Origin of the sequence: Kribbella jejuensis (genome assembly GCF_006715085.1) — a bacterium.
In the GTDB taxonomy this organism is placed as follows: Bacteria; Actinomycetota; Actinomycetes; order Propionibacteriales; family Kribbellaceae; genus Kribbella; species Kribbella jejuensis.
Window position 1 is genome coordinate 3049949 of record NZ_VFMM01000001.1, and the last position, 115343, is coordinate 3165291.

107 protein-coding genes and 1 pseudogene (2 of these 108 running past the window's edge) are annotated in these 115343 nt (G+C 68.3%); 50 read left to right on the forward strand and 58 right to left on the reverse strand.

Translation table 11 applies throughout. From position 1 onward, the window contains the following. Positions 1 to 578 carry the 5' portion of an MFS transporter gene (locus FB475_RS15070; protein ID WP_141856474.1) on the reverse strand. It extends 541 nt beyond the left edge of the window, so the window shows 578 of its 1119 coding nt (coding positions 1-578); its start codon is at positions 576 to 578; the stop codon falls past the left edge of the window. Positions 579 to 672: 94 nt separating this feature from the next. On the opposite strand from FB475_RS15070, the gene FB475_RS15075 reads away from it, so the two are divergent. Both FB475_RS15075 and FB475_RS15080 read left to right on the forward strand, forming a co-directional pair. Further along, complete coding sequence (locus tag FB475_RS15075; RefSeq protein WP_141856476.1) at positions 673 to 1170, forward strand: Lrp/AsnC family transcriptional regulator; 498 nt, start codon at positions 673 to 675, stop codon at positions 1168 to 1170. Positions 1171 to 1201: 31 nt separating this feature from the next. Beyond that, the gene (locus FB475_RS15080; RefSeq protein WP_141856478.1) at positions 1202 to 2008 is read left to right on the forward strand and encodes a deoxyribonuclease IV; all 807 of its coding nucleotides are present in this window, start codon (positions 1202 to 1204) and stop codon (positions 2006 to 2008) included. On the opposite strand, the gene FB475_RS15085 is transcribed toward FB475_RS15080, so the two are convergent. Further along, positions 1998 to 2579, reverse strand: a complete 582-nt coding sequence (locus tag FB475_RS15085; protein ID WP_141856481.1) for a hypothetical protein — start codon at positions 2577 to 2579, stop codon at positions 1998 to 2000. The genes FB475_RS15080 and FB475_RS15085 overlap by 11 nt on opposite strands. 28 nt (positions 2580 to 2607) lie before the next feature. Here FB475_RS15085 and FB475_RS15090 point away from each other — a divergent pair, with 28 nt between their 5' ends. Then, the gene (locus tag FB475_RS15090) at positions 2608 to 3141 is read left to right on the forward strand and encodes an NUDIX domain-containing protein (protein ID WP_141856483.1); all 534 of its coding nucleotides are present in this window, start codon (positions 2608 to 2610) and stop codon (positions 3139 to 3141) included. Here FB475_RS15090 and FB475_RS15095 read toward each other — a convergent pair. From FB475_RS15095 to FB475_RS15105, 3 genes are read right to left on the reverse strand one after another with little or no spacing between them, the layout of a single operon-like run. Next, positions 3110 to 4318, reverse strand: coding sequence for an MFS transporter (locus FB475_RS15095; protein WP_141856485.1), 1209 nt, complete (start codon positions 4316 to 4318; stop codon positions 3110 to 3112). The genes FB475_RS15090 and FB475_RS15095 overlap by 32 nt on opposite strands. A 31-nt stretch (positions 4319 to 4349) precedes the next feature. Next, positions 4350 to 5063 carry an SDR family NAD(P)-dependent oxidoreductase gene (locus FB475_RS15100; RefSeq protein WP_141856486.1) on the reverse strand — a complete coding sequence of 238 codons (714 nt, stop codon included), beginning with the start codon at positions 5061 to 5063 and terminating at the stop codon, positions 4350 to 4352. Continuing rightward, on the reverse strand, positions 5060 to 5617 hold the full coding sequence (locus FB475_RS15105; RefSeq protein WP_141856488.1) for a TetR/AcrR family transcriptional regulator: 558 nt from the start codon (positions 5615 to 5617) through the stop codon (positions 5060 to 5062). The genes FB475_RS15100 and FB475_RS15105 overlap by 4 nt, the downstream gene beginning before the upstream one ends. Positions 5618 to 5706: 89 nt before the next feature. Here FB475_RS15105 and FB475_RS15110 point away from each other — a divergent pair, with 89 nt between their 5' ends. Genes FB475_RS15110 through FB475_RS15120 form a run of 3 tightly spaced genes read left to right on the forward strand, consistent with a single transcriptional unit; the run spans position 5707 to position 8599 of the window. Next, a complete protein-coding gene (locus FB475_RS15110; protein ID WP_141856490.1) occupies positions 5707 to 6837 on the forward strand; it encodes a lipid II:glycine glycyltransferase FemX in 1131 nt (376 codons plus the stop codon). A 4-nt stretch (positions 6838 to 6841) separates the two neighbouring features. Further along, a complete protein-coding gene (locus FB475_RS15115) occupies positions 6842 to 7843 on the forward strand; it encodes an alanine racemase (protein WP_141856492.1) in 1002 nt (333 codons plus the stop codon). A gap of 33 nt (positions 7844 to 7876) precedes the next feature. Further along, entirely contained in the window at positions 7877 to 8599 is a 723-nt protein-coding gene (locus FB475_RS15120) for a methyltransferase domain-containing protein (protein ID WP_141856495.1), read from the forward strand. Positions 8600 to 8620: 21 nt separating this feature from the next. Here FB475_RS15120 and FB475_RS15125 read toward each other — a convergent pair whose 3' ends face one another. Further along, positions 8621 to 9775, reverse strand: coding sequence for an NAD-dependent epimerase/dehydratase family protein (locus FB475_RS15125; protein ID WP_141856497.1), 1155 nt, complete (start codon positions 9773 to 9775; stop codon positions 8621 to 8623). A gap of 156 nt (positions 9776 to 9931) precedes the next feature. Between FB475_RS15125 and FB475_RS15130 the strand changes: the two genes are divergently transcribed. Continuing rightward, entirely contained in the window at positions 9932 to 10393 is a 462-nt protein-coding gene (locus FB475_RS15130) for a GtrA family protein (protein ID WP_141856499.1), read from the forward strand. Here FB475_RS15130 and FB475_RS15135 read toward each other — a convergent pair. The 8 genes from FB475_RS15135 to FB475_RS15170 all read right to left on the reverse strand — a co-directional run bounded on the left by FB475_RS15135 (position 10305) and on the right by FB475_RS15170 (position 21143). Continuing rightward, positions 10305 to 12488, reverse strand: a complete 2184-nt coding sequence (locus FB475_RS15135) for a glycosyltransferase (protein WP_238332158.1) — start codon at positions 12486 to 12488, stop codon at positions 10305 to 10307. The two genes, FB475_RS15130 and FB475_RS15135, sit on opposite strands and share 89 nt — an antisense overlap. Further along, a complete protein-coding gene (locus FB475_RS15140) occupies positions 12485 to 13384 on the reverse strand; it encodes an NAD-dependent epimerase/dehydratase family protein (protein ID WP_185759259.1) in 900 nt (299 codons plus the stop codon). The genes FB475_RS15135 and FB475_RS15140 overlap by 4 nt, the downstream gene beginning before the upstream one ends. 53 nt (positions 13385 to 13437) lie before the next feature. After that, positions 13438 to 14454, reverse strand: a complete 1017-nt coding sequence (locus tag FB475_RS15145; RefSeq protein ID WP_141856504.1) for an HD domain-containing protein — start codon at positions 14452 to 14454, stop codon at positions 13438 to 13440. Beyond that, positions 14447 to 14704 (reverse strand): hypothetical protein, encoded by a 258-nt coding sequence (locus FB475_RS15150; protein ID WP_141856506.1) that lies wholly within the window; start codon positions 14702 to 14704, stop codon positions 14447 to 14449. The genes FB475_RS15145 and FB475_RS15150 overlap by 8 nt, the downstream gene beginning before the upstream one ends. After that, positions 14697 to 15650 (reverse strand): nucleotidyltransferase family protein, encoded by a 954-nt coding sequence (locus FB475_RS15155; RefSeq protein WP_141856508.1) that lies wholly within the window; start codon positions 15648 to 15650, stop codon positions 14697 to 14699. Before FB475_RS15155 ends, FB475_RS15150 begins: the two co-directional genes overlap by 8 nt. Positions 15651 to 16011: 361 nt before the next feature. After that, the gene (locus FB475_RS15160) at positions 16012 to 18693 is read right to left on the reverse strand and encodes an ATP-binding protein (RefSeq protein WP_141856510.1); all 2682 of its coding nucleotides are present in this window, start codon (positions 18691 to 18693) and stop codon (positions 16012 to 16014) included. Positions 18694 to 18727: 34 nt separating this feature from the next. Beyond that, positions 18728 to 20542: a hypothetical protein gene (locus FB475_RS15165; protein WP_141856512.1), complete on the reverse strand. Its 1815-nt coding sequence runs from the start codon at positions 20540 to 20542 to the stop codon at positions 18728 to 18730. Beyond that, positions 20535 to 21143: a hypothetical protein gene (locus FB475_RS15170; protein ID WP_141856514.1), complete on the reverse strand. Its 609-nt coding sequence runs from the start codon at positions 21141 to 21143 to the stop codon at positions 20535 to 20537. Before FB475_RS15170 ends, FB475_RS15165 begins: the two co-directional genes overlap by 8 nt. A gap of 328 nt (positions 21144 to 21471) precedes the next feature. Here FB475_RS15170 and FB475_RS15175 point away from each other — a divergent pair, with 328 nt between their 5' ends. Beyond that, complete coding sequence (locus FB475_RS15175; RefSeq protein ID WP_238332159.1) at positions 21472 to 25407, forward strand: GH92 family glycosyl hydrolase; 3936 nt, start codon at positions 21472 to 21474, stop codon at positions 25405 to 25407. A gap of 23 nt (positions 25408 to 25430) precedes the next feature. Here FB475_RS15175 and FB475_RS15180 read toward each other — a convergent pair whose 3' ends face one another. From FB475_RS15180 to FB475_RS15200, 5 genes are all read right to left on the reverse strand, one after another. After that, a complete protein-coding gene (locus FB475_RS15180) occupies positions 25431 to 26162 on the reverse strand; it encodes a hypothetical protein (RefSeq protein ID WP_141856517.1) in 732 nt (243 codons plus the stop codon). Next, positions 26159 to 26671, reverse strand: a complete 513-nt coding sequence (locus FB475_RS15185) for a SigE family RNA polymerase sigma factor (RefSeq protein WP_238332160.1) — start codon at positions 26669 to 26671, stop codon at positions 26159 to 26161. The genes FB475_RS15180 and FB475_RS15185 overlap by 4 nt, the downstream gene beginning before the upstream one ends. A gap of 273 nt (positions 26672 to 26944) precedes the next feature. Continuing rightward, complete coding sequence (locus tag FB475_RS15190) at positions 26945 to 28054, reverse strand: mannosyltransferase family protein (RefSeq protein WP_141856521.1); 1110 nt, start codon at positions 28052 to 28054, stop codon at positions 26945 to 26947. A gap of 150 nt (positions 28055 to 28204) precedes the next feature. Beyond that, positions 28205 to 30448 (reverse strand): transglycosylase domain-containing protein, encoded by a 2244-nt coding sequence (locus tag FB475_RS15195; protein WP_141856523.1) that lies wholly within the window; start codon positions 30446 to 30448, stop codon positions 28205 to 28207. 126 nt (positions 30449 to 30574) lie between these two features. Next, entirely contained in the window at positions 30575 to 32056 is a 1482-nt protein-coding gene (locus tag FB475_RS15200) for a short-chain fatty acid transporter (RefSeq protein ID WP_141856525.1), read from the reverse strand. A gap of 204 nt (positions 32057 to 32260) precedes the next feature. Here FB475_RS15200 and FB475_RS15205 point away from each other — a divergent pair, with 204 nt between their 5' ends. The 10 genes from FB475_RS15205 (at position 32261) to FB475_RS15250 (ending at position 40443) form a co-directional block, all read left to right on the forward strand. Further along, a complete protein-coding gene (locus tag FB475_RS15205) occupies positions 32261 to 32845 on the forward strand; it encodes a PadR family transcriptional regulator (protein ID WP_141856527.1) in 585 nt (194 codons plus the stop codon). After that, entirely contained in the window at positions 32842 to 33921 is a 1080-nt protein-coding gene (locus FB475_RS15210; protein WP_141856529.1) for an inositol-3-phosphate synthase, read from the forward strand. Before FB475_RS15205 ends, FB475_RS15210 begins: the two co-directional genes overlap by 4 nt. 17 nt (positions 33922 to 33938) lie before the next feature. Beyond that, the gene (locus FB475_RS15215) at positions 33939 to 34769 is read left to right on the forward strand and encodes a DUF72 domain-containing protein (RefSeq protein WP_141856530.1); all 831 of its coding nucleotides are present in this window, start codon (positions 33939 to 33941) and stop codon (positions 34767 to 34769) included. 92 nt (positions 34770 to 34861) lie between these two features. Continuing rightward, on the forward strand, positions 34862 to 35044 hold the full coding sequence (locus FB475_RS15220) for a hypothetical protein (protein WP_141856532.1): 183 nt from the start codon (positions 34862 to 34864) through the stop codon (positions 35042 to 35044). Beyond that, entirely contained in the window at positions 35041 to 36015 is a 975-nt protein-coding gene (locus FB475_RS15225) for a hypothetical protein (protein WP_141856534.1), read from the forward strand. Before FB475_RS15220 ends, FB475_RS15225 begins: the two co-directional genes overlap by 4 nt. A gap of 50 nt (positions 36016 to 36065) precedes the next feature. Next, the gene (locus FB475_RS15230) at positions 36066 to 36518 is read left to right on the forward strand and encodes a hypothetical protein (RefSeq protein ID WP_141856536.1); all 453 of its coding nucleotides are present in this window, start codon (positions 36066 to 36068) and stop codon (positions 36516 to 36518) included. A gap of 98 nt (positions 36519 to 36616) precedes the next feature. After that, positions 36617 to 37036, forward strand: coding sequence for a hypothetical protein (locus tag FB475_RS15235; protein WP_141856538.1), 420 nt, complete (start codon positions 36617 to 36619; stop codon positions 37034 to 37036). A 37-nt stretch (positions 37037 to 37073) separates the two neighbouring features. Continuing rightward, positions 37074 to 38093: a hypothetical protein gene (locus tag FB475_RS15240; protein ID WP_141856540.1), complete on the forward strand. Its 1020-nt coding sequence runs from the start codon at positions 37074 to 37076 to the stop codon at positions 38091 to 38093. Between the two features lie 689 nt (positions 38094 to 38782). Beyond that, the gene (locus tag FB475_RS15245; RefSeq protein ID WP_272952083.1) at positions 38783 to 39931 is read left to right on the forward strand and encodes a M20 metallopeptidase family protein; all 1149 of its coding nucleotides are present in this window, start codon (positions 38783 to 38785) and stop codon (positions 39929 to 39931) included. Positions 39932 to 40020: 89 nt separating this feature from the next. Then, a complete protein-coding gene (locus FB475_RS15250) occupies positions 40021 to 40443 on the forward strand; it encodes a nuclear transport factor 2 family protein (protein ID WP_202878336.1) in 423 nt (140 codons plus the stop codon). 324 nt (positions 40444 to 40767) lie between these two features. Here FB475_RS15250 and FB475_RS15260 read toward each other — a convergent pair whose 3' ends face one another. Beyond that, on the reverse strand, positions 40768 to 42210 hold the full coding sequence (locus FB475_RS15260) for a PPC domain-containing protein (RefSeq protein ID WP_141856547.1): 1443 nt from the start codon (positions 42208 to 42210) through the stop codon (positions 40768 to 40770). A 148-nt stretch (positions 42211 to 42358) separates the two neighbouring features. On the opposite strand from FB475_RS15260, the gene FB475_RS15265 reads away from it, so the two are divergent. Further along, a complete protein-coding gene (locus tag FB475_RS15265) occupies positions 42359 to 42820 on the forward strand; it encodes a YciI family protein (RefSeq protein ID WP_141856549.1) in 462 nt (153 codons plus the stop codon). Here FB475_RS15265 and FB475_RS15270 read toward each other — a convergent pair. Beyond that, entirely contained in the window at positions 42802 to 43908 is a 1107-nt protein-coding gene (locus FB475_RS15270) for a zinc-dependent alcohol dehydrogenase family protein (RefSeq protein ID WP_141856551.1), read from the reverse strand. The genes FB475_RS15265 and FB475_RS15270 overlap by 19 nt on opposite strands. After that, positions 43905 to 44336 carry an acyl-CoA thioesterase gene (locus FB475_RS15275; protein ID WP_238332161.1) on the reverse strand — a complete coding sequence of 144 codons (432 nt, stop codon included), beginning with the start codon at positions 44334 to 44336 and terminating at the stop codon, positions 43905 to 43907. The genes FB475_RS15270 and FB475_RS15275 overlap by 4 nt, the downstream gene beginning before the upstream one ends. 66 nt (positions 44337 to 44402) lie before the next feature. On the opposite strand from FB475_RS15275, the gene FB475_RS15280 reads away from it, so the two are divergent. Then, positions 44403 to 45740, forward strand: coding sequence for an MFS transporter (locus FB475_RS15280; RefSeq protein ID WP_141856553.1), 1338 nt, complete (start codon positions 44403 to 44405; stop codon positions 45738 to 45740). On the opposite strand, the gene FB475_RS15285 is transcribed toward FB475_RS15280, so the two are convergent. From FB475_RS15285 to FB475_RS15300, 4 genes are read right to left on the reverse strand one after another with little or no spacing between them, the layout of a single operon-like run. Then, entirely contained in the window at positions 45642 to 46910 is a 1269-nt protein-coding gene (locus FB475_RS15285; protein WP_420359213.1) for an ABC transporter permease, read from the reverse strand. The genes FB475_RS15280 and FB475_RS15285 overlap by 99 nt on opposite strands. Then, positions 46904 to 47593: an ABC transporter ATP-binding protein gene (locus tag FB475_RS15290; RefSeq protein ID WP_141856555.1), complete on the reverse strand. Its 690-nt coding sequence runs from the start codon at positions 47591 to 47593 to the stop codon at positions 46904 to 46906. Before FB475_RS15290 ends, FB475_RS15285 begins: the two co-directional genes overlap by 7 nt. Then, entirely contained in the window at positions 47590 to 48882 is a 1293-nt protein-coding gene (locus FB475_RS15295) for a peptidoglycan-binding protein (protein WP_141856557.1), read from the reverse strand. The genes FB475_RS15290 and FB475_RS15295 overlap by 4 nt, the downstream gene beginning before the upstream one ends. Next, entirely contained in the window at positions 48879 to 49925 is a 1047-nt protein-coding gene (locus FB475_RS15300) for a hypothetical protein (protein ID WP_141856559.1), read from the reverse strand. Before FB475_RS15300 ends, FB475_RS15295 begins: the two co-directional genes overlap by 4 nt. A 113-nt stretch (positions 49926 to 50038) precedes the next feature. Here FB475_RS15300 and FB475_RS15305 point away from each other — a divergent pair, with 113 nt between their 5' ends. Genes FB475_RS15305 through FB475_RS15320 form a run of 4 tightly spaced genes read left to right on the forward strand, consistent with a single transcriptional unit; the run spans position 50039 to position 53775 of the window. Then, positions 50039 to 50731, forward strand: coding sequence for a response regulator transcription factor (locus tag FB475_RS15305; RefSeq protein ID WP_141856562.1), 693 nt, complete (start codon positions 50039 to 50041; stop codon positions 50729 to 50731). Beyond that, entirely contained in the window at positions 50721 to 52574 is a 1854-nt protein-coding gene (locus FB475_RS15310) for a sensor histidine kinase (RefSeq protein ID WP_141856564.1), read from the forward strand. The genes FB475_RS15305 and FB475_RS15310 overlap by 11 nt, the downstream gene beginning before the upstream one ends. Then, complete coding sequence (locus FB475_RS15315) at positions 52571 to 53350, forward strand: hypothetical protein (protein WP_141856566.1); 780 nt, start codon at positions 52571 to 52573, stop codon at positions 53348 to 53350. Before FB475_RS15310 ends, FB475_RS15315 begins: the two co-directional genes overlap by 4 nt. 2 nt (positions 53351 to 53352) lie before the next feature. Then, on the forward strand, positions 53353 to 53775 hold the full coding sequence (locus FB475_RS15320) for an MmcQ/YjbR family DNA-binding protein (RefSeq protein ID WP_141856568.1): 423 nt from the start codon (positions 53353 to 53355) through the stop codon (positions 53773 to 53775). 8 nt (positions 53776 to 53783) lie between these two features. Here the strand turns inward: FB475_RS15320 and FB475_RS15325 are convergent, their stop codons facing one another. From FB475_RS15325 to FB475_RS15350, 6 genes are read right to left on the reverse strand one after another with little or no spacing between them, the layout of a single operon-like run. Next, positions 53784 to 54731 (reverse strand): LLM class F420-dependent oxidoreductase, encoded by a 948-nt coding sequence (locus FB475_RS15325; RefSeq protein WP_141856570.1) that lies wholly within the window; start codon positions 54729 to 54731, stop codon positions 53784 to 53786. After that, positions 54732 to 55475, reverse strand: a complete 744-nt coding sequence (locus FB475_RS15330) for an SDR family oxidoreductase (RefSeq protein WP_141856572.1) — start codon at positions 55473 to 55475, stop codon at positions 54732 to 54734. Between the two features lie 9 nt (positions 55476 to 55484). Continuing rightward, entirely contained in the window at positions 55485 to 56138 is a 654-nt protein-coding gene (locus FB475_RS15335) for a histidine phosphatase family protein (protein ID WP_141856574.1), read from the reverse strand. Next, the gene (locus FB475_RS15340; protein ID WP_141856576.1) at positions 56139 to 57188 is read right to left on the reverse strand and encodes a phosphotransferase family protein; all 1050 of its coding nucleotides are present in this window, start codon (positions 57186 to 57188) and stop codon (positions 56139 to 56141) included. A gap of 4 nt (positions 57189 to 57192) precedes the next feature. After that, positions 57193 to 58008 (reverse strand): SDR family NAD(P)-dependent oxidoreductase, encoded by an 816-nt coding sequence (locus FB475_RS15345; RefSeq protein ID WP_141856578.1) that lies wholly within the window; start codon positions 58006 to 58008, stop codon positions 57193 to 57195. Then, positions 58005 to 59252 (reverse strand): acyl-CoA dehydrogenase family protein, encoded by a 1248-nt coding sequence (locus tag FB475_RS15350; protein WP_141856580.1) that lies wholly within the window; start codon positions 59250 to 59252, stop codon positions 58005 to 58007. The genes FB475_RS15345 and FB475_RS15350 overlap by 4 nt, the downstream gene beginning before the upstream one ends. A gap of 56 nt (positions 59253 to 59308) precedes the next feature. On the opposite strand from FB475_RS15350, the gene FB475_RS15355 reads away from it, so the two are divergent. After that, positions 59309 to 59896 carry a TetR/AcrR family transcriptional regulator gene (locus FB475_RS15355; protein WP_141856581.1) on the forward strand — a complete coding sequence of 196 codons (588 nt, stop codon included), beginning with the start codon at positions 59309 to 59311 and terminating at the stop codon, positions 59894 to 59896. 9 nt (positions 59897 to 59905) lie between these two features. Here FB475_RS15355 and FB475_RS15360 read toward each other — a convergent pair whose 3' ends face one another. The 4 genes from FB475_RS15360 to FB475_RS15375 are packed head-to-tail and all read right to left on the reverse strand — an operon-like array spanning position 59906 to position 63707. After that, positions 59906 to 60298, reverse strand: a complete 393-nt coding sequence (locus FB475_RS15360) for a tautomerase (protein WP_141856583.1) — start codon at positions 60296 to 60298, stop codon at positions 59906 to 59908. Between the two features lie 19 nt (positions 60299 to 60317). Next, entirely contained in the window at positions 60318 to 61628 is a 1311-nt protein-coding gene (locus tag FB475_RS15365; protein ID WP_141856585.1) for an amidase, read from the reverse strand. Next, a complete protein-coding gene (locus FB475_RS15370) occupies positions 61625 to 62806 on the reverse strand; it encodes a hypothetical protein (RefSeq protein ID WP_141856587.1) in 1182 nt (393 codons plus the stop codon). Before FB475_RS15370 ends, FB475_RS15365 begins: the two co-directional genes overlap by 4 nt. Positions 62807 to 62810: 4 nt before the next feature. After that, positions 62811 to 63707 (reverse strand): nitrilase family protein, encoded by an 897-nt coding sequence (locus FB475_RS15375; protein ID WP_141856589.1) that lies wholly within the window; start codon positions 63705 to 63707, stop codon positions 62811 to 62813. Positions 63708 to 63828: 121 nt separating this feature from the next. On the opposite strand from FB475_RS15375, the gene FB475_RS15380 reads away from it, so the two are divergent. Continuing rightward, positions 63829 to 64278: a winged helix-turn-helix transcriptional regulator gene (locus tag FB475_RS15380; protein ID WP_141856591.1), complete on the forward strand. Its 450-nt coding sequence runs from the start codon at positions 63829 to 63831 to the stop codon at positions 64276 to 64278. A gap of 44 nt (positions 64279 to 64322) precedes the next feature. Here the strand turns inward: FB475_RS15380 and FB475_RS15385 are convergent, their stop codons facing one another. Both FB475_RS15385 and FB475_RS15390 read right to left on the reverse strand, forming a co-directional pair. Next, entirely contained in the window at positions 64323 to 65780 is a 1458-nt protein-coding gene (locus FB475_RS15385) for a M81 family metallopeptidase (RefSeq protein ID WP_202878337.1), read from the reverse strand. A gap of 44 nt (positions 65781 to 65824) precedes the next feature. Then, positions 65825 to 66847 (reverse strand): LacI family DNA-binding transcriptional regulator, encoded by a 1023-nt coding sequence (locus FB475_RS15390; RefSeq protein ID WP_141856593.1) that lies wholly within the window; start codon positions 66845 to 66847, stop codon positions 65825 to 65827. A 113-nt stretch (positions 66848 to 66960) separates the two neighbouring features. On the opposite strand from FB475_RS15390, the gene FB475_RS15395 reads away from it, so the two are divergent. Further along, positions 66961 to 68856, forward strand: coding sequence for a discoidin domain-containing protein (locus tag FB475_RS15395; RefSeq protein ID WP_141856594.1), 1896 nt, complete (start codon positions 66961 to 66963; stop codon positions 68854 to 68856). On the opposite strand, the gene FB475_RS15400 is transcribed toward FB475_RS15395, so the two are convergent. Then, the gene (locus tag FB475_RS15400; RefSeq protein ID WP_141856595.1) at positions 68847 to 70094 is read right to left on the reverse strand and encodes an amidase; all 1248 of its coding nucleotides are present in this window, start codon (positions 70092 to 70094) and stop codon (positions 68847 to 68849) included. The genes FB475_RS15395 and FB475_RS15400 overlap by 10 nt on opposite strands. 68 nt (positions 70095 to 70162) lie before the next feature. Here FB475_RS15400 and FB475_RS15405 point away from each other — a divergent pair, with 68 nt between their 5' ends. After that, on the forward strand, positions 70163 to 70612 hold the full coding sequence (locus tag FB475_RS15405) for a GNAT family N-acetyltransferase (RefSeq protein WP_141856596.1): 450 nt from the start codon (positions 70163 to 70165) through the stop codon (positions 70610 to 70612). Here the strand turns inward: FB475_RS15405 and FB475_RS15410 are convergent. Continuing rightward, entirely contained in the window at positions 70609 to 71220 is a 612-nt protein-coding gene (locus tag FB475_RS15410; RefSeq protein ID WP_141856597.1) for a YgjV family protein, read from the reverse strand. The genes FB475_RS15405 and FB475_RS15410 overlap by 4 nt on opposite strands. 18 nt (positions 71221 to 71238) lie before the next feature. Here FB475_RS15410 and FB475_RS15415 point away from each other — a divergent pair, with 18 nt between their 5' ends. Next, positions 71239 to 72000, forward strand: a complete 762-nt coding sequence (locus FB475_RS15415; RefSeq protein WP_185759260.1) for an aminotransferase class IV — start codon at positions 71239 to 71241, stop codon at positions 71998 to 72000. On the opposite strand, the gene FB475_RS15420 is transcribed toward FB475_RS15415, so the two are convergent. Continuing rightward, positions 71997 to 73418 carry a CCA tRNA nucleotidyltransferase gene (locus FB475_RS15420; RefSeq protein WP_141857994.1) on the reverse strand — a complete coding sequence of 474 codons (1422 nt, stop codon included), beginning with the start codon at positions 73416 to 73418 and terminating at the stop codon, positions 71997 to 71999. The two genes, FB475_RS15415 and FB475_RS15420, sit on opposite strands and share 4 nt — an antisense overlap. 63 nt (positions 73419 to 73481) lie before the next feature. On the opposite strand from FB475_RS15420, the gene FB475_RS15425 reads away from it, so the two are divergent. The 8 genes from FB475_RS15425 (at position 73482) to FB475_RS15460 (ending at position 83359) form a co-directional block, all read left to right on the forward strand. Beyond that, a complete protein-coding gene (locus FB475_RS15425; RefSeq protein ID WP_141856599.1) occupies positions 73482 to 75767 on the forward strand; it encodes a DUF6049 family protein in 2286 nt (761 codons plus the stop codon). Further along, positions 75760 to 77406 carry a murein biosynthesis integral membrane protein MurJ gene (gene murJ, locus FB475_RS15430; protein WP_141856600.1) on the forward strand — a complete coding sequence of 549 codons (1647 nt, stop codon included), beginning with the start codon at positions 75760 to 75762 and terminating at the stop codon, positions 77404 to 77406. The genes FB475_RS15425 and murJ overlap by 8 nt, the downstream gene beginning before the upstream one ends. Before the next feature lie 103 nt (positions 77407 to 77509). Next, entirely contained in the window at positions 77510 to 79162 is a 1653-nt protein-coding gene (locus FB475_RS15435) for a protein kinase family protein (RefSeq protein WP_141856601.1), read from the forward strand. Further along, positions 79159 to 79863, forward strand: coding sequence for an RNA polymerase sigma factor SigM (gene sigM / locus FB475_RS15440; protein ID WP_238332163.1), 705 nt, complete (start codon positions 79159 to 79161; stop codon positions 79861 to 79863). The genes FB475_RS15435 and sigM overlap by 4 nt, the downstream gene beginning before the upstream one ends. Before the next feature lie 114 nt (positions 79864 to 79977). After that, a complete protein-coding gene (locus FB475_RS15445; RefSeq protein WP_141856602.1) occupies positions 79978 to 80739 on the forward strand; it encodes an anti-sigma factor family protein in 762 nt (253 codons plus the stop codon). A gap of 108 nt (positions 80740 to 80847) precedes the next feature. Then, on the forward strand, positions 80848 to 81837 hold the full coding sequence (gene trxB, locus FB475_RS15450; protein WP_141856604.1) for a thioredoxin-disulfide reductase: 990 nt from the start codon (positions 80848 to 80850) through the stop codon (positions 81835 to 81837). A gap of 43 nt (positions 81838 to 81880) precedes the next feature. Next, positions 81881 to 82198, forward strand: coding sequence for a thioredoxin (gene trxA / locus FB475_RS15455; RefSeq protein WP_185759348.1), 318 nt, complete (start codon positions 81881 to 81883; stop codon positions 82196 to 82198). Between the two features lie 36 nt (positions 82199 to 82234). Beyond that, positions 82235 to 83359 carry an N-acetylmuramoyl-L-alanine amidase gene (locus FB475_RS15460; protein ID WP_141856608.1) on the forward strand — a complete coding sequence of 375 codons (1125 nt, stop codon included), beginning with the start codon at positions 82235 to 82237 and terminating at the stop codon, positions 83357 to 83359. On the opposite strand, the gene FB475_RS15465 is transcribed toward FB475_RS15460, so the two are convergent. After that, positions 83360 to 85450, reverse strand: a complete 2091-nt coding sequence (locus tag FB475_RS15465) for an MMPL family transporter (protein WP_141856610.1) — start codon at positions 85448 to 85450, stop codon at positions 83360 to 83362. A gap of 73 nt (positions 85451 to 85523) precedes the next feature. On the opposite strand from FB475_RS15465, the gene FB475_RS15470 reads away from it, so the two are divergent. After that, the gene (locus FB475_RS15470) at positions 85524 to 85850 is read left to right on the forward strand and encodes a PadR family transcriptional regulator (RefSeq protein ID WP_141856612.1); all 327 of its coding nucleotides are present in this window, start codon (positions 85524 to 85526) and stop codon (positions 85848 to 85850) included. Here FB475_RS15470 and FB475_RS15475 read toward each other — a convergent pair. From FB475_RS15475 to FB475_RS15490, 4 genes are read right to left on the reverse strand one after another with little or no spacing between them, the layout of a single operon-like run. Then, complete coding sequence (locus tag FB475_RS15475) at positions 85830 to 86483, reverse strand: permease prefix domain 1-containing protein (RefSeq protein ID WP_141856614.1); 654 nt, start codon at positions 86481 to 86483, stop codon at positions 85830 to 85832. The two genes, FB475_RS15470 and FB475_RS15475, sit on opposite strands and share 21 nt — an antisense overlap. Positions 86484 to 86512: 29 nt before the next feature. Next, positions 86513 to 86902 carry a DUF2784 domain-containing protein gene (locus FB475_RS15480; RefSeq protein WP_141856616.1) on the reverse strand — a complete coding sequence of 130 codons (390 nt, stop codon included), beginning with the start codon at positions 86900 to 86902 and terminating at the stop codon, positions 86513 to 86515. Next, a complete protein-coding gene (locus FB475_RS15485; RefSeq protein WP_141856618.1) occupies positions 86899 to 87552 on the reverse strand; it encodes a GNAT family N-acetyltransferase in 654 nt (217 codons plus the stop codon). The genes FB475_RS15480 and FB475_RS15485 overlap by 4 nt, the downstream gene beginning before the upstream one ends. A gap of 41 nt (positions 87553 to 87593) precedes the next feature. Beyond that, positions 87594 to 87794 carry a hypothetical protein gene (locus tag FB475_RS15490; RefSeq protein WP_141856620.1) on the reverse strand — a complete coding sequence of 67 codons (201 nt, stop codon included), beginning with the start codon at positions 87792 to 87794 and terminating at the stop codon, positions 87594 to 87596. 191 nt (positions 87795 to 87985) lie between these two features. Here FB475_RS15490 and FB475_RS15495 point away from each other — a divergent pair, with 191 nt between their 5' ends. From FB475_RS15495 to FB475_RS15510, 4 genes are all read left to right on the forward strand, one after another. Then, a complete protein-coding gene (locus FB475_RS15495) occupies positions 87986 to 89296 on the forward strand; it encodes an aminotransferase-like domain-containing protein (protein ID WP_141856622.1) in 1311 nt (436 codons plus the stop codon). A 135-nt stretch (positions 89297 to 89431) separates the two neighbouring features. Next, positions 89432 to 90379, forward strand: a complete 948-nt coding sequence (locus tag FB475_RS15500; protein ID WP_141856624.1) for a D-alanine--D-alanine ligase family protein — start codon at positions 89432 to 89434, stop codon at positions 90377 to 90379. Beyond that, a complete protein-coding gene (locus FB475_RS15505) occupies positions 90379 to 91443 on the forward strand; it encodes an SURF1 family protein (RefSeq protein WP_202878338.1) in 1065 nt (354 codons plus the stop codon). Before FB475_RS15500 ends, FB475_RS15505 begins: the two co-directional genes overlap by 1 nt. Further along, positions 91440 to 91793, forward strand: coding sequence for a DUF3817 domain-containing protein (locus tag FB475_RS15510; protein ID WP_141856626.1), 354 nt, complete (start codon positions 91440 to 91442; stop codon positions 91791 to 91793). The genes FB475_RS15505 and FB475_RS15510 overlap by 4 nt, the downstream gene beginning before the upstream one ends. A gap of 1286 nt (positions 91794 to 93079) precedes the next feature. Here FB475_RS15510 and FB475_RS36775 read toward each other — a convergent pair. The 9 genes and pseudogenes from FB475_RS36775 to rpmH form a co-directional block, all read right to left on the reverse strand. Further along, positions 93080 to 93523, reverse strand: a complete 444-nt coding sequence (locus tag FB475_RS36775; protein ID WP_185759261.1) for a hypothetical protein — start codon at positions 93521 to 93523, stop codon at positions 93080 to 93082. A 396-nt stretch (positions 93524 to 93919) separates the two neighbouring features. Continuing rightward, complete coding sequence (locus FB475_RS15520) at positions 93920 to 94891, reverse strand: ParB/RepB/Spo0J family partition protein (RefSeq protein ID WP_141856630.1); 972 nt, start codon at positions 94889 to 94891, stop codon at positions 93920 to 93922. Positions 94892 to 95041: 150 nt separating this feature from the next. Next, positions 95042 to 95977, reverse strand: coding sequence for a ParA family protein (locus tag FB475_RS15525; protein ID WP_272952067.1), 936 nt, complete (start codon positions 95975 to 95977; stop codon positions 95042 to 95044). A gap of 485 nt (positions 95978 to 96462) precedes the next feature. Continuing rightward, positions 96463 to 97134, reverse strand: coding sequence for a 16S rRNA (guanine(527)-N(7))-methyltransferase RsmG (gene rsmG, locus FB475_RS15530; RefSeq protein WP_141856633.1), 672 nt, complete (start codon positions 97132 to 97134; stop codon positions 96463 to 96465). Positions 97135 to 97141: 7 nt separating this feature from the next. Continuing rightward, on the reverse strand, positions 97142 to 97666 hold the full coding sequence (locus FB475_RS15535; protein WP_272952068.1) for a Jag family protein: 525 nt from the start codon (positions 97664 to 97666) through the stop codon (positions 97142 to 97144). A gap of 306 nt (positions 97667 to 97972) precedes the next feature. After that, positions 97973 to 98953: pseudogene (gene yidC, locus FB475_RS15540) on the reverse strand (membrane protein insertase YidC); the annotation flags it as partial. 9 nt (positions 98954 to 98962) lie between these two features. Further along, a complete protein-coding gene (gene yidD / locus FB475_RS15545; protein ID WP_238332164.1) occupies positions 98963 to 99277 on the reverse strand; it encodes a membrane protein insertion efficiency factor YidD in 315 nt (104 codons plus the stop codon). A gap of 155 nt (positions 99278 to 99432) precedes the next feature. Beyond that, on the reverse strand, positions 99433 to 99780 hold the full coding sequence (rnpA, locus tag FB475_RS15550; protein WP_141856637.1) for a ribonuclease P protein component: 348 nt from the start codon (positions 99778 to 99780) through the stop codon (positions 99433 to 99435). A 26-nt stretch (positions 99781 to 99806) separates the two neighbouring features. Further along, on the reverse strand, positions 99807 to 99944 hold the full coding sequence (gene rpmH, locus FB475_RS15555; protein WP_130386492.1) for a 50S ribosomal protein L34: 138 nt from the start codon (positions 99942 to 99944) through the stop codon (positions 99807 to 99809). Positions 99945 to 101346: 1402 nt separating this feature from the next. Here rpmH and dnaA point away from each other — a divergent pair. From dnaA to FB475_RS15585, 6 genes are all read left to right on the forward strand, one after another. After that, positions 101347 to 103038 (forward strand): chromosomal replication initiator protein DnaA, encoded by a 1692-nt coding sequence (dnaA, locus tag FB475_RS15560; RefSeq protein ID WP_185759349.1) that lies wholly within the window; start codon positions 101347 to 101349, stop codon positions 103036 to 103038. 480 nt (positions 103039 to 103518) lie between these two features. Next, complete coding sequence (gene dnaN, locus FB475_RS15565; RefSeq protein WP_141856639.1) at positions 103519 to 104664, forward strand: DNA polymerase III subunit beta; 1146 nt, start codon at positions 103519 to 103521, stop codon at positions 104662 to 104664. Positions 104665 to 104689: 25 nt separating this feature from the next. Next, a complete protein-coding gene (gene gnd, locus FB475_RS15570) occupies positions 104690 to 105610 on the forward strand; it encodes a phosphogluconate dehydrogenase (NAD(+)-dependent, decarboxylating) (RefSeq protein ID WP_141856641.1) in 921 nt (306 codons plus the stop codon). Between the two features lies 1 nt (position 105611). After that, positions 105612 to 106751: a DNA replication/repair protein RecF gene (gene recF, locus FB475_RS15575; RefSeq protein WP_141856644.1), complete on the forward strand. Its 1140-nt coding sequence runs from the start codon at positions 105612 to 105614 to the stop codon at positions 106749 to 106751. Then, positions 106744 to 107295, forward strand: a complete 552-nt coding sequence (locus tag FB475_RS15580) for a DciA family protein (protein WP_238332165.1) — start codon at positions 106744 to 106746, stop codon at positions 107293 to 107295. Before recF ends, FB475_RS15580 begins: the two co-directional genes overlap by 8 nt. A gap of 48 nt (positions 107296 to 107343) precedes the next feature. Then, positions 107344 to 108690, forward strand: coding sequence for a hypothetical protein (locus tag FB475_RS15585; RefSeq protein ID WP_141856648.1), 1347 nt, complete (start codon positions 107344 to 107346; stop codon positions 108688 to 108690). Between the two features lie 12 nt (positions 108691 to 108702). Here FB475_RS15585 and FB475_RS15590 read toward each other — a convergent pair whose 3' ends face one another. Genes FB475_RS15590 through FB475_RS15600 form a run of 3 tightly spaced genes read right to left on the reverse strand, consistent with a single transcriptional unit; the run spans position 108703 to position 110500 of the window. Continuing rightward, complete coding sequence (locus FB475_RS15590; protein ID WP_141856650.1) at positions 108703 to 109260, reverse strand: hypothetical protein; 558 nt, start codon at positions 109258 to 109260, stop codon at positions 108703 to 108705. Beyond that, positions 109257 to 109865, reverse strand: coding sequence for a hypothetical protein (locus FB475_RS15595; RefSeq protein WP_141856652.1), 609 nt, complete (start codon positions 109863 to 109865; stop codon positions 109257 to 109259). Before FB475_RS15595 ends, FB475_RS15590 begins: the two co-directional genes overlap by 4 nt. Beyond that, positions 109862 to 110500: a hypothetical protein gene (locus FB475_RS15600; protein WP_141856654.1), complete on the reverse strand. Its 639-nt coding sequence runs from the start codon at positions 110498 to 110500 to the stop codon at positions 109862 to 109864. Before FB475_RS15600 ends, FB475_RS15595 begins: the two co-directional genes overlap by 4 nt. A gap of 438 nt (positions 110501 to 110938) precedes the next feature. Between FB475_RS15600 and gyrB the strand changes: the two genes are divergently transcribed. Continuing rightward, positions 110939 to 112915 (forward strand): DNA topoisomerase (ATP-hydrolyzing) subunit B, encoded by a 1977-nt coding sequence (gene gyrB, locus FB475_RS15605; protein ID WP_202878431.1) that lies wholly within the window; start codon positions 110939 to 110941, stop codon positions 112913 to 112915. Positions 112916 to 113020: 105 nt separating this feature from the next. Then, a protein-coding gene (gyrA, locus tag FB475_RS15610; protein WP_420359224.1) for a DNA gyrase subunit A crosses the window boundary here: on the forward strand, positions 113021 to 115343 show its 5' portion. 272 nt of this gene lie beyond the right edge of the window; only the first 2323 of its 2595 coding nucleotides appear in the window; it begins with the start codon at positions 113021 to 113023; its stop codon lies beyond the right edge, outside the window.

A 115343-nucleotide genomic window follows, 5' to 3' on the forward strand; every position in this document is an offset into this window, starting at 1 on the left:
GGCCCCTGGGGTGCGTCGGTGGCTTTGGTACGGCGGATGTACGTCGAGGCGATCAGTGCGGAGAACACTGCGGCCAAGGCCAGCAGGAACGGACCTGCAATCGCCGGGAGGCCAACGCTGGATGCGGCCGACTGGGAGGGCGCCATGAGGAACGGTCCGCCGGCGGCGCCGAGTGTGCTGGCCCAAACGACTGTGCTCATTGCCTGCGACCGTTTAGCTGCAGGTGCGACGTCAGCGGCGGCGTAGCGGGAGAGGAGGCTGGCTGCGTTGCCCGCGCCTAGTAGGAACATGCCTGCGAAAAGCAAAGCGACCGGTGCGCCGACAGCGGCGAGGACGGTGAGCGCCCCGCCGGCTACGCCAACGCCGTACCCCATCTTGAGCGCCTGGGCTCTGCTGGCGCGGGACGTCCAGCGTCCGACCAGTACTGCGCCTGCGGCGGTGCCTAGTACGCCCGCGGTGTTGGGTAAGCCGGCCAGCGCCGGGCCGAGGTCGTCGGCGATCAGGATCGCGCTGACTGCGCTGGCGGCGACAATCGCGGCGTTCATCAAGGCGGCTGCGAGAACGACGGGGATCAGCATGCCAACAACGCTAGAAAGCCGCCACGATCCAATGAAGGCAGAACCAAAGGTCTGAGGGCTTGCCGAGGAGCGATCTGAAAGGTGTTCTGGCGATATGACCTTTCATGAGCGTGAACTCGACTCCACCGACTGGCAGATCCTGGCCGCGCTGCAGTCCGACGGCCGCCTCTCCTTCAACCAGCTCGGCAAGCGCGTCAACCTGTCCCCACCGGCCGTCGCCGACCGGGTACGCCGACTCGAAGAGGCAGGCGTCATCACGGGCTACCGCGCCGAGGTGGACCCCGCCCGCGCCGGCCAGCCGCTGTCCGCCTTCGTCCAGATGCGCTGCACGACCGGCCGCTGCCTGCTCAAGACAACCCGCGCCGAAGACTTCCCCGAGGTCCTGGAGATCCACAAGCTCAGCGGCAACTCCTGCTCGATGCTCCGCGTCCGAGTCACCGACATGCACCACCTGGAAGCCCTCTTCGAACGCCTCGGCGAACACGGCGAAATGAACACCCACATCGTTCTCTCCACCGAGTTCGAAGGCCGCCCCGTCCAGCCGGCCACCAACGAACGCCAGGTGACCCGCTCCGCCGGCTGGGGTTCGTGAACTGTCCGTGGGCGGATCTAGGGTGGATGTCATGACTGTGAAGCTTGGTGCGCATGTGGACCAGGAAGACCCGTTGGCAGAGGCTGCTGATCGGGGCGCTGATCTGGTGCAGTTCTTCCTGGGGAATCCGCAGGACTACAAGGCGCCCAAGCTTGCGTATGCCGATGGCGAGGACGCGCTCAAGGAGCGGGCGGCCGAGGCGGGCGTGGATCTGTACGTGCACGCGCCGTACCGGTTGAACGTGGCGAACACGAACAACCGGATCCGGATCCCGAGCCGCAAGCTGCTGCAGCAGACGCTGGACAAGGCGGCCGAGATCGACGTCAAGGGCGTGATCGTGCACGGCGGGCACGTCGGCGACGACGACGATCCCGAGGCCGGGTTCGACAACTGGCGCAAATGCATCGAGCGGGCGGAGCTCCCGGTGCCGTTGCTGATCGAGAACACCGCCGGCGGGGAGAACGCGATGGCCCGCCAGCTCGACCGGATCGCGCGGCTCTGGGAGGCGGTGCAGGCGTCCGGCAATGACCGTCTGGAGAACGTCGGCTTCTGCCTGGACACCTGCCACTTCCACGCGGCCGGCGAGGAGCTGCCGACGATCGTCGAACGGGTGCTGGCGATCACCGGGCGGATCGACCTGGTGCACGCGAACGGGTCCCGCGACGAGTTCGGTTCCGGCGCGGACCGGCACAGCAACTTCGAGGAGGGTCACATCGACCCGGCCGACATCGTCGCGGTGATCGAGGCCGCCGGCGCCCCGGTCGTGGTCGAGACGCCGAACGCGGACAACGGGCAGAAGGCCGACCTCGACTACCTCCGCGCGCACCTCAAGTCGTAGGCGTCGACTCCGCCGGCGGCTTCATACCGTAGATCCAGTACGTCAACGCCCACGGCAGCGCCAGCGAGAGGGCCGAGTGGTTGTCGGTCGGTACGGCGAGGCCGCAGATCACCGCGATGACGACGAGCACGGTGCTGGCCTGGAACAGGTCGACCGGGCCGACCCGCGTGCGCAGCGTGACCTTGTCCTTCGCGCAGCCGACGTACAGCGCGATGAGGGCGAGTACGCAGAGGATGACGGCGATCGCGCCGAGCCAGGCGAGGCCGGTGAACTTCTTGTCGTTCTGGACCATCCCGGAGACCACGAACGCACCGGCCAGCAGCGTCAGCCAGGCGCAGGACCACTCGAAGGTGCGGACCGTCCGGCGGGCCCGCTCGGCCGGATCCTCCGGCTCCGGCTCCGACCCGGCCTTCGAAGCCGCCGGGCCCGCAGCGGTCGTCGGGCCCACAGCGGTCGCCGGGTCGCCGGCGGTCGGCGGGTCGGCGGCGGTCGTCGGGTCGGCGGCGGTCGTCGAGACCGTCGGCTCGTCGGGTTCGGCGGCCGGGGCGGGCTCGGGGTCTGACTGCGCCATGCCAGTGACGGTAGCGCAGAATGAGGCTATGCAGCCCTGGGCCGATCAGTTCCCCGAGCTGTTCGCGCCCGGCTACTGGGAGTGGGGCGACCTGGACGTGCGCTTCACCGTCGAGGAACCGCCGGACGAGCTGATCAGCAACGCGCACGTGGTCTGCCGGACCGCCGACGGAGTCGTTGTCTGCGCCAACGATCTCGGCTGGCGTTTCCTCCCCGGCGGGACCCGCGAGCCCGGCGAGACAATCGAGCAACTGGTCCGGCGCGAGCTCCTTGAGGAAGCGGGCGCGTGCCTGGCCGGTCCGCTGACGTGGCTCGGCGCGCACCGCGCCGACCACCGCCGCCCGGAGCCGTACCGTCCGCATCTTCCGCACCCGGTGTCGTACTGGGCGAACTACGTCGCGGACGTCGTCATCGAGCAGCCGCCGAGCAACCCTGCGGACGGCGAACAGATCACCGAGGTGCTCACACTTCCACCAGCTGCAGCCGCCGACTACCTCGACGGCCAGCCCGGTGGAGTCATGGGCCCGGTCGTCAGGCTGGCTCAGGCAATGCGGCTGGTCTAGCCGCCTTCCACGGAAGCAGTACGGCGCTCAACGTGCAGCAAATCCCCGCGACCCACAGTGCGCCGCGCATCCCGACCACCGTGGCCAGTACGCCGCCTAGTGCCATGAAGGCCGGCTGTACGCAGCGGGAGCTGATCGACCACGACCCCACGACGCGCGCCATGAAGCCGTCCTCGGTGACCTCCATCCGGTACGTCGCAAACGACGGGTTGAACGCGCCCGCGCCGACGAGCAGCGCCGTCTCCGCAGCGGTGATCAGCACGAAACCGCCCCAACCGTGCGGCGCCAGCGGAAACAGCAACAACCACGGAGCCCGCAGTACGCCGAACACGCGCAGCATCCACGGCAGCCCGTGCCGCTCGGTCAGCCGCGGCGCCATCCGGGCCCCGGCGACGCCGCCGATGCAGGAGACGCCGAGCATCACGCCGTAGCTCCAGGGCGCGAGCCCGAGGTCGCGCAGCATGAACACGGTCAGCAGCGGCGAGGTCATCATCACCGGACCGCCGAAGAGCTGCGAGTTCCAGAACAGGATCCGCAGGCCGCGATGCCGCAGGATGTACCGCCAGCCGGCGGTGATGTCGCGTTTGCCCTCGCGCTTCACCGGCTCCGGCTCGGGCTGCTGGATCCGCCGGATGCCGAGCGCGGACCCGAGGAACGAGACGGCGTCGACCGCGAGCGTGACGGTCGCTCCGACGAGACTGACGAGCGCACCGCCGACCGCCGGGCCGATGCTCAGCGAGACCCAGTTCGTCTGCTCGAACCGGCTGTTCGCCTCGGCCCGCCCCGCCGCCGGGACGAGCGCCTTCAGATGCGCACCGCTCGCGGCCTGGAACGCGATCGTCCCCGCCGCCTGCAGCACGCCGGCGACGCACAGGTGCACGTAGGTCAGCCCACCGAACGCGGCCGCGACCGGCACCGACGCGAGCGCGACGAACCGGATCAGGTCCGACGCGATCATCACCGGCCGCTTGTGCCGCTGCTCGATGAAGTCGCCCATCGGCAACGCGAGCGCCGCGCCCGCCAGCGCGGACAACGCCGCCAGCAACGAGACCTGGAAGGTCGTCGAGTCCAGTGCGAGCACCGCGACCAACGGCAACGCGCCGAGTCCGACCGCCGATCCGAACGCACTGACTGTGAACGCCAACCACAACCGACGGAAGTCCCGACCCAAAGACATCCCGCGATCGTAGAAGCAGGCATCGACAGAATCAGCGCAGGTTGAGGCCGCCGTCCAACAGGATGACTTCACCGGTCAGGTAGGAGTTGTGGACAACTGCGGAGATCAGGTCTGCGACATCCACAGGTTGGGCGGCGCGGCGCATCGGGCTCGAGGTTTTCCACAGCTTCTGCGCGTCCGTCCACGATTCGGTCAGCGGCGTGTCGACGAGCCCGGGCGCGACCGCGTTGACGCGGACGTCCGGCCCGAGGGCAGCGGCGAGCAGCTTGGTGACGTGGTTCAGCGCGGCCTTCGAGGCGGCGTACGCGATCGAGCTGCCCTTCGGCCGGACGCCCGCGTGGCTGGTTACGTTCACGATGCATCCGCCGGCCTCGCGGAGCGCCGGTAGGGCCGCCGTACACAGGAGCCACGGCGCGACCAGGTTCACGTCGAGCAGCTGCCGCCAGTCGGACGCGGTCAGCGCATCCAGGTCGGCGTGCGGCACTGGCCAGCTGATACCGGCGTTGTTCACGAGTACGTCGAGCCGCCCGTGCTCGGCCAGGACCTCCGGTACCAACGCGGCCGCGGCCGTGTCGTCGGAGAGGTCGGCCTGGTGGTACGACCCGCCGAGCTCCGCGGCCAGCTTGTCGCCGGCCGAGCGGGTCGAGCGCGAGTGCACCGCGACGGTCATCCCGTCCGCGGCGAGTCGACGTACCGTCGCCTCCCCGATCCCAGAGGTCGACCCGGTCACCAACGCGACCTTCATGCGCCGTACCGGAGTCCGTCGAGCAGGAGGTTGAGCAGGCGGTCGGCCTGTTCGCGCTTGGAGCCGGTCGCGAGCGCGACTCCGCAGAGACCGGCGAGCAGGTCGTCGGCGGAGGTGTCGGGGCGGATCTCCCCGGCCTCGACGGCCGCCGCCAACAGCGGCCGGATCGCGCCGGTCAGCAGTTCGAAGCTCTGCGCGTACGGGTTCGCGCCGGACGCGATCACGGCGCGCAGCGCATCGGCCATGCCGAGCTTGCGGGTCATGTAGTCGACGTACCGGTCCATCCACGCCCGGAGCGCCTCGAGCGGAGGCAGCTTGGCGAGCAGCTCCGGCGCAGCGTCGCAGACGGCGGCGAGCTCACTGCGGTACGCTGCCTCGATCAGCAGCTCGCGCGTCGGGAAGTGCCGGTAGAGCGTCCCGATGCCGACACCGGCGTCCTTGGCGATGCCCTCCAGCGTCGCCTCCAGCCCGCACCGCGAGAACGCCAGCGCCGCGGCCGCCAGAACCTGCTCGCGATTGCGCTGGGCGTCGGCGCGCAGCGGACGTCCGGTCATCTCCCCTCCCACCCGAAGAACCTACCGCGTTTGATCACAGCACCCGCTCGGCTACGGATCCGTGAGCCGGGCCGGTAGCCTGACCCACCGTGAGTGACTTGAGCATTCGGACCATCTCCACCGACGAGCACGCCGCGTACATCGCGGCGCAACCGGCGGCGAGCTTCCTGCAGACGCCTGGTTGGGCCGCGGTGAAGAGCGAGTGGAAGGCGGAGTCACTCGGCTGGTACGAACCGGGCACGCCGGGCGAGCTGGTCGGCGTCGGCCTGGTGCTCTACCGGCAGATGCCGAAGGTGAAGCGCTACCTCGCGTACCTGCCGGAAGGTCCGGTGATCGACTGGGACGCGATCGACCCCGGCAGCTACCTGCGCCCGCTGGCCGAACACCTGGCCGAGCGCGGCGCGTTCGGCATCCGGATGGGTCCGCCCGTGGCGACCCGTCGGTGGAGCGCTCAGACGATCAAGGACGCCATCGCCGGCGGCCAGCAGCCGCGGCTCGGTGACGTCCGTCCGGACGTGATCGAGCCGTCCGGTGCCAGGCTCGGCGACCAGCTCCGCAAGCTCGGCTGGAAGCCGCCGCGGATCGCCGAGGGCTTCGCGGCCGGGCAGCCGCAGTACGTCTTCCAGGTGCCGCTGGCCGGCCGCACCGAGGACGACCTGCTGAAGGGCATGAACCAGCTGTGGCGGCGCAACATCAAGAAGGCCGCCAAGGCCGGCGTCGAGGTGACGCAGGGCGGGCCCGAGGACATCAAGGCGTTCCACGGGCTGTACGTCGAGACCGCCGAGCGCGACCACTTCACCCCACGCCCGCTGCCGTACTTCGAGAAGATGTACGACGCGATGGCGAACCAGCCGGCCGATTGCTGTGACTTCCGGATCTACAACGCCCACCACGAGGGCGACCTGGTCGCGTCGACGATCTGGGTCCGGGTCGGCGGTCACTCCTGGTACTCCTACGGTGCCAGCTCGACCGCCAAGCGGGACGTGCGCGGATCGAACGCGATCCAGTGGCGCATGATGACGGACGCACTCGCGGCGGGTGCGTCCGTGTACGACCTACGGGGCATCACCGACACCTTGGACCCGAACGACCCGCATGTCGGGTTGATCCAGTTCAAGACCGGTACCGGTGGCGAGGCCGTCGAGTACGTCGGTGAGTGGGATCTGCCGTTGAACAAGGCGCTCTACACCGCATTCGACCTCTACATGAGACGGCGTTGACACCATGCCCCTAGTCCTGCACGTCGATTCCGATCGATGGCGCGAACACCTGCGTTCCACGTGGAACCCCGACATCGTCCCGGTCGCCAAGGGCAACGGGTACGGGTTCGGCAACCACCGGCTGTTCGCGGAGGCCCGCGCGCTCGGCGCCCGGACGATCGCGGTCGGCACGTACTTCGAGGTCCCCGCGGAGCCGCGCGAGGACGTCGTGGTGCTGTCGCCGTGGCGGCCGTTCCTGGAGATGCCGCAGAGCCAGAACGTGATCCACACGGTCAGCCGGCTGGCCGACCTGGTCTCGATCCCGGCCGGCAGCCGGGTGCTGATCGAGGTGATGACCTCGATGCGCCGGCACGGCATCGGCGCCCGCGAACTGCGGCACACGATGCTGCTCAACGCGCTCGACCGGATCCGGTTCGAGGGCTGGTCGCTGCACTTCCCGATGGGTGCCGGCGGTACGTCGGCGAACCTCCGCGAGGCGCAGCAGCTGGCCAAGGCGGCCCTCGACGTACGGAAGAAGACGTTGTGGGTGTCGCACGTACCGGCGCAGAAGCTGGCCGACATCGGTGACGACGTGAAGCTCCGAATGGGTACCGGCCTGTGGCTCGGCGACCGCGGAGCGCTCTCGGTGAAGGCGACCGTGCTCGACGTGCATTCGGTACGGCGTGGTGAGCGCGTCGGCTACCGCCAGCGCCGGGTGAGCGGCGACGGGCACATCCTGGTCGTCTCCGGCGGTACGGCACACGGCGTCGGCCTGGAGGCCCCGACCGGCGCGGCGACCGTACGGCAGCGCGCGATCGCGATGGCCAAGGGCGGCCTGGACGCCGCCGGGATGGCGTTGTCGCCGTTCAGCATCGAGGGCAAGCAGCGCTGGTTCGCGGAACCGCCGCACATGCAGGCCAGCATGCTGTTCCTGCCGTCCGCGGTGGCCCCGCCGGCGGTCGGCGACGAGGTCGATCTCGACGTCCGCTACACCACCACCACGTTCGACAAGGTGTCGATGGATTGACTTAAGGTCCACCTGAAGTTGCAGCGTGGACCTATGAGCTTTCTGGAGCGGAGCGAGGAGCGGCCCGGGGCGGCCGAGCTGCGCGCTGCGTCGTACCGGATGCTGGCGCTGAAACGCGGTGCGACCTGCGTGGATGTCGCCTGCGGGGCGGGCCACGCGGTCGCCGAACTGGCCCGCAAGGGCCTGAAGGTGACCGGCATCGACATCGATCCGGACGCGGTCGAGGCGGCCCGGCAGCGCGCGCCCGGGGCAATGTTTCACGTGGCACATTCCGACGACCTGCCGCTCGCGGACGGGTCGATGGACGGGTACCGCGCGATGCGCCTGTTCCACCTGCTCGAGGATCCGCGCCCGACGATCGCCGAGGCGCACCGGGTACTGCGACCCGGCGGGCGGATCGTGGTCGGCGGGCAGGACTACGGCTTCGTGATGATCACCAGCTCCGACCAGGACCTGACCGACGTGATCCGCCTCGGCCTCGAATCGCACACCGTGTCGCCGCGCGCGACGCGAACCCTCCGCGAGGTCCTCCTCGACGCGAAGTTCTCCGACGTCGAGGTCGTCGTACACACCGAGGTCGTCACCGACCACAAGCAGCTGGCGCCGCAGCTGAAAGCAGCGGCCGCGGCGGCCGTCGACCAGGCGCTGATCACCAAGGAAGACGCCGACACCTGGCTGGCCGAACAAGCCGCCAGGGCGCGCCGGGACCACTTCCTGGCCGCGATCCCGACGATCCTCGTCGGCGCCCACCGCTGACGGGTGGGCTCCGCGCGAGGTCTACTGCTTGAGTGGACCCTTCCAGCGAACCGTGGGCAGCAGGGCGGCCGGGTCGACGCGGTCCTTGTTGGCGGAGACGATGTCGAACATCGACTCGATCAGGGTCTCCGACAGTAGGTGCGGCTGGAGGCCCAAGCCGACCAGGCCCGTGTGCTTCACGTTGTAGTAGTGCTCCGCCTGCTCGACGCGCGGGTTCTCCAGGTGCTCGACCTGGACCGGGCCGGGGAAGCACTCCGCGACCAGCTCGGCGAGCTGCGCCACCGAGTAGCTCTCGGTCATCTGGTTGAAGACCCGGAACTCGCCGGCGTCGGCAGGGTTCTCCACAGCGAGCCGGATGCACTCGACGGTGTCCCGGATGTCCAGGAAGCCGCGGGTCTGACCGCCGGCGCCGTACACCGTCAGCGGCTCACCGAGGACGGCCTGGATGCAGAACCGGTTGAGCACGGTGCCGAACACGGCGTCGTAGTCGAACCGGGTCGCCAGCCGCGCGTCCTGCACGGTCTGGTCGGTTTGCTGCCCGTACACGACGCCCTGGTTGAGGTCGGTAACGCGCATGCCCCAGATCCGGCAGCCGAACTCCAGGTTGTGCGAGTCGTGCACCTTGCTCAGGTGGTAGAAGGAGCCCGGCTTCTTCGGGTAGAGCATCCGGTCCTTGCGGCCGTTGTGCTCGACCTCCAGCCAACCTTCCTCGATGTCGATGTTCGGCGTCCCGTACTCACCCATCGTGCCGAGCTTCACCAGATGGATGTCGGGGTTGATCTCGGCGATCGCGTACATCAGGTTCAGCGTGCCGACCACGTTGTTGTGCTGCGTGTACACAGCGTGTTCGCGATCGATCATCGAGTACGGCGCGGCGCGCTGCTCGGCGAAGTGCACGATCGCGTCCGGTGCGAACTCCTGCAGCACCCGGTACACGAAGTCCGCGTCGAGCAGGTCGCCGACGTACGCCGGGACGGTCTTGCCGGAGACCTCCTTCCAGGCCTGCACCCGGGACTCGAGATCCTCGATCGGGACCAGACTCTGGACGCCCAGCTCGCGGTCGTACCCACGGCGGGCCATGTTGTCGAGCACGGCCGTGTCATGGCCGCGGTCGGAGAGGTGCAGCGCCGTCGGCCACCCCAGGTAGCCGTCACCGCCCAGGACCAGTACGCGCACGGTTCGGCCGCCTTCCGTCAGGATTCTTCGTCAGGATCCTTCATATCCCGAGTACCCGCTCCACTAACGTGACCAGCAAGACATATTGGCTGGCAATAGCCTGAGAATTCTCCGCCGCCTGCCGCGAACTGGTGCGGAGGTGCAGAATAGGCCCCGATGCGCGCTCTCACCAAGCTCCGGGCCGACCGCGGCAGATTGTTGCTGTGGGCGAAGTACTCGGCATCCTCCGTGTTCGCCACCGTGGTCAGCCAGGTGGCGTTCGCGCTGTGTTACTGGTTCGGTACGCCGGCCCTGGTCGCGAACCTGGTCGCCTGGCTGACGGGCGCGATCCCGAACTACCTGCTGAACCGGCACTACACCTGGGGCCGCAGCGGCCAGAAGTTGCCGTACACAATCATCGTGGTCGGGTCCGCGGTCATCGCCGCGCTGGTCACCTCGCTGACCGATCACGCGGTGCAGCCGATCGATTCCCATGCGTGGAAGACGGTGCTGGTGACCGGTTCGTACCTCGGTACCTACGGGGTGCTGTTCATCGCGAAGTTCGCGCTGTTCGATCGGCTGGTGTTCGCCAAGCCTGCCGCCGCCGACGCCGACGCACATACTCCCGTAGCCAGGTAGTCGTCATCACCCGGCCGTAGTTCGCGCCGTACACGAGCCCCGGCCCCTTCTTGCTGCTCCCGTCGCCGCGGCGGCGCATCGTCATCGGCAGCTCGACCACCCGGGCGCCAAGCGCGAGCGCACCCAGCAGCAGCTCGGACGACTGGTACTGCGGTTCGCGCAACGTCACCGCGGTCGCGAGCTCGGCCCGCATCGCGCGGAACCCGAACGACGTGTCGGTCAGCTGCTTCCGGGTCAGGATCGACGCGAGTACGGCGAACACCCGGACGCCGACCCAGCGCAGCCGGCTGTCCGCGTCCTCGGCACCGAGACGGCGGGACCCGGTGACGAAATCGGCCTTGTCTTCGAGGATCGGAGTCAGCAGAGTCGTCAACTCGTCGTTGTCGTACTGGCCGTCGGCGTCGGTAGTGACGACGTACCGCGCTCCGCCTTCGAAGGCCAGGTGGTATCCGAGGCGCAGTGCCGCGCCCTGGCCGCGGTTGACCGGGGCAACGCAGACGTGTGCTCCATGAGCACGGGCGATCTCGGCGGTGTCGTCGGTGGCGCCGTCGACGACGACCAGGACGTCGACCGGCATGCCTGCGCACGTCTTGGGCATGTTCTGGAGCACCGGAGCGATGCCGCCAGCCTCGTTGTAGGCCGCGATGACTACTACGACGGGGGCATTCGTGTAGTTGAAGCCCTTCGCAGCTGCCGAGTCGACGGCGTCCGGGTAGTCGGCCATCGCTGGGCGTGCCTGGTCCTTGCCGAGGATCGCCCTCAGGCCTATGACACCGGCCAGCGGGAAGAAGATCAGCCCGGGCAGTTGGTAGCGCCAGGAGAACTCGAAGGCTGCTGAGCCGAGTAGCAGGATCAGCCCGGCTGCCGCGGGCAGTAGCGCCGCGGCGCGCAGCCCTGACGTCTTGGCACGCCCCAGACCAGCTGCGGCGGCAAGAGCGATCAGCGCGCACAGCCCGAGGAGGGTGCCGGACGTGTAGCCACCGTGGAGCTGGTACGCGCGAAGAACGACCGCAGGCACATGTGAGACGTGTGGCTCGGACCCTCCCCATTTCACCGCGGCCTTGGCAGTGTTGGGGTCCTTGAGGTTCGGGTAGGTCAGCTGGAACTGCCAGCGGTCCAGCGGTACGTCGTTGGGCGAGCTGGTCCTCGTCGGCGCGAAGCCCTTCGCGAAGTCCTTCAGCGCGGCCCAGGTCACGTCCAGCGGCTGGTGCGTGATGACCAGATGCGCGAACTCGGTCGCCAGCTGGCGTTTCGTCGTGCCGGGAGGCAGCGGGCCCGGCCAGTTCGGGTCGCCGTAGTGGTTGTGCGCGTACTTGTCCACGCCCAGGCGCTGGCCGAGCGGCTCCTTCGGACAGAACAGGCGCGTGCCCTCGTCGAGCGGGAGCTTGTCGCAGTTCGCGACCGTGGCGGTCCGCCCGTACAGAATCTGGTTCTCGGCGCCGGTGAAGCCCCAGCGGCCGGTGTCGATCCGGTAGTACCCGCCGTACGCCGCGAAGACGATCGCGAACCCGGCGACGGCGGCACCGGTACGGCGTACCAGGTCCCTGCCGTGTCTACGCGAGGCGATGATCAGGTAGAGCACCACGGCGATCAGCAGCACCATGCCGATCGCACGGACCGCGAAGGCGGCGCCGATCAGTACACCGACGACGGCCGCGCGCCGCCAGCCCGGTACACCCTTCGCCAGCAGGAGCCAGAGGATCGCTACCAGGATCACGTCGAACGTGGTCTCGGCCATGATGTTCTGCTCGATCTGCACCTGGTAGGCGTCGAGCAGGATCGGCGCGGCGGCCACCGCGGACAGCCAGCGGTAGACGGTCAGCCGGCGGGCCAGGGCGTAGATCGCGACGCCCAGGCCGAGACCCACCAGGTGCTGGACGATGACGACGAGCTTGAGACCGCCCAGCCAGACCAGTGGGCCGAGGACGAAGTCGTAGCCGATCGGGTTCAGCTGGTCGGGGCTCAGCTTGCCCATGTTGGTGAGGTACTGCACGGAGTCCGTGTAGACGATCGCCGGCGTGTAGGCGACGGTCGCGAGCACCCGCAGGACAAGGCCGAGTATGAGGAAGACGAGGAGCAGCCAGTGCTTCCTCACTGCTGCTTGAAGTACTGCCACGTCCGAGCCAAACCCTCTTCCAGGGAAACTGTCGGCTGATACCCGAGATCGTTGGTGATATCAACGACGACCGCAGGCATCTCACCCGCGGGCGCCTCGATGTGTTCGGCCGGCACCGGGCAACCGGTCACCGCGCGCACGGTCTCGATCATCTCCAGCACCGACACCGAACGGCCGGACCCGATGATCGCGCGCCCGTCGTACGAACTGTCGAGCGCGAGCAGCACGCCGCTCACCACGTCGTCGATGAACACCAGGTCGCGCCGCTGCTTGCCGTCGCCGTACACCCGTACGCCGGTCCCGCCCAGCGCGGCTCGCATCATCCGCGGCACGAAGCTGTCCTTGTGCGACATCCCCGGCCCGTACACGTTCGTGAACCGCAGGGCAGCCGTCGCCATCCCGTAGCTCCCGGAGTACGCCGACAGCAGCATCTCGCACGCGGCCTTGGTCGCGCCGTACGGCGTCAGCGGCCGGAGCGGCAGGTCCGCGGTGATCGTCGACGTACCGACATTGCCCACCACGGCGTTGGTGGAGGCGAGCACGAACCGATCCACCCCGCTCCCGCGCGCCAACTCCAGCAGCACCTGAGTGATCGTCACGTTCTGCGCGAAGGTCTGCATCGGCGCATCCACCGACCGCAACACCGAGGTCAACGCCGCCAGATGCACCACGCTCGTGGGCCGCGTCTCGAACGCCGCCACACAGGTCTCCTGCTCCGCAAGATCCCCCGTCACCACGTGCACCCCGTCGTCCCACGACGAGTCCGGCGGCTCCCGATCGACCGCGGTCACCAGCACGCCCCGCTCCCGCAGAGCCGCCACCACGGCCCGCCCGATGAACCCGGAAGCCCCGGTGACCAGCACACGTTCGTCCATGACCCTCAACCTACCCGCGCCGGTCCACCCCCGACCACGCCCATCACGCCTCGTCACCGATCAAGCACTTCGAGCGCATGGGCGTACTTCTTCCGCAGCCGCTCCTGCGTCTCCGCGTCGAGCCGGCTCCGCCGTGCAGGGCTGCTGTTGTGCTCGATGTCGGCACGCTTCACCGGCACGGCGCCTGGAGTGCGGACGAGGCGGGCCAGGTAGTCGTCGTGGTGTTCGCCGGGTCGCCGGGTGAGCGCGTCGACCATCTCGACCACCGGTGGCGGGACGCCCAGATCCGTCAGCTGAGTCAGAGTGCAACTGGTGTCCTCGACCGAGTCGTGCAGCAGCGCCGCCATCTGCTGATACTCGTCCGCACCATCTCGGCGCGCGATCTCAGCGGCGCCACGAACGTGCAGTACATACGGCTCGCCGCTCTTGTCGACCTGCTCGCGATGCACCGCAGCCGCCAACTGATCCGCAGCTTCCAGCGTGTCCACCGGACCGTCGAGGTAGGAGTATGCCGCGGCCCAGGCGGCGTACAACTCCTTCAACCGGTTGTCCACGACCGCCATCGGAACGAACCGCTCGACGGTCTCTGCGTAGTACGACCGCTGCTTTGCAACCCGCGGGTGCGTGTGCAATCGCTGCACGTTGCTGTACCGATCCGACAACTTCAGCAGCAATACGTCCCTCGACGCGCCCGCCAGCCTGCCGAGGTACGCCGTACGCCCTTCGGGTCCGATCGTGACAGCGCCCACCAACTCTGCCGTCCGTTCCCCGAACCGCGCCGCCACCTCCTCCAACGTGCCGTCGGTGTCCTCCACCACGTCATGCAACAACCCGGCCCGCAACAGATCCACATCCGTCACGCCAAGCCCGCTCACCAACACATCCACCACCTGCAACAAGTGCTCCCAGTAAGCCTCTCCGGCAGGCCGCACTTGCCCCCCATGCCACTCAAGCGCCCCCTCGAACGCCACTTCCAACTCCGCAAGCACCGCCCGCGGAAGACGCCCGTTCAAGTCCTCTTCTGCGGCGGGCCATCCATCCCACCCGGCAAACACGCGCATATCAGCCATGCAGCACGTGCTTCCGGTACTCGTCCCAGTTGGGCAGCTCGTACGGCACCGGCTCGTCGGCGTCGAGGTCGTGGAACTCGAACTGACCAGCCAGTTCGCGCTCCCGCAGCAGTGCCCCGGCCTCACTGATCACCACCCGCGCAGCCGCGTCGTCGGCGTACCTACGAGCATCCACAACGAACGCTGCCTTGAGATCGCCGTCGACCTGCACAAACCCGATGCCGACCCACAGGTTGTCCGCGTCAGTCATGCCATCTGCTCCTTGTCTCTTCCTGGTCCAGGGCCGCCGCCTCGGCCTGCATTCGCCGTACCTTGTCCTGCTCAGCCTCGGTCGGGCGGATGTACGGCTTGTAGACAGTGTTGTGCTCGAGATCCGACGCGATCGAGGCGCGCCAGGTACACAGTTGCAGCTCGAACGTGTACGGCGTCTTGTTCACCTCGACCGCGACGATCAGCGGGATGACGCGGTACGCCGGGTTGTGTGGCTTCGGGCCCGCGTACATGTTCTCCAGTTCGAGGATCCGGCCGCCGTCCCCTGAACCGAAACGCTCGTCGATGGTCGACAGCAGGCGCTCGAGGTGTTCGGTGTCCGCCACCGTGATCCGTGCTCCGACGGCATCGATCACGTCACCGATCTGGTAGTCGGGTCGGCCGGGCCGTCCCTCGGATCCTCTCGACATCCGCTCGACCTTGTCATGCAGACCGTCGGCATCCTTGGCTCGGATGCTTCGGCGACCGTCCACCTCACGGGCGAGCTCACCGACCTCGCGCCCCACTTGCGGTACGACATCGTCGACGAGCCGGCGACCGTAGTCCTGAACCAGCAGGCGCTCCTCGGCCGAAGGCCTCGCTCCGACCGAACGTGCCGCGTCCACATCCTTGCAATGGGCAACATATTCCGCCTTCCGGGACCGGCCGTCGGCTTGATGGTTGACCTCCTGCCGGACTGGCTCGAACAGCGGCCCACGTCCCGGGTTGTCGACGTTGAAGTCGTCGAGGTCACGATTCGCCAGCAGCCGCTCGTCGGCGAGCTCGCTGATCGTGAACAGGGCCTTCGGCCGCCGTTTGGCGCTGTTCAGGCTGCCGACCACATCCAGCGGATGCTCCTTGTCGGCAACCAGTCGCTCGACAACTCGCGACACGTCCGGATGCCGCTCGTCGAGCGCATCCCGAACCGCGCGAACGGTCTCGACCACCGGCCGATCATCCAGCCTGCGCCCTTCGGTCACAGCCTGTGGCTTCGGCTCAACCCGAGCCTCGGGGGCGGTTTCCGCCCGTTCTACACCTTCAACTCGCTCATGCTCTGTCACCGCTGGACGCGCCGGCTCAGTTCGCTCCTCGCGGAGCACCTGCTTCGCAGCCGGGCGGTCATCCTGCCTGCGATCTTCAGCCGTGATCGCCGGCTTCGGGTCAGCTCGGTTCTCGGTGTCCGACGTGTACCGCAGTCGCGTGATCGTGTCGTCGGCGACCGTGGCAGGAGGGCGGTCGGGCGTCGACTCCGTCCCCGGAGGCTGGTCTTCGGGGCGATCGTCCAGGCTTCGGCCCTCGCGATGCAGTTCAGCCACGGCGTTGCTCGTCCGTCGTGGCTGCTAGGCGGAACACATGCTGATGCCAACTGTTCGGCACGCGAAGGAAGCGAGCGGATTCGACAAGCTGACCGGTGGTGTCTGCGGCGCCGGAGAGTTCGGCGATCACGGTGGCCAGCCGACCGTCGCCCCAGAGCAGCGCGCTCGCTGGTAGGCGGCTGCCCGGACGAGACATGTAGCTCCGCAACTGTTCATCGATCGTGGTCCCGGTGAGCGTCAGCCCCCGGTTCCGCCACGCCGCGGTCATCGGGTGCTGCTGGTCCGACGGCCCGCGCCACCCGTTCAAGGCTTCGGCGACATCGGCAAAGCGGTATCGGCCGGCCTGCCAGCGGACCTCGGACGTCATCGGACATGCCGCCGCGCCGCCGACCAGTGCCCGGTTGACGGTCTTCGCCAAGTGTTCGGTCAAGCGCCATGGCTCGTAGTCGCCGCTGATCAGCGGTGCACGCGCGGCAACCGATCGGGTGACGGCTTCCGCGACCGCACACTCGCGAATCCGTTCAGGCAACCCGCTGGGCAGCACCTCCGAGCACAGCACCGGCCGCCCCAAGCCTGCAACGTGCGCAATCGTCAGGAACTCCACAAACAGTGTGAGCCGGGGATTGTCAGCCAGTACGGCGTTCGCGTCACCTATGTTTCGAAGCGTGCAAGGCACTGCCCAGCATGTCTCCACACAGGCAGCGGTCCGCCGTCCCGTCAGACCTACGGTCGGGGGTGCGGCGGCACGTCGTTCTCGGTTTTCGCCGTTGGGGATCTTCAGGAGGACGGGGCGGTCCATGCCGTCGGTGAAGGTGGTGGCCTGGCCGGGTGGGAGGGAGACTACCGCTCGGGATTGAGGAGTGGTGAGGTTCATGGAGGCGCCGACGGTTTCGCGGTCGTCGGCGGCGGGGAGGCGGTGGAGGAGTTTGAGGGCGGAGTTCTTTACGACGTCGGGGATGACCTTGCTGGGGATCTGTTCGGCTACGACGATTCCTTCGCCGTAGGCTCGGATCTCGGCGAGGAGGCCGGCGAACAGTTCGACGGCGTGGTTGGGTTCGGTGGTTGCCTTGAGCAAGCGGTGGGCTTCTTCCACAACCGTTACGTGCCGGAGGCCGGGTGCCGCGGTGCGGTGGACCCGGAGGTGCTCGATCAGGCGGATCAGGACGACGCCCATGCAGAACGCCTTGTCCTGGTCGTCGCCGACGTCTTCCAGTTCGAGTACCACGTTGCGGCTGAGAAGGTCGCCGACGTCGAGCGGATGACCGGCGCCGAGGAAGCGACCGGGCGTGCCCAGGAGGAGTGAGGTGAGGCGGACGTCGACGAAGCCGCGTACATCGGCGGCCAGTTCGGCGCCGTACCCGATGTCGTCAACTACTTGACGCGCTGTTCGATGCAGGTCGGCCAGGGTTGGATACTGCGTGGCACCCGAACTCATCACCAGGTCCCAGCCGTACGACGTGTAGCACCGGGTGAGCGCCTGGCTCAGGACCTGCGGAAACGGTTCGTGGGCCTCGAACGCGGCCAGGAACAACGCACGCACGAGATCCAGGTGGGTCTGAAGCGGGAAGCCGGCCTCGGGTTCGAGCGGGTTGAGGCTGAGCGGTACGGCGTCCGGGTCGCCGAGGCGGATGACCGCGACCGACGCGTCGGAGCCGAGGCGCCCGGCCATTCCGGCGTACTCCGCCTTCGCCGGTTCGATCACCAGCCACGGTACGGCGGCCGCGCTGAAGCCCTCCAGCAGGTGCCGGATCGTCTGCGACTTGCCCGAACCGGTTGCTCCGGCAACGAACGCGTGCCGGTTGAGCGTTTCCCGCGACACCGTCATCGGGCCCACGACCCGCCCTGCCGTGTCGATGACGTCGCCCAGCGGGATGCCGTCCACCGGCGTCTCCGGCATCAGATCGAACCGCACCTGCTCGACCGCACGTACGCCGGCAATCTCCCGCACAGGCGGCCGCGCCACCGCCGCCAGGAACTCCCCTGTCGCCACAAAGCTGAGCGCCGCGGAGCCGGCCGTAGGAGAGCCATCCGCCGACGCAGGCTGGACGGTCAGTGCGTAGGGCGTGGCGTGCAAGTCGGCCGTACCTGACAAGGTCTGCGCGACCACCCGAGCCGTCGCCTCGTCGGCGGCCCCGGCGCGGACTCGTACCGTCCACAGGCCGCCCTGTGCCGCGGAGAAGTCCCGGTACCGCGCCCGGTTGCGTTCCAGTTCGAGCGCGTCACGCCCCGAGATCTTCTCCCGGTCCAGCCCGATCGTCATCTGCAGGTGCAGGTCGTCCAGCAACTCGCCACGCTCGAGCACCGGAACCGCCTCGACGAGCCAGGCGAACGGCGGCAGAGTGTCCACCAGATCCTCGAGCACGCCGACCGGCTCGACCTCGGCTTCGGGCAAGGCCGTGAGTACGTCGTGCACACCGCCGATGCTCACCCAGCAAGGGAAGTCCACAGGATCGGCCGGCACTACCTGGGTACCCGGCGGGTACACGTCGCCGCGTACCTCGATCGGGCCGCCGGCGGTTGTACGTGTCCAGCAGAACCCGAACGGCCGGCCCGCGGCAGCGCGCAGGGTCAGTGCGGGCAGCAGTCCCCGCCGCAAAGCGGTCAATCGGTCGGCCGCGTCCGCATCCGGGCCGCCGGCGAGCGGCACCTCGGTGATCCGCCACTCCGGGATCACGTCGCACCCCGCCGCCGGTTGCAGTCCACGGCGATCACGGCGGTCCCAGCCGCGGATCGCAGTCGCCCAGCCGCGGACTCGCCGGATCGAGCGGGTCGACCATCACGAACGCGGTCGGCGACAACCCCTGCAGTACGGTCGGTTCCATCGAGTACTCGTATGTGCGCTGGTACCCGATCGACGTACTCTCCGTCGTCCCGCTCGATGCGGACGTCGACGTCGACTCGGACCACGACGTACCGCCGGTGGTCGAGGAGGAGTACTGCTCACCGGAGCTCTTCGACCCCGATCGGTGCCGCCGGCTGAACAGCAACCCGAACGTGGCCTGCCGGCTGTCCGACGTCTGTACGCCGACCGAGTCGCTCGTCGACGCGCTGTTGCCGCGGGTGGTGCTGTCGGAGGTGGAGGTCGATGTGTTCGTCCCATGTGAGTACGTGAACTGACTCGCCACCAACCGGTGCTGCCGCCCGATGAACGTCGCCGCCTGCTCGGCCTCCTTCGCGTTTCCGAGGCGCATGAACAGTACGGCATCCCCGCCGCCGAGGACCTCGACCGCGCTGTCCCGCAGGTGCGCGAACAACAGGACCAGACGCAGACCGTTCCGCCGGCAGATGCTGTCGAAGCGCTCCAGGTCCGGCCGCGCGAGGGCGTCCGCTCCCGCGATCACCACGATCCGCTCGCCGCGTCCGGACAACTGGCCGCGCTGGATCCGGACCATGGCGATCTGGAACAGCAGATGCCTCAACAACCCGGCGGTCAGCTCGGACTCCCGGTGCGACAGTTCGAAGACACGCAAGGAGACGTCCTCGCCGTCCCAGCCGTCCATCGGCTCGTCACCGGTCACCGCAGCCAGTCGCTGTACACCGGCCGCCAGCCGGAACAGCCGCGCCTCCGCCGACCGTCGGGCCGACTCGCTGAGGAGGTCGGTCAGCGTCGCGTACTCGGACCGCGTCAGCGCACCACGCTGGTCCGGTGTCAGCTGCCGCAGCAACACCTGAAACGCAAGGCTGAGCCTCGTGAAGGTGACAGGTGCGTCAGTCAGGCACTGGGCAACCTGTTGAACCAGAGTCGCGTCAACACCGCGCGACTCGCTCTGCTCGGGCTCGGCTGCCCGTAGGCCTTCAGCCACCACCACACCGATGTCGTCCGCACTCAGACCCGCCAGCGGGTTCACCGAGTGCTCCGGTACTACGGACGCTCGGATCGGTGCGCCGTGCTCCTCGGCCAGGCGCTGCAGCGGCTCGACCACGGAGCCCTGCGTGAGGTCGAGAACCACCAGCCGTCCACCGGCGCTCATGAGCGAGGTGCCCATCGCCAGCAGCACAGCACGCCAGCCGGCCGCAGTACCGCCGTACAGGTCGACCCGCTCCTTCGTCACCGGGCCGACCGGAACCCATGGCCGTACTGCGTCGATCTCGAGCGACCTGATCCGCTCTCGCTCGCGCAGATCCTCCTGCCAGGCCTGCACGTCCCGCTCGAAAGTGAACATCGTGCTGACGCAGCTCGCCAGCCAGAGCTGGTGTTCCTTGACGGTCGACCGCCTCAGCATGTCCGGCCAACCCCAGCACAACCAGGCGAGGCCGAGCGCCACAGCGGCGGGCACCAGCGCCAGCAGCCACTGCACGACGGCAGCGACCACAACAGTCGCCACAACAGCTCCGACCAGTACCCAGGTCAGCACCGGACGGAGACGCTCAGCCGTGGTGCGCTTGGCCTCGAGACCCGCGAGCACCGACGGCGGCGGTACGGCGGGGACGACGGGGGCCGGTTGCTCGACGACCACGACCTCTCGACCGCGATACTCCCAGCCCCACTGCTCGGCCTCACGCGTCGCAACGACCTCAGCCACCGCTCCCACCGCCCAACCGCTCCAGCACCACGCCGCGCGCCAGCTCGGCCAGCGTCGTCTCCGCCTCGTCGATGGTGGCGGTCGCGCGGTCGACCGTCGCCTCCCGCTCGGCATCGTCCGCCGCGGTGAACCGACGCCGGCAGCCGGCGCAGTGTGTCGCGGGCGGGTCCGACCATGCCCCGCAGTACGAGCATCGACGGGCCTGGAGCATGCGCTCGGCTGTGGACAACCGCTGACGCTCCAGCAACGCCCGCTGCCAACGGAGCTGCGCCTGCGGTAAGTACTCCACCAACTGCTTGTCGCTGAAGCTCCTGCCGCCTCCTGCCAGCACCGCGGCGGTCAGCCGCGCTGCAGCGTCCCTGTGCACAGGGGATGGCTTCCCGATCGGTCCGACGGTCACCAGCAACGGGAACCAGCCGAGGGTCTGCAGCCGCAGCGCCGCGTGACCGCGGGTCCAGCGCAGCGCCATCGTCGAGTTCTCGGCTGGGTCCGTGACCCAGCCGGCCGGGCGGAGCGCCACCTGGAACAGCGCCCGCTGCGGATCGTCCAGCGCGGCATGCGGGAGTAGGAGGTGCGTGTACGGCCGGCGCACGAGCTCCACAGCCATTCCTCCCGAGAACAGGCGGTCTCCTCCGGACCGCGCAAAGTAACTGTAGTTACCGACTGTGCCTGTCGCAGCCCGATCGAGTTGCAGCTTGTGGAAAACTCCCGACCGAAGGCGGCTGTGTGCGACGAGATCTTGACCCGGAGTGATCGGCGGGAGACGATTCCGGCCGGGCGCGGGCTGACAACCTTGTCATCGGGGCCGCGCACCCACACCGGCGGACGGGGGTCGCGTCGGTCCGGCCGTGCAAGGAGCGTAGATGGATCTCCGCCGCCCACTGGGGCTCGTCACGTCTCTCACGTTGGTTGTGACAATGTCTGTTGCCATGACGCCAGCGCATGCTGCTCCAGCCTCAGCACAGGAGGTTGTCAGCGGTACGTCGTACTTCACCTCGTTCGAGTCCGGTCAGCCGCAACCGGGGTACACCGACACGGTCGAGACCGGCCCGGACGGGAAGCCGCGCACCGAGGGTGTCCGCGGACCGACGCCGACCGGCATCGGCGGCAGCCAGATGGACAAGGTCACCAAGGTGACCGCGAACGGCGAGAACACCGGCGGCGGCGAGATCGCCACCAACGCCGCCGACGGGGACAAGTTCACCAAGTGGCTGGTGTTCGAGCCGACCGGGTGGCTGATCTACCAGACCTCGGCGCCGGTCGTGATCAGGAAGTACGCGCTGACCTCGGCGAACGACGCCGACGGCCGCGACCCGCAGAACTGGACCGTCTCCGGTTCGAACGACGGGACTACCTGGACCACGCTGGACACCCAGACCGGTCAGAGCTTCGAGAAGCGCTTCCAGACCAAGGAGTACAGCTTCGCCAACGACACGGCGTACACGTACTTCAAGCTCGACATCACGCTGAACCACGGCGAGAACATCGTCCAGCTCGCCGACTGGTACCTGTCGAACGGCGACCCGCTGCCGCCGCCCGGGCCGGTCGCCGAGTCGCGGCTCGACTCCGGCCCGACCAGCGCGTACAACGCCCGCGCCCGGGTCGGCTTCACCGGCGTGAAGTCCTTCCGGTACGCCGGCCACCAGGACGCCGAGGGCCGCGGGTACACCTGGAACAAGATCTCCGACGTCGACCTCAAGGTCGGCAAGGACACCCGGCTGTCGTACAAGATCTTCCCCGAGCACGTGGAGGGCGACCTCAGCTACCCCAGTACGTACGCCGCGGTGGACCTGGCCTTCGACGACGGGACGTACCTGAGCGACCTGAAGGCGAAGGACCACCACGGGTTCGAGCTGAGCCCGCGCGGCCAGGGCGACTCGAAGGCGCTGTACACGAACCAGTGGAACAACGTCGAGGCGGATCTCGGGAAGGTTGCCGCCGGCAAGACGATCAAGCGGATCCTGGTCGGCTACGACAAGCCGTCCGGACCGGCCGACTTCCGCGGCTGGCTGGACGACATCCGGATCGCGGCCGCGATCAACCCGGACCGCGCGGCCCAGAAGACCGCGGCCAAGCACCCGTCCGACCTGGCGCTCACCACCCGCGGCACGAACGCGACCGGCGGCTTCTCACGCGGCAACAACTTCCCCGCGACCGCCGTACCGCACGGCTTCAATTTCTGGACCCCGGTGACGAACGCCGGCTCGACCTCCTGGCTGTACGACTATGCCAAGGGCAACAACGAGGCGAACCGGCCGACCATGCAGGCGCTCTCGATCAGCCACGAGCCGAGCCCGTGGATGGGTGACCGGCAGACGTTCCAGGTGATGCCTTCCACGGCCGACACCCCGACCGCGGATCGCAAGGCGCGCGCGTGGTCGTTCAGCCACGACAACGAGATCGCCCGGCCGTACTACTACGGCGTCACGTTCGACAACGGCAACGCGGCCGAGATCGCGCCGACGGACCACGCCGCGATGCTGCGCTTCAGCTTCCCGGCCGGCAAGGCGTCGCTCGTCTTCGACAATGTGAACAACAGCGGCGGCCTGACCCTGGACCCGGCGACCGGCGTCGTCACCGGGTACTCCGACATCAAGAGCGGGTTGTCAACCGGCGCCGGACGGCTGTTCGTGTACGGCGTGGTGGACCAGAAGGTACTTGCCTCGGGCAAGCTGTCGAACGGTGGTGGCGCCAACGTAGGCGGCTACTTCATGTTCGGCGCCGAGACCACCCAGGTGCAACTGCGGATCGCGACCTCGCTGATCGGCACCGAGCAGGCGCGCAAGAACCTCGAGCTCGAACTCCCGGCAGGTTCGAAGTTCGGGCACGTGCGGGATGCCGCGCAGGCGCTGTGGGACAAGAAGCTCAGCACGATCGAGGTCGAGGGAGCGACCGCCGACCAGCTGACCACGCTGTACTCGAACCTCTACCGCCTGTTCCTCTACCCGAACAACGGCTCCGAGAACACCGGCACCGCGTCGAAGCCGGTGATCAGCTACGCGTCCCCGACCTCGCCGAAGGTCGGTACCGACACCCCGACCACGACCGGCTCCAAGATCGTTGCCGGGCAGACGTACGTGAACAACGGCTTCTGGGACACGTACCGCACGGTTTGGCCGGCGTACTCAATGTTGGCGCCAGAAGCTGCCGACCTGGTCAACGGCTTCGTCCAGCAGTACAAGGACGGCGGCTGGATCTCGCGCTGGTCATCGCCCGGCTACGCGAACCTGATGGTCGGTACGTCGTCCGACGTCGCCTTCGCGGACGCGTACCTGAAGGGCATCAAGGGCATCGACGTGCAGGCGATGTACGACGCCGCGGTGAAGAACGCGTCCGTCGTACCGCCGTCGCAGAACGTCGGCCGCAAGGGCATGGACCTGTCCACGTTCAACGGCTACACGGCCAACACCACCGGTGAAGGCTTCAGCTGGTCGATGGACGGCTACATCAACGACTTCGGCATCGCGAACATGTCGAAGAAGCTGTACGACACCGCGAAGAAGAACGACCCGCGCAAGCAGGAGTACCTCGACAACTACAAGTACTTCCTGAACCGGGCCCGGAACTACGTGACGCTGTTCGACCCGGCGATCGGGTTCTTCCAGGGCAAGGACCCGAGCGGCGTCTGGGGCAACTCGCCCAGCACGTTCGACCCGCAGGACTGGGGCCACGACTACACCGAGACGAACGCGTGGAACATGGCGTTCTCGACGCCGCAGGACGGCGCCGGGCTGGCCGCGATCTACGGCGGCCGGGACGGGCTGGCGAAGAAGCTCGACGAGTTCTTCAGCATCCCCGAGGACGCGCTGCACACCGGCGGGTACGGCGGCACCATCCACGAGATGCTCGAGGCCCGGGACGTGCGGATGGGACAGTACGGGCACAGCAACCAGCCGTCGCACCACATCACGTACATGTACGACTTCGCGGGTCAGCCGTGGAAGACGCAGGCGCTCGTACGTGAGGTGCTGTCGCGGCTGTACACCGGTTCCGAGATCGGCCAGGGGTACCCGGGCGACGAGGACAACGGCGAGATGTCGTCGTGGTACATCTTCAGCGCGCTCGGCTTCTACCCGCTGCAGGTCGGTTCGCCGTCGTACGCGATCGGCTCGCCGCTGTTCACCAAGGCGACGATCCGGCTGGCCGGCGGCAAGAAGCTGGTCGTCAGTGCACCTGGTAACAGCTCCACGAACATCTATGTGAAGAGTGTTCGGGTCAATGGGAAGCGATGGACGTCGACGTCGCTCCCGCATTCGTTGATCGCAGAAGGCGGCAAGATCGAGTTCGAGATGACCGACCAGCCGACGTCCTGGGGCACCGGCCGCAACGACGCCCCGCCGTCGATCACCACCCCGGGCGAGGACCCGATGACGTGGCGGGACTCGACCTCCGACACCGGTGCGGTGATCGGTGCGGGTGGTACGGACGTCTCGTCGCTGATCGACAACGACGCCAAGACGCAGGTGACGCTGACCGGTGCACAGCCGACCGTCACGGTCGCGCTGCCGCAGGGCCGGCCGGTCGGCATGTACACACTGACGAGCGGTGCCACCGGTACGGCGCCGTTCGCGTGGACGCTGGAGGGTTCGAACGACGGTACGACGTGGAGCACCGTGGACCGGCGTACCGGTCAGTCCTGGGCGTGGGCGTCGTACACGAGGTCATTCAGCGTGGCGTCGCCCAAGGCGTACACGCAGTACCGCCTGGTGTTCGCTCCGGGAGCTGATGGCGTCACGCTCTCTGAGATCGAACTGCTCGGCACGCTGAAGGGCGTCGAGGCCGGCACGCACCCGAGCGACCAGCGCGTCGCCGAGACGAAGCCGAGCCCGACCCCGTCCCAGTCGATCGACCGCAACTGGGGCTGATCCCCCGTCGCCGGCTCCTGCCGCTACTTGTAGTGGCAGGAACCGGCGAACTTCAGCAGCGTGTTCATGTCCCAGGCCAGGTTGTAGGCATGGTTGCTCACGCCAACGATCTTCGTGCTCTTGCCTGGCTTGATGTACACCTCCTGACGGCCGTTCGGGCTGCCCGGTACGCCAGAGGTGACCGCCAGGTACTTGCCGGCGCGCACCTTCGGCAGCTTCGTCCACGGTGTCGAGTACTTGTCGACGGTGGGGCCCTCGCCCTCATCGATCAGCTCGGTCTGCCGGATGGTCAGGGTGTACGTCGCGCCGTGGAACTTCTTCGCGTCCAGGTTCGGGTCGTACAGGTCCTGCTGCTGTGCGATCGGCGACGCGTACGCGATGCGGACCGCCCAGCCCTTCGGGATCAGGTCGCAGGTGATCACGCCGGGGAACGGTTTGGGATTCGCCACCAGCGGCACCGCGGCCGCCGGGATGACCGGCGGTTTGCGCTTGTCCTGGTCGAACGGCTTGGGTCCAGGGGCCGTGGGCTTCTTGGTGACACTCGCCGCCGGTGCGCCGGACGTCGTACCGGACGGGAGCACCGACCAGCCGACGCCGATGACCAGCGCGGTGGCGACGGCGCCGGCGGCGATACCGGTGATCCGGCGGCGCTTCAGCGCGCGCTGCCCGCGAAGCAGGTCGGCGGTCAGGTCGGCATCGGTGACTCCGGGCTCGGCTCCTGCGGCCTCTTCGAGAAGGTTCTTCAGGTCGGTCATCGCAGGCTCTCCAGGGTCTCGAGGGGCTCGTGCAGGAGATCACGCAACGTCGACAGAGCGCGGGAGGTCTGGGATTTCACTGTCCCCTCCGAACAACCCATCAGCTCGGCGGTGGTGTGGATGTCGAAGTCGCGGAAGTAGCGCAGGACGACGACGGCGTGCTGACGGCGCGGAAGCTTCGCGAGGGCCTCCAGGAGGGTCAACCGCTCGGCCGGGTCCTGGGCCGGCGGCGGCGCCGCGTCGTGGATCCGCTCGGTGCTCGCCTCCCGGTGGCGCCACATCCGCCGGCGCTCGTCGAGGAAGCTGTTCACCAGGATCCGGTCGGCGTACCGCGCCGCGCCGTCCTCGCGCCGCACTTTCGACCAGTGCACGTAGAGCTTGGTCAGCGCGACCTGGACCAGATCCTCGGCCCAGTGCACGTCCCCGGACGCCAGCAGCCGGGCGGTCCGCAGCATCCGGCCGCGGTGCACGGTGACGTACTCGAGGAACTCCGCATCGCGGTCGCTCACGGTCGGCCCTCCCCTTGTCGGTGATCTCCACCCTGCAACTACTGGGTGAAGCCGCGCGGAGGTTGCATCACGACACGAGGGCGACGGCTGAACTGCCATCGCCCTCGGTACCGGATCACCCGGCGGAGCCTGCCCCTGAGAGGTTCCGCCGGAATTCAAGGAGGGGTGGCGGTCCCCGCCCGGACTGCCACCCCTTCACCCCTATCGACGCTCGAACCCGTCCGAGGGTTGCCTCAGCGAAAAACTGTCCACATGCCGGACAGCGGGGTACGTTCAGCCGGACCAGCGGCCGGTGAAGAAGGCGCAGGCCCAGGCGGCGGCCAGTGGTATCGCCAGCCCTAGATAGAGCCGGCCGAGCCACGGTTTTCGCCTGATCAGGACCGCCAGGCCGATCCACAGCGGCCACAGGAGCAGGGTGGCCCGGGTGAGCGAGAAGACCCAGTACGACGTACAGAATGCTCCCAGCGTGGCAGCAACCCACGCGGCCTCACCCCAGGACCGTCGCCAGAGCAGCCAGACCAGGAGCAACAAGCAGACGAACAGAGCGACCAGCTCCGCACGGAACATCCACGTCCAGTCCGTGCGGTCCGCAGGGAAGAAACCTTTCGTCGCAGCCTGCACGGTGTGCTGCAGGGACGTCCACGGCCAGGTGAACTTCCGGGGCCAGCCCTTCTCCTGCGCCTGATGCCAGGCGAACCAGGACCCGTGGATGTGCTTCAGGTACGCCATGAAGCCCAGCACCGGTACGACGGGCAGCGCCAACCAGGGCAGCGAGACCCAGTCGCGCTTCTTGGACGTCAGGAACTCGACGAGCAGGGCGAAGATCAAGAACAGCCCGGACACCCGCACGGTCGACGCCAGCGCCACGAACACGGCTGCCCGCGCCCAGCGCCCCTGCCGCGCCGCCAGCCAGGCGGGGAACGCGAACGCACAGAACAGCGACTCGGTGTACCCGGCAGCGAGGAAGACACCGACCGGAGCGCCGTACCAGACCATGGCCGCGTTCGGCCCGATCCCCTTCAGCTCCGGAAACTCGTACTGCGCCAGGCGCGCGAGGTACACCCCTGCGACCGCACTGGCGACCGCAGACACCACGATGCCCGAGGCAACGTAGCCGATCCCGGTGTAGCTGACGAGGCGGACCAGCAACGGGAAGCCCGGGAAGAACGCAGCGAGTGGCGCACCGGACGGCTCACCGTGGTTGTACCCGTACTGGGCCACCGCGTTCAGATGCGCGACGTCCCACTGCAGCCACGCCTTCCAGACGTGCGGGTAGTCGGGAAAACGGTTGAACAGCAACGGCGCCGAGACCGACAGCAGGAACAACCCCGCCCGGGTGACGAGCCACCACCCGAGCACCTCCCGCCCTTGGGCCGATGGCATCCACCGATGCCACCAGACCGCGGTGACCCGGGCCCGCCGAGCCCGCCGCTCAGGCCGGGGCGCGTCGGAAGCCGCGCGCTCAAACACGCCGCCCACCACCATCCGCCCGAGTCACACGCCTATGGTCTCCCATCCGGCGACCGGCGGAGGCTACTGTCCGGTCCCGGGTGTTCGAGGCGTGTTGGTCGGTTTCGACGGACCGCCGGTCGGCAGCGTGATCACCGGGGTGGTCGTGGTCTGCGTCGGCTTGGTCTTCGTCGGTTTGCCGGTCGGCGTGTTCGGCGGCGGCGTACTGGGCGGCGGAGTACTCGGCGGAGGCGTACTCGGGGGCGGCGTGCTGCTCGGCGTATTCGTCGGCGTGTTGGTCGGCGACGGCGTGTACGTCGGGGTGGTCGTGTCCTTGATCTGGTCCCCACTCGGGTCCGGGAAGCTCACTTCGGGGACGCCCTCGAGGGCGGGCTTCATGAACGCGAGCCAGGTCTGCAGCGGCCAGTTGCCACCGAAGAACGCCTTGTCCGACGAGTACGGGTCGAGGTTGCTCTCACCAGTCTTACCGGCGCGGTACACGACCGCGGTCGAGAGCTGCGGCGTGTAGCCGGTCCACCAGGAGGTCAGGGTCGCGGAACCGGCCATGCAGCCACCGCAGGCCTTGTCCTTGGCACGGTCCTCGACGGCGACGCCACCCGCCGTACCGGTCTTGCCGGCCACTGGACGGCCGAGGTCCTTGGCGCCCGTACCCGTACCATCGGTCACGACGTCCTGCAGGGCGAAGTTGACGGTCCGCGCGATGTCCTGGGGGAAGGCCTGCTTCTTCTGCTTGTCGAGGCTCTTCTCGCTCCAGAGCACCTTGCCGTCCGGACCCTTGACCTCCTTGATCACGTGCAGCGGTGCGTACACACCGTCGGCCGCGAACGTCGCGTAGGCCTCGGCCATGTCGACGGCCGACGCGTAGGGGTCCGGGCCGAGCACGGTCGACGGGTTGTTCCGCCCGTCCTCAAGGTACTTCGTCTTCGGGATACCGGCCGCCTCCGCGGCGGTCACGACCTTGTCGGGCCCGTTGTCCATCTGGTTGTCGACCAGGTCGTAGAACGCAGTGTTGATCGACTGCTCGGTGGCCTTCAGCAACGTGACGTCGCCGTAGTCCCGGTTGAACTCGTTGCCGAGCTTCTGGCCCTGGATCTTGATCGGGCTGTCACCTTGGAAGATGTCGTAGAGGCTCTTGTTGTCCTCCAGCGCCGCAGCCAGCGCGAACGGCTTGAACCCCGATCCAGGTCTGGCCTTCGCCGTCGCCCAGTTCAACTGACTCTTCAGATAGTCGGGCCCGCCGTACATGGCGACCAGTTCACCCGTGCCCGGCTGAACCGACGCCATCCCGATGTGCAGGTTGTCATGCTTGTCCGGCAGTTTGTTCTGCGCTGCTTTGACCATCTTCTGCTGCTGGTCGTAGTCGAAGGTCGTGGTGACCCGCAGACCGCCGCCGCTGATCTGGTCCTCGGTGAAGCCACGTTGCAGCAGTTCCTTGCGCGCCATGTCGAGCAGAAAACCGGCCCAGCCCTTGTAGCGGTTGTTCTTCGGTTTCGGGTTGAGTTTAGGCAGCTTGCTGGCGTACTGCGCCTCCTTGGTCGGCGTGATCGTGCCCATCTGCTGCATGCCGTCCAGGACGTACCGATACCGCTCGATGATCCGCTTGGCGGTCCGCGGATCGTTGAGGTCGTCGACGTCGAACAGCGTGGGGTTGTTGAGCACTGTCGCCAGCAGCGCCGCCTGCGGAACCGACAGGTTCTTCGGATCCGGCACCTGGAAGTACGCGTCGCCGGCGGCGGCGATGCCGTAGGCACCCTTCCCGAAGTAGATCGTGTTGAGGTAGCCCTCGAGCGTCTGGCTCTTGTCCTGTTGCCGGCCGAGCTTGGTCGCGATGAAGAGCTCCTGGAGCTTGCGCGAGACGGTCCGCTCCTGGGTCAGGTACATGACCTTCACGTACTGCTGGGTGATCGTCGAGCCCCCCTGCAATTGCTGGCCGCGCGCGATGTTGTACGCGGCCCGCACCATGCCCTGCGGTGAGATGCCCGGGTTCGTCCAGAACGTCCGGTCCTCCGCTGCGATGACCGCGTCCTGGACGGGCTTGGGAATCTGTGCGAGCGGCACGGAGTGCCGGTTCTGCTCGTAGAAGGCACCGAGCGTCCGGCTGCCGTTGTCCCACGTGACCGTGGTGGTGTTGGTGGCGAACTCCTTGTTCGGGTCCGGGATCTTCGTGGTCTGGTACATGATGAAGAACGCGGCGACCGCGCCGATGATGCCGAGGAAGAAGAGTGCCGCGAGCCAGCCGAGAACCCGGAGCGCCCAGTGCTTCTTCTGCCGGCGCGGCGGGGCGGCCTTTCTACGAGCTTCACTCACAGTGCAATCCTCGACGATCTCGCGGAAGTCATTGCCCCACAGACTACGGTGGGTGTGGTAACGGGCCCGAATCCGCTCCGGATGCTAGCAACCGCACCGACTGACCGGTTCCCGGGGTGCAAACGGTTACCTGGTCACGTGCGGTGCGAGCAATGTCACGGCGATCAGCGCCGCCGGGAAGCACGCCAGGAACATCGTGAACGTGTAGCCCATGATGTCCCGCGCCTTGAGCCCGAGGATCGCGAGCGTCGGCAGCATCCAGAACGGTTGCAGCAGGTTGGCGCTCGCCTCGCCGAGGTCGTACACCACGACCATCCAACCCGCGTCGACACGCAGCGTGTTCGCGGCCTGCAGTACGTACGGCGCCTCGATCACCCACTTGCTGCCACCGCTCGGTACGAAGATCCCGAGGATGCACGAGTAGATCGCGACCAGCGGCGGGAACAGGAACTGACTGCTCGCGTGTACCAGCCAGCCGGCCAGCCGCGCGGAGATCCCGGTGTAGGCGATCATCCCGAAGATCCCGCCGTACAAGGGGAACTGCAGCAGTACGCCGGCCGCCGCCGGTGCGCCGTCGCGGACCGCGCGCGCCATCCGCCACGGCCGCCAGTGCAGGAGCAGCGCGAGCAGGAACAGCACAAGGTTGACGGTGTTGAGGTCCAGCGCGTTGAAGAAACTCTTCCCGGTGAAGTAGCGCACCAGATAGACCGCGCCGAGCAGCACGATCAGCACACTGAACAGCGGTGAGTGCTCAAGCCAGTCACCAGGCCTGCGTACCTCCTGCCGGCGGCCGTTGTACGGCGATCCGCGGCCGATCAGCGGTTTGAGTTCGATACCGATGTCCTCCGCGGTCCGCGCACTGCCTTCGCGCGGTGCGACGAACCACGCCATGCCGACGCCCACCACGTACACGATCAACGTCGCGACGAGGGCCTGCCAGGTGAAGATCGTGTCGCTGAGCGGGATCAGACCGCTGGCGTGGCCGGCCGCCTTGATCACCTCCTGCACCGGGGGTGGGCTGCTGCTCGCACTGGCCACCTGCAGCGCCGCGGACCCTGACAATCCCTGGGCCCACACGGTTCCGAGGCCGAGGAACGCCATCGCACCCAGCGCGCGGTAGTCCGCCTTCGGTACGTTGCGCGCCACCTCACGCGCGAGGATCGCCGCGAAGATCAGGCTGAAGGCCCAGTTCAGGTACGACGCGAGCATCGCGACCGCGGCGACGAAGGCGACGGCGCTGCGCGGGTGCTTCGGGATCCGCGCCAGCCGGGTGATCAATCGGGCGATCGGTCCGCTGGTCGCGACGGCGTACCCGCCGATGATGATCATCGCCATCTGCAGGGTGAACGTGATCAGCGACCAGAACCCGACACCCCAGGCGTCGACCAACCCGAAGCCTTTCGTTGCCGCCGGGTCGTCGGGGCGTTTCAGCAGCGGTTCACCGGTGACCAGGCCGAACAGCAGCACCACGAACGTACCGACCAGGACGAACCCGAACGCGTCCGGCAGCCACTTCTCGGTGAACGCGGTGAACCTCAGGGCCAGCCGGGCGAGCAAGCCCTCGGCCTCGACGTCCGATCTGGCGTGCTTCCCATGACTGTCGGTCATTACCCTCCGCTCCCGAGCCGCGACGCTGGGTGTCACTCGATTAACGCAGTTCGGCGCCTGACGTAACAGGTTTCAGAGCCTGATGCTGACAAAGGCCTGGTTTGTCAAGAGTTGTCCACAGGCGTCGGGTCTGCCTACAGTGGCGCCACGATGTATCGAACCGATACATCAGGTCATGACAAACTGGACCGAGGGAGGTGGCTCATGGGAAACCGCAGTGGGGTCCTGGAGCTCGCCGTACTCGGTCTGCTGCACGAAGCGCCGATGCACGGTTACGAGCTCCGCAAGCGCGTCAACGCCCAGTTCGGGTGGGGACGCGTGCTGTCGTTCGGTTCGCTCTACCCGTGTCTGAAGGCGATGCTCCGCAACGGGCTGATCACGGCCGACCCCGGGACGCCGGAGTCGGGTCGCCGGCCCAAGATCGTCTACACGATCACCGCCGACGGCAAGGACTACTTCGCGCACGCGATGCACGAAGCCGGTCCGTCGGCGTGGGAGGACGACACCTTCGGCGTCCGCTTCTCGTTCTTCGGCCGGACCGATCCGGCCACCCGGTTGCGCATCCTCGAGGGCCGCAAGGCCCGAATGGAGGAGCGGCTGGCCAACTTCCGGGCGGCGATGAGCCGGACGGCGGAGCGGGTCGACGCCTACACCCTCGAGCTGCAACGGCACGGCCTGGAGTCGGCCGAGCGCGAGGTCCGCTGGCTGAACGAGTTGATCGACGGCGAGCGGCGGCAGCAACGGCCCCCTGACCAGCACCATCCGCCTATCCAAGGAGATTCCAGATGACCTCGATCCGCGTGGCGATCGTCGGCGTCGGCAACTGCGCAAGCTCGCTCGTCCAGGGCGTGCACTACTACCGCGACGCGAAGCCGGAAGAGCGCGTCCCCGGTCTGATGCACGTCCAGTTCGGTGACTACCACGTCCGTGACGTGGAGTTCGTGGCCGCGTTCGACGTGGACGGCAAGAAGGTCGGCCTGGACCTCGCCGACGCCATCGGCGCCAGCGAGAACAACACGATCAAGATCTGCGACGTACCGCCGACCGGCATCACGGTGCAGCGCGGTCACACCCTCGACGGCCTCGGCAAGTACTACCGCGAGACCATCACCGAGTCCGACGCGGCGCCGGTCGACGTCGTCGCGGCGCTGCGTGAGGCTGCTGTCGACGTCCTGGTCTGCTACCTGCCGGTGGGTTCGGAGCAGGCCGCGAAGTTCTACGCGCAGTGCGCGATCGACGCGGGTGTCGCGTTCGTGAACGCGCTGCCGGTGTTCATCGCAGGCACCAAGGAGTGGGCGGACAAGTTCACTGCGGCCGGCCTGCCGATCGTCGGCGACGACATCAAGTCGCAGATCGGTGCGACCATCACGCACCGCGTGCTGACCAAGCTGTTCGAGGACCGCGGTGTCACCGTGGACCGCACGTACCAGCTGAACGTCGGCGGCAACATGGACTTCAAGAACATGCTCGAGCGCGAGCGCCTGGAGTCGAAGAAGATCAGCAAGACCCAGTCCGTCACCTCGCAACTGCAGGACGAGATCGACCCCCGCAACGTGCACATCGGCCCGTCGGACTACGTGGCCTGGCTGGACGACCGCAAGTGGGCCTTCATCCGCCTCGAGGGCCGCAACTTCGGCGACGTCCCGCTGTCCCTGGAGTACAAGCTCGAGGTCTGGGACTCCCCGAACTCGGCCGGCATCATCATCGACGCCATCCGCGCCGCCAAGATCGCCAAGGACCGCGGCATCGGTGGCCCGATCCTCTCCGCGTCGTCGTACTTCATGAAGTCCCCGCCCGAACAGTACGCCGACGACGTCGCCCGCGAGCAGGTAGAAAAGTTCATCCGCGGCGAAATCGACCGCTGACCTCGTAAGTTGTAGGCATGTGGCTCCACGTGGGATGTGCGCAATGGACACATCCCGCGTGGCCGCAGCCTTCGCGGGAGAAGTTGCGGGCGTATGCGTCGTGGTGCAATGCGGTGGAGAGCAATACGACGTTCTATGCGACGCCTTCCCGGGCGGTGGTGGCGAATTGGGCGGCGCAGACGCCGCCTGATTTTCGGTTCGTGGTGAAGTTGCCGCAGGTCATCACGCACGAACGTCGGCTCACCAACGTCGACACTGAGCTTCGCGGGTTCCTGAGTGCGATCGAGCCGCTCGGGCCGCGCAACCATGCGGTCTGGATTCAGTTGCCGGCCGCCTTCTCCCCCACCGACCTCGGTGCGCTCGCCGCCTTTCTCCACAACGCGCCGCGCGACCATCGGTACGCCGTGGAAGTCCGGCACCGCGCATTCTTCGAAGATGCGACGGCATCGGCGAACCTCGAGCGCGTACTCGCCCGGGCTCAGGCGGAGTGGATCCCGTTCGACACCGGCACGCTGTTCGCGCGCCGCCCGACCAGCTTCGCCGAGCGGGACGCGTGGATGAAGAAGCCGCGGGTCGCCCGGCGGACCCGCGTACTGACCGGTCATCCGATCGTCCGCTACATCGGCCGCGACTCCGTGGAAGAAACCGTCGACGGCTGGTCCTACCTCGTCGACCTCGTCGTCCACTGGATCTCCGAAGGCCGCTCGCCGACGATCTTCCTGCACACGCCGGACAACGTCGAGGCCCTCAACCTCGCCCGCCGTTTCCACGCGACCGTCGCCGCCGCCGTCCCGGCCGTCGCTCCCCTCCCCGAGCCCGTCGAGGCCGAGCCGCCGACGCTCTTCTAGGCCTGGTTATCCACAGTTTCAAAAGTCCCCCGTAGAAACGGCGCCGATCTCCGTATGTTCTCCGCCGACTTCACAACTCGGGAGGACAACTCATGGAGCACTCGACCGGTACGACGACCCGCACCGACCGCCACGCCGAGCGGCAAGCCCGCAACGACTGGCTGATCACCGAACTCAGCCGCCTCGCCGCCGAGACCCACGACCCAGCCGAAAAGGCACGCTACCGACGCACCGCCGACTCGCTCGTCCGGCTCGCGATCGCGATGCGCTCGTGACCGCGACCCTTCAGGCCCCGACCTCGATCAGCGAGCTACTGACCCTCAGCGGCGACACGGCCCGCGACCTCGCCGGCGCCGACCAGTCCGCGTGGAACGGGCGCGTCGTCGGTACGTCGAGCTCGATCCTCGGCCTGGCGCACTGGGACGGCACGCTCTACCTCGACAACGACGCGATCCTCGCCCCGATCCACCACCTGTACGAACACGCCGGCGAGAACCACCCGTCGCAGACCCTGTTCGCGTACCGCGAATCCCTCGCCACCTTGCTCCACGAGCACGCCCACTTCCTCGGCCCGTCCGGTGCCACTCAAGAGGCAGCCCGCGAGGGCTTCGTCGAACCCGGCAGCCGCCAACTGGAGGAAGGCGTCACCGAGGCCTGGGCCCAGGACAACATCGACGAATACATAAACCGCCTAGGCATCGACAAAGTTGCCCCAGGCATCAACACGGTCCGCTCCGGCGGTTACTACCCCTCCTTCGTCCCCGCCGTCCGCCAACTTGCCGCCGAGCTGGAGACCCGCATCGGCCTGCCCAGCGGCCAGGTCCTGCAGGACCTCAACCGCCAAACCGCCGCCGGCCAGCTCCCGCTCTTGGTCGACCTCGTCTACAACTCCACCCGACTCCCCGACCTCGAGCCACCCGGCGCCGACACCCGCTCCCGCCTCGAGTCGATCCTCCGCTCGGGCCTCTCCCACCTCGACACCTACGAACTCGCCGCACCCGACCTGGCCGCAACCAAGTCCCGCCTCACCGCCGAAAACCTCCTCGCGCACCTCGGCCAAGAAATCCGCACCGCCGAATCCGCCTACACCTTCAACCCGATCCACCTCACACCCCCGGCCCAGCAAACAGCCCTGTTCGGTATCGCGCCCCCGACAGCGCCCTCCCAGCCGAAGACGTCCCACCCATCCCCTGCCCGTACCAACCATCCAGCCGCTGCCCGAGGAGGCCTGATTCGAACCGCCTGACAAATCCGCCGTCGCCTCGTTGGCCGGTCGAGACGGGAATACTGAGGCCCATGGACTGCGCAGCGTATGACGAGCAGGAGCAGCGGCTGGTCGATGCGGTCATGGCCAAGACGATCGCCAAGGAAGACCTGTGGAGCGAGATCGACCGCTTGAAGGCCCTGATTCAGGGGGTGGAGCCGGCAGCCGATCGCGAACGTGCCGAGGCCAGCATGAAGTCGCTCGAGCGCGCGCTGAGCTACAAGGCTCCGCCGATGTCCGACGAAATGGCCGCCGCGGTCCGAGTCCAGTCGCAGGCCCTCACCAGCAACGGCACTCCTGACGAACGCATCCAGGTGCTCGAGACCGCGATGGCCGAAATCGGCCGGATCGCCGCTTCCGTGGACGGCGCCGAGGCCGGCCGCATCCGCCACCTCAGCGAGCGCCTCGCAATGCACCTCGAAACTATCCACAACCATCCCGACGATCAGGACACCGACGGCGGATCTTTTCTCGTACGACGCTGAACAAGTAGGGCGCCGCTCGGCCCTAACGCTCGATCAGCGGCCGGCCCGACAGAGCGCGGAAGGGAAGGCTTTCAACTAGACGAATGAGATAGTGCACCATGGACTTCCCCAGCTTCGACGCCGAGTACGGTGCCTTGCTCGACCGCGGGCTGTCGATGCAACCGATCGCCTTCGCGGTCGAGGTCGATCGGCTGCGGAGACTGGCCGGTCAGGTCGAGCCCACTGCGAGCCAGGAGCGAGCTCACCACCTCGTCGCCAAGCTCGACAAGGTTCTGGATAACCACCAGAAGTCCGTCTCCGAAACAGTGCGAGCAGCACTCCATGTCCATCGGCGCGCGCGCAACGCCAAGGGCACGCTGCCGGAGCGAATCGCCACCATCAGAGCCGGAATTGCGGAGATCGGCCAGATCGCCGACAGCGCTGCCGTCGAGGAGCGAACCGGGATCCTGCAGCTGAACGAGTCCCTCGCAATGCTGGCCGAGTCGTTGGAGATCAGCGCTTCGAACACCGACCGCTAGCCGATTCGCACGATTCGCAGCACAGGAGTTGCCGGTCGTGGTCACGACGTATGACGAGCTGAGAGAGCAGCAGGCCAGGGCTGCTGTTCGAGTCATGGGTGCGCACCACTCGTCATGGAACGGCAGCGTCGCGCTGCTCCCGGAAGATAGTTCGCGGAAAGGCAACGTCAGCTGGGATCACACGATCAACTACCACCCGTCGGTGGTCAGCGATCTGCGGGAGATGTTCGCCACCGCGGGCCAGCAGCACGACCAGGCCACTCTGCAGCGCTATCGCGAGGCTTTGCGGGTCGTCTTTCACGAAAACATCCACCTCCTGGCGGCGCGAGGTACTTCGCATGCGATGGGCGCCGATGCCTACCAGCAGCCACACAACCAGGTGGTCGAGGAGGCAACCACCGAGCTGGCCACGCAGCAGGCGCTGAACGAGTACATTCGCGAGCTCGGCCTGGAACAGATTGCGCCCGGCATCAGCGACGTGCGGACGGCTCCGGCCTACGGCGAGTACGTACCGGCGGTTCGTTCCTTCAGCGAGGAGATCGGCGAAGCGGTCGGACAGTCAGCTGAGGAGGTCGTCCGCAGGCTCGCGATCGTGAACGCCGAGGACAAGCTAGCCGTCGCCGCTGTGCTGCTGTACGACGAGAAGGTCGGCCAACTGGCACCGGCCCAAGCCAGGGTGGGCGGGATCCAGGCGCTGGTGGAGACGATGCAGCCCGCCTTCGCAGCGATCCACGAGTTCGATCCCGGCGATCCTCAGGATGTGCAGATGTCTGAGCTCGCGGGCCTGAACGCGGCGCGCAAGGCGACGATCAAGGCCGAGGAGCTGCAGGAGTTCTGGACGCAGAACCAGGACCTTCGCCGCAGTCTGGACGCCGGCCTCGGCGCCGGCGCATCGGGTGTCGATCAGTCGAACCGACCACCGTCCCAGAACGAGCACGACGGTCGTCTCCCCGAGGCCGGCACCGGCCGCCGCGATCCAGGTCCTCGACCCGGTGCTGCACACCCCAACAGAAACGGCAGACGACCAGCGGGACCCCACCGGAGCCTGGGCGACTGACCGATCCGTCCGGCCGGCCTGGGCGACTCACCGATCCTGTCGGGACTGAGCGACTCACCGACACGTCCCGTCGGGGCCTGGGCCACTCACCGATCCGTCCCGTCCCGGACTGAGCGACTCACCGATCCGTCTGGCCGGGGAGTGGGCGACACACCGACCCATCCGGCCGGGCATGGGCGACTCACCGATCCGTCGCGTCGAGGACCGGGCAGCTCACCGACCCGCCCCGTCCAGGAGCGGGCAGCGCGGCTGGCGGACACGCCGGCGCCCGAGTTCGCTGCGGGGCGCTGCCGCATTGGCCCTCGACGAGCTGACCAGCGAGCTCACCGACCCGTCCCGTCGAGGATCGGGCAGCTCACCGATCCGCCCCGTCGAGGATCGGGCAGCTCACCGATCCGTCCGGTCCGGGACTGGGGGACTCACCGATCGGTGTGGTCGGCGATTGTCGCGTGCATTCGGGTGGCGCCGGAGCAGGTCGCAAACAGGTGTGGCCTGGAACCGGGGCGATCACCTCGGGGTCTGGATGGGGGCTCGGCTGGGTCCACGCCACGTTCGGAGAGGCCGCGTTCTCGTCGCGCAGGCTGCTTGTGGGCGGTCGGTGGGTACGGTGGCGGGCAGGTTGGTGTGAGTGGGAATGGAGGTTGGTTGTGGGGTTTGTTGGTGAGGGTGCGGGGATTTTGGCGGGGTTGGTGGAGTTGCGGCGGGTGTTGCATCGGGAGCCTGAGGTGGGGCTGGTGTTGCCGCGGACTCAGGAGGTGGTGATGGATGCGTTGGCGGGGCTGCCGTTGGAGGTGAGTACCGGGCGTGAGGTGACGTCGGTGGTAGCGGTGTTGCGGGGTGGGGCGCCGGGGCCGACGGTGTTGTTGCGGGGTGACATGGATGCGTTGCCGGTGGTCGAGGAGACCGGGTTGGCGTACGCCGCCGAGAACGGGAACATGCATGCCTGCGGTCACGACCTGCATACCGCGGGGCTGGTCGGCGCCGCGCGACTGCTGAGCGCTCACCGTGACGAGTTGCACGGGAACGTGATCTTCATGTTTCAGCCCGGCGAGGAAGGGCTCGGCGGTGCGGGGTACATGCTGCGCGAGGGCCTGCTCGCGGCGACGGGTGACAAGCCGATCGCGGCGTACGCGTTGCATGTCTGGGCGCAGGCCGCGAAGGGGATCTTCCAACTGCGGCCCGGCACGATGATGGCGAGTTCGAACCAGTTGCACATCACCGTGCACGGCAAGGGCGGCCACGGATCGATGCCGTCGACAACGATCGACCCGGTGCCGGTGGTCGCGGAGATCGTGCTCGCGTTGCAGGCGTACGTGACGCGGCGGGTCGATGTGTTCGATCCGGTAGTGGTCACCGTGACGCAACTCGAGGCGGGCGTCGCGATCAACGTCATCCCCAACACGGCCCGGCTCGGCGCGACCGTGCGGACCTTGTCCGACGCGAGACTCGAACAGCTGACGCGGGACCTTCCCGCGCTGGCGGAGCGGATCGCGGCGGCGTACGGGTGCACGGTGGACGCGCAGCTGAGCCCGCAGTACCCGGTGACGGTGAACGATGCCGGGCGTACTGCGGAGACGACCGAGGTGCTCACGGGTCTGTTCGGGGCGGAACGCGTGCAGCCGCTCGACAATCCGTTGATGGGCGCGGAGGACTTCTCGATGGTGCTGCGGGAGGTGCCTGGCGCATTCACGATGGTGGGTGCCCGGCCTGACGACGTCAGCGCTGAGGAGGCTCCGTCCAACCACTCCAGCATCGTTCGCTTCGACGACGCCGTACTCGCCGACAACGCCGCCGCCCTAGCGGAGTTGGCGGCGCACCATCTCGTTCCGCGGGGGTAGCTGGCGGGGTGTTGCGTTAGTGTGACTAACGATCTACATTAGTTGGCGTCGCCAACATTAGTCTCACTAACTATTATCAGGAGTCCATGATGACCGATCTTCGCGAACTCGCCGACCGTAGTGAGCTTGCCGAGCTCGTCGCGCGCCACAGCCTGTGGCTGGACGAGCTCCGGTACGACGAGTCCGACCAACTGTTCACCGACGACGTCGTGGTCAAGTCGCTCCGCGGGGAGGCGACTGGCATCGAGGCGCTCATCCAGATCGCCCGCAAGGGACACGACACGTACGCGCGTACCCTGCACAACAAGTCGAACCTGGTGATCCAGGTTGACGGCGACACCGCGGTGGTACGCGCCAACGACGTCGCCGTACTGGTCCGCCACGACATGACCGAAGAGATCGCCGCGGCCGTCCACCACTACACCGCCCGCCGCACTCCCGCAGGCTGGCGCTTCGATGGGCTTGAGGTCGCCCCGCTGGCACTCACGGCCCCACTCGCCCGCGCTATCTAGGGCCGGTAGCCCCGGTAGCCCCGGTCGGTCCGGTAGGCCGGTTCGGCGCGGTAGGCCGGTAGGTCCGGTCGGTCCGGCAGGCCGGTTCGGCGCTGTAGGTCCGGTCGGTCCGGTAGGTCCGGTCGGTCCCGTAGGCCGGTTCGGCGCGGTAGGCCGGTTCGGCGCGGTAGCCCGGTAGGTCCGGTGGATCCGGCAGGCCGGTCGGTCCGGTAGCCCAGTCAGCCCGGTCGGTCCGGTAGGACGGTCGGTCCGGTCGGTTCGGTAGGCCGGTTGGTTCGGTGGGTCGGTGGGCCGGTTGGTTCGGTGGGTCGAGCGGGTGGTGAGTCAGGAGAGGGTGAGGGTGTAGGTGCCTCGGCTGCCGTATGTGGAGTAGCCGGTGTTGAGGGGGTTGGCGTAGCCGACGTTGTCGATTCGTAGGTAGTAGGTGCCGGGTTGTAGAGCGGTGGTGATGGTGGCGCCCAGACCGGTGGGGGTGGCGGCGTCGGATTGGCCGGAGGCGGGGTCGTTCGAGGTGACAACGGTGCCGGAGCCGTTCAGGAGGTCGAGTTTGATGTCGAGGTTTCCGCCGACGGTCGCCGGGTTGGCCCGGGCGGTGTAGGTGCCGGCGGTGGTGATGTTCACGCGGTAGACGTCGGTGTCCGACTGCGCGGTGATGATGCCGGTGGCCGGAGTGCCGACGGTGAGTGCGGCTGCGGTGGCGGTGGTGTCGCCCGCCTCATCGGGGCGGAGGGCCAGCCCGTGCGTGCTGATGACGGAGTAGTCGTCTTCTTTGTTGTTGGCGTCGGCGTACTCGCCCTTGCTCCACTGGCTGATCGCCTTGGAGTACCCGACGCCCATGATCGGAGCCCAGGCGCCGTGACCCGCGTAGTACCCGACCGTCGACGTCCCGTCATGCGACAGGCCGACGTTGTGGCCGGCCTCGTGCGCGGCGGCCTCGGCGATGTTCTTCGCGCCGGTACCGACACCCTTGGTGAAGACGAGCGCAGGTTGGTAGTACGCGTGCCGGCTGGCGTTGTCGTACACCCCGACGTACGCGACGCCACCGCAGCGGCAGTCGGACTGGTACCAGGTGGTCGGGTCGATCACGACGCGCGTGCCGTACTGCTGGTCCGACGCCGAGGACCGGTCGATCGCCGCAGCGGTCGGCTCCTGCGTCGTCACGTCCACATCGAACGACGCGTAGTCCTCGGCGACACGAGCCCAGACATCGTGGACGACGTCCTGCTCGGCGGTACCGAAACTCGAAGGGTCGCCGTCGGTGTCGTACGGCGTGATGTTCACCGTCGCCGGCTTCGGACTCTGGTTCCACGCTGTCCCGGTGATCGTGTGGCCGGTGAAGTCGAGGTAGATGACCCGGTTCGAGCCGGGCTTGCTGTGCAGCTCGAACGCTGGGCCAGTCGCCGCGGTGACGGCCGACCTGGCCCAGCGCGGGGATGTCCCGGCGCTCGCCTTGCGCTCGGAGGTCGTGGCGACCGGCTCGCGGTAGAACAGCCGGCCGCCACGGTCGAGCCAGGCGGTCTTGTCGGTGCTCAGGATCTGCCGCAGGTGTTCGGTGCTCAACTTGTTCTGAACGGCAACCTCGGTCAGGCGGGACTGGACCCGGCCGAGTGCGGCCTGGCCCTGCTGCGCCTGGCCGAGCAGCTGGTCGATGGGAAGCGGAGCGGGCTGCTGGGCGTCGGCCTGGCTGCCGAGCACGACAGCAAGCGCTCCGAAGGCGACAACACCGGCAACGGCGAAAGCGCCGGTACGGCGGGGGCGGATTGGCATGGGGCGGAAACTCCTCAGGTACTTCGGCGTGCCTCACTTGACATCTTCACGAAACGTGTACGCAAACGTACTTTGCGTAGCCTGCCCGAAGGTCCCCTGTGCTGTATAGATTCGTCTCGGGATTTAACGGTGACTTGGGAGGGTTCCGATGCGGTTCATGATGGTGTTCAAGGCCAACGAGGCGTCCGAGGCAGGACAGCCGCCGACCGAGGAGGGCCTGACCGCGATGGGCCTGGTGATGGCCGAGATGGCGGAGAAGGGCGTCCTGCTCGCCGGCGACGGGTTACTGCCGAGCTCGCACGGGTTCCGGCTGCAGCTGGACGAGGGCAAGCGGCGGGTGATCGACGGGCCGTTCGCGGAGACCAAGGAGCTGATCGCCGGGTTCTGCCTGATCGAGGTCGCGTCCCGCGAGGAAGCGATGGAATGGGGCTGGCGCTGCATCGCAGCCGACGCGAAGGGCGGCGGCAACCCGGAGAGCTCCGGGCAGCTGGAGATCCGGCCGGTGGCGACGGCGGAGTACTTCGGCGACAACTACACCGACGAGGCGCGCGACCGGAACGACGTCACGTTCGCGAAGGCCGCGGAGAACCTTCAGAACAGCAGCACCTGACGGATCGACGTACCGGCGGCGAGGTCGTCGAAGGCGCGGTTGAGATCGTCCAAGCCGATCGTTGCCGTCAGCAGGCGGTCGACCGGTAGCCGGCCGGCTTGGTAGAGGGCGACGTACCTCGGGATGTCTCGGGACGGGACCGACGAGCCGAGGTACGAGCCTTTGACCGTGCGTTCTTCGGCGACCAGGCTGACGGCGGGGACGCTGAAGGACTGGGACGGGTGCGGCAGACCGACCGTGATCGTGGTGCCGCCTCGTCTGGTCGCGGCATACGCCTGTGCGAGCACATTGGCGTTGCCGACGGTTTCGAAGGTGTACTCCGCTCCGCCGGCCGTCGCTGCTCGTACCTGCTCGACGGCGTCTTCGTCGCGGGCGTTGACGGTGGCAGTGGCGCCCAGCTCGCGGGCCAGGTCCAGCTTGGCCGGTACGACGTCTACGGCGACGATGGGGTAGGCGCCGGCCAGTACTGCGCCGAGGAGGGCGGAGAGACCTACGCCACCCAGGCCGAAGATGGCGGTACTGCGGCCTGCTCGCAGTTGGGCTGTGTTCACTACCGCACCTACGCCCGTCATGACGGCGCAGCCGAACAACGCCGCGATTTCCGGCGGGAGAGACGCATTGATCTTCACCGCCGAATGCGCCGAGATCACCGCATGATCCGCGAACCCGGACACACCTAGATGATGGTGTACGCCTTCGAGGCGATGGGCGCCGGACAACAGCGTCCCGGCTGTGTTGGCGGCGGCTCCTGGTTCGCAAAGGGCGGCCCGGCCCTCCGCGCAGGGGGTGCAGGTGCCGCAGGCGGGGACGAAGGCGCAGGCCACGACGTCGCCGGGCGCGAAGCCTGGGGCTTCGGAGTGGATGACTTCGCCGGTCGCCTCGTGGCCCAGGAGCATCGGCATCACGCGCGGGCGGGACCCGTCGATGACCGACAGGTCGGAGTGGCAGAGGCCGGTGGCGCGGATCCGGATCAGGAGTTCGCCGGGCCCGGGCGGGGCGAGTTCGAGCTCTTCCACCTGCAGCGGCCGCGAGTCGGCGTACGGTGCCGGTAGGCCCATTTCCCGCAGTACAGCACCGCGCACGATCATCGCATGATCCCTTCGAGCGCTTCCCGGATCCCGTCGGGTACCGGTACCGGCCGTCGGTCCACCCGGTCGACGAACACATGGACGAACCGCCCGACCGCCGCCGGCTGCTCCGAATCCTCCCGGAACAAGCCGATCTCGTACCGCACGCTCGAATTCCCGAGCTGACCGCACCGCAAACCGGCGTCCACCACCCCGGGAAACTCGAGCGGCTGCTTGAACGTGCACTGCGAGTCCACGCACAACCCGATCACGTCACCGCGGTGGATGTCGAGCCCACCGGCGCGGATCAGGAAGTCGTTGATGACCGTGTCGAAGAAGCTGTAGTACTCGACGTTGTTGACGTGCCCGTAGACGTCGTTGTCCTTCCACCGCAGCGTGATCGCCAGGTGGTGCGGATACGCGTCACGCTCCATTGAGTGTCCCGTCACGGTTGTAGCTTGAACGATAGCGGTGCCAAGGTAGCGGCAGCACAAGGCGCGACTACAGTGCGAGGCGTGCGGTTCATCCGGGATCTGTGGACGCTCCTGCAGCGACGGGACTTCCGGCGGTTGTTCGCGGTTCGGCTGACGTCGCAGTGCGGGGACGGAGTGTTCCAGGTCGCGCTGGCGTCGTACGTGCTGTTCTCGCCGGAACGAGCGCCGGATGCCGCCGCGATCGCGGGGCTGTTCGCCGTCTCGCTGCTGCCGTACTCGGTCCTGGGCCCGTTCACCGGCGTACTCCTGGACCGCTGGTCGCGCCGGCAGATCCTGTTCGGCGCGAACCTGACCCGCGCCGCGCTCGTCATCGGCGTCGGCGCGATCGTCGCGGCCGACAGTGCCGGCGTGCTGTTCTACCTCGCTGTCCTCCTGACGCTCGGCGTGAACCGCTTCCTGCTCTCCGGTCTGTCCGCCGGTCTCCCGCACGTCGTGGAGCGCGACGAGCTGGTGATGGCGAACGCGGTCACGCCCACGTCCGGTACGGCGTCCTTCCTGATCGGCGGCGGGATCGGCGCCGGTGTGAAGCTGCTGGTCGACTCCGACCTCGCCGTACTCGGGCTGACCGTGGTCATCTACACCGCCGCCGCCCTGCTCGCCCTCCGGCTCCGCCGCGACCAGCTCGGCCCGGACCTGAAGGGCGACGAACCGGGCATCCTCGAGGCGCTCGGGACGATCGCGGCCGGTCTGATCGACGGCGGCCGGCATCTTCGCGCACGCCGGCAACCCGCGTTCGGCCTGCTCGCGATCGGTTCGCTGCGGTTCTTCTTCGGGCTGATGACGGTCGCGATGATCCTGCTGTACCGCAACTACTTCTACGGTCCCGGGCAGCTCGACCAGGCGTTCGCCGCGCTCGCGATCGCGACGGGGGCGGTCGGCGCCGGGTTGTTCGTCGCCGCGCTGATCACGCCGTGGGGTACGCGGGTGATGTCACTGCGCCGATGGATCACCTGGTTGTTCGTCGGCGCCGCGGTTGCCAGCGCCGTACCGATCGGGTTCTACACCAAGCCCGCGCTGGTGATCGGTGGGTTCCTCGTCGGATTCTGCGCGCAGGGCATCAAGATCAGCGTCGACACCCTCGTCCAGACGGGTGTCGACGACGAGTACCGCGGCCGGGTCTTCGCGCTCTACGACATGATCTACAACGTCGGGCAGGTCTCGGCGGCCGCACTCGGCGCGGCGATCCTGCCCGACAGCGGGAAGTCGTACCCGGTACTCGCGTTGATCGTGCTAGGTTTCGCGGTCACCGCGCTGGTCTACTCACGTGCCTCGCAGCGCGGTGATCGGCTGGATGGCGGAGGCCTTCCAGGCGGGGTACGTACCGGCGACCAGTCCGATGAACGCACCCAGCAGGGGTGAGCCGAACGCGAGCCGGTTGTCCAGGATCGGGGTCCAGTCGCGGACCCAGGACACGCTGACGGTCAGGATCACACCGACCGCCGTACCGAGCAGGCCGCCGAGGAAGCCGACGATCACGCTCTCCACCAGGAACTGAACGGCGATGTGTCTTCGCGCGGCTCCGAGGGCTCTGCGGAGGCCGATCTCCGAGATGCGTTCCAGGACGGACAGCAGCGTCACGTTCGCGATCCCCAGACCGCCGACGAGAAGTGCGACCGCGCCGAGGAGCAGGAACAGCGCGTTCAGGTCGGACTCGACACCCTTGCGTACGGCGCCTTGCTTGGGCGGGGCGTCGACGCTCAGCGTGCTCGGGTCGTTCGGCTGGATCGCGATCGGGGCCTGCTGGGCGATCAGTTGCGCGGCGCCCACCGCCGTACGGATCTCGACCGCATCGGGCGATTCGAGGTGGTACGCCTGGCGCGCGGTGCCGTTCGGCATGATCACGGCGTCGTTCAGTTCCGCGCGGCCGCTGACCGAGTCGAGGATGCCGATCACCGTGTACGGTTCGTCGCCGATGAACACCGCTGGTTGCGAGTCGACCCGGTTGATGCCGAGTCGCTCCGCGGCGTGCTTGCCCAGGACAACCACTTTGTCGGCGCGGCGGTCGTGGCCGTCGTCGAAGAACCTGCCGGTCTGGAGGACCGCGCGGACGGCGTCCCAGAGGCCGGCCGAACCCGCCATCACCGGGAGCGCCTTGCCGGAACCGTCGTCGAGGCCGGTGACGTTCTGCACCAGGTCGGAGCCGATCTCCAGGTTGCTGACCGTGCCGACGGCTTCGACGCCGTTCAACCGCTGGATCCGGGCGGGAGCATCCCACGGAAGTTGCGTCGCCGCTTCCCCTTCCTGACCACCTTTGTCGTCCGGCTCCACTACGACCCGCGTGGCAGCAGCCAGGTCGAACCGCTGCGTGATCTGCCCGGCCGCGGTCTGCCCGAGCCCGACGGTCCCCACCAGCGCCGCAACCCCCAGCACAGTGCCGAGGGTGGTGAGGATCAGTCGGGTCGGCCGGGCGGCGACACCGGCGAGTGCCTCGTCCAGCAGATCCCTTACCGCTGGACGAGACCTCAGCCGGCGTCGGCGCGACGTGGACGGCCCGCCGGTCGGGTCCGGGGGGCCTGCTTGGGTTACCACTGCAGGGTTCCGTCGACGATCCGGACCTGGCGTTGAGCACGGCGGCTGACGTGGTCGTCGTGGGTGATGACGGCCAGCGTCATGCCCTCGGCGTGCAGTTCGTCGAACACCTGCAGGATCGCCTCCGCGTTCATACTGTCCAGGTTTCCGGTCGGTTCGTCCGCGAGCAGCAGGCTCGGTTCCGCGACCAGCGCCCGCGCGATCGCCACCCGCTGCCGTTCCCCACCCGACAACGTCGTCGGCGCGAACTCCATCCGATGCGCGAGCCCCACCCGCTCCAGAGCGACGCGGGCCCGCGCGAGACGCTCCCGCCGCGGCACCCCGACGTACACCATTGAGAGCGCGACGTTCTCCAGAACGGTCCGATGGTCGAGCAGGTGGAAGGACTGGAAGACGAACCCGATCCGCTGCCCGCGCAGTACGGCGCGCCGACGCTCGCGCAGGCTCATCGTGTCCACCCCGTCCAACCGGTAGACGCCATCCGTTGGGTTGTCCAACAACCCGAGCAGATGCAGCAATGTCGACTTCCCGGACCCGGACGGGCCGACGATCGACAGGTACTCGCCCTGCCCGATGGTCAGATCGATCCCCTTGATCGCGCGTACTTCGGGCGGTCCGGGAAAGAAACGCCGTACCCCGATCATCTCGACAACAGGCGCCGGCAACGCGACCGCGGTACTCATTTGCCGACCACCACCTGATCGCCCTCGGACAGTTTCGCGTCGCCCTTCGGCGTCACCTGCGCGAAGCCGTCCGCCGACAGCCCGACCGTCACTGGTACCAGCTCCACCTGCCCGTTCCGCAGTACCTCGACCCGCGACGCGCCGTCCGACCCGGACGACAAAGCGGCCAGCGGTACGGCGAGAACCTTGCCGCTCGTACTCTTCACCGGGATCGTCACGCGGACGTTCGCGTCCCGCAGTACGGCCAGCTGGCTCGCGGTCAACGCGTTCGGTGCGACCACGACGTCGTACTGCGTACCGTTCTTGGAGACCCGTCGTACCTTCGCGGCCACCGGCGTACCGTCGACGTCGAGCGAGGCCGCCATCCCGGCCTTCAACCGTTGCGCCGTCTCCGCGTCGACCTTGACCGTGACGACCAGCGACGCACCGCTCGCCGACATCACGACGCCGTTGACGGTCCCGCCGCGCTCGACCTTCACGTCGTCGACCCGGCGCGGGAGCGTCTTCACGTAGACGACCTCCGAGACCGGCAACGGCGTACCGGCCTTGAACTCGGCATCGTTCAAGGTGGTTTTGGCATCGGACAGGTTCTGTTCCGCGTCGTCGACCGCACCCTGCTGTACCGACGTGTCCTTGGCGTGCGCCGCCTTGGCTGCCTTCAGCTGCGACTGCGCCTGGCGGAGCTGCTTCTTCGCCGCGTCGACCTGCTTCTTCGCCTGGTCGACCGCCTGCGTGAACCGCTCGTCGGGCTCGGGCGGGTCGTACCCGGCCGCGTCGTACAGCTTCTCCACCGCGGCCGAGGTGTCCAGCGTGTACTCGTCGTCGACCGTCCCCGGGTCGTACCCGAGGCGATCGAGCGTCTGCTCCAACTGCAGCACGTCCGGTCCCTTGCTCCCCGGTGACAACGTCCGGTACATCGGCAGTACGCCGGCCAGCCCGATCACCGGCCGCCCGGTGATTTCCAGCAGCGCCTTGCCCTCGGTGATCGTCGATCCGACCGCCGGGACCTTGCCCGTGACGATCGCCGGTGTGGTCAGCCCGCTCGTCTCGACCCGAATGTTGACCGCACCGTCGAACGACGCGTCGCCCCGCCCGACCACCTTGCTGGACAGCACCTTCTTCGCCACCGGCACGGTGATCTGCGAGGCCGAGGGCGGCGCGGTCTTGGCGGCCGCATCCTCCGGCGACGTGATCCGGCTGCCCGCCGCGACTCCGATCCCGAGCGACACGACAGCCACGCCGGCCACGCCGACCAGCACCCGGCGGCGGGACTTGGGCGAAGTGCTCACCGGTTCGCCATTTCGTCGCGATATGCCTCGAGCTCGGCCTTGTGCTGGTCGACGAACTCCTTCTCCTGCTCGTACTGGACCTTCTTGTACGCGTCGTCGTACCCCTTGGCCTTGCACTTCTGATCCGCCACCGCGAGCTCGATCTCGAGTTTGCGCAGGTCGGACAGCTTGGCCGCGTCGACCTTGTCGAACGACGGCGGGCCGGTGATCGTCTTCGCCGGACCACCCTTGGGCGGCGGCTGGTTCCCGGTCAGCGCGTCGAGCTTCTGCTGGATCTCGTTCCGCGGGTCCTCGGTCTTCTGGTACCCGGCGTGTCCGGCGTCGGCCATGCAGTCGGCCCAGGCGCTGGTCGCGTCCACGACGCGCTGGTCGGACTCGATCCGCTTCTGCAGCGCCTGGATGTCCTTGAACAGGCTGTCGAACTTCTTGAAGTCGACCATGCCCTTGTTGTCGCCGTACACCTGCTTGACGGCCTTGCCGCGGCAGCCGAGGTCCTGCTCACCACTCGAGTTCGGCCCGCCGTCACCGCCCTGGATCAGCACCGCGCCGTTCCCGTTCGCGTTCGGTCCGTTCAGGGCCTTGTCGTACGCCTTCTGCGCGGTCGGCGAGAGCGCCTTGCGGATCTTGGTGTTCGGGTTGGTGTCGTCGTCAGCGGCCTTCGACCAGTCGATCGTGCTGATCCCGTACCCGTACTGCTCGGCGAACTTGTCCGGCGGCAGGTTGAACGCGTCGTTGAACTTCCCCTTCGCGTTCTGTTCCGGCGGTACGGCGACGTACTCGAAACCGGCCGCCTTCATACACGCGGCGGTCGCGTCCTCGACCTTGCGCTGCTTGGCCAGGTCCTCCTCGGACGGCTGCTGCGCGCCACCGGCCCGGGTCGCGATCCGGAACGAGCCGCCACCGGACGAACTCACGAACCCGTCGCCCATGTACTCCGCGAGCGGGCTCTTGTCGCTCTTCTGATCGGACCCGACCGGAGCCTTGTCGTTCCCGCAACCGGCCAGCGCCAGGACCGCGATCACGGCCACTGCTGTTCTCTTCATGGCAGTGGAGCGTGCCGCCGGGGCCGTGAAGAACCTGTGAAGGACCGGTTTGCACCCGATGCTCTCAGCCGATCTTCATCGGATTCTCATCATGTTCGGCGACATTGAGGACTATGCCAGCGCGGATCCTGGTCGCCGAAGACGACCTGAAGCAGGCGGAGCTGATCCGGCGGTACCTCGAACGGGAAGGGCACCTGACCGTCGTCGTGCACGACGGCCGGGAGGCGATCGACGAGGCCCGCCGGCGCAGTCCGGACCTGCTGGTGCTCGACGTGATGATGCCGAAGGTCGACGGCCTCGACGTCTGCCGGGTGCTGCGCGCCGACGGGGACGTGCCGATCATCATGCTGACGGCGCGTTCGACCGAGGACGATCTGCTGCTGGGTCTCGACCTCGGTGCGGACGACTACCTGACCAAGCCGTACAACCCGCGCGAGCTCGTCGCCCGGGTCCGGACCGTACTGCGACGCACGCGGATCCGGTCCGAGGGTGAGGTGTACCGGGTCGGCGACCTCGAGATCGACCCGTCGCGCCACGAGGTCCGGTTGACCGGGAAGCTGGTCGAGCTGACGCCGGCCGAGTTCAAGATCCTCGTGTGTCTGGCCGCCTCGCCGGGGCGGGCGTTCTCACGGCAGCAGTTGCTGGAGCACGCGTTCGGGTTCGACCATTACGTGTTCGACCGGACCGTCGACGTGCACGTGATGAACCTGCGGAAGAAGATCGAGCCGTCGCCCGGCGTACCGACGTACCTGAGGACCGTCTACGGCGTGGGGTACAAGCTGGTGGAGGCGGCGCATGCGACGTAGCGTGCTGGTCCGTTTTCTCGGGTTGTCGCTCGCGGTCGCGCTCGGGGCGGTGATCGCGACCGCGCTGATCGCGACGTACAGCACGTCGGAGAAGCTGCAGGGCGAGATCGACGCGAACACGGGCCAGTTGCAGGTCGACGGCGAGATCTACGGCCAGCTGTCGAAGTATGCGTCCGACCATCCGACCTGGTCGGGTGTGGACAAGGTGGTGCACGACCTGGCCGATCGACTCGGCCGGCGGATAGCGGTCACCACCGAGGACGGGACGGTGATCGCGGACTCGGCCCGGATGCTCGGTGCCGCGCCCGAGCTCCCCTCGGTGCCGGCGGCAACGATCGACGCGCGCGGCGGCGGGATGCAGGGGACGATGGCGCTGTACCAGGCCCGCAAGACGGTGATGGCCGCGGGCACGTTCTCCGCGACGCCGATGATCGGTCCGCCGTTCATCGTCTATCCGGACTGGGGCCTCACCGACGAGGAGTTGGCGCAACGGAACCAGCTCGCGAAGCGGGCCGTGAACTGCTTGGCCGCCAAGGGCAAGTCGGCGAGCGTGGTGGCGGGCGACGGCACGGTACCGCAGGTGGTGATCGAGTCGACCCAGCCGGCGGCCGGTGGCCAGGTCAGCTCGCTGACGTCGGTCAAGGACGACTGCCTGTCGGCGGGGATGACCGCGCCGAGCGCGAAGGCGAAGATCGTGAACGACGACGAGGTACGGCGGTCCACCGCCTGCCTGGACGCGGCCGGGATCAAGTACAAGATCAACGACTACTCCGGTCTGCGATCCGTCGAGCCGGTCGCGAAGCCGGAGCTCGACGAGAGGTTCGCGAACTGTGTCACCCAGGCGCGCGTCCAGGCGTTGACGCCGTACGTCGCTCCGCCGGCGAAGCTGTACCTCGGGGCGAAGAGCACGTTCAACATGTTCTCCGGCGAAGGGCTGGCGCGTACTGCGGCGACCGCGCTCGGGGTGGTGCTGATCGCGGCGCTGGTGATGTTCTTCGCGGGCCGACGGTTGGTACGGCCAATCGTCGCGCTGACCGGGGCGGCGCAGCGGATGCGCAACGGTGATCACGCGGCCCGGGTCCCGGTGAGCGGGAAGGACGAGGTGGCGCGGCTCGGCCACGCGTTCAACGACATGGCCGAGGCGATCCAGCGGCACGACTTCCAGCGCAAGGCGATGGTGAGCGACGTCGCTCACGAGCTCCGGACGCCGCTCGCCAACATCAAGGGCTACCTGGTCGCGTCCGAAGACGGGGTGGTCCCGCTGGACGGCGCCCTCGTCACCTCGTTGTTGGAGGAAACAGGCCTACTCGAACACCTGGTTGCCGATCTCCAGGACTTGGCCCTCGCTGACGCCGGCATGCTGCGCCTCCACCCGGCTTCTCGCGACCTGACCGAGCTGGCGGGGCAGGTGGTCCTGGCCCACCAACCCGCCGCAGAGGCCGCCTCCGTCACCCTCACATCCACAGCTTCTGGGCCCTCACCCGCAATCGTCGACAGCGCTCGCATTCGTCAAGCTGTGGGCAACCTCGTGTCGAATGCCATCAGGTACACGCCACCGGGCGGACACGTGGTAGTCGGCGTACGGCCTGTGGACAACGGCTTCACCGTGAGCGTGACGGACAACGGCACGGGTATCGCGCCCGAGCACCTACCGCACGTCTTCGACCGCTTCTACCGCGCGGATGTCTCCCGCACGCGCACCACCGGCGGCAGCGGGCTGGGCCTCGCCATCACCAAGCACCTGGTCGAAGCGCACCAGGGCCGAATCACGGTCACCAGCCGCCTCGGCTCCGGTTCGACCTTCACGATCTGGCTCCCTTCCACTGCGACACTGTCCGGGTGACCCAGCCCCCGAACACCCCAGGCCAGTACGGCCCTCCCAACAACGGCTGGCAACAGCAGCCGCCCTACGGCAACGACCCCACGCAACCGCAGTACGGCCCACCAGGCCAAGCCCCCTACGGCCCGCCGGGCCAGCCGCCGTACAGCGGGCCGGGTCAGGCGCCGTACGGGGGGCCGGGCCAGGCACCGTACGGCGGGCCGGGGTACGGGCCGGGGTATCCGCCGGGCGGACCGGGGTACGGAGGCCGCGGCCCGCGCCGGACGCCGTTGTACATCGCGCTCGGCGTTGTCGTCGTACTCGTACTGCTCGGCGTCGGCGTACTGCTCGCCACCCGCTCCAGCGACAACGACGCAAGCGGACCAACCGAACCGTCCACCGCCCCACTCCCACCCAGCACCTCGTCGGAGTCGAGCGTCAGCCCGCCCCCGACGACCGCACCGCCGACCGCACCCACCGCGGCCCCGCGCCTGGCCGAGGCGAGAACGCTGGCGACCAGCTTCCTCGCCTACCTGAACGCGAATGACCAGACGCACGCGACCGCGCTCGGCTGCGAGGAGAGCAGGAAACTGCTGACCGGTCAGCTCATCGTGATGATCGACCCGCCGACCAAGCTGGCCGTGACCGGACCAGGCGTCTCGGTACCCAGCTACTACCCGCGGATCTCGGTCCCGTTCTCCGGCACCACGAACGGCTCCGTCCCGCTGACCGGTACCGTCGACATCATGGACCTCCCGTCCCGACCGCTCTGCGTCCGCCTGACCTCGCTCCAGCACTGACCATGAGGCCCCGAAAAGCCCGCCTGGCCGACGTCCACGAGATCGCCGCCGGCATGCCCCACGTCACCAAGTGGGAACGCGACGACGGCACCGACCGTCCCGTCTACCAGGTCGGCGGCAAGTCCTTCGTCTTCTTCCGCACCCCACGCCCCGACGCGGTCGATCCCGTCACCGGCGAGAAGTACGACGACGTGATCATGATCTGGGTCGAATCCGAAGCCGAAAAACTGGCCCAGACCACCGACGACTCGACGCCGTTCTTCACCACCCCGCACTTCGACGGCCACCCGTCCGTCCTCATCCGCGCCCGCGACCTGGGCGCCCTCACCAGACAAGAACTAACCGAAATAATCCAAGACGCCTGGCTCTCTCGAGCCTCCAACCGCCGAGCCCAAACCTGGCTAAAAGCCCACCGCCTCACCTGATCCCGTCACTACGCGGGGGCCAGGGAGCGGGCTGTTTCCAGGAGGTTGGTGCCGGTGGGGAGGGTGGCGATTATGGGGGTGTCGAGGCCGTTCTCCACGTAGCGGTTGATTTGGGTGCGGCAGGCGTCGGGGGTGCCGTGGACTATGAGGGCGTCCACCAGTGAGTCGGGGATGGCGGACATGGCGGCGTTGCGGTCGCCTCTGGACCAGGCTTCGCGCATCGGTTTCATGACCTCGGCTCGGCCGAGCCAGTCGTGGAAGGCGGCGTAGCCGGGGACCGTCAGATAGGTGGCGATGAGGTAGCGGCCGATGTTGCGGGCCATTTCGGTGTCTTCGGTGGCACAGACGAAGATGCGGGCGGCGAGTTCCTTGTCGGGGCCGAGTTCCGCGCGGATCTTGCGTACGTCGTCGGCCGACAACCAGTTGGTGATCGCGCCATCGGCTTCGCGTGCGGCCAGCCGCAACATCTGGGGGCGGAGGGCGGCGAGCATGATCGACGGTGGTACGTCGGGTGCCTTCTCCAGCCGGAACCGCTGGATCGTGAAGCTGTCGAACTTCCCGTCCACCCGCTCCCCCGCGAACGCCGCCCGCAGGAACCGCAGTACGTCGCGGGTGCGGGCCAGCGGCGGGTCGTACGCGATCCCGTTCCACCCGGTGACGATCGTCTCCGACGACGCCCCGATCCCGAGTACGAACCGGCCCGGCGCGAGATCCGCCAACGCCGCCGCGCTCATCGCCAGCGCGGCCGGCCCGCGCGTGTGTACCGGTACGACGGCGGTCCCGAGCCGCAAGGAAGAGTCCCACTCCGACGCAAGCACCAACGGCGTGAACGCATCCGCGCCCGCCACCTCGGCCGACCACAAGTCGGTGTAGCCCAGCAACGCCAGGTCCGAGATCAGCTGGCGATGGTCGCGCAGCGGTACGCCGGTCAGCGGTACGGTCAGCCCCCAGCGCATTCAGATCATCCTCTTCAGCAACGGCAGCGGCGCCACCCGCATCACCTGGGCGAGCGGCCACCACGGCCGCGCCGGTACGTACGCCTTCGCCTTCTCCGCCTCGATCGCGGCGACCATCGCGCGGACGCCGGTCTCCGTGTCGACGATGAACGGCGCCTTCGGCACGTGCTCGTTCATCTCCGACCGGATGTACCCGGGGTAGATCGTGCTGGCCTTGATCGGCTTGCCCATCAGCTCCAGCCGCAGACCCTCACCGATCGACGCGAGCCCCGCCTTCGTCGCGGCGTACGTCGTGACCGTCTTCGGGAACCCGCGCAGCGCGGAGATCGACGCGATCAGGACGAGGTGCCCGGCGTTCCGCGCCCGGAACAACTCGAGCGCCGCCTCGACCTGCGCGAGCGCGCCGACGAAGTTCGTCAGCGCGGTGTCGCGGTTCGCGTCGAACCGCCCGGTGCCGAGCGGCGCGCCCTTCCCGAGGCCGGCGTTCACGATGATCCGGTCCAGCGGCAACTCGCCGTCGATCAAGCGGAACACCTTGAACACCTGATCGTGGTCAGTCACATCCAGACTGTGGGTAACCACCGAAATCTGTGGATAACGCTCGACCAGCTCGCTCCGGAGCGCGTCCAGCCGTTCGGTCCGCCGGGCCGTCAGCGCGAGGTTGTGGCCGTTCGCCGCGAACTGCCGTGCCATCTCCGCACCGAGACCCGAACTGGCACCGGTGATCAGGATGTTCCGTCGCATCGCGATGTCCTATCGATAGGTGAGCAGGTCCGCACCGAGGTGGACATGCTCGTTGTAGCTCACCACAGTCAGCCCGGAACGCCCGGACACGACCTTCGTAATCGCGGTGTTGATCGTCACCGGGTTCAGCTTCGTCCACAGCCCGTCGCCGCCCGACAGCAGCCGCCCCACGACGGCCGCGATCGGACCGCCGGATGTGAAGACGAGCGCGGTCGAGCCCTTCCCGAGCGAGGCGGCGGTACGTCGTACGGCCGCCTCCGACCGATCGCAGAACGCCTGGAACGTCTCGGAGTACCCGTCGCCCCCGTCGATCCACCGCTGCGTCGCCGCGCTGAACACGTCCTGGAACGCCCGCCGCGGGTTCCCGGTCCGCGCCAGGTCGGCCACCATCACAGCGTGCCGCTTGTACGACGGCTTGTGCGCGACGAGCACCTCCTGGTGGTCGAACTCGTCGTACCCCGGATCGACCTCCGCCGTGAACCCGGCGAGCGACGCGGTCTCCTGATGCCGGCGCATAGAACCCGAGACGACAAGGTCCGGCTGCAGATCAGCAAGTACCGAAGCCAGCCGCAGAGCCTGCTTCGAGCCGAGTGACGACAGCTTGTCGTAGTCGCGCGCACCGAACGACGCCTGCGCGTGCCGGATCAGGTAGATGACGCCCACTCACGCCTGCCGGATGATCTTGCGGCAGCGCCGCTCGAGCAGGTTCACCGGGAGCCAGAAGTTCTTGAACCGCGGGTTCCGCGTCTGCTTGTGGTGATACCGGTAGTAGATCTGCTGCGCGATCACCGCGAGCCGGAACAACCCGAACACCTCGTAGAACGCCCAGTTGTCCACAGGCAGCCCCGACTGCTTCGAGTAGTAGTCCACAATCTCGTCCCGCGTCAGCATCCCCGGTACGTCGGACGGCTGCAGCCGGAACCGGCGGAACGCCCAGTCGTCGTCGGCCTGGACCCAGTACGCCAGCGCACTGCCCAGATCCATCAGCGGATCGCCCAGTGTCGCGAGCTCCCAGTCCAGTACGCCGACCACGCGCAGCGGATCGTCCGGAGCGAGTACGACGTTGTCGAGCCGGAAGTCGTTGTGGACAACGCACGTCCCAACATCCACAGGCTGATTCGCGGCCAGCCAAGTCATGACCCGCTCGTAACTCGGCACGTTCCACGTCTTCGCCTTGCGGTAGCGCTCGGACCAACCGGCGACCTGGCGCCCGACGTACCCGGAACCGCGCCCGAGATCCTCCAGCCCGGCGGCGGCGGGATCGACCGCGTGCAGCTCCACGAGCGTGTCGATCAACGTGAACCCCAGCTGCCGCGCCTGCGCTGCGGTCAGATCGACGCCGAGCGAGTGGTGCCCGGGGATCGTCCCGACCACCCGCTCCATCACGTAGAACTCGGAGCCGATCACCGACTCGTCGTTGCAATGAGCAACCATCTCTGGGACGTACCGGAAGACCGGTTTGAGGCTCTTCTGGATGCGGAACTCGCGCCCCATGTCGTGCGCGCTCTTCGCCTTCGTCCCGGCCGGCGGGCGGCGCAGGATCAGGTCGCGCTCGTCATACCGCAGCAAGTACGTGAGGTTCGACGCTCCGCCGGAGAACTGGTTCACCTCCGGCAAACCGTCCGGGACCACAGTCTGTTGCCGCAGCCAAGCATCCACCGCGGGTACGTCGAACGCGTCCTCGTCGCGCACCGCTCGAGCGCCGTCCGGCACCCCGTCACCGCCCGTCCGGCGACGGCGTCTCCGGCTGCGTCTCGGGCTGCGTCGCCCGCTCGGCACGGGCGTGCGCGCGCGCAGCGACCTTGCGCATCTGCCAGTCGTACACCGGCCGCGCCAACCGCTTCGTCCAGTACGCGACCCGGGCCGGCTGGTCCGGGATGATCAGGTGCCGCTTCTTGTTGATCCCGGCAACGACCACCGCGGCGATGTCGTCCGCGGACCGCGGCGACTTCTCGATCAGCTGCCGCGCGGTCGCGCCCATCGCACTGTCGGCACCGCGGATCGAGTCTGCCAAGTTGGTCCGGAAGAACGACGGGCAGACCACCGAGACGTTGACCCCGCACGGATGCAGCTCGTGCGACAGCGTCTCGGAGAGCGCGACCACGCCGGCCTTGACCGTGTTGTACGAGCTCATCATCGGCGGATGCACCAGCCCGGCCGCGGACGCGGTGTTCACGATGTAGCCGGACCGCTGCCGCTTGAACAACGGCACAAACGCCCGGCACCCCCGGACCACGCCCATCAGGTTGATGTCGACGACCCGGTCCCACTCGTCCAGCGTCTCGACGTCGATCCGGCCGCCGGTCGCGATGCCCGCGTTGTTCACCAGGATGTCCAGACCGCCCCAGGTGTTCTCGCACCACGCGACCGCCGCGTCCCAGTCCGCCTGGTTCCGCACATCGAGTTTCAAGTACGGCGCAGAGCCGTCAGGGCCGACATCCGTACTGAGGACTTGATGGCCGTCGGCAACGAACCGGGCGACCAGCGCGGCGCCGAGACCGCTCGCGGCGCCGGTGACGAGGACGCGACTCATTTCGCCTCCTGAGCAGCGGCTGCGGACAGGTACGACGCCAGTTCAATCCTGGCGATCACCCCACGATGCACCTCGTCCGGCCCGTCGGCCAGCCGCAACGCGCGGGCGCTCGTCCACGCGGCCGCGAGCGGGAAGTCCTCCGACAGACCGCCACCGCCGTGCAACTGGATCGCCATGTCGATCACGTCCTGCGCCATCCGCGGTACGGCGACCTTGATCTGGCTGACCTCGCTCAACGCCCCGGCCAGTCCCTGCGTGTCGAGCAGGTACGCCGTCTGCAGTACGAGCAACCGTGCCTGGTTGATCGCGATCCGCGCGTCGGCGATCCGCTCGCGGTTGCCACCCAGATTCACGAGCGGCTTGCCGAACGCGGTCCGGCTCGTCCCGCGCTGCAGCGCCAACTCGAGCGCCTTCTCCGCCAGCCCGATCAGCCGCATGCAATGGTGAACGCGGCCAGGACCCAGCCGGCCTTGGGCGATCTCGAAGGCCGTACCCGGTCCGAGCAGGATGTTCGCGGCCGGCACGCGGACGTCGGTGAAGGACACCTCGCCGTGGCCGTGCGGTTCGTCGTACCGGTTCATCGCGGGCAGCAGCCGCTCGACCTTGACGCCGGGGGTGTCGCGCGGGACGAGGACCATCGTGTGGCGCGCGTACCGGTGCGCGTCCGGGTCGGTGAGGCCCATGAAGATGAGCAGCTCGCAGTCGGGGTGCCCGACGCCGGTGCTCCACCACTTGCGGCCGTTCAGTACGACGTCGTCGCCGTCGAGGACCGCGGTCGCCTGCATGTTGGTGGCGTCGGAGGACGCCACGTCCGGCTCGGTCATGCAGAACGCGGACCGGATCGTGCCGTCCAGCAGGGGCTCCAGCCAGCGCTTCTTCTGCTCGTCGTTGCCGTATCGGAGCAGAACCTCCATGTTGCCGGTGTCCGGCGCGTTGCAGTTGAAGACGTACGGCGCGATGAACGACCGGCCGGTGAGCTCCGCGATCGGGGCGTAGTCGAGGTTGCTCAGGCCCTCGCCGTACTGCTCGTTGCCCGGTTCGGCGGGCGGCAGGAAGAGGTTCCACAGGCCGGCCGCGCGCGCCTTCGCCTGCAGTTCCTTGACGATCGGCTGCGGCCGCCAGGGATCACCGGCCGCTCGGATCGCGTGGTGCAACGCTGTCTCGACCGGCTCGATCTCATCGCGCAGGAAGGTCTGCACGCGTCCGATAAGATCCTGAGCCCGGGTCGAAGGTTCGAACCCCATCAAGACTCCTCTCCCTCGGCTTGACCGTAGCTCAGCGTCTAAGCAATGCTCAATAGATGGATCACCGACTGACAGCGGATGACCGCAAGAAGCAACTGGTCAAGATCGGCCTGATGATGCTTCGCGACAAGCCGATCCATGAGCTGTCGATCGACGCGATCGCCGCCGAGGCAGGGATCTCGCGCGGGCTGCTGTTCCACTACTTCCCGAGCAAGCGGGACTACTACGTCGCGGTCATCTCCGCGGCCGGCCGCCGGCTGCTCCGGGTCACCAAGCCGGACGACGCGCTGCCGCCGGAGCAGCAGCTCCTGGAGATGGTGACCCAGTTCGTGGCGTTCATCGCCCGGCGGCGTACGGCGTACATCTCGTTCGTCCGCGGCGCGGCCGGCGGGGACGACTTCGCGGTCGAGGTGTACGACGAGACGCGCGCGGCGCTGACCAAGCGGATCCTCACGTACCTCGGCGCACCCGAGGTGGCCGACGACCCGAAGTCCGGGGATTACCTCCGGGTCCACGCGTGGCTGTCGTACACCGAGGACCTCGCGATCGAGTGGTCCGGCCTGCTCGAACCGGACCGCCCGTACTCGGCCGACCACCTCGTCGACCACTCGATCGAGGCCCTTCAGATGCTCCGCAAGCTGTAAGGCCGGTGGCTATCGTTCGTCGCCGGACCAGTTCTTGTTGAAGCCACCCAGGTGGGGGTGGTACATCTCGTTGCCGTCGTGCTGGGTGAACTCGACCTTCAGCCACAGGGCGTCGAGGCCGAACGTCTCGACGCAGGCCTCGATCAGCGCCTGGGCCAGCTGGGCCCGTGTCTCGGTCGGGCGGCCGGCGCGGATGTCGCACATGATCAGACCCGACGGCGTCGGCGGCCCGGACTCGTGGCACCGCCAGACGGCACCCGGCCCGAGAGCGTGGACGGACACCGTGAGCAGATCCATACCGACCTGCATGATCTGCCCGTAGAGGCGTCCGATGCGTTCCGCGAACGCACGTTTGGTCGCTTCGTCCGCGATCAGCGGCAGGTCGACCTGGATCGAGGGCATGGCATTCCTTTCGTTGTGGTCAAGACGTTTCGAGCTGCCGTGCGACAGCGAAGAGCAGACCCTCCCGGCCCGGTGCGGTGACGAGTTGCACGCCGACCGGCAGCCCGTCGAGGCGCCCCGCGGGAACGCTGAGTGCCGGCGAGCCGGTCAGGTTCCACGGGCTGGTCAGGGACAGCAGCGCTGCCCGTACCTCCAGCTCGGCACCGTCGACCTGGACCCTGCGCTCGCCCACGAGCGGCGCGACGATCGGCACCGCGGGGAGAGCCAGCACGTCGTACGACGACAACAACTCGTCGACCACGAGCTGAAACTCGTGACGGGCCGCGTCCGCCGAGGCGTAGTCACGATCGGTGATCTCCCGCCCCTTGCGGAGCCGGGCAAGCACCTCCGGATCGATGAGCCCGGCGTCGGTCTCGAGGTGATGCTCGTGAACGCGGAAAGCTTCGCGCCCCTGCAGCGTCGAGAAGATCGTGAACAGACTCTCGTTCCGCTCCCACTTCGGAAACTCGTCGATGGCGTCGGCACCGAACCCCGCGCGACGAACGCACTGTCGGGTCAGCTCAACGACCCGTGGATCGGTCACGGCGATGGCGTCCGGCCTTATCCATCCGACAGTGAGACCGTCAACCGGCCGCTGCTGGGCCGGACGGCCGGCGAGGGCTTGGTAACCAGCAAGGACATCCTCGCTCGTCGCGGCGAAAAGCCCGACGTGATCCAGCGTGGGAGCCAGCGGATAGACCCCTGCACTGGGAATGGCGTCGTACGCCGGCTTGAGCCCGACGACACCGCACAACGCTGCCGGCACGCGGACCGAACCGGCCGTGTCCGTGCCCAACGCGAGGGACACCATCCCGGCCGCGACGGCGACCGCGCTACCTCCGCTGCTGCCGCCGGACATCCGCCGCGGATCGGTCGGGTTGCGTGCGGCGCCATGGGCGGAGCGGTCACCCGTCGCGCCGTACGCGAACTCGTGCAGCGTCGTCTTGCCGATGATCACGGCGCCGGCCGCCCGTAACCGCCGTACGACCTCGGCGTCCTCGGTCGCGATCGCGCCGAAGGAGGTAGCCGATCCGCAACTGGTGGGCAGGCCGGCGATGTCGATCAGGTCCTTCACGGCGACGGGGATACCGTGCAGCGGGCCGAGGTCGATCCCGGCGGCAAGCTGGTCGTCGGCCTCCTTGGCCGCTGCGCGAGCGCCTTCGTCGTCGATGAGTGTGAACGCGTTCAGGGTCGGGTTCAGCTCGTGGGTGCGGCGCAGGGCGGCGTCGACGATCTCGGTCACCGAGGCCTCCCCGCTGCGCAGCGCCCGAGCGAGTTCAGTAGCAGTCATGTCGAGAATCCAGGGACGAGTCGGAGCGCCGGCACGATGAGCGCCGTACACAGGCTCATCGATGCGACGTTGCCGACGAAGGGATGGAAGGTCTTCGGCAGCCGCGCCGCGATCGCTGCCGCCACCGGCGGGGCGATCAAGGCACCGGCCAGCGCGCCGGCCAGCACCGACTGGACGGTCCCGCCGAAGGCGAGAACGGTGGCGGGTGCCACCGAGACGACCGGCACGAACGTCGGGTAGAAGCCGCGCAACCGCCAGGGCTTCCGCCAGATGAGGACGCCGGCGACCGCGGTGATCACCTGGCTCGCGAGGACCGCGAAGAACAGGCCGGAGCCGTACGACGTACTCGACGACCTGATCACGTGGGCGACGACAGCACCGGCGAGCAGCGCCGCACTGGCCCATTCGTTGCCGAAGAACTGTGCCTCGGAGAAGTCTGCCAAGGCGCGACGCGGAATCCAGAACACCGAGTCCGCCCGATCCGTCGCCGCGCGTGGCTGGGCATGCTCTTGTTCACGCCAGGCTCCGGCCGGTGGCATCCAGGCGAGCCGCCCGCAGATCCAGAACGCCACCGCGGCGCCGACCCACATGCCGGTGGTGGCTCCGACAACGGGCGGAAGATCCAGCGGCCGGCAGCCGTACTCGACCGCGAGGATCGAAGCGGGTGGGGCGAGGAGCGCTCCGAGGACCGCCGCCGACAGCGCGATCCGCCGACCCGGCCCATAGAGGACGACGACCGCCGGAGCCACCGAGACCAGCGGGACGAACAACGGCTGCCAGCTCCCCTGCGCCAGGGTCCAGCCCCAGATGACATTGCCCAGCAGCAGGCTCGCCAGCGCGCTGCCGGCGGCCCATGGCCACAGCCCCGAGCCACAGGCCTGGACGAACCCCTGGAGCCGCCAAGACCTTCGGTGCGCGACATGAGCCACCAGTCCGCCGATCAGCAACAGAGCACCCGCTGGGGCGACCACGTAGTACTGGGGTTCGCTGATCGATCCCACCAGCCACGACGCGAACCGGCCGAGCTCGGTGTAGTCGCCGTTCCAGGGCTGCTCGCCGCGGGCGAGCCGCGCGAACGACCAGCCGGCGAGCGCCACGAGCGCGACGAAGATCGCTCCGGCACCGACGGCGGCCCGTCGCGATCCGGCGAGACCCGTCGTACCTCGGACTGTCGTCATCAGGTCACCTCGGGAGCGGAGCGCGGTCGCGGTACCCCAGCATCTGGTCGTACAGGTCGGTACGACGGTCGCGGTGCAGATCGTTGAGCTGGTTCCAGATCGGCGCCGTGCGGGCGGCGGTCAGGTCGACGTCCGCGTAGATGATCGTGTCCTCGTCCGGGCCGGCGATCCGGTCGATCGGCCAGCCGTTCGTCCCCGCGATCAGCGAGTTGCCCATGAAGCCGGCGCCGCGCTCCTGGCCGATCCGGTCCGCGGTGGCGATGAAGACGTTGTTGGCGTGCGCGGCCGTCATCGTCAGGTACGCCGCCATGCAGACACCGCTCGCGTCGTACAGCGGCGGAGGGGTCCAGACCCAACCGGTGGGGATGCAGATGATGTCGGCGCCCAACTGCGCCACGATCCGCGCCGTCTCGGGAAACCAGATGTCCCAGCAGACCAGGAGCCCGATCCGGCCGATCTTGGTGTCGTACACCGCGAATCCTTCGTCGCCGGGCGTGAACCACAGCTTCTCGGTGTTCCACAGGTGCGTCTTGCGGTACCGCCCGATGAAGCCTTCGGGTCCGACCAGTACGGCGGTGTCGTAGAGCTTCACGCCATCGCGTTCGGCGACGCAGCCGACGATGTAGACATTCCGCTCGGCCGCGATCCGCGCGAACGACTCGACCGTGGGACCGTCCGGAACGGCCTCCGCGTGGGCGTACGCCTCCTCGCGGGTTTCGAACACGTACCCGGTGGTCGCCAGCTCCGGGAGCACGATGAGCCCCGCCCCCGCGTCCGCCGCAGCCGTCAGTCGCTGCTCGACCGCCAGCGCGTTCGCCTTCAGGTTGTCGACGCCCACGCGTGGCTCGAACTGCACGACCGCCACCCGGACCGGGCTCACCCGCGCATCTGTCTGTGTCATGACGCTCACCTCTCGCCGAAACTGGTTTCAAGTTGAAACCGCTTGGCGTGAGCGTAGAGGAGCCGGTTTATACTTGCAACCACTTACCGGAAACTGCCTGGCGCACCATGAAAGGACGCGGATGCCGCAGCGCGTGACGCACGAGGGAGCCGAATGCCCGGTCGCGCGGGCCGTGGACGTCATCGGCGACCGGTGGTCGCTGCTGATCGTACGGGACGCCTTCGACGGCATCACCCGGTTCAGCGAGTTCCAGCGGAACCTCGGCCTGGCGAAGAACATCCTGTCGGCACGGCTGCGCGAACTCGTCGCGCACGGCATCCTGGAGATCCTCCCCGGAGCTGACGGAAGCGCGTACCACGAGTACGTGCTCACCCAGAAGGGCCGGGACCTGTTCGTCATCCTCGTCAGCCTGCGCCAGTGGGGCGAGGACCACCTGTTCGAGCCGGCCGAACGGCACTCCGTGCTGCTCGACACCCAGCAGAACCGGCCGCTGCGCAAGCTCGAGGTCACGGACGCCGACGGCCGCGTCCTGGACTCCTCGGAAGCGTTCGTCCAGAAGGTCGCCCACTGAACGGTGGTTGCCGGTAGCAACGCGGCGGCGGCGCCCGCTGGGAGCTAGGGCAGTAGTTCGGGGGTGAGATCCGGGTCGGCCATGTCCGGGTCAAAGGGGAACAGCGGGCGGAGTACGCCGTGGTGGCCGAGGCGGAGGAGGTCCTGGTCGACGCCGCCGGGGGTCAGCGCGAGGAGCCAGTCCGCGGCGAGGTCGTAGAGCTCGGGTTCCAGGTAGCCGATCTTGACGATCACCAGGTCGGCAGCCGCGGGGTCGAGGCCGAGAAGCGTGAAGTCGGCGATGTGGTGGTACGGCTTGCGACGGCTCGTGAGGATCGAGTGCAGGCCGCCGGCCTTGACGACCGCGACCGTGCCGCCGGCCGGGTCCTCGGAGATCGAGAAGACGGTGCCGGAGAGGGCAACCGGACCGGACGGGCCGGAGTCGACCTTGCCGCCGGCGGTGACCTCGACGGGGTTGCCGACGCCGGCCGCGACGCAGGCGGCGACGGCGTCCGGGTCAGTGATGCTGGCGTGGATCGCGGTGGCCTCGCCGTACGTCAGGTCCTCGACCTTCAGCAGTTCGCCCAGGGTCCACGAGACGTCGCCGGCACCACCCGCGGTCGGGTTGTCGCCGGAGTCGCTGATCAGGAACGGCCGAGCCGTCGAAGCGAGCCCGGCTGCGACGCATTCGGCCAGCGTCCCGGTCGGCGCCACGAACTCGAACCCGTCCCGCGCGTCCCAGTACGCCTTCGCCAGCTCCTCGGCCCGCGCGGTGATCAGCTCCGAGTCGTCCCCGGTCACCACGACGGCCGCCCGGCACCGCGGCTCGTCCGCCCACGCGTACCCGACCCAGACGGCCGCATCCAGTACGCCGGGCTCGTCCGCGATCTCGGCCACCCGCCGGTAGATCGACTTGGCCGGCTCGAGCCGGGTCGACGTCTTCTCGCCCGGCAGCAGGACCGGTACCTGGATCCACGCCTTCCCCGGCTTCCCCTGACCGGATCGCAGCCGCTCGACCAGGTTCCGCAGCGCACGTTCACGGCTCTCCAGCGCGTCCTCGTGCGGCGCCATCCGGTAGCAGGTGATCAGATCGACCGCCGTACCGAGCTCCCGGGACACGTTCCCGTGCAGGTCCATCGACGCGGACACGAGTACGTCGGGACCGAGCACGTCGCGGATCCGCGTGGCGAGATCGGCCTCCGCGTCCTGCCGTCCGACGACGCTCATCGCACCGTGGATGTCGAAGAAGAACCCGTCCAGTTCACCGGCGTCCTCGAGCCGGGTGATGATCTCGGCGGACAAATCGTCGTACACCTCCGGCTGCACCGCTCCGCCCGGCAGCGACCGCGCGTGCAGCAGCGGCACCCACTCGATGCCCTGCGCCCAGTCCTTGCCGAGGAAGTCGACGTACCGCTCCATCAGGCGGTCTCCACACCGTACGTCGAAGTCCGCCAGCCCGGCCCGGTGCGGCGAGAACGTGCTGGACTCGATGGCGATCCCGGCAATGCCGATCCGAAGGTTCATGTCTAAAACCTGCCACAACCGAGCCGTTTCGCGCATCGCCCATCTCAGATCGGTGAGCTGACTCGACCGGTACTTCCGCGGACGATCAACTCGGTCGCGAGTTCGATGTGCAGCGCCTCGAGTTCGTGCCGCTCCAGCAACCTGATCAGCAGGCTGACGGCCATTCGGCCCATCTCCTGGAGCGGCTGCCGGACGGTTGTCAGTTGCGGCGTGGTCGCGCGGGACAGGTCGAGGTCGTCGAAGCCGGCGATCGACAGGTCGCCGGGTACGGACAGCCCGCGTTCGGCGGCGGCCTGCAGCGCGCCGATGGCGGCCTTGTCGTTGAAGGCGACCAACGCAGTCGGGCGCGGATCGAGGTCGAGCAGCGACCCGGCCGCTCGGTACCCATGCGCCGTGGTCGGCTGGTCGTGGCGGACCAGCGAAGGATCAGGAAGGATCCCGGCGTCCGCGAGCGCGGCGGAGTGCCCGCTGAGGCGGGCGTCCGCGGCGAGCCACTCACGCGGACCGGCGATGACACCGATCCGCCGGTGCCCGAGCGAGGTCAGGTACGACGTGAGCTGCCGAGCGCCGGAGTGGTGAGCGGCCGAGACGGACGGGATGTCGCGGGGCAGCCTCGTCCGCGGGTCGACCACGACGAACGGGAAACGCCGCGTGCTCAGCCGGACGAGGTCCTCGCTCGGCTCCGGTGGGAGGATCAGGATCGCGCCGCCGACCTCACGTTGGGCGGGCAGCCGGCCGAGGACACGCTCGTGCTGCGCCGCCTCTCCCGCGTTGAGGACGAGCTGCCGTCCGTGGCGGTCCAACGTCTCGGCGATCGAGGACACGATCAGCCCGAAGTAGTCGGTGAGCACGTACGGGCAGCGCAGATAGACCGCCCCTTCGACCGGTTTCGCCGTACCGCCGCGCGGCGCGGGTGCGCGCAGGCCGAGGTCCTCGATCGCTTGCTCGACGAGCTGCCGGGTTTCGGGTGCCACGGCGCCCGCCTGGTTGAGCACCCGGGACACCGTCGCGATCGACACCCCGGTCGCGTCCGCGACATCCCGGACGGTCGCTCTACCGCGCGACATTTGTTACATCCCTTTGTTTCACGCTCAGCACTCTAGACCTACGCTCCCAGACCTTGACAGCCCTCAGCCGCGAGCGTTTCCTGTGGCCGTTTGTTTCATCCCCGAGGAGCGCGATGAGAACACCCGCCTTAGGCGTCGCCCTTGCTCTCGCGGCGGCGTCACTCACCGGTTCTGCCCAGGCCCGTCCCCCGACGACCCAGGTCCGTGTCTGGGTCACCACACCCGACCGTGCGGAACTGCTGCACGAGCGCGCGCCGGTCTCGTTCCACGACGGGACGAGCGATCGGACCACGATCACGGTCGACCCGCGGACGACGTACCAGACGATGGACGGCTTCGGTGCCTCGATCACCGACTCGTCGGCCGCCGTGCTGTACCGGCTCAGCCCGGCCGACCGCGAGCAGACGCTGCGCAAGCTGTTCGACCCGCAGCAGGGCATCGGCGTCAGCTTCCTCCGGCAGCCCGTCGGCTCGTCCGACTTCACCGCCGCGAGCGAGCACTACACGTACGACGACGTACCGGCCGGACAGACCGACTTCGGCCTCGAGCACTTCAGCGTCGCGCACGACGAACAGGAGGTGCTACCGCTGCTCCGCCGCGCCAAGCAGCTCAATCCTCAACTCAAGGTGATGGCGACGCCGTGGAGTCCGCCCGCCTGGATGAAGACCGGCGACTCGCTCGTCGGCGGCCGGTTGAAGGACGACCCGAAGGTGTACGCCGCGTACGCGCGCTACCTGGTGAAGTTCGTGCAGGCGTACACGAAGGCCGGCGTACCGGTCGACTTCCTGTCCGTCCAGAACGAGCCGCAGAACCGCAAACCCAGCGGCTACCCCGGTACGGACCTGCCCGTCCGGCAGGAGGCAGCGGTCATCACCGCCCTGGGACCGCTGCTGCAGAAGGTCAGCCCACGGACGAAGATCCTCGGGTACGACCACAACTGGACCACGCATCCCGGCGACGTCGCGTCGACCCCGCCCGGCGAGGACCCGGAGACCGACTACCCGTACAAGTTGCTGCGGACGTCGGCGGCGAAGTGGATCGCGGGTACGGCGTACCACTGCTACTCCGGTGATCCGTCGAAGCAGACCGACCTGCACAACGCCTTCCCGGCGAAGGGAATTTGGTTCACCGAGTGCTCCGGTTCGCACGGGCCGAACGACACGCCGCCGCAGATCTTCCGCGGCACGCTCACCTGGCACGCGCGGACGCTGATGCTCGGTACGACGCGGAACTGGGCGAAGTCGGTGGTCAACTGGAACATCGCGCTCGACTCGACCGGCGGCCCGCACCTAGGCGGCTGCGACACCTGCACCGGGCTCGTCACGCTGCAGCCGGACGGCACCGTCACCACCGATGCGGAGTACTACACGATCGGGCACCTGTCGAAGTTCGTCCGGCCCGGAGCGGTGCGGATCGGGAGTACGTCGTACGGGACGACCGGGTGGAACGGGCAGCTGATGTCGGCGGCCTTCCGCAACCCGGACGGTACGACGGCGTTGGTCGTCCACAACGAGAACGACGATCCGCGGGCGTTCGCGGTCGCTGTCGGCGGTCGGTCCTTCGAGTACGAGCTGCCGGGTGGGTCGATCGCGACGTTCACGTGGGGTCGGATGGCGAACGATCTGCCACAGGAGCTGACTGCGGTGGGGGCGACGGCGAGCTCCAACGCGGGCGATGCCGGCCGGTTGGTCGATCAGGACGGGTCGACGGTGTGGCAGAGCAAGACGGCGCAGGTGCCGGGTCAGTGGGTGCAGTTGGACCTCGGCCAGGCGCAGACGTTCCGCGAAGTGGCGCTGGACAGTGGTGGGAACATCGGTGACTACGGGCGCGGGTACGAGGTTGCCGTCAGCAACGATGGGGTGCTGTGGAGAACGGTGGCGACCGGGTTGTCCACCGGTCAGCTCACAACTGTGGATATCCGTCCGGTGCGGGCCCGGTACGTCAGGATCAGCCAGACCGGGAGCGCCGGCAACTGGTGGAGCCTGGCGGATGTACGGATCTATCGCTGAGCTTCGATCCAGCATGCTACTGCGGCAGCCTGTTCGTTGCTTCTAGCAATTATCTGGAGTCCTACAGGGAGGCCGTCAGCCGGGATCGGGAGGCTGACGGCCGCGTGCCGGGTGAGGTTCGCCAGGCGGGTGTTGTTGAGGAGTTGCTTGCGCACTTCGAGGCCGCCGTCGGCGGTGTCCGCCGCGGTGATCGGTGGCGCGATCGTCAGTACCGTCGGTGTGAGAACTGCGTCGACCTGCTGAAACACTTCGTCCAGTTGGGCGATGATCCGCACAGCATCATTCTTGGCGCGTTCATACTGCGCCGGTTGCACCAGCGACGCCTCTCGTAGGCGCTGTTGTACGTCCGGTTGGTAGAGGTCGTGCGAGCGGGCGGAGTGGTTGGCGACTGCCTCGGGGCCTTGGAGGTTGGCTGCTGTCGTGAAGCTGTGTTGCCAGTCGGGCAGCTGCACTTCGATGGCGTCGAATGCATCTACTGCGGCCGTCCAGGCGCTGCTTACCGCAGGGCTGAGTTGGAGGTACTCGGGGTTGGTGACTATGCCCAGGCGAGGGGGTCCGGGATGAGTGGGTCCTGTGGCCGCGGTCGTCAACGCGTGGAGAGCGTAGGCAGCGTCGGCGGCCGTCGGAGTGAGGAGGCCTACGTGGTCGAGGGACTGTGAGAGCGGGAAGACTCGGTCGGCCGGGAGCGTGTTGTACGTCGGTTTGAAGCCGACGACTCCACACAATGCCGCGGGGATGCGGACGGAGCCGGCGGTGTCCGTGCCGATGGCGAGCGGGACGATCCCGGCGGCGACCGCCGCGGCTGAGCCTGAGCTCGATCCGCCGGTCATCCGGGTCGGGTCGTGCGGGTTGCGGCACGGGCCGACCCGGTTCGACGTCCCGGTGCAGCCGTACGCGAACTCGTGGGTGTGGGACAGCCCGATCACGATCGCGCCGGCCGCGCGCAACCGCCGTACGATCTCCGCGTCCTGCTCGCCGATCCCGTTCATCGACGCCGAGCCGCAGCGGTACGGCAGGCCTTCGACCTCGATGATCTCCTTCACCAGCACCGGTACGCCTGCCAGCGGGCCGCTCCGGTCGTGGGTCGCAGCCGTCTTCCGCGCGCCGTCCGCGTCCAGGTGGACGACGGCGTTCAGCTCGGCAGCGGCGGCGGCCCGAGCCAACGCCTCCTCGACCAGCTCGACCGGATCGAGCGACCCGTCCTGCACTCCGGCGGCGATCTCCTGCAGTGTCCTCACTCGCACATCAGACCACGGAGAGGAAACGGAAACAGCAGTGTCATGCCAAGTTGCTACCGTCCGATGGCATGGTGATCGAAGGAGTGGAACTGCGCACCGCGCCGCCGACAGATCGTGACGTGCTGGCGTTGACCACGGCGCAGCAGGCGGAGCTCGCCGCGATGTACGGCGAGGACCAACCACTCGTCGCTCTGCACCCCGACATCACCTTCACCCTGCTCGCTCTGGACGGGACGCCCGTCGGCTGCGTCGGACTGCAACCGGTCGCGCCCGGTCTCGGCGAGATCAAACGGATGTACGTCGCACCGTCCGCGCGCGGTTGGGGGCTGTCGCGGTTGCTGCTGGAGGCCGTCGAGAATCACGCCCGATCCATTGGACTCACCAACCTCCGGCTGGAGACCGGTACCCAGCAGGTCGAGGCGATCGTGCTCTACACGAACCACGGCTACCGTCCGACGCCGCCGTACCCGCCGTTCGAGAACGAGGTCGTGTCGCTCTGCTTCGCCAAGCAGCTCTAGAGTTTCAGCACCAAGTCGTCGCCGTCGCGTTCGAAGCCGAGGTTGCGTAGGTACGGCGTGGAGTCCCGCATCCGCGGCGGCGCGATCACCTGGCGGAACCCCTGCTCGGTGAACACGTCGCTGCGCCGGTAGACGAACTCGCCGGGCGTGAAATCGCGGTACTTCGGAACCACGTAGTCGAGGTCGATCTGCGCCTGCCCCGCGCCGGCGTCGTGCGCGAGGACCACACCGACCGTCCGGTCACCGTGCTGGACGAGGAACGCGTACGGACTGGTGCCGGACGTGAAGCCCGGGTTGAACCGGCTGATGTCCTTCCGGTGCCGCTCGAGAACGAACCCGAGGTACGCGTCCCCGGCGTTCACCTGCAGCACCTGGTACTCCGCCTCGTCGTGCCGATGCCGGAGCAACCGCCAGAGATGCACGACGTTGATGACCGCTAGTACGGCGTTCATGCCGACCATCGGCCAGACGCCGACCATCGCGTTGAACGCGACCAGGATGATGCAGCCGATCAGGTTCAACCCCCGCAACCGCAGGATCCGCGTCTGCAGCAACGACAGCACGACGAGTGCGGACCCGCCCCACCCGATGACACTCCATACGTCCACAGCGGGAGACTAGGCGATGTGAGCGAGTTCCTGTTGCTGGACGGCGTCCTGTTGCCCGCAGTCGATCCGCAGTTGCTCCGCGCAACCAGTTTCGGCCACTTCACCTCGCTGCAGGTCCGCGACGGCCGGGTCGACGGCCTCGACCTGCACTTCGAACGCCTGGACCGGAGCACCCGCGACGTCTTCGACCGGCCGCTGCCCGAGCCGCGCGTGCGCGCCGAGCTCCGCGCTGCTCTGGATCACGCTCGGTCCGGTGACCTGTCGATCCGCGTGAACGTCTTCGCCACCGACGAGCTGCACCTACTCATCCGCATCGGCCCGCCCGTCGCTCCCGCGACCCAACCGGTCCGGCTCCGCACCTACCAGCACGAACGCGCCGTCCCGCACCTCAAGCACACCGGCACCTTCGACCTCACCTACCACGCCCGCAAGGCACAGGCTGACGGCTATGACGACGCCCTTTTCCACACCGCCGCCGGCCACATCTCCGAGGCCTCCATCTGGAACATCTGCTTCGCCCGAGGCTCCGAACTGATCTTCCCGACAGCGCCGACACTCCCCGGCATCCGCCAGCAGCTCCTCCAACGAGGTCTGCCCACCTACACCAGCGAACCCGTCCCCCTCACGGCGCTGACGACCTACGACGCCGCCTACCTCACCAACTCGATCGACCCGGCCCTACCGGTCGCCTCGATCAACGAGGTCAGCTACCAATCCCACCCCGAGTCCGCCGACGCAATCGCTAAGGCCTACGCGACCCAGCCGGCGCAGGCGATCTAGGAGCGCTCGGACCACCATTCGAGGAGTTTCTCGCGGGCGCGGTCTTCGCCCAGGGGGCCCTCGTCGAGCCGGAGGTTCATCAGGAACTTGTAGGCCTCGCCCACCTCGCGGCCCGGCGAGATGCCGAGGATCCGCATGATCTGGTTGCCGTCGAGGTCGGGGCGGAGGGCGTCGAGCTCCTCCTGCTCCTGGAGGCGTTCGATCCGGGCCTCCAGGTCGTCGTACGCGGCGCGCAGTGAATCGGCCTTGCGGCGGTTCCGGGTCGTGCAGTCGGCGCGGGTCAGGACGTGCAGGCGCTCGAGCTGGTCGCCGGCGTCGCGGACATAGCGCCGTACGGCCGAGTCGGTCCACTCGCCGTCGCCGTACCCGTGGAAGCGCAGGTGCAGTTCGATCAGCTTGCTGACCTGGTCGATCTGCTCGTTGCTGAACCGCAGCGCCTTCATCCGCTTGCGGGCCATCTTCGCGCCCTGGACGTCGTGGTGGTGGAACGTCACCTTCCCGCCGTCCTCGAAGCGCCGCGTCTTCGGTTTCCCGATGTCGTGGATCAAGGCGGCGAACCGAACGACGAAATCGGGCGTCGGAACAGACAGACGGGATTCCAGATCGATGGCCTGGTCGAGGACGGTGAGCGAGTGCTGGTACACATCCTTGTGCCGGTGGTGCTCGTCCTTCTCGAGCATCAGCGCCGGCAGTTCGGGCAGCACGTGCTTGGCCAGTCCGGTGCTCACCAGCAGGTCGAGCCCGATCCGCGGGTGATCGGCGCAGATCAGCTTCTCCAGCTCGTCCCGGACCCGTTCCGCGGAGACGATCGTGATCCGGTCGGCCATCGCCTGCATCGCCTGCACCACGTCCGGGTCCGGCGTGAACGCGAGCTGGGCCGCGAACCTGGCCGCCCGCATCATCCGCAGCGGATCGTCACTGAACGAGTCCTGCGGCGTACCCGGTGTGCGGATCCGCTTGTTCGCGACGTCCTCGATCCCGCCGTACGGGTCGACGAACTGCCGCGACGGCAACCGGACCGCCATCGCGTTCATCGCGAAGTCCCGGCGGGCCAGGTCGCCCTCCAGGCTGTCGCCGTAGGCCACCTCCGGTTTGCGCGAGGTGGGATCGTAGGTTTCCGACCTGTACGTCGTGACTTCCAGAACCCACTCGCCCTTGCGACAACCGATGGTGCCGAACGCCTTGCCGATGTCCCAGACATGGTCCGCCCAGCCGGACAGCAACCGCTCGATCACGTCCGGGTGCGCTGACGTGGTGAAGTCCAGATCCTTGCTCCCCCGGCCGAGCAGAATGTCCCGGACAGGACCGCCGACCAGGGCGATCTCGTGGCCGGCGTCGGCGAACCGGGAACCCAGTTCGTCCACCACGGGAGCGAGTTCCAGCAGCGCCTGGACGGCGCGCCGCTGGACGCCGGACAACGATCCGGCGGAGGCTGACTGGTCGGCAAAGGGTGACACGGGGAACTAGGTTACGGTGACGGCGTGTTCAGACGGCGACTGAGGCTCTCCGCACTGGCGGGAGCCGGCCTGTTGGTTGCTGCTTCGGCAGCGACCTCAGCCGCTCCGGCCAGGTCCGCGCCGAACGACGAACCGGCCGTCCAGGTGACGATCGACGAGTTCGGGCCGGTCGCGCCGAAGCCCGGTCAGCAGGTCGTGATCAAGGGCCGGGTGACGAACACCAGCTCGGTCACCTTCAATGCCCCGCAGGCGCTGGCTTGTATCGACCGGACCAAGCTGTCCAGCACCTCGGCCCTGGACTCGATCCCGACCGAGCAGAACCTCCCGATGGACAACCGGGACAGCTGCCGGAACCTGACCAACGACAGCCAGACCTTCCAGCCGTTCGAGCAGCCGCTGGCCCCGAAGCAGACCGTCGACTTCTCGCTGACCGTGCCGTGGAAGGAATGGGGTATCACCGACCACACCGGCGTGTACGTCGTCGGCGTCACCTTCCGCGGCGACCCGCCGGACAGCGGCCGGGTGATGGCCGGGCGGGCCCGGATCCTGATGCCGGTGGTCGGCAAGGAGCCGTTGAAGCGGCAGGTCAACACCGCCCTCGTCGTACCGCTGCGGCACCGCCCGACCCAGCTCGGCGGCCGGAACTTCGCCAACGACGACCTGGCCACGGCGCTCGGCGCGAACGGCTCACTCGGCCGGTTGCTGGCTCTCGGCCGGGAACGCAAGGTCACCTGGCTGGTCGACCCCGCGATGCTGGACGAGATCCGGCAGATGACCAAGGGGTACGTGATCCTCGGCCAGAACGGCCAGACCACGACCGGCAGCGGTCAGGCGATCGCGACCGCCTGGCTGAAGGAGTTCGACGCGAGCCGGGCGCGCGGCGACCAGGTCGTGCTGCTGCCGTACGCCGACCCGGACGTCGCCGGCCTCCTCGATGCGGGCGCCCCGCTGAAGGACCTGGTCAGGCAGGCCCGGACGAAGACCGAGCGATCCGGCGGCGAACAGTCCCCGACCTTCACCAACGGCCTCTGGCTCGAGGGCGGCGCGGCCGCAAGCCGCTACCTGGGCACCGCGTCCGGCGGTTTCCCGGGCGCCACCCCGGACGACCTGAACCTGGTCAGCAGCTCGTCCTGGTCCCGGCGTACCCGCCCGGTCCTCACCAGCACCCCGGTGTACGACATCCGCACGCCGGAAAGCCCCGATCACGTCGTCCGGACCGTGATCGCGGACTCCTCGCTCACCTACGGCGGCCCGGACCCGGACACCGCCGACAGCCCGCTCCAGGTGCGGCAACGGTTCGCCGCCGTCACCGCCCTGATCGCGGCCTCGGGCCAGGGCACCGCCTCGGTGGTCGCCGTACCGCCACGCGGGTGGGATCCGGACGGCACGGCGACCGCGGCGCTCGCGGGCAGCCTGACACTGCGGTGGATCAAGCCGGCCGACGTCAGCACGATCGTCGCGGCTACCCCGAAGCCACAGCTCGCCGACGCCCCGGTGGCCCCGGTGAAGAACGGCGTACTGTCCGAGTCCCAGCTCGAGAACATCAAGCGTCTCGACAGCGCGACCACCACGATGCAGAACCTGCTGGTCGACCCCAATCAGCTGCCCGAGGTGATGTTCCAGGCGCTGCTGCGGTCCACCTCGGCGGGCTGGAACGGCTACCGCGACGAGGCCCGGGCCTTCACCGCGATCGAGCTCGGATCGGCGAGCCAGCAACTCGGCAAGGTGCATCTGTACAACGCCAGTGTGGACCGCGGGCTGCGCAAGGAGATCAAGGTCAATCTGGCGGGCAGCAATGGCACCTTCCCGCTGACGATCGTGAACGACACCGACTGGTCGGTCCGCGTCGGCATCGTGGTCACATCGGTGAACCGGACCGACCTGCGGATCAAGACACCGCAGACCGTCGTCCTGCCCCCGAAGGGGAAGTGGACGCCGCGGATCAACGCCAGCGCGGAGCAGAACGGCCTGATCCGGGCCCGGGCCGAGGTGGTGAACGCGGCCGGCGATCCGGTAGGCAAGCCGCAGGAGATCCTGATCCAGGCCAGTCAGTACGGCAGCGTCGGCTGGATCCTGGTCGGTGCCGCCTGCGCACTGCTGTTCGGTACGTCGTTCGTCCGGATCTACCGGCGGGTCCGGATCGAGCGCCGCAACCCGGCGGCGGTCAGCACCACCGAAGCGGCCACCACGACCGACGACGCCGAACCGGCCGAGGAATCCCCCGCCCACGATCGCCCGCAGGCGAGCGACGTACCCCCGAAAACGCCGGGTGCGTCACTGAAAGAAGGAGTCGGTTCGAAGGATGGCTGACCGCACCCTGCGATCCGCGGGGGTGATGGCAGCCGGAACGGTGCTGTCCCGCCTGCTCGGATTCATCCGGATCGCCCTGCTCGCGGCGGCCATCGGCACCGCGCTGCGCGGCGACATCTTCACCGCCGCGAACACCATCCCGAACAGCCTGTACATCCTGCTGGCCGGCGGGGTGTTCAACACCGTGCTGGTCCCGCAACTGGTCCGGGCGATCAAGAACCACGACGACGGCGGACAGGACTTCACCAACCGGGTGCTCACCTTCGGCTTCGTCGTGCTCGCCGTGGTCACGGTCGGCTGCGTGCTGCTGGCGCCGGCGATCGCCGAGCTGTATCTGCCGCCGGAGCTGCACGAGCCGGACCGGGCTTCCGAGCGGGCGTCGATGGTGATGTTCGTCCGGCTCTGCCTGCCGCAGATCTTCTTCTACGGCGCGTTCGTCCTGGTCGGCCAGGTGCTGAACGCGCGCCGCCGGTTCGGCCCGATGATGTGGGCGCCGATCGCGAACAACATCGTGGCGTGCGCGTCGATCGTGATCTTCCTGCTGATCTACCGGACCGGTGACACGCCGCCGACGTACAGCCACGGCGAGGAACTGCTGCTCGGGCTCGGGCACACGCTCGGGATCGCCGTCCAGCTGCTGGTGCTGCTGCCGTACCTGCGCGCCAGTGGCCACCGGTACCGGGTGAAGTTCGGACTCCGCGGGACCGGTCTGGGCCACACCGCGCGGCTGGGCCTCTGGACGGTGCTGTTCGTCGCGGTCAACCAGGTCACGCTGGTCGTGGTGACGCAGCTCGCGATCGCCGGTAGCGCCTCGGAGGACCCAGGGGCTAAGGCCGGTCTGTTCGCGTACAGCACCGCGATGCTGATCATCCTTGTACCGCACGGCATCGTCACGGTGTCGCTGGCCACAGCCGCGCTGCCGCAGATGTCCGCGCTGGCGGCCGACGGCGATACGGCCGAGGTGGGCCGGATGTCGGCCAGATCGATCCGGCAGACGCTCGCGATCGTGGTCCCGGCGGCGGCCGCGATGATCGCGTTCGCGTACCCGATCGTCTCGCTGATCGCCGGTTACGGCTCCGGCAAGAACAACCTGACGCTGATGTCGTACACGCTGATGACGCTCGCGCTCGGGATCGTGCCGTTCACCATCCAGTACTTCCAGCTCCGCACCTTCTACGCCTTCGAGGACACCCGGACGCCGTTCTTCCTGCAGTGCGTGATCGCGGCCACGAACATCGCGGCCGCGGTGATCGGGGTCCGGGTGCTGCTCGATCAGGCACACCTGCGGTTCAGCGGCGTGATGCTCGGTGCGGCGTACGCACTGGCGTACCTGGTCGCGGTCCTGCTGTCCCGGCCGGTACTGCGCCGCAAGGTGCCGCGGGTGCCGGGCGCCGGGATCGGGCTGCCGCTGCTCGCGATGGTGATCGCGGCGGTCGCCGGGGCGGGCTCGGGGAAGATCGTGCTGTGGATCCTGAGCCTGGCGATCGACTGGTCCGGACCACTCGGCGCGATCCTGGAACTGGCCGTGGCGGCCGTCGTCATGCTCCCGGTGTACGCCGCGGTGTCGCGGGTACTGCGTATCCACGAGGTCAACGATGTGGTGTCCATGGTCACATCGAAGCTGCCGATCCGGCGCTGATCCGGACCGCTTGTGCGTTCGTGCACCACTTGCCGGATCAGTGGGGCACTAACATGGTGGCTGCGATCAGGCCGCTGGGGCTTCAAGGAGGGCGAGAGACACCGTGTCGAACCAGACCGTGAGTCCTGGTGCCCTGCTGGCCGGACGGTACCGGATCGCCGAGTTGCTCGCGGAGATCGACGGCGCCCGGGTCTGGCGCGCCGTCGACGAGGTGCTCAGCCGCGCGGTCGTCGTCGACGTCCTGCCGGTCGGCGACCCGCGGACCAACCTGCTCTTCGACGCCGCCCGCCAGGCCGCCGCGGCGAACGACCCGCGCTTCCTGCGGGTGCTCGACTGCGACATGCACGACGGCGTGACGTACTGCGTCCGCGAATGGGCCGGCGGACGCACGCTCGAGCGGATGCTCGGCAGCGGCCCACTCACCGGGCAGCAGGCCGGCTGGCTGGCCCGTGAGGTGTCCGAGGCCCTCGAGAACCTGCACCGCACCGGCTACGCGCACGGCGCGATCAGCCCGGCGACCGTGGTGGTCACGGACGCGGGGGCGATCAAGGTCGTCGGCGTCGCGACCGAGGCGGCGCTGCGCTCGTCCGGCGCGGGTTCCCCCGAGGAGGACGTCCACGCACTCGGTGAACTGCTGTTCGCGTCGTTGACCGGCCGCTGGCCCGGCCCGGCGCCGGCCTGGGGTCTGCAGCCCGCTCCGGTCGAGCACGGCCGGCTGTTGAGCCCGCGCCAGGTGCGCGCCGGCGTACCGCGCTCGCTGGACGACATCAGCGACCGGCTGCTCGGCGACCCGCCGCGGCACCACGCCCCGCCGATCACCAGTGCGGCCGGCCTGTCCGCGGCGCTGTCCGGAGTCGTCGGCAGCTCCCACGAGCCGCCGAACCAGATGGACGAGACCGTCCAGGTCGCCAGCCAGAACGGCAGCATCGACGACGCCACGCAGGTGGTACCGCAGCCCCCGCCGCCGGCGCTCGACCCGCAGTCGGCGTACGGCTCGGAGTCGAACGGGTACCGCCCGCCGCAACCGGCGTACGAGCCGGCCGGCGACACCCGGCCGATCCGCCGCCAGCCGAGCCCGCCGAACGGGAACGGCCGGCGCCGCGACGAGCCGAAGCCGAAGGGCTCGTGGGGTGGCCGGATCCTGATCCTACTCGCGATCCTGGCGCTGCTGTCGGTGATCGCGATGGCGCAGTTCCTGCTCAAGGGCGCGATGAACAAGGACCAGGGCAACGGCGCCAACAACGGCGGCAGCCAGACCAGTGCCCCGCCGCAGACCAGCACGACGCCGTCCAGCACCGGCGGCAAGGCGACGATCGCCTCCGCCAAGGACTTCGACCCCGACGGTGACCAGGTCGAGCACCCGAAGGACGTCAAGAACACCTACGACGGCGACCCGTCGACGACCTGGAAGACCCAGTCCTACCGGAACAAGCCGAACCTCGGCGGTCTGAAGCCGGGCGTCGGCATCTACTACAACCTCGGCGCCAAGACCACCGTGTCGAGCGTCGCGGTCGCGCTCGTCGGCGACGACACCAGCCTGCAGATCCTGATCCCGGACGGCGACACCACCAAGCCGCCGTCCTCGATCGACGGCTGGAAGCCGCTGGCGACCAAGGAGGACCAGCCCGAGGGTACGGTGAACGTGACGCTGCCGGCCGGGACCCAGACGCAGTACGTCCTGGTGTGGCTGACCAAGCTGCCGAAGGTGTCCGACGGTTACCAGGGCACCATCTCGGAGGTCACGATCCAGAAATGACCGCTCACGTCGACTCGGGCAATCCGCCGCCCCGTCCGGACGTCCCGCGTATCGGCATGAACGAACCCGTGACGCAGGGCGGCGCGCAGCATGCCCAGGCGGTCGGCTACGACCAGTTGGACGACCACGAACTGCTCCGGATGCACGTGGCCGGCAACCCGGACACGTTCGGGTTCCTGGTCAAGCGGCACCGGGACCGGATGTGGGCGGTCGCGATCCGGACCCTCGGCGAGCCCGAGGAGGCCGCCGACGCGCTCCAGGAGGCGTTCATCTCCGCGTTCCGCCGGGCGGACTCGTTCCGCGGCGACGCCAAGGTGACCACCTGGCTGCACCGGATCGTGGTGAACGCCTGCCTGGACCGGATCCGCCGCCGGCAGGTCCGCGCCGCCGATCCACTGCCGGAGGACGAGGACCGCGCCGCCGAACTGGCCGGCCCGGCCGAGGACGACCCGGCCGAGGTCCGGGAACGCCGGATGGACGTGCTGAACGCCCTCAAGCAGATCAACGAGGACCAGCGCGCCGCACTGGTCCTGGTCGACATGGAGGGGTACTCGATCGAGGAAGCGGCCGCGATCCTGGACTGCGCCCCCGGTACGGTCAAGTCCCGCTGCGCGCGCGGTCGCGCGAAGCTGCTCCCGCTGCTGCGGCACTGGCAGACGTCGCGGGAAAATTCCACCCCGGAAGCAGTGGGAACCGAATGAACGGGTACACCGTCGAAGCGGAGTCGCCCGCCTCTGGCGACCGAACGAACGCTGCCTTCGACCCGGAGTTCCTATGAACACGCCGCGCACCTCCCGTGAGGAGGCGAGCCCCCGATGACCGATCCCGGTCTGCCGACCAGCGAGCACCTCGAGCACCTGGACACGGACACGATCGCCGACCTGATCGAGAACCTGCTGCCTGCCCCCGAGGCGCATCGCGCTCGTGAGCATGTGAAGGCATGCCCGGAGTGCCAGCAGACCTACGACGCCCTGCTGCAGCTGACCGAGGACCTGGCCGAGGAGGGGCGCAGCGACATCCCGATACCGACCGAGGTCGCGGAGCACCTGGACGCGGTGATCGTGTCCGAGTCGGTACTGCGCGCCTCCACCGTCGGCGTGCACTCGCTGGCACAGATTCGCGAGGAGCCGCGCCGGCACCTGCCGAAGCTGCTCGGCGCGGCTGCCGGTGTGGTGCTGATCGCCGCGCTCGGCGTCGGTGTCGTGTTCGCCACCAAGGACCAGGCGAACGAGGGTGCCGCATCCACCGACACCAACACCCCGCCGGCCGACACGGTGACGATCAGCAGCAAGGACATCGGCTCGGCGACCAGGCGCTGGCTGGACCACACGCCGGGCGCGATCCTGCACGGGTCGAACGACGAGCAGTCCTGCGCCCGGGCGTTCGCGGCCGGCCTGTCGAACTCGAGCCTCCGGCTCGTCCAGCCCGCGAAGGTGGACGGCAAGCGGTCCACGCTGATCGGCCTGCAAGGCCCGACGGCAAGCCAGATCCAGGTCTTCGCGGTCACCGGATGTAGCAGTCCGGGTGGCGTCGGCACGTCGTTCTACGACACCACGGTGACGCTGAGCAACCGCTGATCCGGCAATGCGGTACAGCGGGCCGTCGATGGGTACCGTGGGAATGGTCGGCCTCTAGGATCCGTTGAGTACGACGTATCGATCTCGACGACACCGAGGAACGCCTGAATGAGCGACTCCACTGTTCGCAATGTCATCATCGTCGGCTCCGGTCCGGCCGGTTACACCGCCGCCGTGTACGCCGCACGCGCGGCGCTGGAGCCGTTGGTGTTCGAAGGCTCCGTCACCGCCGGTGGCGCGCTGATGAACACCACCGAGGTGGAGAACTTCCCCGGCTTCTCGCAGGGCATCATGGGCCCCGCGCTGATGGACGAGATGCGCACCCAGGCCGAGCGGTTCGGCGCCGAACTGGTCCCGGACGACGTGATCAAGCTCGACCTGACCGGCAACATCAAGATCGTCACCGACTCCTCCGGCACCGAGCACCGCGCGAAGGCCGTCATCCTGGCGATGGGCTCCGGCTACCGCAAGCTGGGCCTGCCCGACGAGGACCGCATGTCCGGACACGGCGTGTCCTGGTGTGCGACGTGTGACGGCTTCTTCTTCCGCGACCAGGAGATCGCGGTCGTCGGCGGTGGCGACTCTGCCGTCGAGGAGGCCACCTTCCTGACCAAGTTCGCGAAGAAGGTGCACCTGGTGCACCGCCGCGACGAGCTGCGCGCTTCGAAGATCATGGCCGACCGGGCGTTCGCCAACGACAAGCTGGAGTTCCAGTGGAACTCCGAGGTCGACAAGATCCACGGTGAGGACAAGCTCAGCCACCTGACGCTGAAGGACACCGTTACCGGCGAGACCCGCGAGCTGCCGGCCACCGGCCTGTTCATCGCGATCGGCCACGACCCGCGCTCGGAGCTGGTCAAGGGCCAGGTCGAGCTGGACGCGGAGGGCTACGTGCTGGTCAAGCCGGACAGCACCGCGACCAACCTGCCGGGCGTGTTCGCGGCCGGCGACCTGGTGGACCACACCTACCGGCAGGCGATCACCGCCGCCGGCACCGGTTGTGCCGCCGCGCTGGACGCCGAGCGCTACCTGGCCACGCTGGAGGACGCGGCGACCGCCGCGGCCGCGGCGGCCACCACTCAGCCAGTCACTGTCTGAAACCGACCCCTCTTTCGAAGGAGATACGCCCGTGGGCGAGAAGATGAACGCTGTCACCGACGCCGAGTTCGACCAGACCGTGCTGAAGAGCGACAAGCCGGTTCTGGTGGACTTCTGGGCGGAGTGGTGTGGCCCGTGCCGCCAGGTTTCCCCCATCCTGGAGGAACTGAACCAGGACCACGGCGACAAGATCACGTTCCTGAAGATGAACGTGGACGAGAACCCGGTCACCCCGAGCAACTACAAGGTCACCGGTATCCCTACCATCAACGTCTACGTGAACGGTGAGCTCGCGAAGTCCATCGTCGGCGCCAAGCCGAAGGCGGCGCTGCTGAAGGAGCTCGCCGACTTCACTGCCTGAGTTGCCCCCGCCACACGGCAAGGAGTTGGACCTCTGATGGATTCCCCGCACGGCGTGTACCGCATCGGCGACAGCGGTGAGGCGGTCGCAGAGATCGTCGGCAAACTGCAACGACTCGGACTGCTCCAGGGCGGTCACGACGTCTACGACGAGGCGACCGCACACGCTGTCCGGGGCTTCCAGCAGCAACGCGGGCTGATGATCGACGGCATCGTCGGCCCGCAGACGTACCGGGCGATCGACGACGCCCGCTGGCGGCTGGGCGACCGGCTGCTGACCTACGTACCGGCGCATCCGCTCAGCGGTGACGACGTACTGAGCCTGCAGGCCAAGCTGCAGGAGCTCGGGTTCGCGGTCGCGCGGATCGACGGGATCTTCGGCGCCGACACCCAGCGGGCGGTGACCGAGTTCCAGCGGAACATGGGGCTGCCGGCCGACGGCACCTGCGGCCCGTCGACGTTCAAGGCGCTGCAGCGGATCCGCCCGATGGCGACCGGCGGCCGCCCCGACGCGCTCCGGGCCCGTGAGGCCGTTCGCGCGGCCGGCCCGCGGCTGTCCGGCAAGACTGTGGTGATCGACCCGGGCCACGGCGGCTTCGACTACGGCTGGGAGGGCTACGGCCTGCGCGAGTCCGACATCGCGTACGACCTGGCCGCCCGGATCGAGGGACGACTCGGCGCCACCGGCGTCCGCGCGTACCTGTCCCGCGGCCGCGACCAGGGCCCGGACGAGCTGTCCCGGGCCGCCTTCGCGAACGAGACCGACGCGAACCTGTGCGTCTCGCTGCACACCGACGGTTCGACCAACCCGGACGCGCAGGGCGTCGCGACGTACTTCTACGGCAACGACCTGCATGGCGCCACGTCGAGCGTCGGCGAGCAGTTCGCCGGGCTGGTGCAGCGCGAGATCGTCGCGCGTACCGACCTGCTCGACTGCCGGACCCACGCGAAGACCTGGGACCTGCTGCGGCGGACCAAGATGCCGGCCGTCCGGCTCGAGATCGGTTACGTGACCAACCCCCACGACTCGGCCCGCCTGGCCGACCCGGCCTTCCGGGACGTGATCGCCGAAGCGATCGTGGTCGCGATCCAGCGCGTCTACCTCCCCCCGGACCAAGACGCCGCCACCGGCATGCTCCGCCTCGGCCAACTCACCGTGTAGCTAGTGATCCTCGAGCTTGATCTTCGGGAGGATTCGGTCGAGGGCTCGCGGTAGCCACCAGGCGCGTTCGCCGAAGAGGCGCAGGACGGCGGGAACGATGACGCATCGGATCAGCAGCGCGTCGAGTAGGACTGCGGTGGCCAGGCCGAGCCCGAACTGTTTCAGCATGCGGTCCGGGCTGAGCAGGAAGGCTCCGAAGACCACGATCATGATCGCGGCCGCCGCCGTGATCACGCTGCCTGTGGTCGCGAGGCCTTCGCGCACCGCGGCTCGGGCATCCCTTGTCCGCCGCCACTCCTCGTGGATCCGGGACACCAGGAACACCTCGTAGTCCATCGACAGTCCGAACACGATCGCGAAGATCATCACCGGGACGAACGCTTCGATGGGCCCGGCCTGCGCGCCGAACCAGCCATGCTGGAAGACCAGCGTGATCATGCCGAGCGAGGCGCCGATGCTGAGCAGGTTGAGTACGGCGGCCTTCAACGGAATCAGCACCGACCGGAACACCGCCATCAGCAGCAGTGCCGACAGGCCGACGACCACCAGTACGAAGATCGGCAGCCGCTTGCTCACCGCCGACGCGAAGTCGTCCGCGGCCGCCGTCGCTCCGCCGACCAGATGGGTCCCTTCGAGCTGCGGCAACGTGTCCTTCCGGAGCCGCTTGACGAGGTCGCTGGTCGCCGCGTCCTGCGGCGCCGATTTCGGAAACGCCAGTACCGTCGCGATCTTCCCGTCCGGCGTCAACTGCGGCGGCGTCACCGCGGCGATGTCCGGATCCTTCATCAGCGTCGGCCCGAGCGACTTCCCATCCCCCTCGGACACGATCACCAGCGGGCCGTTGAACCCGGGGCCGAACCCCTCTGCCAACAGGTCGTACGCCTTCCGGCTCGTCTTCGCCGGAGCATCCGTCCCCGCGTCCGCGAACCCGAGTCGCATGCCCAACGCCGGCAAGGACAGTGCGATCAAGGCAAGCACCCCGAGAACGAGCGGCACCCACGGGGCACGCTGTACGGCGCCGGCCAGCCTCCGCCAACCGTCGCCCGGAGTACGGCGCTGCTTCGCGGCGTGCTTGCGTACGCTGCGCTCGATCCGCTTGCCGAAGAGCGTGAGCAACGACGGCAGTAACGTGACCGCCGCGAGCATCGTCATCAACACGGTCATCGTCACGCCCAATGCGATGCCCTGCAGCGATCCGAGCCCCAACGCCAGCAGACCGAGCAACGCGATCACGACAGTGCACCCGGCGAACATCACCGAACGGCCGGCAGTATCGAGGGCAACGACCTTCGGATCGGCCGTGCCCTTCAACAGCTCGTGCCGGTACCGCGAGAAGATCAGCAACGCGTAGTCGATGCCGACACCGAGCCCGACCAGCATCATCACCGGCGTGGTGTACTCCGGCACCTTGAACAGATGCGACGCGAGCATCAGCAAGCCGACCGTGCTACCGACCGCGAACACCGCCGTCAGCAGCGGCAGTGTTGCCGCGAGCAACGATCCGAACAGGAACACCAGGATCACCAAGGCGGCCAGGATGCCAGCACCCTCGGACGCACCACCAGAGCTGTCCGCCGCGCTCCGCGCCAGGTCTCCACCGACCTCGACCTGGAAGCCTGGCCGGGCGAAGTCCTGCGCGCGATGGATGATCGTTCGGACGCCGTCCACCGGCATGTCCGCCGCCGCCACGTCCAGGCTCACGGACGAGTACGCCGTACGTCGATCTGTCGACATTGTCGGGTCCGCGACCGAGGACACGTGCGGAAGCCCGCGGACGGCGGCCAGCATCGACGCCAGCTGGGACTTGTCCGCGTCCAGCCCGCCGCCAGCTCTGACCACGAGCTGCACCGACGCCGTGTCGCCCTTCGGCTGATGCGCCTGGAAGATGTCCGTCACCCGTTGGGAGTCGGTCCCCGGCAACGAGTTGTCGCTGCGGTAGTTGGCGCCGACGACCGTCGCCGCGGCGATCACCGCGGCCAGCACCAGCACCCAGAGCAGCAGCGCCAGGCCCGCGTGCCGCATCGCCCAGCCCGAGACCCGGTGCAGCAGGCCGGGCCGGGTGACCTGTCGGATCGAGGTGTCCACTGTCATCGCAGTTCCTTGATAAGTAGATTGCCTACATGTTGCCTCTCGACAGTAGCAGCTGTATGAGTAGACTGGCTACATGAAGGCGGATGCGCTGCGTGGACACCTGGACCCGATGATCCTGGCGGTCGTCGAGCACGAGCCGCTGCACGGCTACGCGATCATGGAGGCGCTGCTGGCCCGCAGCGGCGGTGAGCTCGACCTGCCGACCGGCACGCTCTACCCGGCGCTGCGGCGGCTCGAGCGGGCCGGCTACCTGGCCAGTGAGTGGAGCACCGTCGGCGGACGGAAACGCCGTACCTATCAGCTCACCAGTTCCGGCGCGAAGATGCTTGCCTCAGGCAAGCAGGAGTGGCTGACCTTCCGCGCTGTGGTGGAAGGAGTGTTACGCCCGGGACAGGCGTAGGCAGCGCTCGGCCTGGACGCTGACCAGCACCAGCGGCAGGACGACGAACGCCCCGACGACGCCGAACGCGGGCACGCCCGGAGCGTGCGAGCTGGTCGCCGCCATCAGCACGCCCATCCCGGCGACCAGCGCGGATCCAACCAGGGCGAAGAGCGCCGTCACCCGACCGAGGTGCTCACGCACCACGGGATAGCGCACGCCGATCCCGGTACCGATCACGGCAAGTACCGCACCGGCGATCACCACGATGCCGACCGCGCGGACCATCGTCTGCAGCAGCTCGTTCAGAGCGCTCGTCGACTGCGGCTCCTGCGTCCAGATCCAGGCGCCGCCCTGCCACACGATCGGCTGGATCAGCAGCGCGAACAGCAACATCATCGCGGTACGACGACTCTGGCTGATCGCCAGCTCGGCGCGGTACCCGGGTACGACGTCGGCGAGGTCGCCGAAGTCCGCGACCGCCTCACGCTCCGCGTCGTACCGCTCGTGCCCGTCCGCCTCGAACGCCTCGGTGGCGTCGGTCAGGTGATCCCGGGCCTCGGCCAGGAGATCCGCCTTGCGGCGTCGCGGCCCCCGCAGCTCGCGGCTCAGTGCGGCCAGGTAGTCGTCGACCGGCGTACTGGGTGTGGACACCCCTCCAGTATGAGCAGGCCGGCTACGGATCACGTCCGGGGTCCCACTGACTCGCCCCTGAGCTTCCTGCGACGGTGCAGTACGACGAAGTAGCCGGCGTACGCGATCAGCACCAGCGCGAAGCCGACCTGCTCCACGACCGGTGTTGATCCCTCGGGCCAGAGATGGCCTTCGAGGTAGTGATGGATGTAGCCGCTCTGGTAGACGGTCTCGCCGCCCAGGCGGCGGAAGTACTTCTCGGTCGCGGTGACCGGGCAGCCGAAGTCGACCAGCGTGATGACGAGGTTCCAGACCACGATCGCGAGGTGGAACCAGATCAGCCGCGGCCAGCGCCAGGCGAGAAATCCGCCGACCACGAAGAACAGCAGCAGGGCGCCGTGCAGGACCATGACCGCATCCGCCAGCACCCGCCAGATCATTCGGAGCCGGACCTCAACGCGTCCCGGACCGTGACCGGGGCAGGCGGCGAGTGCTCCGGCCGGATCGCGCCCATCAGGCGCTCGACGGCCGCCTCCATCTCACTGCGCCACGTGATCGCCGAGCGCAGGTCGAGCCGCAGCCTCGGGTTGCGCGGATGCTCCCGCACCACGCCGAAACCCACCGCCCGGAGGAACTCGGTCGGCCACACGCAGCTCGGCCCGTCCCAGCGCGAGTCGCCGAACGCCTCGACAGCCCGGAACCCGCGCTTGAGGACGTCCTTGGCGACCGCCTGGACCAGGATCTTCCCCAGCCCGAGTCCCAGGTACCGCGGCAGGACCCGCCCGGTCGCGAGTACGACGGCGTCCGGGCTGACCGGTGCGGTCGGGAACGCCTGGACGCGGGGCAGGTACTTCGCCGGGGCGTACACGGCGAACCCGGCCGGCTCGTCGTCGACGTACAGCACCATCCCCGCGGTACCCCAGTCGAGCAGCAGCTGGGACAGCCACGCCTCCTTCTCGAGCGCGGTGTCGCCGTTGCGGACCGCCTGCCGGGCGGCCACCGGGTCGAGCTCCCAGAAGACGCAATGACGGCACGGCACCGGTAGCTCGTCGAGGTTGGCGAGCGTCAGCGGTTCGAGCCGTCGGGCCATCAGCGCATCCCGGAACGGGCTGTTAGTTCGGTCACGGTGCGTCAGCGCACCGCTGGTTCGGCCGCCGGTTCCGGCACCGGTGCCGGGGTCCGTGCATCGGGAGTACGGGTCGCCTCCGGGGCGACGTACCGCTGCTGCACCTTCGCGGCCGGTTGCCGCCGGAACAGCTCGCCGGCGAATCCGGCCAGCAGGCCCAGCAGCAGCCCGCCGAGCGTCCAGCCGGCTGTCCTGCCCACGCTCATCCTGAATCCTTCCGGTTCACCTCTCAGGCCGCACCACCCGGCCCGGCTGTCTCAGCAGCCAGATCCCGGCATGGTCGAACCTGGCCCCTATAAGGCATGGTAGTGAGAGGTCACGCCGATCCCCAGCCCGGACTCGGGTCTGTCGACGTAACCTGGTGACTTCCCCCTCGATCACCGTTGGAGTGGCCCTCGTGAGTGCTGACGTGCCCGATGTCCGGCAGACCCGTCTCGACAACTACGTCGAGGCGTACGCAGCCCGGACCAAGGGCATGACCGCATCGGAGATCCGTGCCCTCTTCTCGGTCGCCAGCCGGCCCGAGGTCGTCTCGCTGGCCGGCGGCATGCCGAACATCGGCGGCCTGCCGCTGGACGTGGTCGGCGGCGCGGTCCGCGACCTGGTGATCGACAACGGCGCCGTCGCGATGCAGTACGGCTCCGGTCAGGGTGACCCGACGCTGCGTGACCAGATCTGCGACATCATGCGGCTCGAGGGCATCGAGGCGCACCCGGACGACGTCGTGGTCACGGTCGGCAGCCAGCAGGCCGTCGACCTGGTGACACGGGTGTTCTGCGACCCGGGCGACGTGGTGATCTGCGAGGCACCGTCGTACGTCGGCGCGCTCGGCGTGTTCCGTGCGTACCAGTGCGAAGTCGTGCACGTCGCGATGGACGACGACGGCGTCGTCCCGGAGGCGCTGGAGCAAGCGATCGCATCCGTGCGCGCGGCCGGCAAGCGGATCAAGTTCTTCTACACGATCCCCAACTTCCACAACCCCGCCGGGGTCTCGCTGTCCGACGAGCGGCGGGCGCGGGTGCTGGAGATCTGCCAGCGGGCCTCGGTGCTGGTGCTGGAGGACAACCCGTACGGGCTGCTCGGGTTCGAAGGCGAGCCGCAGCGCGCGCTGCGGGCGGACGATCGCGAAGGCGTGATCTACCTGGGCTCGTTCTCGAAGACGTTCGCGCCCGGGTTCCGGGTCGGCTGGGCGGTCGCGCCGCACGCCGTGCGGGAGAAACTCGTGCTGGCGCAGGAGTCCGCGACGCTGTGCCCACCGATCTTCAGTCAGCTCGCTATCTCGTCGTACCTGATCCGGCACGACTGGATGGGGCAGGTGAAGCAGTTCCGCGAGATGTACCGCGAGCGCCGGGACGCGATGCTCGCGGCGCTCACCGAGAAGATGCCGGCGGCAACGACCTGGACGCGGCCGCGGGGTGGCTTCTACGTCTGGCTGACGCTGCCCGAAGGGCTGGACGCGAAGGCGATGCTGCCGCGGGCGGTCACGGCGCGGGTCGCGTACGTGCCCGGAACCGCCTTCTTCGCCGACGGTTTCGGCTCCCAGTGCATGCGGTTGTCGTACTGTCATCCGACGCCGGAGCGGATCACCGAAGGCGTCGGCCGGCTGGCCGCGGTGATCCACGAGGAGCTCGAGCTCCGGCAGACGTTCGGCCCGCTGCCGCCCGGCGCCGGCCGCGACTACGACGCACCGGGGCCGGAGCTTTCGTAGCGGTGCCTCCGCAAAGGTTGCGCAAGGGACCTGCGGGTGGCCGGGGGTCCAGGACGCGGTAGGGGTACCGTTCCAGTGGGCCTCGGGGCCGGCGACCGTGCCGGAGAACGCCCACGAGTGATCGGGATATTTGTGATGAGTGATCTGGGTCGAGTGCTGGTACTGGCCGGTGGTCTGTCGCACGAGCGGGACGTCTCGCTGCGCTCCGGCCGCCGGGTCGCGGACGCCCTGCGCAGTGTCGGGGTCGAGGTCGAGCAGCGTGATGTCGACGCCTCCCTCGTCGACCGGCTGCGCGCGGATCCGCCGGACGCGGTGTTCCCCGTCCTGCACGGCGTCACCGGCGAGGACGGCGCGCTCCGCCAGGTCCTCGACCTGTACGGCGTTCCGTACGTCGGCGCCGACGCGGCCGCGTGCCGGACGGCGTTCGACAAGCCGGTCGCGTCGACGGTCGTCGGCAATGCGGGTCTGCACACGCCCGCGTCCGTCGTCCTCGGGCACGACACGTTCCGCGAGCTGGGCGCCGCCGCGCTGATGGAGGCCGTCGTCGGGCAGATCGGGCTGCCGCTGGTCGTGAAGCCGGCCCGTGGTGGTTCAGCGCTGGGCGCTTCGATCGTGCGGTCGGCGGACGAGCTGCCGGCGGCGATGGTGAACTGCTACGCCTACGGTCCGGTGGCGTTGATCGAGCAGTACGTCGACGGGACGGAGGTCGCCGTGACGGTCGTCGACACGGGCGACGGTCCGCGGGCGTTGCCGGCTGTGGAGATTCGGCCGGACTCGGGGTTCTACGACTACGAGGCGCGGTACACGGCCGGGGCGACGCAGTTCGTCGTACCCGCTCGGCTGGAGCCGGAGGCGGCGGGTGCTTGCGCCGCGGCCGCCGTACAGGCTCATCAGGCGCTCGGTCTGCGCGACCTGTCGCGGACGGACCTGGTTGTGGATGCCGCCGGGGTGCCATGGTTCCTGGAAGTCAATGTGGCGCCGGGGATGACTGAAACGTCGTTGGTACCGCTGGCCGCCGAGGCCGCCGGGATCGAGCTCGGTGTGCTCTGCCGTGACCTGCTCGCCACCGCTGCCGCACGCTGATGCCTGAGCCACGGCCCCTGTGGCGTACCGCCGTACAGCCGCGCTGGGTCGGGCTGCTCGCCCTCGCTCTCGCCATCGCCGGCGCGATGACGGCCATGGGCGTCTGGCAGTTGGGCGTCTACAAATCGAAGACCGCCGAGGCCACCGCCCATCGAGCCGCTGCTGCACCTGTCTCCCTGCAGTCACTGTTCTCGATCGACGACGGGCTCCCTGCGAAGGCGGTCGGCCGCCAGGTCACCATCTCGGGCACGTGGGGACCTGTCGCCGACCAGGTCTACATGTCGGACCGCATGCAGGACGGGAAGAACGGCTTCTGGGTGGTCACTCCCCTGAAGCTCTCGCCGACGGACGCGGTGATGATCGTCCGCGGCTGGGTCCCGTCGGTCACCGACCCCGCCGCCAAGGCTCCGGTGGGCCCCGTTTCGCTGACCGGCTCGGTCGTGGCCTCAGAAGCCGAAGACTCCTCCGACGACGCCGCCAAGGGCCGGGTCCTCTCGTCGCTACGGATCCCGACCATCGTCCACCTGGTCAAGTACCGCATCTACGACGCCTTCGTAGTACAAACCTCCCCCGCGGCCTCCCCCGCCCCCGCCGCCGTAGTCCCCCCACCACCCCCCACCGACCACGCAGGCCTCCGCAACGTCGCCTACGCCTTCCAGTGGTGGATCTTCGCCGCCTTCACCCTCTGGATGTGGACCCGAATGCTCCAAGACGCCCACCGCACCCCACCAGAGCTGACCGCTCCGGATACAGATGACTCGGCCACTCCGTACGCACCTACGACCAGCGCGAGCATTACCGCTACGGATGCGACGGGCACAGGTATGACGGGCTCGAGTACTACCTCCGGGGATGCGACAGCGCCGGGTACAACCGGCCCGAGCACAACCGGCCAGGATGCGCCGTCCGCAGGTACGACGGAGACGGATACGTCGGGCGCGGGTACGACGGAGGCGGTGGCGTCGAGTGGGGATGGGGTACCTCGAGGTGAGTCGGGTGTGGATGGGATGAAGGGTGACCAGGGCGGGGAGCGTGTGGGGCCAGGCGGTACCGTTTCAGCGTGACTTCCTCTGCTGACCCCGCCACCTCCGCCGGCGCGCAGCCGATCACCCCGGCTGTTCGCGGCGCGCTGACCCGCTACCGCGTGATCGCGTACGTGGTCGGCGTCATGCTGCTCCTGCTGGTGTTCCTCGCGATGCCGCTGAAGTACTTCGCCGACAGCCCCGGCGCGATGAACATCATCGGCCCCCTCCACGGCTTCCTGTACGTCGTGTACCTCCTGCTGACCTTCGACCTCTTCCGCCGCGTCCGCTGGTCCTTCCCCCGCCTGGTCCTGATGGCCCTAGCCGGCACCATCCCCTTCCTCTCCTTCTACGCCGAACGCAAAACCACCCACGAACTCCAAGGCCGTTAACCCCGCGTACCGCCGCCCCACCACCCCGCCCCACCGCGCCGCCCGGCACAATCCCAGCGCGTCCCCGGCGCGCCAGCAGCCCCACGAGCGAGGCCCAGAAATCCCCTGAGGTCGCGTACGCCGCTACCCGGACCGCTCCACCCCGCGCGACCCCGGGCCGCGCCACCCCGCCCTGCTCCGCGCCGCCCCACCCGCGCCGCCCCCACCACGCGACGCGCGCTACCCTGCGCCAAGCTAGGCCGCGCCGCATCACCCCGTGCCAGCCGTCCCACCTCCGAACGCGCTGCACGCCACGCCACCCCGCGCCACCCCGCGCCGCGCCACCTCGCACCACGCATGCGGTACGCCAGCAGCATCCGCCCCCGGACGCGCTGCACGCACGCATCATCCGCCGACCGCCAGTTGTCCGCACTCCCCAGGCCCCGCGCCCGTCTGCACCCAGCGGTCCTGCCGCACTCGCCTCTACACGCCCCGCACGGCACCGCGGACCTGCGGCACTCGCCGCACTCGCGGGCGGGTTCCTCGATGGTGTGCCGGGATCGTCGGCGAGCGTCTTCACCCGTCGGCCAGCCGGTGGACGTGCTCCGAGCCGGTGCCATCGAGGGCGAGTTCGTCGGCCAGCGATGGGCCGCCCAGCGCGTGAGCGACGACGACCACCGCTCGCCTCGGCCGATACCTCGCGGATGAGGTCGAGTACGGCGTCGGTGTCGGCGTTGTAGACGCGCTCGTCGTACGAGACGTCCTTAGCCGCACTGCTGGTACCAGCGACTCCAGGGCCCACCATGCGGGAACTCCCCCGCGCCCGGCAGCCAGGTCTGGAGCGGTACCTGGACCGACTTGCCGACCACGCCGGCTCTCCGGACACAGCTCAACGACTCGAACCACCGCGTCCTGACGGGGGTCCCCCGCAGGCCTCAGCACCCCGCTCCACCGTTGACGAGACCCCTGTCCGCACCGCGTCTTGACTCCGGGCCTCGCTTCAGCTGCCAACTGCCAACTGCCAACTGCCAACTGCCGCAATGTTTCACATGAAACATCGCCCGCAAGTCCCCAGATGCCTTTGTCGACAAATAGCTATGGCGAGATAGGCCGTACTTCGGACCGCCAACTATCTCCCTGAGCGCGATCCTAAGCCGCCTCGGGAGACTTACATCCCTGTGATTCTTGGGCCAGATCCAGCAGGATCTCGGCCATGAGGGGACGAATTTCGGCTCCGGACACGAGGCACCACGCAGCCCGGGCGACAACTTTCCTTCACACCCGCGCTGGTCGGCCGCGAGTCGTGCTCAGGCCAGCAGCTGGCGTTGGCCCAGCCGTGTGCCCAGGCCCATGCTGGCGCGGCTCGGTGGGGAGGCGCGGGCGGCGCTGTGGTCGGGTGGTCGGGTGGTCGGGTCGGGTCGGCGGGGTGGTGCGGTGGGCGGGATGGTCGGGTCGGGGGTGGGCGCGGCAGGCCAGCGCGGTAGGCGGGCGGGCGCAGTGGTGCGGTTGTCGGCCGACGCGGTCGTCACCGGGAGCAGGGTCCTGGGCCTGGTGGTCGGCCTGGTGCTCGGCCTCGGATCATCGGGGGCGGTCCGGCGCACGGACGCGTGCGCGGCCGCAGGCGCGGCCCGGTGCTCGACCCGGTGCTCGACCCGGTGCTCGACCCGGTACTCGGCCCGGTACTCGGCCCGGTACTCGACCCGGTACTCGACCCGGTACTTCGCCCGGCCTGGCGCACGGATGCGGGGCACGGATGCGGGGCACGGATGCGGGGCACGGATGCGAGGCACAGATGCGGGGCACAGATGCGGCGTGACGTGCGGCGTGACGTGGCGCTTGGGCGGGTGGGTTGAGGCCGGCTGGCGTGTCGTTGGAGGTTGGTGGGAGGTCTGCTTCGCCATCCCTTTGCAGCCTCGGTTGGGGTCGGCGTTAGGAGCCGTCAACCGTTGCGACCGGGGCGCCACGGGGGCGCCACGGGGGCGCCCGGGGGCGGCGGAGATGGTGATCGCCCGGAGGTGGCTGGTCTCTGCTCTATCACCGCGATTCGGCCGAGCGCGTGGGCGGACAGGTGTTGTTCGCCGGGTGCCGTGCAGGCTGACGGTCCGGTGACCAGGGGGTCGGCGGCCCGTCTTGGTGCGAATTCGGTGTTAGGAGTCGGGGGCCTTGTTTGGGTCCATTAGGGTGACGATTCGTTCTAGGTCGTCGAGGGACGCGAACTCTACGGTGATTTTGCCCTTGGTTTTGCCTAGGTCTACTTTTACGCGGGTTTCGAAGCGGTCTGAGAGGCGGTCGGCGAGGTCTACCAAGCGTGGGGCTACCGGCTTGTTGCGGCGGCGGGGCGGGGTTGGGTCGTCGCCGTTCATGTCGCCGAGGGCGACGATCTCTTCGACTGTCCGGACCGAGAGACCTTCGGCGACGATTCGTTGGGCCAGGCGCTCGATTGCGTTGCCGCTCGGGAGGCCTAGAAGGGCTCGGGCGTGGCCGGCGGAGAGGACGCCGGCGGCGACACGGCGCTGGACGGAGGCCGGCAGCTTCAGCAGGCGCAGGGTGTTGGAGATCTGCGGCCGCGACCGACCGATGCGAGTCGCGAGTACCTCCTGCGTGCAGCCGAAGTCGTCGAGCATCTGCTGGTACGCGGCCGCCTCCTCCAGCGGGTTCAGCTGGCTACGGTGCAGGTTCTCCAGGAGTGCGTCCCGAAGCATCGCATCGTCCGAGGTGTCCCGGACGATCGCCGGAATCGTCTCCAGTCCGGCCGCCTGGGTCGCGCGCCAGCGACGCTCGCCCATGACGAGCTCGTACTTGTCGTCGTCGAGTTTGCGTACGACGATCGGCTGCAGCAGGCCGATTTCCTTGACCGAGTGGACAAGCTCGTCCATCGCCTCTTCGTCGAAGACCGTTCGCGGCTGCTTCGGGTTCGGCGTGATCTTCTCGACGTCGATCTCCGCGAACGACGCACCCGGTACGGCGGCCAACTCCGAACCCTGCGGCTCGGCGGCCGGTTGCGCGACCGGCGGTGCCCCGGGGATGGAGTTCGACTTGCTGCCCAGGGTGGTCGTGGTGCCAGGCGCCGGCGAGCTGGGGATCAGCGCACCAAGTCCGCGTCCGAGTCGGGTGTTCATCGCGCTCCCTCGAGTTCGACATCCTGCTGAGCTACTGCTGGACTATCACAACGCCGAACGGACACCGCTACTCCCGCACCGGCCTCGTGTCCCGTTTCACGTGAAACGGCGCCACACCACGCAACCGTTTCACGTGGAACGGCAGCACAGTCAGGCGTGGTTCCGCATCGCGATCTCCCGCGACGCCTCCAGGTACGACAACGCGCCGGCGGACGCCGGGTCGTACGCGAGCACGGTCTGTCCGTGGCTCGGCGCCTCCGAGATCCGCACCGAGCGCGGTACGGCGGTCCGCAGTACGGCGTCCTTGAAGTGGCCGCGTACTTCGGCAGCGACCTCACCGGCAAGCTTGGTCCGCGCGTCGTACATCGTCAGCAGGATCGTCGACACGTCGAGAGTCGGGTTCAGGTGGGACTTCACCATGTCGATGTGGCGCAGCAGCTGGGACAGACCCTCGAGCGCGTAGTACTCGCTCTGGATCGGGACGAGCACCTCGCGTGCGGCGGTCAGCGCGTTCACCGTCAGCAGGCCGAGCGACGGCGGGCAGTCGATAAAGACGTAGTCGTACTTCTCGCCCGCGGCCTCGGTCTCCGCCAGGTACGCCTCGAGAACGCTCTTCAGCCGGCTCTCCCGAGCCACCAGACTGACGAGTTCGATCTCGGCGCCGGCCAGGTCGATGGTCGCCGGGATGACCTGGATACCCGGGTGCTCGGCACACGGCTGGATCAGCTTGCTCAGCGGCTCGCCCTCGATGATCGCCTCGTACACACCGGGCGTACCTTCGGCGTGGTCGATGCCCAGCGCCGTCGACGCGTTGCCCTGCGGGTCGAGGTCGATGACGAGGATCTTGGCACCGTACAGCGCGAGGCCGGCGGCGACGTTGACCGTCGTGGTGGTCTTCCCGACGCCACCCTTCTGGTTGGCGACGACGAACACCCGGGTCTGATCGGGCAGCGGGAACTCGCGGCCCATTGTGCGTCCTTCATTCACCAGCAGGGTCCGTTCGGTGGCGGCGGCGATCGGAGTCTCGAGAAGTCGTCGCTGAAGCTCGTCCGACGTGGCCCGCGCGGCGATCTGTGCGGCAGTCATAGCGCCCATTCCAATAGGTGCGGGACTTGGCCCGAAGAGGATGTCGGTAGGGGTGGGGGCGGGTCTACCCCCAGCTCCATCCACAGGCTTCTGTGGACGAATTCCCGTCTGCGGGGGCAGTTTCATGCGGTGGTCATCCACAGGCGGTGGAGATTCCGAGAAGTCCGGTTCGACGTCCATCAGAGACGTCGAATCGGGCCCGGAACCATCATCCCGCATCTCCTGGGTTTCACGTGAAACGGAGCGAGTTTCGCCGGTGGTTGGTCCGTCGAGACCGGCCGCCGCGACCGCCCGGAGTTCCGAGGAGTCGATCGGCGGGCTGGTGACGACCGGGGGCGCCGGGGCCGGAACGGGATCGGGAGCCAGGTCCTGAGTCACCACGCGAACGGAAGAGTCCGTGTCGGTCGGCCAGCCGATGCCTTGTGAAGACTTCGGCTCGCCGGTGCTCTTCTCGGGCCATCCGAGGGCACGACTCACCAACCCGCTCACCTCCCGTGTCGTCCGTGCCGGGATCCCCCTGCAGCACGTCCGGCCACAATACTCACCACAGTCGTGGGGTGGGCCAGTTCCTCGCCGCCGAGTTGGTGAATATGACAAACCTCTGCGCCAAGCTTCATCAATTCGCGCTCTGAGCCGTCCAGTTCCTCCTCTGCGGACGACCCTTTCATCGCAAGCATCAGACCGCCTTCGACACAGAGCGGCAAGCACCAACGGGCCAGCTTCGCCAGCGGAGCGACTGCGCGGGAGGTGACGATGTCGTACGACGCCGGCGGCAGGTCCTCCGCCCGGGCGCGGACAACCCTCGCGTTATCGAGTTCGAGCGCGTCGACCGCTTCCTGCAGGAACGTCGTACGCCGGAGCAGCGGCTCGACCAGGTCGACGTGGAGGTCGGGTCGAACGATCGCCAGGACGATGCCTGGCAGGCCGGCGCCCGTACCGATGTCGGCGACCGACGACTCCTCCGGAATCAACCGCTCGACGACGGCACAGTTCAGGAGGTGCCGGTCCCAGAGCCGCGGCACCTCGCGCGGTCCGATCAGTCCCCGGAGCGACCCTTCCGTAGCGAGCAGGTCGGCGTACGCCGAAAGCCGAGCCGCCGCCCGTGGGAACAGCTTGTCCACGAGCGGCGGCGTTTCACGTGAAACTTCCTCGGTCATCGCGCGTTCACGGCTGTACCACCACGCGGCGCCGGGGCTCCTCGCCCTCGGACTCAGAGCTCAGGCCAGCGGCCGCGACGACGTCGTGGACGACCTTGCGCTCGAACGGCGTCATCGGGTCGAGGCGGACCGGCGTACCGGTGGCCTTCGCCTCTTCGACCGCCTTGCGGCCGACCTCCTCAAGTTCGGCCTTCCGGTTCGCGCGGTAGTTCGACACGTCCAACATCAGCCGGGACCGCTCGCCGGTCTCCCGGTACACCGCCAGCCGGGTCAGCTCCTGGAGCGCCTCCAGGACCTTGCCGTTCTCACCGACGAGGTTGTTCAGTTCGGCGCCGACGATCGAGACCGCGGCCCGGTCACCGTCGATGTCCATGTCGATGTCGCCGTCCAGGTCGGCGATGTCGAGCAGTTCCTCGAGGTAGTCGGCCGCGATGTCGCTCTCCGCCTCGAGGGCCTTCAGCCGCTCCGATGCGGAGCTCTTCGGGCTGACGGACTCCTCCGCCGTTTCGGTGTTCTGCATGCCGTCGGTCACGGCCACTCCTTCATGGTGTCTGGATCCGCCTCACGGGGATCCGGGTCAATCAAGGCAAGAGGCAACAGGGAAACAGTGCTGCGGTCAGCGCGAACCGCCGGAGCGCTTCTGCGCCGCCTTCTTCTGCGCGGCCGACTTCGCCGCGGGCTGGCGCTTGGCTCCCGAACCCTTCTTGCCGGCCGGCTGCTTCTTCGCGGCAGGGGCCTGAGTCTGCTTGGGCGCGTCCTGCTTCGCAGGCACGTCGTCCTGGACCGGGGTCTCGTCCACCGGCGCCGACGTCTGCCCGTTGCTGGCCGCCGGACCGCTCTTCCGGTCGCTGCGCGACTGCCGCTTCGGCTGCTGCCGCTGCGCCGGACGACGGTCGCTGACCGCGGTCTCGGTCGCGGCGCCCGCCGTACCCGGGACGTTCTCGTCGGCCGGGCGGCCGTGCCGCAGGTTGGCCTCACGCTTGCGCGCCTGCATGGCGTCGTACGCCGGGGTGCCCGGAGCGGGGTTACGGCGGATCACGTAGAACTGCTGGCCCATCGTCCACAGGTTCGAGATGAACCAGTAGATCAGCACACCGATCGGGAAGTTGAAGCCACCGATCAGGAAGAAGATCGGGAAGACGTACAGCATGATCTTCTGCATCTGGGCGGCCTGGCCCTCGAGGGCCTCCTTCGGCATGTTCTTCCGCATCAGCTGCAGCTGCGTGGTGAACATGGTGGCCGTCATCAGGATGATCAGGACGATCGCGACGACCTTGACGTTGCCCGAGCCGGAGCCGCTCGCCTTCAGGAAGGTCTGCGAGATCTCCGCGCCGAAGATCTTCGCGTGCTGCAGGGAGTTGACGTACGGCTTCATGATCTCGCTGTGCCACTGGCCCTTGGCGGCGTAGTCGAGCACCCGGAACAGCGCCAGGAAGATCGGCGACTGCAGCAGCAGCGGCAGGCACGAGGAGAACGGATTGGTCCCGGTCTCCTTGTACAGCTTCATCATTTCCTGACCGAGCTTCTCCCGGTCGTGGCCGTACTTCTTCTGCAGCTCCTTCATCTTCGGCTGCAGCAGCTGCATGTTCCGGCTGGAGCGGATCTGCCGGACGAACAGCGGGATCAGGATGGTCCGGATCGTGATCGTCAGACCAACGATGGACAGCGCCCACGCCCAGCCGCTGTTCGGGTCGAGCACCTGGCTGAGCAGCCAGTGCCACCCGACCAGCAGTGCCGATACGGCCCAGTACAGCGGCGTCATGACCGTGTTGAACAGGTCTACGATCCCGTCCCACACCGCGAGCCCGGGGATGGCCAGAAGAGTCACTCACACACCTCGCTGCACAGGCCCGGCGTCGGCTGACGATCCGGGCTGGTTGGCGGAGACAGACTCTCCGCGCTGGTCGACATCTTTGGGTGGAACGGGGTCGTAGCCGCCGGGGTTCCACGGGTGGCAGCGGATGAGTCGCCTCATCGCCAGCCAGCTACCGCGCACCGCACCGTGGCGCTCGACCGCCTCCAGGGCGTAGGCCGAACAACTCGGGTAGAACCTGCACACCTGCCCGTACAGCGGGCTGATCAGCAGGCGGTACAGCTTCAGGAAACCGATGATCCCGCTGCGGACGGGATTGAACCGCATCATGACTTCAGGGTGCCCCGGATGATCCGTCGCCGTCGCGAGCAGGTGCTCGGTGCGGTGCATCGGCGCGCTGGGGCGAGGGTCTCGATGCGGAGCATCGTGGCCCTCGGTCCAGTGCGGCGAGGTGCCGTGCCGAGTGCCGCGCAGTAGGCGACGGGTCATCCGGGGCGCCCTACCAATCGGCGAAGGGCGCCGTCGACGTCCGCGACCAGTTCGTCGTACGACGAGGTGGCGGACGACGGCAGTGCGCGGACGACCGTCAGGCTGCCGGCCGGCAGATCCGGGAGTCGCGTGGCCAGGACGGCACGCAGACGGCGGTGGACCCGGTTCCGCAGAACCGCGTTGCCCACCGCCTTGTTCACAACGAATCCGACGCGTGGGGGGCCGGGCTGCCCGGCCTCCGCCAGCACATGCAGGACCACCGCGCGTCGCGCCGCGCGCCGACCGGACCGGACGGCGCGACGGAAGTCGTCGGACCGGCGCAACCGGTTCGACGCGGGCAACACGAGGTGGTCACCGTCAGACAGGTCGCTCAGGCCGCGAGGCGCTGACGACCCTTGCCACGGCGGGCGGCGATGATCGCGCGACCCGCACGGGTACGCATACGAAGACGGAAGCCGTGCTTCTTGTGCCGGCGACGGTTGTTCGGCTGGAACGTCCGCTTGCTCACTGGAATGACTCCGGTTACTCGAGATCACAAATTTGTCGACAAATCCACTGATTGGATCTGTCCCTGGTGCAGCCCCGCGCAGGCATTGGAGAACCCAGAGGGTGGTCTCGCAGGGAGCGCAGCACGAAACGGCCGGCTCAACACCGACCGATCCACGGTACGTGGCTCCCTGTGGACAGGTCAAACCAGGTATCCCCAGGGTTTTCCACAGCCTTGTGGACAGCGTAGTGGGTAACTGGTTGCCCGCGCCGTCGTCACTGTCCGGACCAGGTCGCAACACAGAGCGATCGCCAACCACGACTACGCTCCGGCGTCCACCCGACACGCCGCCGGTTGCCCCCAATTTCCTGTTCATAGCCTGTGGATGACGGCTTGAAGGTGGCTGGTCGGACTTGTTAGCGTCACTCCTTCACACCAGAGGTCCCACACCCCGCGATCGGTAACCAACCTGCTCCGGCGGTCGTTCACAACTGTGGACAACCGTGTGGACAGTGCGGCGGCACGGTGGTCTGGTCGAATGGTCGCGCCGCCCGGACACCCCCGGAACGCCGGCCACCGCAGCGATGGATTCGGGGAGCAACGCGTGGTCGAGGACCATTCCGCCAGTGCGGAATTCACAGCAGCGGAATTCGCACCGCCGGAATTCACCGGAGCCGAGCACCGGCCGGACCACGGAGCCGAGCATGGGACGGAGCACGGCGTCGAGCATCGGACGGACCACGGTGTCGATCGCCGGCAGGATCTCCGGCCCGAACCCGATGACAGTCGTCCCGAACCCGAAGCGAACTTCCGGACCGAGGTACCGCCCGCGCCGGAGCCGAAGCCGCGGATGGACCCGGGCGACTACCTGAGCCCGTCGCTTCCGATCCCGATGCCCGAGCCGTCGGCCTTCGGGTACCGTCCCGCGCCGCCCCAGGCGCCGTACGGCTACCGGTCCGAGCTCGAGCGGGCCGCCACCGATCTCCCGGCCGGCCCATCCATGCCCACCGCGGGTACGGCGTACTTCGGTGCGGCCCCGGTCGTCGGCAACTACCGCCAACCAGAACCGGGCGCTGCCTGGGATGCGGCGGATTGGGGTACCGGCAGCGCAGCCGGCTCGGTACCGAACGAGGGCGAGGCACGTGTGGACAACCCAAGCACGAACCAACGGTCATCGGACGACGGACCGGCCGCGGACCAACTGCCCGTCGAGCTCCCAGCAGCCGAGGCAGCCGAGGCAGCCGAGGCAGCCGCGCCACAGCAGCTCCCCGAGCAGCAGCACGTCGAGCAGCAGCACGTCCAGCAGCACTTCCAAGAGCAGCAGGTCCACCAGCACGTCCAAGAGCAGCAGCTCCAGGAGCAGCGGCCCCAGCAACACCAGCCTCAACAGCAGCAGCCGCAGCAGCACGTGCCGCAGCAGGGTGTGCAGCAGCAGCGTCCGGCTGAGGTCGCGCCCGCTGTCACGGACCTTGGTGAGGGTTGGGCGCGAGTGCTCGCCGGCCTGCCGCCGAACCAGCGTGCCTGGCTGACCAACTCCCGCCCGGTGACCCTGCACGAGAGCACCGCGATCGTCGCCGTCCCCGACGACTTCACCCGCGGTCAGCTGGAGACCCGACTCCGCCCGGACCTCGAGCGCATCCTCACCGAGAGCTTCGGTCGCGACATCCGCATCGCCGTCACCGTCGACCCGTCGCTCGACCCCGAACTCCGCGAACAGCAAGCCGCCCAGCAACGCCCTCAACAGCAAGCACAACAGCACAGCCAGCAGCAGGTCCAGCAGCACCCGCTCCAACAGCCGGCGCTCCAGCAGCCCCAGCAACCCCAGCAGGCGCCACAACCGCAGTACCAACAGCCCGTCCAGCAGCAGCCCCCGCCAGTACGCGAGCCGCTGCGCACCGACGGCGCCTACCAGCCGACGATCCAGTCCGCGCTGACCGACCCGGACAACGGCACCCAGTTCAACCCGCCGCAGCCGCAGTACGAACAGCCTGCCCCGCAGCAGACGTTCGGCCAGCCGCTCGGTTCGGTCGCGCCGCCCCCCGGCGGTTCGAACCAGCAGGCCACCGAGGCGCAGGGCGAGGCCAGGCTGAACCCGAAGTACACGTTCGAGACCTTCGTCATCGGTAGCTCGAACCGGTTCGCGCACGCGGCCGCCGTCGCGGTCGCCGAGGCACCGGGCAAGGCATACAACCCGCAGCTGATCTACGGCGACTCCGGTCTGGGCAAGACGCACCTGCTGCACGCGATCGGCCACTACGTACGCAGTCTCTACACCGGTGCGCGCGTCCGGTACGTCTCCAGCGAAGAGTTCACGAACGACTTCATCAACGCGATCCGCGACGACAAGGCGTCCCAGTTCCAGCGCCGGTACCGCGACGTCGACGTACTGCTGATCGACGACATCCAGTTCCTGGAAGGCAAGATCCAGACCCAGGAAGAGTTCTTCCACACCTTCAACACGCTGCACAACGCGAACAAGCAGATCGTGATCAGCTCCGACCGCGCGCCGAAACGCCTGGAGGCGTTGGAGGACCGGCTCCGGAACCGGTTCGAGTGGGGCCTGATCACCGACATCCAGCCGCCCGACCTGGAGACCCGGATCGCGATCCTGCGGAAGAAGGCGGCCACCGAGCGGCTGACCGCTCCGCCGGAGGTGCTGGAGTTCATCGCGTCGAAGGTGCAGACCAACATCCGTGAACTCGAGGGCGCCCTGATCCGGGTCACCGCGTTCGCGAGCCTGAACAGGCAGCCCGTCGACCTGAGCCTGGCCGAGATCGTGCTGAAGGACCTCATCCCCGAAGGCAGCAAGCCCGAGGTGACCGCGAGCATGATCATGGGCCAGACCGCGTCGTACTTCGGTCTCTCGATCGACGACCTCTGCGGATCGAGCCGGAGCCGCGTTCTCGTCACCGCCCGGCAGATCGCCATGTATCTGTGCCGCGAGCTCACCGATCTGTCGCTGCCGAAGATCGGCCAGCAGTTCGGCGGCCGCGACCACACCACGGTCATGCACGCGGAGCGGAAGATCCGGCAGCTGATGTCCGAGCGACGCAGCGTTTTCAACCAGGTGACCGAGCTGACGAACCGGATCAAACACCAGGCGAAGCAGCAGTAATCCGGACACACAGGCTGGGGACACAGCTGTGGAAAACTGTGGGTATCGCCGTGGAAAGCTCCGTCCACCTTGTGGATTCGCTGTGGGGACAGAATTCTCTGTCCACGGCTGTCCTCAACCCAAGCGGAGACTGTCCACACGGCGTCCACACGCGGATTTGGGGTCTGACCTGCGAAGTCGCCGCTTTTCCACAGTATCCACCGGTGCTAAGAACACTATGGGATCTATAGAGAGCTCGAAGGCCACAAAACGATCGAGCGGCCCGATCTGGGGAAAACCCCGATCTCGCGCCGGCTTGCCGGACCTGTCAGGCTGTTCCCGGAGGCACCGAACGCAGCAACAGCACGAGCACCAAGAGCACGACCGGTACGACGCCGACGCGACCCGCCCGAAGCGCTACGTCTGGCCCGATTGGCGCACAGCACACTTGTCCGTGGCAGGATCTGCCTGGCACACAGCCGAAACAGGAGGCACCCAGCGGTGAAGTTTCGCGTCGAGCGCGACGTACTGGCCGAGTCGGTGGCCTGGGCCGCGCGCAGTTTGCCCAGTCGTCCCAGCGTCCCGATCCTTGCCGGCCTTCTGGTCGAGGCCGAGGACGGGCAGATCACCCTGTCCGGCTTCGACTACGAGACCTCGGTGCGGGTCACTGTGCCCGCGCAGGTTGCCGACTCCGGTAAGTGCCTGATCTCCGGCCGGCTGGTCGCCGACATCTCCAAGAGCCTTCCGAACCAGCCCGTGGACGTCGCCGTGGACGGCGCGAAGGCACAGGTCACCTGTGGCAGCTCGCGCTTCACACTGCAGACGCTTCCGACCGAGGAATATCCGGCCCTGCCGGAGCTTCCGGCCGCCAGCGGCACGGTGAAGGCCGACGTCTTCGCCCAGGCCGTCTCGCAGGTCGTCACCGCGGCCGGCCGGGAGGACACCCTTCCGGTGCTGACCGGGGTCCGGGTCGAGATCGAGGGCTCCACGATCTCCCTGCTGGCCACCGACCGGTACCGGTTGGCGATCCGTGAGCTCGAGTGGAACCCGGAGTCTCCCGACGCGTCCGCGGCCGCGCTGGTGCCGGCCCGGGTGCTGTCCGAGACCGCGAAGGCCATGACCGGCTCCGACGTGACCGTGTCGCTGGCCGCGCCCGGCAGCGGCGACGGCATCGTCGGCTTCGAGGGTCAGGTGTCCGGTGGCAACCGGCGCGCCACCACCCGGTTGCTGGACGGCGAGTTCCCGAAGGTCCGCGGCATCATCCCGACCGACGCGGCGATCGCGACCCGGGTCCGGATCGACACCGCGACGCTGGTCGAGGCGGTCAAGCGGGTCGCCCTGGTCGCGGAGCGCAACGCCCCGGTCCGGCTGACCTTCGACGAGGACAGCGTGACGCTGGACGCCGGCAGCGGCGACGAGGCGCAGGCGTCGGAGTCGCTGGAGGCCCGCGTGGTCGGCGATCCGGTGACCGTAGGCTTCAACCCGACGTACCTGCTCGACGGTCTCGGTGCGATCGGTACGCCGGTCGCGCACCTGGCCTTCACGCAGGCGACGAAGCCGGCCGAACTGACCGGTGTGCGGGACTTCGACGGCGAACCGATCACTGAGTTCCGGTACGTGCTGATGCCGGTCCGCCTGAACAGCTGAAAGCCAACAGAACAAGGGGATTCAGATGGAGCTCGGCCTTGTCGGTCTCGGCAGGATGGGCGGCAACATGCGCCAGCGGATCCGCAACGCGGGCCACACCGTGGTCGGGTTCGACCACAACCAGGAGATCTCCGACGCCAAGGATCTTGCCGACATGGTCGGCAAGCTGACCGCCGGAGACCAGCCGAAGGTGGTCTGGGTGATGGTGCCGGTGCAGGCGATCGACGGGGTCGTCACCGAGCTGGCCGAGCTGCTGTCCCCCGGTGACATCGTGATCGACGGCGGCAACAGCCGCTGGACCGACGACACCCGCCGCGCCGCCCAGCTCGCCGAGAAGGACATCCGCTTCGTCGACTGCGGCGTTTCCGGCGGTGTCTGGGGCCTGGAGAACGGCTACGCGCTGATGTGCGGCGGCGACAAGGAGACCGTCGACGTGGTGATGCCGATCTTCGAGGCGCTCAAGCCCGAGGGTGAGTTCGGCTTCGTGCACGCCGGCAAGGTCGGCGCCGGGCACTTCTCGAAGATGGTCCACAACGGCATCGAGTACGGCATCATGCAGGCCTACGCCGAGGGCTACGAGCTGCTCGAGGCCGCCGACATCGTGGAGAACGTCCCGGAGGCGTTCGAGTCCTGGCGCGAGGGCACCGTGATCCGGTCCTGGCTGCTGGACCTGCTCGTCGCCTCACTCAAGGACGACAGCCACCTGGCCAAGATCCGCGGGTATGCCGACGACTCCGGCGAGGGCCGCTGGACCGTCGAGGCCGCGATCGACCACGCGGTCCCGATGCCGGCCATCTCGGCCGCGCTGTTCGCCCGGTTCGCGTCCCGGCAGGAGGACTCGCCGGCGATGAAGGCGATCGCCGCGATGCGCAACCAGTTCGGTGGTCACGCCGTGAAGGGCGCCGAGGCAGCCGACCCGTCGTACGCCACCCCGCCGAAGCACTGAGGTGTACGTCACCGCCCTGGGTCTGCTCGACTTCCGGTCCTACCAGCAGGCGGAGGTCCAGCTCACTGAGGGCGTGACGGCCTTCGTCGGTCCGAACGGCCACGGCAAGACCAACCTGGTGGAGGCGATCCACTACACCGCGACACTCGGTTCGCACCGGGTGGCCAACGACGCACCGCTGGTGCGCGCCGGCGCCACCCGGGCGATCGTGCGGACCGAGATCCGCAGCCAGTACGACCGGGACGTGGTCGTCGAGCTGGAGATCAACCCGGGCAAGGCGAACCGGGCCCGGATCAACCGCTCGCCGGTACCGCGGCCACGCGAGGTACTCGGGCTGCTGCGGACCGTGCTGTTCGCGCCGGAGGATCTCGCGCTGGTGAAGGGCGACCCGTCCGAGCGGCGCCGGTTCCTCGACGAGCTGCTGACGCTGCGGGCGCCGCGGATGGCCGGCGTACGGCAGGACTACGACCGGGTGCTCAAGCAACGGAACTCCTTGCTCCGGAGCGCCTCGCAGGCTCGTCGGCAGAACCGGTCGAGCGCCGCCGAGGGACAGCTGCGGACGCTCGAGGTGTGGGACTCGCACCTCGCCCGCAGCGGGGCCGAGCTGCTCGCGACCCGGCTGGAGCTGCTGGAAGCCCTGCGCCCGCTGGTGTCCAGCTCGTACGACGCTGTTGCCCGAGGCAAGGGTGACGCCCGGCTCGAGTACAAGTCGTCGGTACTGCTCGAGCCCGGCATCGCGTCCCGGGAGCAGCTCGAGGAGGTCCTGCTCGCCGCCGTACGGGAGAAGCGGCAGGACGAGCTGGACCGCGGCGTATCGCTGGTCGGGCCGCACCGCGACGACGTCGTCCTCGGGCTCGGGGATCTGCCCGCGAAGGGGTACGCGAGCCACGGCGAGTCCTGGTCGTTCGCGCTCGCGTTGCGGCTCGCGTCGTACGAACTGCTCCGCGCTGATGGCGGCGAACCGGTGCTGATCCTCGACGACGTGTTCGCCGAGCTGGACTCGCAGCGCCGGGACCGGTTGGCCGAGCTGGTCGCACCGGCCGAGCAGGTGCTGGTGACCGCTGCGGTCGGCGCTGACGTGCCCGCTGAGCTCAGTGGGGCGCGCTTCGAGGTGGGTGAGGGGGTCGTTCAGCGTGCCTGAACCCCCGGATTCCTCTGAGAACGTCCCTGAGAACGAAGAAGAGCACGATAAGCAGGGCCTCGATCTGGCCAAGTCGCTGGCCGGACGGCTCAAGCAGCAGGCGGCCAAGGGCGGCATCAAGCCGGTCAAGCGCCGCCGCCGGCCGCGCATCGACGGCGCGCAGATCAGCAGCGCCCGGCCCGACGACCGCGACCCGCAGCGGCTGACCAACACGCTCGGCCGGCTGATGCGCGACCAGGGCTGGGAGGTCGACGTCGCCGTCCACGGCGTGATGGCCCGCTGGCAGACCATCGTCGGCCCCGAGATGGCCGAGCACTGCAAGCCGGAGTCGTACGACGACACCGTGCTCACGGTCCGTACGTCGTCCACCGCGTGGAAGGTGCAGCTCGACCTGCTCGTCCCGCAGCTCCTCTTCCGCCTGAATGCCGAGCTCGGCGAGGGCACTGTCACCCAGGTCAAGGTGCTCGGCCCCAACACCTACACCTGGCGCAAGGGCACCCGCACCGTCCGCGGCGGCCGCGGCCCACGGGACACCTACGGATAACGGGCTCGATTGCTCCGGCGACCCAGGGCTCCCCTAGGATCAGGCGCGATGCGCACGCTCGTCGACGGCTTTCGCGAGATGGTCCACCTGATCGGGGATACGTTCCGGCTCTGGTGGAAGAACGTGCTGCCCATGAGTACGTGGTGGGTGGCCGGCTTCCTCGGCTTCACCGTCTGCTCGCAGGGTGCGATCTGGCTGGCCAAGCACCTGCATTCGAGTCTCGGTACCGGCCTGTTCGCGGTCGGGGTGCTGCTGCAGATCACCGCGACCGTCGGCATGATCCGGACCTGCGCGATGTCGCTGTACCGCTGGCGGGACGCGGCGAGCAGCGAGGCCGAGGAGACCTCGGACCCGACGCAGCGCGGGGTGCTCGAGTTGCTGGCCGTCACGCTGCTGCCGCTCGTCGCGGTCTGGTCGGCCTGGGGATTCTTCGACGACCAGGTCAGCCAGCTGAGCGCGACGTACCTGGTCCAGAACGGCGCCCAGCAAGGTTCGGGATTCTTCAAGGTAGGAATCCACAGCTGGCACAACTATCTCCCGGCGCTCATCATCCTGCTGGTGCTCCGCCGGGTGCTGCAGTCGGTCGATGACCGGTGGCCGAGCCGCCCGGTCAAGTTCGCCCAGGTGTGGGCGGAGTCGTTCTTCGTGCTGCTGACCTTCGTGATCACGCCGTTCGCGGTCGCGGAAGGCAAGCTGTGGTTCAAGGACCGGAGCTTCTGGTACTGGTCGCTGGACTGGTGGGACGGCTTCAAGAACGTCTTCGAGAAGATCCACATCCCGATCCCGGCCGGTATCGAGTTCCTCTGGGGCTTCTTCTGGGACTCGCTCTGGCCGTTGTTCAAGGACGGCATCGCCGAGCCGCTGACCTGGCTGGCGATCACCACGGTGGTCTTCGGCCACCGCGTGCTGTCCAGTGGAGGCGTCTTCCGTGGTACCCGGCTCGAGCAGCGGCTCGGCGCCAGGAGTGCCCAGCAGGAGGAGGCGCAGCGGAGCCGGTTCGTCGGCCTGACGGCCAAGGCACCGGATCTGTTGCTGGGCGGACTGCGGGAGAAGTTCTACCCGGCGCTCAACGCGTTCCGGCTGCTGGCCCGGGTGGGGCCGGTGTTCCTCGGTGTGGTGTGCCTGGTCTACACGCTCTGGCTCCTCGCCGACGACTGGGCGTTCGTCGCGATCCAGCGGCTGATCGGCATCCACGGCCAGTACTGGGGACTGATGAACATGGAGATCTCCAGCCTGATCCAGGGCCTGGTCTTCGAGCCACTTCGGATCGCGCTGCTGGCCGCCGCGTTCGACCTGTGCATCTCGGTCGGCAGCGAGCGCCGAGTCGAGGCCAAGGCGATTGCCGCCGCCAAGGCCCCGAAGCAGACCCCGCAGCCGGTCCCGGCCAACGCCTGACCCGGGCGCCGGTCAGGGCGTGATCAGCACCCGCTTGTGCAGGTAGAAGTCCTCGGTGGTGATCCCGACCAGATTCGGTACGTCGTTCTTCGGCACGATGTAGATCTTCGCGATCTGGGCCGGCTTGTCCATCGTGAACGGATGGTCGTCGTCACCGCAGTACGTCGGTAGCGGGTAGCCGTACGCCTGGGTGTCGTCCCAGGTGTTCCCCTTGCTGTCGCGCAGCACCGCGTCGCAGGTGAAACCGCGATCCTTGAGGTACGTACCCTGTTTCGGCGTGACCGTGATCGAGGCCACGACGATGGTGGTCCCGGCCGGGCCGGCGAGGTCGATCGGTTCGCCCTTGTCGTCCAGGATCGTGGTGTAGGCCTTCAACGAGTCGAGTTTCCACTCGACGTTCGACACCGTCACCGGGCCTTGGCTGACGACCTGGTCGATCCGGCCCTGTTCGTACACCCGTTCGTCGTCGCTGAGGTACGGACGCACCATCACGAACGTCGCGAGCGCGAGCAGCGCGACCAGCACCAGGATCTGTACGACCAGCCGGGTCGCCCGGCCGCCGATCGTCACGACGCCACCCGGGTGACGGCGTCGTTCACGACGTACTGGTCCTCGGCGCTGTCGACCATTTGCTGGGCGATCGCCTCGGTCGGAATCCCGAGATCGACGCGGATCTCGGAGTTGTAGACGTTGAAGAACATGCTCGGCTTGAGTCGCAGCGTGAGGCCCTTCAGGTCCGCCGGGTTGGCTTCGAAGACAACCGAGCCGGTCCGCGCGAAGCCGGCGTCGGGAAAGTCGATGCCGCTCTCGGTCGGGTCACTGACCTCTTCGTACACGCTGCCGCCGTCGGTGGTGAGGGTCGGAGTGAAGGTGTCCGGCTTGGCCACGCCACGCACCGCGTCCCACTCGACCGCGACGTAGATGCCGTCGGTGTCGATCGGCTTGTCGTCGTCGCTCGCCTTGGCGCTGAGGATCTTCCGCGCGAACGCGATCCGGGTCACCTTGAACGTCGATCCGCTGCCGGCGTACTCGAGCGGCTGGCCGATCTGACCGCTGACGATCGCCAGGTTCGGCGTGTCGTGGTACACGTTGTCCGGCAGGCCCAGCCGGATCACGCCACCGAGCAGCACGAACAGGACGCCGACCAGCACGGTCGCGGGGCGGTACAGCTTCATTTGTTCTTCCCGTCGTCGACAACGACGGTCGGCTTCAGTTGGACGACCGCGGCCGGGTCCTCGTTGTGCCAGTACGGCTTGGGATCCGCGCCGAGTGCGGAGTTGTCGCCCTCGTAGTGCTCCTGCAGGATCCCGATCTCGACGACGTCCGCGGTGAAGTCCGGATCGACCTCGAACTTGGTGCTGCATTCCACCGGCGGCAGCCCGTAGACGAGCTTCCAGTTCAGGTTGTCGCCGCGGCAGGCGCCGCCGTTGGACTCGACCAGGTCCTTGCCACCGCCCGGCACGAACCGGAGCAGTTCGCCGCTCACCGACTCGCTGGTCTGTTCCTCGGTGTCGATGTTCTTCGCGGTGAAGTACACCTTCAGAGTGGTCTCGGCCTTGCTGTAGTCGGTCTTCGGCTTCCGGACGATCTCCGCCTTGGTGAAGGTGAACTCGAACCGGCCGGCCGTCACCGTGGCCGGCGCCGTCAGCGTCGGGACCGTGCGGCCCTTCTTCTCTTTCCAGCCGCCGGTCAGCAGAATCACCAGGATCGCCGCCACGACGAGTGCGATCACCACCAGCCAGATCCGCCGGTGCCGGTGAATCACCCGGTCGGCGATCATCGCATCGATGACCTCGTCGAGACTTTCCACGGCTGCGATCCTAAGGGTCCGCGGGTGCGCGCCGGGCAGGCCGCCCGGCACCCGGGTATCCGGACTGGACCGGTCGGTCCCGGGTGCGTCAGTCGCGAAACACCCGGAGGCCACTGAGTGCCCGTGAGCGCTTTCTGGCCCCCCTCCCGCGAGAGGGGACATGGCGACGAGGGAGAAAAGACGCCCTGAGGTGAGTTTCAGGCGCCTGGTGGCAGGTTCTGCTTCGGTCGACGGGTAGAATGGACCGTGTAGAGCGAGCCGCGCCTTTGCCATCACCGTAGAGGGCGGCTCTACTGTGCCGCGATGCCTCGCGAACGCGGGGTCGGAGGAGGACAACCACCGGTGACCGACGAGCCGATCGAGATCGACGCCAACCAGTCCGCCGACCCCATCGGCCCCAGTGACAGCGCGGTACCCGACGCCAGTCAGCTCCCCGAGATGCTCGACGCGATCCCGTCGAACATCGTCGAGCGCGAGTACGACGCGAGCGCGATTCAGGTCCTGGAGGGACTGGACGCGGTTCGCAAGCGCCCCGGTATGTACATCGGGTCGACCGGTGAGCGTGGTCTGCACCATCTGGTCACCGAGGTGGTGGACAACGCAGTCGACGAGGCGATGGCGGGGTACGGCGATCGCATCGTCGTGACGCTGCTGGCCGACGGCGGTGTGCGGGTCGACGACAACGGCCGTGGCATCCCGGTCGACATCGTCGAGTCCGAGGGCAAGCCGGCCGTCACCGTCGTACTGACCGTGCTGCACGCCGGTGGAAAGTTCGGCGGCGGCGGTTACAAGGTCTCCGGTGGTCTGCACGGCGTCGGTGTCTCCGTGGTGAACGCGTTGTCCACCCGGCTCCAGGTCGACGTGAAGAAGAACGGCAAGCTGTACACGCAGTCCTTCACGAACGGTGTCCCCGACGCTGACCTCGCCGAGATCGGCACCTCGGAGGCGAACGGCACGACGATCACCTTCTGGGCCAGCCCGGACGTCTTCGAGACCACGACGTACTCGTACGAGACGCTGGCCACCCGCTTCCGCGAGTACGCGTTCCTGAACAAGGGCCTCGAGTTGGTGATCCGCGACGAGCGGCCCGACCACCTCGACGAGGACGGCAAGCCCCTCGAGCAGTCCTTCCGGTACGACGACGGCCTGGTCGACTACGTGAAGTACCTGACCGGCATCCGCGAGACCGTGCACCGCGACGTGATCTCGTTCGAGGCGGCCGCCGCCGACGACACGATGAGCCTCGAGGTGGCGCTGCAGTGGAGCGGCTCGTTCCAGGAGTCCGTGCACACGTTCGCGAACGCGATCAACACCCACGAGGGCGGCACCCACGAAGAGGGCTTCCGGGCCGCGCTCACCTCGCTGGTGAACAGCTTCGGCGAGGACCAGGGCATGATCAAGAAGAAGGAGGACAGGCTCACCGGTGACGACATCCGGGAAGGCCTGACCGCGATCATCTCGGTCAAGCTGGCCGAGCCGCAATTCGAGGGCCAGACCAAGACCAAGCTCGGCAACACCGAGGTGAAGGGCTTCGTCCAGCGGGTCGTCAACGACCGGCTCGGCGCCTGGTTCGAGCAGAACCCGGCCGAGGGTCGCGAGATCATCCGCAAGGCGAGTGCCGCGGCGAGCGCCCGGATCGCGGCCCGCAAGGCCCGCGACCTGGCCCGCAACCGCAAGGGTCTGCTCGGCGGTGGCGGCCTGCCCGGCAAGCTGGCCGACTGCCAGTCGACCAACCCGGAGGAGTGCGAGGTCTACATCGTCGAGGGTGACTCGGCCGGTGGCTCCGCGAAGGGCGGCCGGGACCCGAAGTTCCAGGCCATCCTGCCGATCCGCGGCAAGATCCTGAACGTCGAGAAGGCCCGGATCGACAAGGTTCTGCAGAACAACGAGGTCCAGGCGATCATCTCCGCGCTCGGCACCGGGATCCACGAGGACTTCGACGAGGACAAGCTGCGGTACCACAAGATCGTGATCATGGCCGACGCCGACGTCGACGGCCAGCACATCCGGACGCTGCTGCTCACGCTGCTGTTCCGGTTCATGCGGCCGCTGATCGAGCGCGGGCACGTGTACGCCGCCCAGCCGCCGCTGTACAAGATCCGCTGGAGCAACCAGCCGCACGAGCTCGCCTACACCGACCGCGAGCGCGACGGGCTGCTCGAGGCGGGCGCCGAGGCCGGCAAGAAGCTGCCCAAGGAGAACCCGATCCAGCGCTACAAGGGTCTGGGCGAGATGAACGCGAACGAGCTGTGGGACACCACGATGGACCCGGCCAACCGGGTGCTGCTGCAGATCACTCTCGACGACGCGATCCGGGCCGACGAGACGTTCCAGACGCTGATGGGCGACGACATCGAGGCGCGGCGCAGTTTCATCCAGCGCAACGCCAAGGACGTCCGGTTCCTCGACATCTGATCTCGCTGCTCACCGACGTACTGATCTGAACGGGACTTTTTCATGACCGAGACCCCCACCTCTCCGGGCCACGACCGGGTCGAGCCGCTCGACCTGCAGACCGAGATGCAGCAGTCGTACCTCGACTACGCGATGGCCGTCATCGTCGGCCGCGCGCTGCCCGAGGTCCGCGACGGCCTGAAGCCGGTGCACCGGCGGATCCTCTACGCGATGTACGACGGCGGCTACCGGCCGGACCGTGGTTTCAACAAGTGCTCCCGCGTCGTCGGTGACGTGATGGGTCAGTACCACCCGCACGGTGACTCCGCGATCTACGACACCCTGGTCCGGCTCGCGCAGCCGTGGGTGATGCGCGCGCCGCTGATCCAGGGCCAGGGCAACTTCGGTTCGCCCGGTAACGACCCGGCGGCCGCGATGCGGTACACGGAGTGCCGGATGGCGCCGCTGGCGATGGAGATGGTCCGCGACATCGACCAGGAGACCGTCGACTTCCGGCCGAACTACGACGGCAAGTCGCAGGAGCCGGTGATCCTGCCGGCCCGCTTCCCGAACCTGCTCGTCAACGGCTCGTCCGGGATCGCGGTCGGGATGGCGACGAACATCCCGCCGCACAACCTGCGTGAGGTCGCGGCCGCGGTCGACTGGGCGCTGGAGCACCCGGACGCGACCCGTGAGGAGCTGCTCGACGCCTGCCTGCAGTACATCAAGGGCCCCGACTTCCCGAACGGCGCGCTGATCGTCGGCTACAAGGGCATCGACGACGCGTACCGCACCGGTCGTGGTTCGGTCACGATGCGCGCGGTCGTCGACATCGAGGAGGACGCGAAGGGCCGCACCAGCCTCGTGGTCACCGAGCTGCCGTACATGGTGAACCCGGACAACCTGGCGCTGAAGATCGCCGAGCTGGTGAACACCGGCAAGGTCAGCGGCATCGCCGACATCCGCGACGACAGCTCGTCCCGGACCGGTCAGCGGCTCGTGATCGTGCTGAAGCGCGACGCCCAGCCCCGCGTCGTACTGAACAACCTCTACAAGCACACGCCGCTGCAGGACACCTTCGGCTGCAACATGCTGGCGCTGGTCGACGGCGTACCGCGCACGCTCAGCGTGGACCTGTTCATCAGCCACTGGATCGACCACCAGATCGAGGTCATCCAGCGGCGGACGCGCTACCGCCTCCGCGAGGCCGAGCGGAACGCTCACATCTTCCGTGGTTACGTGAAGGCGCTGGACGCCCTCGACGAGGTGATCGCGCTGATCCGGCGCAGCCCGGACGTGGACGAGGCGCGCACCGGCCTGATGCAGTTGCTGGACATCGACGAGATCCAGGCCAACGCGATCCTGGAGATGCAGCTGCGCCGGCTTGCCGCCCTGGAGCGGCAGAAGACCGTCGCCCGGTTGCAGGAGCTCGAGGCGATCATCGCCGACCTCGAGGACATCCTGGCCAGCCCGGTCCGGCAGCGCACGATCGTCAAGGACGAACTCGGCGAGATCGTCGAGAAGTACGGCGACGAGCGGCGTACCGAGATCATCGCCGCCGACGGCGACCTGTCGGTCCAGGACCTGGTCCCGGACGAGGACGTGGTCGTCACGATCACCCGCGGCGGGTACGCGAAGCGTACGAAGACCGACCTGTACCGGACGCAGAACCGCGGTGGCAAGGGTGTCCGCGGCGCGCAGTTGCGGGCCGAGGACGAGATCAGCCACTTCTTCGCCACCACGAACCACCACTGGATGCTGTTCTTCACCACCAAGGGCCGGGTGTACCGGGCCAAGGTGTGGCAGCTGCCCGAGTCCGCCCGGGACGCGAAGGGCTCGCACGTCGCCGGCCTGCTCTCGTTCCAGCCGGACGAGGAGATCGCTCAGGTTCTGACGCTGCGTGACTACGACCAGGCCGACTACCTGGTCCTCGCGACCAAGAAGGGCCTGGTCAAGAAGACGGCCCTGCGTGACTACGACTCTGCGCGGCAGAGCGGCATCATCGCGGTGAACTTCCGCGAGGACGACGACGAGCTGATCGGCGCCGACCTGGCCAGCGCCGAGGACGACCTGCTGCTGGTCTCCCGCAAGGGCCAGTCGATCCGGTTCACCGCGAACGACGAGCAGCTGCGGCCGATGGGCCGGGCCACGTCCGGTGTCACCGGGATGAAGTTCCGGTCCGGGGACGAGTTGCTCTCGATGTCGGTGATCCGGGCCGGATCCGAGGAGGACGCACAGTTCGTCTTCACCGTCACCGACGCCGGGTACGCCAAGCGCTCGCGCGTCTCGGAGTACCGCCAGCAGGGTCGTGGCGGACTCGGGATCAAGGCCGTCAAGCTGAACGACGAACGCGGCTCGCTGGTCGGCGCGATCATCGTGACCGACGACGACCAGGTGCTGGCGATCAAGGCGAGCGGTCAGGTCGTCCGCAGCCGGGTCGACAGCGTCC

Coding starts and splice junctions, on each gene's coding strand:
- FB475_RS15075 (WP_141856476.1), top strand. CDS start 673: ATGACCTTTCATGAGCGTGAACTCGACTCCACCGACTGGCAGATCCTG.
- FB475_RS15080 (WP_141856478.1), top strand. CDS start 1,202: ATGACTGTGAAGCTTGGTGCGCATGTGGACCAGGAAGACCCGTTGGCA.
- FB475_RS15085 (WP_141856481.1), bottom strand. CDS start 2,579: ATGGCGCAGTCAGACCCCGAGCCCGCCCCGGCCGCCGAACCCGACGAG.
- FB475_RS15090 (WP_141856483.1), top strand. CDS start 2,608: ATGCAGCCCTGGGCCGATCAGTTCCCCGAGCTGTTCGCGCCCGGCTAC.
- FB475_RS15095 (WP_141856485.1), bottom strand. CDS start 4,318: ATGTCTTTGGGTCGGGACTTCCGTCGGTTGTGGTTGGCGTTCACAGTC.
- FB475_RS15100 (WP_141856486.1), bottom strand. CDS start 5,063: ATGAAGGTCGCGTTGGTGACCGGGTCGACCTCTGGGATCGGGGAGGCG.
- FB475_RS15105 (WP_141856488.1), bottom strand. CDS start 5,617: ATGACCGGACGTCCGCTGCGCGCCGACGCCCAGCGCAATCGCGAGCAG.
- FB475_RS15115 (WP_141856492.1), top strand. CDS start 6,842: ATGCCCCTAGTCCTGCACGTCGATTCCGATCGATGGCGCGAACACCTG.
- FB475_RS15120 (WP_141856495.1), top strand. CDS start 7,877: ATGAGCTTTCTGGAGCGGAGCGAGGAGCGGCCCGGGGCGGCCGAGCTG.
- FB475_RS15130 (WP_141856499.1), top strand. CDS start 9,932: ATGCGCGCTCTCACCAAGCTCCGGGCCGACCGCGGCAGATTGTTGCTG.
- FB475_RS15140 (WP_185759259.1), bottom strand. CDS start 13,384: ATGGACGAACGTGTGCTGGTCACCGGGGCTTCCGGGTTCATCGGGCGG.
- FB475_RS15145 (WP_141856504.1), bottom strand. CDS start 14,454: ATGGCTGATATGCGCGTGTTTGCCGGGTGGGATGGATGGCCCGCCGCA.
- FB475_RS15150 (WP_141856506.1), bottom strand. CDS start 14,704: ATGACTGACGCGGACAACCTGTGGGTCGGCATCGGGTTTGTGCAGGTC.
- FB475_RS15175 (WP_238332159.1), top strand. CDS start 21,472: ATGACGCCAGCGCATGCTGCTCCAGCCTCAGCACAGGAGGTTGTCAGC.
- FB475_RS15180 (WP_141856517.1), bottom strand. CDS start 26,162: ATGACCGACCTGAAGAACCTTCTCGAAGAGGCCGCAGGAGCCGAGCCC.
- FB475_RS15190 (WP_141856521.1), bottom strand. CDS start 28,054: ATGCCATCGGCCCAAGGGCGGGAGGTGCTCGGGTGGTGGCTCGTCACC.
- FB475_RS15200 (WP_141856525.1), bottom strand. CDS start 32,056: ATGACCGACAGTCATGGGAAGCACGCCAGATCGGACGTCGAGGCCGAG.
- FB475_RS15205 (WP_141856527.1), top strand. CDS start 32,261: ATGGGAAACCGCAGTGGGGTCCTGGAGCTCGCCGTACTCGGTCTGCTG.
- FB475_RS15210 (WP_141856529.1), top strand. CDS start 32,842: ATGACCTCGATCCGCGTGGCGATCGTCGGCGTCGGCAACTGCGCAAGC.
- FB475_RS15215 (WP_141856530.1), top strand. CDS start 33,939: ATGTGGCTCCACGTGGGATGTGCGCAATGGACACATCCCGCGTGGCCG.
- FB475_RS15220 (WP_141856532.1), top strand. CDS start 34,862: ATGGAGCACTCGACCGGTACGACGACCCGCACCGACCGCCACGCCGAG.
- FB475_RS15230 (WP_141856536.1), top strand. CDS start 36,066: ATGGACTGCGCAGCGTATGACGAGCAGGAGCAGCGGCTGGTCGATGCG.
- FB475_RS15235 (WP_141856538.1), top strand. CDS start 36,617: ATGGACTTCCCCAGCTTCGACGCCGAGTACGGTGCCTTGCTCGACCGC.
- FB475_RS15250 (WP_202878336.1), top strand. CDS start 40,021: ATGACCGATCTTCGCGAACTCGCCGACCGTAGTGAGCTTGCCGAGCTC.
- FB475_RS15260 (WP_141856547.1), bottom strand. CDS start 42,210: ATGCCAATCCGCCCCCGCCGTACCGGCGCTTTCGCCGTTGCCGGTGTT.
- FB475_RS15265 (WP_141856549.1), top strand. CDS start 42,359: ATGCGGTTCATGATGGTGTTCAAGGCCAACGAGGCGTCCGAGGCAGGA.
- FB475_RS15270 (WP_141856551.1), bottom strand. CDS start 43,908: ATGATCGTGCGCGGTGCTGTACTGCGGGAAATGGGCCTACCGGCACCG.
- FB475_RS15290 (WP_141856555.1), bottom strand. CDS start 47,593: ATGAGTACCGCGGTCGCGTTGCCGGCGCCTGTTGTCGAGATGATCGGG.
- FB475_RS15300 (WP_141856559.1), bottom strand. CDS start 49,925: ATGAAGAGAACAGCAGTGGCCGTGATCGCGGTCCTGGCGCTGGCCGGT.
- FB475_RS15305 (WP_141856562.1), top strand. CDS start 50,039: ATGCCAGCGCGGATCCTGGTCGCCGAAGACGACCTGAAGCAGGCGGAG.
- FB475_RS15310 (WP_141856564.1), top strand. CDS start 50,721: ATGCGACGTAGCGTGCTGGTCCGTTTTCTCGGGTTGTCGCTCGCGGTC.
- FB475_RS15320 (WP_141856568.1), top strand. CDS start 53,353: ATGAGGCCCCGAAAAGCCCGCCTGGCCGACGTCCACGAGATCGCCGCC.
- FB475_RS15325 (WP_141856570.1), bottom strand. CDS start 54,731: ATGCGCTGGGGGCTGACCGTACCGCTGACCGGCGTACCGCTGCGCGAC.
- FB475_RS15330 (WP_141856572.1), bottom strand. CDS start 55,475: ATGCGACGGAACATCCTGATCACCGGTGCCAGTTCGGGTCTCGGTGCG.
- FB475_RS15345 (WP_141856578.1), bottom strand. CDS start 58,008: ATGAGTCGCGTCCTCGTCACCGGCGCCGCGAGCGGTCTCGGCGCCGCG.
- FB475_RS15350 (WP_141856580.1), bottom strand. CDS start 59,252: ATGGGGTTCGAACCTTCGACCCGGGCTCAGGATCTTATCGGACGCGTG.
- FB475_RS15355 (WP_141856581.1), top strand. CDS start 59,309: ATGGATCACCGACTGACAGCGGATGACCGCAAGAAGCAACTGGTCAAG.
- FB475_RS15360 (WP_141856583.1), bottom strand. CDS start 60,298: ATGCCCTCGATCCAGGTCGACCTGCCGCTGATCGCGGACGAAGCGACC.
- FB475_RS15365 (WP_141856585.1), bottom strand. CDS start 61,628: ATGACTGCTACTGAACTCGCTCGGGCGCTGCGCAGCGGGGAGGCCTCG.
- FB475_RS15370 (WP_141856587.1), bottom strand. CDS start 62,806: ATGACGACAGTCCGAGGTACGACGGGTCTCGCCGGATCGCGACGGGCC.
- FB475_RS15375 (WP_141856589.1), bottom strand. CDS start 63,707: ATGACACAGACAGATGCGCGGGTGAGCCCGGTCCGGGTGGCGGTCGTG.
- FB475_RS15380 (WP_141856591.1), top strand. CDS start 63,829: ATGCCGCAGCGCGTGACGCACGAGGGAGCCGAATGCCCGGTCGCGCGG.
- FB475_RS15385 (WP_202878337.1), bottom strand. CDS start 65,780: ATGAACCTTCGGATCGGCATTGCCGGGATCGCCATCGAGTCCAGCACG.
- FB475_RS15390 (WP_141856593.1), bottom strand. CDS start 66,847: ATGTCGCGCGGTAGAGCGACCGTCCGGGATGTCGCGGACGCGACCGGG.
- FB475_RS15395 (WP_141856594.1), top strand. CDS start 66,961: ATGAGAACACCCGCCTTAGGCGTCGCCCTTGCTCTCGCGGCGGCGTCA.
- FB475_RS15405 (WP_141856596.1), top strand. CDS start 70,163: ATGGTGATCGAAGGAGTGGAACTGCGCACCGCGCCGCCGACAGATCGT.
- murJ (WP_141856600.1), top strand. CDS start 75,760: ATGGCTGACCGCACCCTGCGATCCGCGGGGGTGATGGCAGCCGGAACG.
- sigM (WP_238332163.1), top strand. CDS start 79,159: ATGACCGCTCACGTCGACTCGGGCAATCCGCCGCCCCGTCCGGACGTC.
- FB475_RS15445 (WP_141856602.1), top strand. CDS start 79,978: ATGACCGATCCCGGTCTGCCGACCAGCGAGCACCTCGAGCACCTGGAC.
- trxB (WP_141856604.1), top strand. CDS start 80,848: ATGAGCGACTCCACTGTTCGCAATGTCATCATCGTCGGCTCCGGTCCG.
- trxA (WP_185759348.1), top strand. CDS start 81,881: ATGAACGCTGTCACCGACGCCGAGTTCGACCAGACCGTGCTGAAGAGC.
- FB475_RS15460 (WP_141856608.1), top strand. CDS start 82,235: ATGGATTCCCCGCACGGCGTGTACCGCATCGGCGACAGCGGTGAGGCG.
- FB475_RS15465 (WP_141856610.1), bottom strand. CDS start 85,450: ATGACAGTGGACACCTCGATCCGACAGGTCACCCGGCCCGGCCTGCTG.
- FB475_RS15470 (WP_141856612.1), top strand. CDS start 85,524: ATGAAGGCGGATGCGCTGCGTGGACACCTGGACCCGATGATCCTGGCG.
- FB475_RS15480 (WP_141856616.1), bottom strand. CDS start 86,902: ATGATCTGGCGGGTGCTGGCGGATGCGGTCATGGTCCTGCACGGCGCC.
- FB475_RS15485 (WP_141856618.1), bottom strand. CDS start 87,552: ATGGCCCGACGGCTCGAACCGCTGACGCTCGCCAACCTCGACGAGCTA.
- FB475_RS15490 (WP_141856620.1), bottom strand. CDS start 87,794: ATGAGCGTGGGCAGGACAGCCGGCTGGACGCTCGGCGGGCTGCTGCTG.
- FB475_RS15500 (WP_141856624.1), top strand. CDS start 89,432: ATGAGTGATCTGGGTCGAGTGCTGGTACTGGCCGGTGGTCTGTCGCAC.
- FB475_RS15505 (WP_202878338.1), top strand. CDS start 90,379: ATGCCTGAGCCACGGCCCCTGTGGCGTACCGCCGTACAGCCGCGCTGG.
- FB475_RS15520 (WP_141856630.1), bottom strand. CDS start 94,891: ATGAACACCCGACTCGGACGCGGACTTGGTGCGCTGATCCCCAGCTCG.
- FB475_RS15525 (WP_272952067.1), bottom strand. CDS start 95,977: ATGACTGCCGCACAGATCGCCGCGCGGGCCACGTCGGACGAGCTTCAG.
- rsmG (WP_141856633.1), bottom strand. CDS start 97,134: ATGACCGAGGAAGTTTCACGTGAAACGCCGCCGCTCGTGGACAAGCTG.
- yidD (WP_238332164.1), bottom strand. CDS start 99,277: ATGATGCGGTTCAATCCCGTCCGCAGCGGGATCATCGGTTTCCTGAAG.
- gnd (WP_141856641.1), top strand. CDS start 104,690: ATGGAGCTCGGCCTTGTCGGTCTCGGCAGGATGGGCGGCAACATGCGC.
- FB475_RS15585 (WP_141856648.1), top strand. CDS start 107,344: ATGCGCACGCTCGTCGACGGCTTTCGCGAGATGGTCCACCTGATCGGG.
- FB475_RS15595 (WP_141856652.1), bottom strand. CDS start 109,865: ATGAAGCTGTACCGCCCCGCGACCGTGCTGGTCGGCGTCCTGTTCGTG.
- gyrB (WP_202878431.1), top strand. CDS start 110,939: ATGCTCGACGCGATCCCGTCGAACATCGTCGAGCGCGAGTACGACGCG.